General features: G+C 60.8%; 68 protein-coding genes. 39 read left to right on the forward strand and 29 right to left on the reverse strand.

Annotation, left to right across the window (positions count from 1 at the left end; genetic code table 11):
- Positions 1 to 94 precede the first annotated feature (94 nt).
- From CVS28_RS11460 to CVS28_RS11470, 3 genes are all read left to right on the forward strand, one after another.
- The gene (locus CVS28_RS11460) at positions 95 to 2,017 is read left to right on the forward strand and encodes a S1C family serine protease (RefSeq protein WP_243399851.1); all 1,923 of its coding nucleotides are present in this window, start codon (positions 95 to 97) and stop codon (positions 2,015 to 2,017) included.
- A gap of 290 nt (positions 2,018 to 2,307) precedes the next feature.
- On the forward strand, positions 2,308 to 3,132 hold the full coding sequence (locus CVS28_RS11465; RefSeq protein ID WP_243399852.1) for an electron transfer flavoprotein subunit beta/FixA family protein: 825 nt from the start codon (positions 2,308 to 2,310) through the stop codon (positions 3,130 to 3,132).
- A 10-nt stretch (positions 3,133 to 3,142) separates the two neighbouring features.
- Complete coding sequence (locus CVS28_RS11470) at positions 3,143 to 4,111, forward strand: electron transfer flavoprotein subunit alpha/FixB family protein (RefSeq protein ID WP_103464704.1); 969 nt, start codon at positions 3,143 to 3,145, stop codon at positions 4,109 to 4,111.
- A gap of 120 nt (positions 4,112 to 4,231) precedes the next feature.
- Here CVS28_RS11470 and CVS28_RS11475 read toward each other — a convergent pair whose 3' ends face one another.
- The 3 genes from CVS28_RS11475 to CVS28_RS11485 form a co-directional block, all read right to left on the reverse strand.
- The gene (locus tag CVS28_RS11475) at positions 4,232 to 5,035 is read right to left on the reverse strand and encodes a class I SAM-dependent methyltransferase (protein WP_103481589.1); all 804 of its coding nucleotides are present in this window, start codon (positions 5,033 to 5,035) and stop codon (positions 4,232 to 4,234) included.
- 50 nt (positions 5,036 to 5,085) lie between these two features.
- Positions 5,086 to 5,559 (reverse strand): tRNA (cytidine(34)-2'-O)-methyltransferase, encoded by a 474-nt coding sequence (locus tag CVS28_RS11480; RefSeq protein WP_103464702.1) that lies wholly within the window; start codon positions 5,557 to 5,559, stop codon positions 5,086 to 5,088.
- Positions 5,560 to 5,638: 79 nt separating this feature from the next.
- Positions 5,639 to 6,616, reverse strand: coding sequence for a J domain-containing protein (locus CVS28_RS11485; protein WP_103481590.1), 978 nt, complete (start codon positions 6,614 to 6,616; stop codon positions 5,639 to 5,641).
- A gap of 104 nt (positions 6,617 to 6,720) precedes the next feature.
- On the opposite strand from CVS28_RS11485, the gene CVS28_RS11490 reads away from it, so the two are divergent.
- Both CVS28_RS11490 and CVS28_RS11495 read left to right on the forward strand, forming a co-directional pair.
- Positions 6,721 to 7,671, forward strand: coding sequence for a diacylglycerol kinase family protein (locus CVS28_RS11490; protein ID WP_103481591.1), 951 nt, complete (start codon positions 6,721 to 6,723; stop codon positions 7,669 to 7,671).
- Between the two features lie 57 nt (positions 7,672 to 7,728).
- Positions 7,729 to 8,430, forward strand: coding sequence for a hypothetical protein (locus CVS28_RS11495; RefSeq protein WP_103481592.1), 702 nt, complete (start codon positions 7,729 to 7,731; stop codon positions 8,428 to 8,430).
- Here the strand turns inward: CVS28_RS11495 and CVS28_RS11500 are convergent.
- Genes CVS28_RS11500 through folE form a run of 4 tightly spaced genes read right to left on the reverse strand, consistent with a single transcriptional unit; the run spans position 8,393 to position 12,083 of the window.
- The gene (locus tag CVS28_RS11500; protein ID WP_103464699.1) at positions 8,393 to 9,175 is read right to left on the reverse strand and encodes a pyrimidine reductase family protein; all 783 of its coding nucleotides are present in this window, start codon (positions 9,173 to 9,175) and stop codon (positions 8,393 to 8,395) included. The two genes, CVS28_RS11495 and CVS28_RS11500, sit on opposite strands and share 38 nt — an antisense overlap.
- Positions 9,176 to 9,202: 27 nt before the next feature.
- The gene (folP, locus tag CVS28_RS11505) at positions 9,203 to 10,168 is read right to left on the reverse strand and encodes a dihydropteroate synthase (RefSeq protein ID WP_243399853.1); all 966 of its coding nucleotides are present in this window, start codon (positions 10,166 to 10,168) and stop codon (positions 9,203 to 9,205) included.
- Positions 10,169 to 10,170: 2 nt separating this feature from the next.
- Positions 10,171 to 11,442, reverse strand: a complete 1,272-nt coding sequence (locus tag CVS28_RS11510; RefSeq protein ID WP_243399854.1) for an NAD(P)/FAD-dependent oxidoreductase — start codon at positions 11,440 to 11,442, stop codon at positions 10,171 to 10,173.
- A gap of 29 nt (positions 11,443 to 11,471) precedes the next feature.
- Positions 11,472 to 12,083, reverse strand: coding sequence for a GTP cyclohydrolase I (gene folE, locus CVS28_RS11515; RefSeq protein ID WP_103481595.1), 612 nt, complete (start codon positions 12,081 to 12,083; stop codon positions 11,472 to 11,474).
- 110 nt (positions 12,084 to 12,193) lie between these two features.
- Between folE and CVS28_RS11520 the strand changes: the two genes are divergently transcribed.
- Complete coding sequence (locus CVS28_RS11520; protein WP_103481596.1) at positions 12,194 to 12,934, forward strand: helix-turn-helix transcriptional regulator; 741 nt, start codon at positions 12,194 to 12,196, stop codon at positions 12,932 to 12,934.
- A 43-nt stretch (positions 12,935 to 12,977) separates the two neighbouring features.
- Complete coding sequence (locus CVS28_RS11525; protein ID WP_103481597.1) at positions 12,978 to 13,724, forward strand: hypothetical protein; 747 nt, start codon at positions 12,978 to 12,980, stop codon at positions 13,722 to 13,724.
- Positions 13,725 to 13,846: 122 nt separating this feature from the next.
- On the opposite strand, the gene CVS28_RS11530 is transcribed toward CVS28_RS11525, so the two are convergent.
- Positions 13,847 to 15,292, reverse strand: a complete 1,446-nt coding sequence (locus CVS28_RS11530; RefSeq protein ID WP_243399855.1) for a S8 family serine peptidase — start codon at positions 15,290 to 15,292, stop codon at positions 13,847 to 13,849.
- Positions 15,293 to 15,653: 361 nt separating this feature from the next.
- Here CVS28_RS11530 and CVS28_RS11535 point away from each other — a divergent pair, with 361 nt between their 5' ends.
- The 7 genes from CVS28_RS11535 to CVS28_RS11565 all read left to right on the forward strand — a co-directional run bounded on the left by CVS28_RS11535 (position 15,654) and on the right by CVS28_RS11565 (position 23,511).
- Positions 15,654 to 16,874, forward strand: a complete 1,221-nt coding sequence (locus CVS28_RS11535; protein ID WP_103481599.1) for a cysteine desulfurase family protein — start codon at positions 15,654 to 15,656, stop codon at positions 16,872 to 16,874.
- Between the two features lie 178 nt (positions 16,875 to 17,052).
- The gene (gene mnmA, locus CVS28_RS11540; RefSeq protein ID WP_103464691.1) at positions 17,053 to 18,192 is read left to right on the forward strand and encodes a tRNA 2-thiouridine(34) synthase MnmA; all 1,140 of its coding nucleotides are present in this window, start codon (positions 17,053 to 17,055) and stop codon (positions 18,190 to 18,192) included.
- Between the two features lie 119 nt (positions 18,193 to 18,311).
- Positions 18,312 to 18,929, forward strand: coding sequence for a TIGR03086 family metal-binding protein (locus tag CVS28_RS11545; RefSeq protein WP_103464690.1), 618 nt, complete (start codon positions 18,312 to 18,314; stop codon positions 18,927 to 18,929).
- Between the two features lie 75 nt (positions 18,930 to 19,004).
- On the forward strand, positions 19,005 to 20,639 hold the full coding sequence (locus CVS28_RS11550; protein ID WP_103481600.1) for an ABC transporter substrate-binding protein: 1,635 nt from the start codon (positions 19,005 to 19,007) through the stop codon (positions 20,637 to 20,639).
- A gap of 184 nt (positions 20,640 to 20,823) precedes the next feature.
- The gene (locus CVS28_RS11555) at positions 20,824 to 21,318 is read left to right on the forward strand and encodes a chorismate mutase (RefSeq protein WP_103464688.1); all 495 of its coding nucleotides are present in this window, start codon (positions 20,824 to 20,826) and stop codon (positions 21,316 to 21,318) included.
- Complete coding sequence (locus CVS28_RS11560; protein ID WP_243399856.1) at positions 21,315 to 22,448, forward strand: uroporphyrinogen decarboxylase/cobalamine-independent methonine synthase family protein; 1,134 nt, start codon at positions 21,315 to 21,317, stop codon at positions 22,446 to 22,448. Before CVS28_RS11555 ends, CVS28_RS11560 begins: the two co-directional genes overlap by 4 nt.
- 175 nt (positions 22,449 to 22,623) lie before the next feature.
- Positions 22,624 to 23,511: an SGNH/GDSL hydrolase family protein gene (locus CVS28_RS11565; RefSeq protein ID WP_165788134.1), complete on the forward strand. Its 888-nt coding sequence runs from the start codon at positions 22,624 to 22,626 to the stop codon at positions 23,509 to 23,511.
- Positions 23,512 to 23,576: 65 nt separating this feature from the next.
- On the opposite strand, the gene CVS28_RS11570 is transcribed toward CVS28_RS11565, so the two are convergent.
- From CVS28_RS11570 to CVS28_RS11590, 5 genes are all read right to left on the reverse strand, one after another.
- On the reverse strand, positions 23,577 to 24,869 hold the full coding sequence (locus CVS28_RS11570; protein WP_103464686.1) for a DUF58 domain-containing protein: 1,293 nt from the start codon (positions 24,867 to 24,869) through the stop codon (positions 23,577 to 23,579).
- A 15-nt stretch (positions 24,870 to 24,884) separates the two neighbouring features.
- Positions 24,885 to 25,835, reverse strand: a complete 951-nt coding sequence (locus CVS28_RS11575; protein ID WP_103481637.1) for an AAA family ATPase — start codon at positions 25,833 to 25,835, stop codon at positions 24,885 to 24,887.
- A 110-nt stretch (positions 25,836 to 25,945) separates the two neighbouring features.
- On the reverse strand, positions 25,946 to 27,175 hold the full coding sequence (locus CVS28_RS11580; protein ID WP_103464685.1) for a DUF4350 domain-containing protein: 1,230 nt from the start codon (positions 27,173 to 27,175) through the stop codon (positions 25,946 to 25,948).
- Complete coding sequence (locus CVS28_RS11585; protein ID WP_103481601.1) at positions 27,172 to 27,840, reverse strand: DUF4129 domain-containing protein; 669 nt, start codon at positions 27,838 to 27,840, stop codon at positions 27,172 to 27,174. Before CVS28_RS11585 ends, CVS28_RS11580 begins: the two co-directional genes overlap by 4 nt.
- A gap of 12 nt (positions 27,841 to 27,852) precedes the next feature.
- Positions 27,853 to 28,968: a DUF7847 domain-containing protein gene (locus tag CVS28_RS11590; protein ID WP_103481602.1), complete on the reverse strand. Its 1,116-nt coding sequence runs from the start codon at positions 28,966 to 28,968 to the stop codon at positions 27,853 to 27,855.
- Positions 28,969 to 29,001: 33 nt separating this feature from the next.
- On the opposite strand from CVS28_RS11590, the gene CVS28_RS11595 reads away from it, so the two are divergent.
- The 8 genes from CVS28_RS11595 to secA all read left to right on the forward strand — a co-directional run bounded on the left by CVS28_RS11595 (position 29,002) and on the right by secA (position 40,148).
- The gene (locus CVS28_RS11595) at positions 29,002 to 29,385 is read left to right on the forward strand and encodes a hypothetical protein (protein WP_103481603.1); all 384 of its coding nucleotides are present in this window, start codon (positions 29,002 to 29,004) and stop codon (positions 29,383 to 29,385) included.
- A 338-nt stretch (positions 29,386 to 29,723) separates the two neighbouring features.
- The gene (mtrA, locus tag CVS28_RS11600) at positions 29,724 to 30,398 is read left to right on the forward strand and encodes an MtrAB system response regulator MtrA (protein ID WP_103464681.1); all 675 of its coding nucleotides are present in this window, start codon (positions 29,724 to 29,726) and stop codon (positions 30,396 to 30,398) included.
- 34 nt (positions 30,399 to 30,432) lie between these two features.
- Positions 30,433 to 32,391, forward strand: coding sequence for an MtrAB system histidine kinase MtrB (gene mtrB, locus CVS28_RS11605; protein WP_243399857.1), 1,959 nt, complete (start codon positions 30,433 to 30,435; stop codon positions 32,389 to 32,391).
- Positions 32,388 to 34,142 carry an LpqB family beta-propeller domain-containing protein gene (locus CVS28_RS11610; RefSeq protein WP_133159114.1) on the forward strand — a complete coding sequence of 585 codons (1,755 nt, stop codon included), beginning with the start codon at positions 32,388 to 32,390 and terminating at the stop codon, positions 34,140 to 34,142. The genes mtrB and CVS28_RS11610 overlap by 4 nt, the downstream gene beginning before the upstream one ends.
- Before the next feature lie 140 nt (positions 34,143 to 34,282).
- Positions 34,283 to 35,149 (forward strand): ComF family protein, encoded by an 867-nt coding sequence (locus CVS28_RS11615; RefSeq protein ID WP_103481605.1) that lies wholly within the window; start codon positions 34,283 to 34,285, stop codon positions 35,147 to 35,149.
- 154 nt (positions 35,150 to 35,303) lie between these two features.
- Positions 35,304 to 35,999, forward strand: coding sequence for a ribosome hibernation-promoting factor, HPF/YfiA family (hpf, locus tag CVS28_RS11620; RefSeq protein ID WP_103464678.1), 696 nt, complete (start codon positions 35,304 to 35,306; stop codon positions 35,997 to 35,999).
- 72 nt (positions 36,000 to 36,071) lie between these two features.
- Entirely contained in the window at positions 36,072 to 37,298 is a 1,227-nt protein-coding gene (locus CVS28_RS11625; RefSeq protein WP_103481606.1) for a winged helix-turn-helix domain-containing protein, read from the forward strand.
- 75 nt (positions 37,299 to 37,373) lie between these two features.
- Entirely contained in the window at positions 37,374 to 40,148 is a 2,775-nt protein-coding gene (secA, locus tag CVS28_RS11630) for a preprotein translocase subunit SecA (protein WP_103464762.1), read from the forward strand.
- Between the two features lie 103 nt (positions 40,149 to 40,251).
- On the opposite strand, the gene CVS28_RS11635 is transcribed toward secA, so the two are convergent.
- Together CVS28_RS11635 and CVS28_RS11640 are read right to left on the reverse strand one after the other, a co-directional pair.
- A complete protein-coding gene (locus tag CVS28_RS11635) occupies positions 40,252 to 40,827 on the reverse strand; it encodes an Rv3235 family protein (protein WP_103481607.1) in 576 nt (191 codons plus the stop codon).
- Between the two features lie 70 nt (positions 40,828 to 40,897).
- On the reverse strand, positions 40,898 to 41,710 hold the full coding sequence (locus CVS28_RS11640; protein WP_207797198.1) for a LysM peptidoglycan-binding domain-containing protein: 813 nt from the start codon (positions 41,708 to 41,710) through the stop codon (positions 40,898 to 40,900).
- A 447-nt stretch (positions 41,711 to 42,157) separates the two neighbouring features.
- On the opposite strand from CVS28_RS11640, the gene CVS28_RS11645 reads away from it, so the two are divergent.
- On the forward strand, positions 42,158 to 42,718 hold the full coding sequence (locus tag CVS28_RS11645; RefSeq protein ID WP_103481609.1) for a hypothetical protein: 561 nt from the start codon (positions 42,158 to 42,160) through the stop codon (positions 42,716 to 42,718).
- Positions 42,719 to 42,732: 14 nt separating this feature from the next.
- Here CVS28_RS11645 and CVS28_RS11650 read toward each other — a convergent pair whose 3' ends face one another.
- Positions 42,733 to 42,954: a helix-turn-helix domain-containing protein gene (locus CVS28_RS11650; RefSeq protein WP_103464673.1), complete on the reverse strand. Its 222-nt coding sequence runs from the start codon at positions 42,952 to 42,954 to the stop codon at positions 42,733 to 42,735.
- 250 nt (positions 42,955 to 43,204) lie between these two features.
- On the opposite strand from CVS28_RS11650, the gene CVS28_RS11655 reads away from it, so the two are divergent.
- The 4 genes from CVS28_RS11655 (at position 43,205) to CVS28_RS11670 (ending at position 52,036) form a co-directional block, all read left to right on the forward strand.
- Positions 43,205 to 43,846 (forward strand): hypothetical protein, encoded by a 642-nt coding sequence (locus CVS28_RS11655; RefSeq protein ID WP_103481610.1) that lies wholly within the window; start codon positions 43,205 to 43,207, stop codon positions 43,844 to 43,846.
- A 5-nt stretch (positions 43,847 to 43,851) separates the two neighbouring features.
- Positions 43,852 to 45,549: a CpaE/TadZ family protein gene (locus CVS28_RS11660; protein ID WP_133159115.1), complete on the forward strand. Its 1,698-nt coding sequence runs from the start codon at positions 43,852 to 43,854 to the stop codon at positions 45,547 to 45,549.
- Positions 45,550 to 45,606: 57 nt separating this feature from the next.
- Positions 45,607 to 50,481: an NAD-glutamate dehydrogenase gene (locus CVS28_RS11665; RefSeq protein WP_103464670.1), complete on the forward strand. Its 4,875-nt coding sequence runs from the start codon at positions 45,607 to 45,609 to the stop codon at positions 50,479 to 50,481.
- A 79-nt stretch (positions 50,482 to 50,560) separates the two neighbouring features.
- Positions 50,561 to 52,036 carry a sensor histidine kinase gene (locus CVS28_RS11670; protein ID WP_103464669.1) on the forward strand — a complete coding sequence of 492 codons (1,476 nt, stop codon included), beginning with the start codon at positions 50,561 to 50,563 and terminating at the stop codon, positions 52,034 to 52,036.
- An 87-nt stretch (positions 52,037 to 52,123) separates the two neighbouring features.
- Here the strand turns inward: CVS28_RS11670 and CVS28_RS11675 are convergent, their stop codons facing one another.
- Positions 52,124 to 52,372: a WhiB family transcriptional regulator gene (locus CVS28_RS11675; protein ID WP_103464761.1), complete on the reverse strand. Its 249-nt coding sequence runs from the start codon at positions 52,370 to 52,372 to the stop codon at positions 52,124 to 52,126.
- Between the two features lie 232 nt (positions 52,373 to 52,604).
- Between CVS28_RS11675 and CVS28_RS11680 the strand changes: the two genes are divergently transcribed.
- The gene (locus tag CVS28_RS11680) at positions 52,605 to 53,084 is read left to right on the forward strand and encodes a hypothetical protein (protein WP_133159116.1); all 480 of its coding nucleotides are present in this window, start codon (positions 52,605 to 52,607) and stop codon (positions 53,082 to 53,084) included.
- 35 nt (positions 53,085 to 53,119) lie between these two features.
- Here the strand turns inward: CVS28_RS11680 and CVS28_RS11685 are convergent, their stop codons facing one another.
- On the reverse strand, positions 53,120 to 57,478 hold the full coding sequence (locus CVS28_RS11685) for an FtsK/SpoIIIE domain-containing protein (protein WP_103481612.1): 4,359 nt from the start codon (positions 57,476 to 57,478) through the stop codon (positions 53,120 to 53,122).
- Positions 57,479 to 57,747: 269 nt separating this feature from the next.
- Between CVS28_RS11685 and glf the strand changes: the two genes are divergently transcribed.
- From glf to CVS28_RS11705, 4 genes are read left to right on the forward strand one after another with little or no spacing between them, the layout of a single operon-like run.
- Positions 57,748 to 58,932, forward strand: a complete 1,185-nt coding sequence (gene glf / locus CVS28_RS11690; RefSeq protein ID WP_103464666.1) for a UDP-galactopyranose mutase — start codon at positions 57,748 to 57,750, stop codon at positions 58,930 to 58,932.
- Positions 58,929 to 60,920, forward strand: a complete 1,992-nt coding sequence (locus CVS28_RS11695) for a glycosyltransferase (protein WP_103481613.1) — start codon at positions 58,929 to 58,931, stop codon at positions 60,918 to 60,920. Before glf ends, CVS28_RS11695 begins: the two co-directional genes overlap by 4 nt.
- The gene (locus tag CVS28_RS11700) at positions 60,921 to 61,790 is read left to right on the forward strand and encodes an ABC transporter permease (protein WP_103464664.1); all 870 of its coding nucleotides are present in this window, start codon (positions 60,921 to 60,923) and stop codon (positions 61,788 to 61,790) included.
- A 1-nt stretch (position 61,791) separates the two neighbouring features.
- Complete coding sequence (locus CVS28_RS11705; RefSeq protein WP_103464663.1) at positions 61,792 to 62,556, forward strand: ABC transporter ATP-binding protein; 765 nt, start codon at positions 61,792 to 61,794, stop codon at positions 62,554 to 62,556.
- Positions 62,557 to 62,643: 87 nt separating this feature from the next.
- Here CVS28_RS11705 and CVS28_RS11710 read toward each other — a convergent pair whose 3' ends face one another.
- Positions 62,644 to 64,641, reverse strand: coding sequence for a DUF6541 family protein (locus CVS28_RS11710; protein WP_243399858.1), 1,998 nt, complete (start codon positions 64,639 to 64,641; stop codon positions 62,644 to 62,646).
- A 127-nt stretch (positions 64,642 to 64,768) separates the two neighbouring features.
- On the reverse strand, positions 64,769 to 66,058 hold the full coding sequence (locus tag CVS28_RS11715) for a hypothetical protein (protein ID WP_133159117.1): 1,290 nt from the start codon (positions 66,056 to 66,058) through the stop codon (positions 64,769 to 64,771).
- A 195-nt stretch (positions 66,059 to 66,253) separates the two neighbouring features.
- Here CVS28_RS11715 and CVS28_RS11720 point away from each other — a divergent pair, with 195 nt between their 5' ends.
- On the forward strand, positions 66,254 to 67,414 hold the full coding sequence (locus CVS28_RS11720) for a substrate-binding domain-containing protein (RefSeq protein WP_103481616.1): 1,161 nt from the start codon (positions 66,254 to 66,256) through the stop codon (positions 67,412 to 67,414).
- Between the two features lie 58 nt (positions 67,415 to 67,472).
- Complete coding sequence (locus CVS28_RS11725) at positions 67,473 to 69,074, forward strand: DUF2142 domain-containing protein (RefSeq protein ID WP_165788135.1); 1,602 nt, start codon at positions 67,473 to 67,475, stop codon at positions 69,072 to 69,074.
- A gap of 458 nt (positions 69,075 to 69,532) precedes the next feature.
- On the opposite strand, the gene CVS28_RS11735 is transcribed toward CVS28_RS11725, so the two are convergent.
- Both CVS28_RS11735 and rfbA read right to left on the reverse strand, forming a co-directional pair.
- On the reverse strand, positions 69,533 to 70,042 hold the full coding sequence (locus CVS28_RS11735) for a GtrA family protein (protein ID WP_103464658.1): 510 nt from the start codon (positions 70,040 to 70,042) through the stop codon (positions 69,533 to 69,535).
- A gap of 433 nt (positions 70,043 to 70,475) precedes the next feature.
- Complete coding sequence (gene rfbA / locus CVS28_RS11740; RefSeq protein WP_103464760.1) at positions 70,476 to 71,348, reverse strand: glucose-1-phosphate thymidylyltransferase RfbA; 873 nt, start codon at positions 71,346 to 71,348, stop codon at positions 70,476 to 70,478.
- 95 nt (positions 71,349 to 71,443) lie between these two features.
- On the opposite strand from rfbA, the gene CVS28_RS11745 reads away from it, so the two are divergent.
- The 3 genes from CVS28_RS11745 to CVS28_RS11755 all read left to right on the forward strand — a co-directional run bounded on the left by CVS28_RS11745 (position 71,444) and on the right by CVS28_RS11755 (position 75,799).
- A complete protein-coding gene (locus tag CVS28_RS11745; RefSeq protein WP_103481619.1) occupies positions 71,444 to 72,556 on the forward strand; it encodes an acyltransferase family protein in 1,113 nt (370 codons plus the stop codon).
- 568 nt (positions 72,557 to 73,124) lie between these two features.
- Positions 73,125 to 73,361: a hypothetical protein gene (locus CVS28_RS19710; RefSeq protein WP_165788136.1), complete on the forward strand. Its 237-nt coding sequence runs from the start codon at positions 73,125 to 73,127 to the stop codon at positions 73,359 to 73,361.
- 869 nt (positions 73,362 to 74,230) lie between these two features.
- Positions 74,231 to 75,799, forward strand: coding sequence for a DUF2142 domain-containing protein (locus tag CVS28_RS11755; RefSeq protein ID WP_103481621.1), 1,569 nt, complete (start codon positions 74,231 to 74,233; stop codon positions 75,797 to 75,799).
- Positions 75,800 to 76,010: 211 nt separating this feature from the next.
- Here the strand turns inward: CVS28_RS11755 and CVS28_RS11760 are convergent, their stop codons facing one another.
- From CVS28_RS11760 to CVS28_RS11790, 7 genes are all read right to left on the reverse strand, one after another.
- Positions 76,011 to 76,919 carry a glycosyltransferase gene (locus CVS28_RS11760; protein ID WP_103481622.1) on the reverse strand — a complete coding sequence of 303 codons (909 nt, stop codon included), beginning with the start codon at positions 76,917 to 76,919 and terminating at the stop codon, positions 76,011 to 76,013.
- Between the two features lie 9 nt (positions 76,920 to 76,928).
- Positions 76,929 to 78,023, reverse strand: coding sequence for an NAD-dependent epimerase/dehydratase family protein (locus CVS28_RS11765; protein WP_103481623.1), 1,095 nt, complete (start codon positions 78,021 to 78,023; stop codon positions 76,929 to 76,931).
- Positions 78,024 to 78,046: 23 nt separating this feature from the next.
- The gene (locus tag CVS28_RS11770) at positions 78,047 to 78,934 is read right to left on the reverse strand and encodes a glycosyltransferase (RefSeq protein WP_103464651.1); all 888 of its coding nucleotides are present in this window, start codon (positions 78,932 to 78,934) and stop codon (positions 78,047 to 78,049) included.
- Positions 78,935 to 79,312, reverse strand: a complete 378-nt coding sequence (locus CVS28_RS11775) for a DUF2304 domain-containing protein (RefSeq protein WP_103464650.1) — start codon at positions 79,310 to 79,312, stop codon at positions 78,935 to 78,937. It abuts the gene before it with no gap.
- A gap of 3 nt (positions 79,313 to 79,315) precedes the next feature.
- A complete protein-coding gene (locus CVS28_RS11780) occupies positions 79,316 to 80,074 on the reverse strand; it encodes a glycosyltransferase family 2 protein (RefSeq protein WP_103464649.1) in 759 nt (252 codons plus the stop codon).
- A 66-nt stretch (positions 80,075 to 80,140) separates the two neighbouring features.
- Entirely contained in the window at positions 80,141 to 81,064 is a 924-nt protein-coding gene (locus tag CVS28_RS11785; RefSeq protein ID WP_103481624.1) for a glycosyltransferase, read from the reverse strand.
- The gene (locus CVS28_RS11790) at positions 81,054 to 82,289 is read right to left on the reverse strand and encodes a polysaccharide biosynthesis protein (RefSeq protein ID WP_103481625.1); all 1,236 of its coding nucleotides are present in this window, start codon (positions 82,287 to 82,289) and stop codon (positions 81,054 to 81,056) included. The genes CVS28_RS11785 and CVS28_RS11790 overlap by 11 nt, the downstream gene beginning before the upstream one ends.
- Positions 82,290 to 82,436: 147 nt before the next feature.
- Between CVS28_RS11790 and CVS28_RS11795 the strand changes: the two genes are divergently transcribed.
- Positions 82,437 to 83,195, forward strand: coding sequence for a glycosyltransferase (locus CVS28_RS11795; protein ID WP_103464646.1), 759 nt, complete (start codon positions 82,437 to 82,439; stop codon positions 83,193 to 83,195).
- A gap of 317 nt (positions 83,196 to 83,512) precedes the next feature.
- Positions 83,513 to 84,759 (forward strand): GH25 family lysozyme (locus tag CVS28_RS11800; RefSeq protein ID WP_279325070.1); only part of this gene is annotated, 1,247 nt, incomplete at its 3' end.

An 84,759-nucleotide genomic window follows, 5' to 3' on the forward strand; every position in this document is an offset into this window, starting at 1 on the left:
TCCAGCGAACGCTCGTCAAGACACCAGCCGCGGGCGAGATGATGAAACTCAAGCAAGGAATTAGTCATATGAGATTTCAACGAAGGGACAGCTGATGAACGAGAACAACGGCGAGACCACCAGCCACAACGACGGCCAGCACGAGGGATCGCCCCAGGGTTCACAGCAGTTTCCGGCCGCTGGCCAGCCGCAGGACGCCCACAGCGGGCAGAGTGAAACACCTGCATCTGCGCCCGATGCCGTAGCAGGCGATGCCCCGGCAGCTGCCACCGTGGAAACTTCGCAGCCGACAACCCCACAGCCACCAGCAGCGCAGCCGACTCAGCCCATCGCTGCCCAGCAAAGGGATGCCCAGCAAAGCGCTGCCGTGCCTGCGCAGCCGTACGGAGAATCTGCCGAGAACACGCTGTCTGCCGGAGCGCCGAACCACGACTACCCCGCATACAACGCCCCTGCACAGGGAGCCCACGCTGCAACCCCTGCAACCCCGGAAGCGCCGGCAACGCAGGGAGCCCAGGCCCCCTACAGAGCCCCGTCTGCGAGCGTCCATGCCAGCGCGTCGGCAGCGGAAAATCCCACGGAGCGCATTCCCGCTCCCACAGGCCAGCAGGGCACCGGCAACTGGGGAACGCCCAACGCCACTGAGCCCATCCCGATGAACTTTGCGGCAGCGGGAACCGGAACCCCCGGCGGCCATGAGCAGGGCAACAACAGCCACGGTGCGGGGCACGCGGGACCGGGGTACCCGGCGTCGAACGCGTACCCGCACACCTTGGCGCCGGCCGTCACCGCCACCCCCAAGGAACGCAAAAAGGTGGGCATGGGGTTGTTTGCCTCCAGCGTCTTGGCCGCAGCCTTGGTGGGCGGCCTGGTGGCAGGCGGCACCATGTTCCTGGTCGACCAGAGCGGCAACAACACGGTTGCCGGGTCCAACCAGCAGAGCTCCCCGCTAGTGATCAACAACCCCAACTCGGTCAATGAGGTCAGCGCTGCGGCCGCCAAGGCTATGCCCTCGGTGGTCACAATCTCCGCCACGAGCGGCACCTCCGGCGGAACGGGTTCTGGCATCATCTTGAGCACGGACGGGTACATTCTCACGAACACCCACGTGGTGACCCTTGACGGTGCCGCAGCCCATGCAGCCATTGAGGTTCAGACCAGCGACAACAAGGTTTACAAGGGCACCATTGTGGGCACCGACCCGCTCTCCGACCTGGCTGTTATCAAGATTGACGCCCCCAACCTGGTCCCGGCCGCTTTGGGCGATTCCAGCAAGATCAATGTTGGTGACTCAGTGATAGCCATCGGTTCCCCGCTGGGGCTGAACGGCACTGTCACGGACGGCATTGTGTCCACCCTCAACAGGACCATCCAGGTGGCTTCCTCGGCGGTTCCGGAAACGCCCAGTGACTCTTCCGAGGACCCGTCCGACGGCGGCAACGGCTTCCGTTTCTCCCCTCCGGGCGGCGAGCAGAGCAATACCGCAGCCCAGGGCACCGTGAACTTGAATGTCATCCAGACCGATGCTGCCATCAACCCCGGTAACTCCGGTGGTGCCCTGGTGAACACCGAGGGGCAGATCATCGGCGTCAACGTGGCTATCGCCTCAACAGGCAGCGCAGACAGCTCTAGCAGCCAGAGCGGCAACATCGGCGTGGGCTTCTCCATCCCGATCGATCATGCCAAGCGGGTGGCCGAGGAGATCATCAAATCGGGCAAGGCCTCACACGGCCAGTTGGGCGTCTCGGTGGCTGGTACATCCTCCACGGGCAGCAACAGTTCCTTCTCCACCGGGGCCACGGTGGCCGACGTGACTGCCGGCACCGCAGCAGCCAAGGCCGGATTGCAAAAGGGCGATGTCATTACAAAACTGGGAGAGCGCACCATCAGCGACCCAGCGGATCTGACAGCTGCCGTGCGTGAGCAGGCAGGCGGAGCAACCGTGAAGGTTGACTTCACCCGTGGCGGCAAGTCCCAGTCCGTGGACGTCACCTTGGACACCATGACTGCCAGCTAAGTCACGAGCACAGCAAAAAGTCCCCATCCGGACGCCTGAAGTTCCGGGCAGCACCGGGTGGGGACTTTTTGTTTGCACTGTTCTGCGTTGAATCCGCGGTGGGTTTGCCGCAGAACAGGACGTTGACGCCGTCGTCCATGGTGCAGCCACAGTGGTTGTTCGCCACGAGTAAAGAATCGACCCAGGAAATTCCGGCTCTGGGCTGGCACGAACTATGCTGTGGGAGTAGGCCAAGGGCGAACTCGCGGCACCCACCCCACTGGGAAAGGGTGGCGCGCAACCATCCGTCCATGACACAAAGGACAGCAGTGGAAAACTCAGCACTGAACATTGTGGTACTGGTGAAGTATGTGCCAGATGCGCAATTTGACCGCCACCTCACAGGCGACTCACACACGATTGACCGCAACGAGAGCATCCTTTCCGAACTGGATGAATACGCCCTGGAAGCTGCGCTGGCATTGACCGATGCCCGCGGCGGCGCCAAGGGCGGCAATGTTGTCACGGCGCTGACACTGGGCCCGGCATCGGCCGCGGCAGCAGTGAAAAAGTCGCTGCAGATCGGCGCCACACAAGGGCTGCACGTCAGCGACGAGGCACTTGCCGGTTCCGATGCTTCAGCCACTTCATTGGCCCTGGCAGCAGCCATCAACAGCCTTGGCCCGGTGGATTTGGTCATCACCGGCATGGCCTCCACCGATGGTGAAACCTCCATTGTTCCGGCCCAGCTGGCTGCCCGCCTGGGCCTGGCCCAAATCACCTTCGCCTCTGCGCTGGATGTTGACGGCAACACTGTCACCGCCCGCCGCGACGGCGATGACTTCTCCGAAGAGATTCAGGCCACACTGCCTGCACTGGTCTCGGTCACGGACCAGGCCAATGAACCGCGCTACCCCAACTTCAAGGGCATTATTGCCGCGAAGAAGAAGAAGGTGACAACCGTGTCCCTGGCGGATCTGGGCCTGGCTCCCTCCGCCGTCGGCCATGCCGGTTCACTGACGCAGGTCACGGCCGCAGCCGAGCGCCCCGCGCGCACAGCTGGCACCATCATCACCGATTCAGGCGATGCCGGCATCCAATTAGTTGACTTCCTGGCCGCGCAGAAACTGATCTAAGGACCTCTTCATGACTGCAATTGTTGTTTATATTGATCAGCTCGCCGCCCCCGGCAAGCTCTCCAACACGGTGCACCAGCTGCTGACCTTGGCCCGTGGCGCAGGCGAGCCAGTGGCCGTTGTGGCCGGGCCGGTGAGTGCCGAGGTGCTGGCCGAGCTGGGTGCCTACGGCGTGGGCCGCGTGCTGCATTCGGAGCAGGCCGAGCTGGGGGACTATCTCGTGGCTCCCCAGGCCGACCTGGTGGCCCAGGCCGCTGCTGCCGTTTCCGCCAGCGCAGTTCTGGTGGACAACGGTGCCGCTGGCAAGGAAATCGCAGCCCGTGCAGGTGTCGCCCTGAACGCCGGCGTCATCACCGATGCCGTCTCCGTGACGTACGACGGCGGCGCTCTCGTTGCGCACAAATCCGTCCTCGCGGGGTCCTACACTGTGGAGGCACGGGCCACCTCGGCCGTTGCCGTCATCAGCGTCAAGGCCCACAGCGTGGAAGCCGCCGTGGCAGCGGCTCCCAGCGCTCCCGCGCTCGAGCTGGTGGACGTGGCCTTTGCGCCGGCAAGCCTGGCAGCCCGCGTGATCTCACGCACACCGCGTGCAGCATCCGGGCGGCCGGATCTGGAAGACGCCCGCATTGTTGTTGCAGGCGGCCGCGGCGTTGACGGCGACTTCACACCCATTGAGGAGCTTGCCGACGTTTTGGGTGCGGCCGTGGGCGCATCACGCGCAGCAACCGATGCCGGCTGGATCTCGCACGCCTCGCAGGTGGGACAGACGGGCAAGAAGGTTTCCCCGCAGCTGTACATCTCGGTGGGCATTTCCGGTGCCATCCAGCAGAAGGCCGGCATGCAGACCTCAAAGCTCATTGTGGCTGTTAACAAGGACGCGGAATCGCCCATCTTTGAGATTGCCGACTTTGGCATTGTGGGAGACCTGTTCAAGGTACTGCCGCAGGCTGTGGAAGAAATCAAGAAGCGCCGAGGCTAGTCCCCACCGGCTCTCCGTAAAAAATGCCGCCGTTCCCGCATTTTGCCACCGCTATACCGGCGGCAAAATGAGGGAGCGACGGCATTTTTGGCGCAGCGGTCCGCGATGTTCGGTCGTCGGTTACCGGGGGACGGACGCGGTGGCGATCAGCGCATCAGAGTTCATCTCGATGCGCGGGCCCACTGATTGGATGAAGTCCCGGCGAACCCTGGCAATCGCCTCGGGGTCGCGGGGGAGCAGGGTGCGCCAGCCGCTGCCCATGACCAGGTTCCAGGCCATGGCGTCATCAACCGTCAGCGTCAGCGGATGTGTGGTGACGGAGACGTCTTCCAGACCGCGTTCACCCAACCAGGTGGTCAGTGATTCCACCGAGGCCACGCGTGCCATGTTCACGTTGGCTTCCGGAACCACGCCCGCCAGGCGGGGCCGTTCCTTGATGGCCGCCTCAAGGATGCGTCCGGCGAAGGGCTCCAAGGCGCCCTCAACCCAGGTGCTGGTCACGAGCCTGCCGCCGGGGCGGAGCATGGAGGCAAGGTGCTCAATGCCGGCCTCCATGTCGGCAAAGAAGAACATGCTGTAGGAGCAAAGCACCGCGTCGAAGGTGCGGTGTCCGCGCCAGGCGGTGACGTCGGCCTCTGTCAGCGTGGTGTTGAGAATGCCCCGCTCGGCCAGATTTGCTGCGGCCATGCGCAAGAGTCCGGTGGAAAGATCCACAGCGTCAACAGTTCCGGTGGGGCCCACCGCGAGGGCAGCCGGGATGGTGGCAGCACCGGTTCCGCAGCAAGCATCCAGCACTTTTTCCCCTGGTTTCAAAACGGCTGCCGCAACAACGTCGCGACCCATGGGGTCCCAGAGTTTGTCCGACCACGCCTCGAATTGCAGCGCTCCGTCAGTGAACGCCAAGCCAGGATCGCGAGCGGACATGCATACCTCCAGTTGATGAAATAAGTCAGCCAGGAATCTGGCGGTGAGTCTCAGGCTTGGATTTGTGCCCCGGCAAAATCGTTCTGGCGCCACGCCTCGAAAATGGCAATGGAGGCGGCATTGGCCAGGTTCAAGGACCGCAGCGAGGGCATCATGGGCAAACGGACCCGCGAGGTCACCAGCGGATCGTGCTTCACGTCCTCGGGCAGCCCGTCAGATTCGCGGCCAAACATCAGCACATCCCCGGGCTGGTAGGCGATGTCTGTGTAGTTCACTTCGCCATCGGAGGTGAAAGCGTAGACCCGCTCCGGCGCCAGGGCCAGCCACGCGGCCTCCAAGGTTTTGTGCACCGTCACCACTGCCAGGTCATGATAATCCAGACCGGCCCGGCGCAACTTCGCGTCAGAGAAGTCAAAACCCAAGGGTTCAACAAGGTGCAGTTCGGCGCCGGTAATGGCCGCCAATCGGATGGCATTGCCAGTATTGCCGGGGATCTCTGGCGTCAGGAAAAGGATGCGAAACACGCTGTTCATCCTACAGCCAAACACTTGGACGGCCAGCTCGCCGTTGAACCCTTCAGGGTAGTGTTGCGTTGCCAGTGGGTCAGTACATGCCGCCCAGGAGCCTGGCCAGGACCTGCAGGTCAACCACATTGGGGTTTGGCCCAGATGCCAGGAACTGCTTCACTTCACGGACAAAACGGGCTGCGTTGGCAATGTTGAGGATGTTTGAGCCGTCTGGGTCGGTGCCTCGGGCATAGTCGATGACGGGTTCAAAGAGGCTTCCCGTGCTGCTGTGCACGCACACCCAGGCGGTGACGTTGCATTCCGGGAACAACTCCTGGAATTGGCGAGTGGCAGGAATCAGCTGCGGCGGTGCCGCCACCTTGTTGCCGTGCACCAGCGCCCCGCCATCCCAACGGAAGGCGCCGTCGGGCACCAGCATGGATCCTACAATGGCAATCCTGTAGCCGGAGATCAGCACATGGTCCAAGTAGCCGTTGCTAAAAGGCGCATTGAGACCATTGATCAGGCGCGCTGCAGGAATACCCGGCATTACCTGCTGCATGATCAGCTGCGCCGTGCGGGCTTCGCGGGCCAGCCGTGAAGCAGCGCCAAACACTCCGCGCTTTCGCGGCGCACCGTGGACGGGCTGCGCCGCCGTGGTGCGGGGCAGTAAGGGCATTTCACCGTCGGCGAGGCTTTCATAGGCGGGCACATACATGGCCGGATCTCCAGCTGTGCGGCGTTCGGCAGGTTTGCGCCGCGTATGGAAGCCGGGAGTTTCGCCGTCGGAAGCGGAAGCGGTGGGGCGGGCAGAGGATCCGCCGGGGTATGTGGCGCCGGTGCCCCTGCGCCCCGGAGTACCTTGGCTTGCATAGGACCTGTCGTACGTTTGGCGGCGTACCGGATCCACCAGGACCTCGTAGGCTTCGGTGACTTGGCGGAACAACGCCGGATCCCCGCCCCTGTCGGGGTGCGAAATCCTGGCAGCCTTGCGGTAGGCGATTTTGATGTCGCGTTCGGTGGCTGTGGGCGCAAGTCCCAGGACTTGATAGTGCGTGAGGAATTTTGCGCTCACTTCTGGCCTTTCCCTTGCCTGGCTGTGCCGGAAGATCAGTCTATCCGCCAGCCAAGAAGCCAATTCCGTGCATCGGTGCGCGCACTGTCATAATTGCTCTTGCCATGAAGACTTCTCTCACGCCCCCGCAGCCCAGCGCCCCCGCAGCGCTGTCCATAGCCGTGGCCATCAATCCGCGCGCTGCCTTTGGCGGCCGGGGCAGGAATACCCCCGGCCAGGCGGGGGACATGGTGGTGGCGCGCCTGCGCAGCGCCGGCCATGTGGTGAGTGTGTTGCGCCGCCGCGACTACAAAGCATTGCAGGAAGCTGTCGACGCCGAGATCGCCACAGGTGCCCAGGCCCTGGTGGTGGTGGGTGGTGACGGCATGGTCCACCTCGGCGTGAACGCCCTGGCTGGCAAGACAATACCCCTGGGCATTGTCCCTGCAGGGACCGGCAACGATGCTGCCCGCGGACTGGGCCTTGACCCGAACGATCCCGAAGCCGCCGTCGAACGTTTCCTGAAAGCCTGCCAGAGTGCGCCCTGGAGTGTGGACCTGGGCCGGATTGAGCGTGCCGGGCAGGGGCCTGTCTGGTTCATGTGCGCCCTCTCGGCAGGCTTTGATGCGCTGGTCAATGAGCGCGCCAATGGCTGGCGGTGGCCGCGCGGGCCCATGCGCTACAACCTGGCGATCCTGCGCGAGCTGGTTACCTTGAAACCCCTGCACTATTCGCTGGTGGTGGACGGTGCGGTGCGCCAGCAAAAGGCTGTGCTGATCTCCGTTTCCAACGGCATTTCCATTGGCGGGGGCATGAAGATCACCCCCGATGCCAAGTACGACGACGGACTGCTGGATTTGTTTGTTGTCTCGCCGGTGTCGCGGCTGACGTTCCTGCGCATCTACCCGCTGGTCTTCTCCGGCCAGCACACGTCCCACCCCCTGGTGAGCATTGAGCGGGTCAAGGAGGTCAGCATGGCATCTGCGGGTTTGGTGGCGTATGCCGACGGTGAGCGGATGGGGCCGCTGCCGGCAACCATCAAGGTGGACGCCGGTGCCTTGCAACTCTGGGTTTAGCCGGGCCGCAGCCGGCACATAGGTACAGTTAAAGGTGTGAATCGAAGGAGCAGAAGTGTGAAGCAAGTGGTGGCTGCCGTGGGTGTTGCCGCAATGGCGCTCGCAGCGTTGAGCGGCTGCACCATTGCTGTGCCATCGCCAACTGCTCCCACCGTTGCCCAAAGCCCCGCTCCGCCCAGCTTCGCCCCGCCCACCATTGTTGCCGGACACGATGCCGCCGCAGTGGCAGCGGCGCCCATGACTTTTGCCGCCGGCACTGCACTCCGGGCGAGTGTGCCGGTTGAATTTAGTGACATTCTGGGCCAGCCGCCGCAGGACTATGCAGAGACGCCGGGTCCACCACAATGGAAACTGCTTAAGAAGAACATGGCAGGGCAGACGCAGTACAGCAACGCCGCCGGCTGCAAAGCCGCCTATTGGGTGACCACACATCAAGGCCCGCTCATCACCATGGGCGATGATAAAGGCTCCACATTTGAGCTGATGAAGTACCTGATTCCCTCGGTCCTGCCCGACTCGCTGACGGAGACCACACTCCCTTGGGTTGCCGAAGCAGGCACCAAGGGACCCGGCATCACCTTCCTGCGGCACAACACCAAGGGCGCCGAAGGCGTCATGGCCAGCAGTGTGTGGGCGCGCATGCTGGGCACGGCCGATACTGCCCTCATGGTGACGCTGGCTTGCCCCAATGATGAGTTGCTGGCGTCCACCACACCGGAACTTATGGCGAAGTTGTCGGTGGCTCCGCCGTCGAACTAGCGCTGCGGATGTAGCGCAGGAACAGCATGGAATCGGCCTTGAGGATGCTGTCCAAGGTCATGCTCCGGGGAAGATGGCCGCCGATCCCGTGGGCAATGCGCCCGGCCGGTCCGCCCACCAGCAGCGGCGACACCGTCAGGCGCAGCTCATCCACTTTGTCGGCGGCGGCAAAGGTGCCCAGCAGGGTTGGCCCGCCCTCGGAGTGGATTCGGTGGAGGCCGTGCGCGCCCAGTTCAGCAATCAAGAGCTCAACGTCCAGTGAGTCTTTGCCCACCGTGATGATGTCAGCCACCTGGGCAAGCGCCTGGCGTGGACCGTCCGGGGCGGACTCCAGGGTCAAAATCAGCGGCCTGACAGGAGCGTTGGTGAACACCTCCAACGCCGGATCCAGATTCAGGGTGCCGGAGACAATGGCCAGCGGCGGGTGGGCCGGTAGCCCGTTCATGGTGCGCCACTGCTGGGCTTGGGGGCTGAGCAACTCCCCGCCGTAGCCTTCAGCCCTGACGGTTTGCGCACCCACCAGGATTACGTGCGCGTTGTGGCGCAGCTGAGTGAAAATACGTTGGTCCACGCTATTGCCCAGCTGCCCCGAGAGTCCGTCCACCGTGGCTGCCCCGTCAAGGCTGGAAACAAAATTAAAGCTCACCCACGGGGTGGACCCGGCGCCGGCAGGAACGGCAAGAAGTTCAGCGTCCAGATCGTTCTCGGAGAGGACCGCAGCATCGGGAAAGATCCGCTCAATCATGGTTTTTTCCTCCTGGGACAGGCGTGGTCAGGACGTTGCCGGCGTGGAGGGGTGGGCCGGCACATTGACCTCGCCCATGTTGTGAACAAGGTAGGCAGGTTCCCGCCAGCCCAGCACCGCCTCCGTCATGCGGATGGCTGAATTGGCTGCAGCCACATTGTGCATGCGCAGGATCCGGGCGCCACCGAGTATGCAGATGACTCCCGTGGCCAGGGAGCCTTCCAGTCGTTCTGTTTTGCTTTGGTCAAGTGTCTCGCCAATGAAGTCCTTGTTGGACACCGCAGCCAGTGCCGGGAAGCCCAATGCGGCAATTTCGTTGAAACGCTTGGTGATTTCCAGCGTGTGCAGCGTGTTCTTGTTTAGGTCGTGCCCGGGGTCAATGATGATCTTCTCGGCGGGGACACCGAGTGAGATGGCCAACTCCACTTTCTGCGCCAGGAACGCCGCCACCTCGGCCACCACGTCGTCATAATGTGGGCGCGGATAAGTGGTGCGTGGCTTGGCCAGTGAATGAGTGATGACCAGGTGGGCCCCGGACTCGGCAACCACGGAGGCGATTTCGGGGTTGGCCAGGCCTGTGGTGTCGTTGATGACTGTTGCTCCGGCGGCAATGCTGCGCGCAGCGACTTCAGGCAAGAACGTGTCAACGGAAATGATGACATCACTGGCCGCGGCAACGGCGGCTATCACCGGGACCACGCGGTCGCTTTCTTCTTCCACGCTCAGGGCCGGGCCGGGCGCAAAGGGCACGCCGCCAATGTCCACCCAGTCAGCACCCTGGGCCACGGCTGCCAGGGAAGCGGCCACCGCAGCGTCCAGGGCAAAGGTGGCTCCGCCGTCGTAAAAGGAATCAGGGGTGCGGTTGATGATGGCCATGAGCGCCACCTGCCGGCTGAAATCCAGCGTTCGCGTGCCAAAGTGGTGAACCGGGTGCAGGAGCGGGGGCGTGTAAAACGGGGTTGCTGTGGTCCGGTCCGAAGTCATCATACTCATCATCAAATATCCTCCAGCGGGGTTTGCGGGTCAGCCAGGGCCCGCGTGTCGATAATGCGCCGTGAGGCTATCAACGCCTTGATGGCATCTTGGACATCCCACACGTTGACGTTCATGCCCGCCACCACGCGTCCCTCAAGGACCCAGAAGGCAATGAATGCGCGCTTTTCCAGGCTTCCGCGGACCACCAGCTCGGCGTCCTTGGTGAGTGCGCCGAAGCCGGAGTACTCCATGCCCAGGTCAAATTGGTCGGTGTAAAAGTACGGGATGTCATCGAGCACAGCATCTTGGCCCAGCATGGACTGGGCCGCGACCTTGCCGCTGGCAATGGCGTTGGCCCAGTGCTCGGAGCGGGCATGGGCGCCCGTGAACGGGTGCAGGGAATTGGCCACGTCCCCTGCGGCGAACACATCGGGGTCGGAAGTTTGCAGGGCGGCGGAAACCTCAATGCCGTTGTTGATGGTGAGCCCGGCAGCCTGGGCCAGCTCAGTGTTGGGGACAACACCCACGGCCACAATCACCACATCCGCCGGCAGCGTCACACCTGTCGTGGTCAGCACCGAGCTGACGTGGCCGTGCGTGCCCTGAATCTCGGCGGCGCTGGCGGGCAGCAAAAACTGCACGCCGGCTTCCTGATGCCTGTCGGCGAACACAGTCCCCAGCTCATTGCCAATGGCCACCGAGAGTGGCACATCCTCCAGTCCGAGCAAGGCCACATGGTTGCCCAATTCGGTGGCCGTGGCAGCAATCTCCATGCCAATCCAGCCCGAGCCGACCATGACAACGTTTTTGCCGCCGCCGGTCAACAGGTCCTTCAGCGCCAGGCTGTCAGCCTTGGTCCGGAAGGTATGCACGCCCTTAAGGTCGACGCCGGGAAAGGAGATGTGGCGCGGCTCGGCACCTGTGGCGATGAGCGCCTTGGCATACGCCACAGTGGTGCCATTGCTCAAGGTGACCGTGTGGGCCTGCGGGTCCAGTGCCGTTGCGGTGGTGCCGGTGAGCAGTGTGATGTTGTGGTCCGGGTACCAGCTGGCGGGCAGGGGGAGCAAGGCGTCTCCTCCCTCCTTCCCGGCCAGGAATCCTTTGGACAAGGGAGGGCGCTGGTAGGGGATTTCCGTCTCCTGCGCCACGAGGGTGATTGTCCCGGCGTAGCCTTCCTTGCGCAGGGTTTCCGCGGCCGTGGCTCCCGCCAAACCACCCCCGATGATGACCATTCCGGGGACTCTGGGCGTGCCCGTCGTTTCAGTGCCTGCTGTGCTGTTTAGCTCACTCATGATCGAAACTCTTTCCAGTGGAAATCAATTCAATGCTTCGGGAACTGCTCACGCAAGGGACCGGCGTCGGCCAGGAGACCGGTAAAAACGGAGGTGCGGGTCATGGTTCCGGCCGTGTGCACGCCGCGCAGCGACATGCACAGGTGCTCGGCCTCCATGACAACTCCCACACCGCGCGGCGCCAGCGTGGCCTCAAGCCAGTTGGCCACTTGCTGCGTGAGTCGCTCCTGAACCTGAAGATCGCGGGAAAAAAGCTCCACGCCGCGCGCCAACTTGGAGAGCCCAAAGAGCCGCTCCCCGGGCAAATAGCCCACATGGGCCACGCCGCGGAAAGGCAGCAGGTGGTGCTGGCACAGCGAATGGAACGGGATGTCCTTGACCAGAACAAGGCCTTGGTAGCCGTCGTCGTTGGGGAAGGTGGTCCATGACGTCTCGCGAGGGGTCAGCATTTCCGCATACGCTGCAGCCACCCGCCGTGGAGTGTCCAGCAAATGCGGATCACTGTCATCACGGCCCAGCGCTCGCAGGAAGTCGGTAATGGCTGCCTGTGCCCGTGGCAGGTCCACGCCGGAGCCGGGTGTCAACGGTTCGGGGTCCTCAAAGGCGAGGATATCGGGAAGTGGCGCGTTGGAGATGGACATTTCCAACCCTTTCTAAAGCTTGTATTATTGACTTTAGAAGTGCAGACTCAAGGCGTCAAGTAGTGGCGAAACAATCCATAACGTACCTATTCATGGGAAGTCAGCAAGTCATGAATGAACCCGTGCGGAACCAGCCAAGGCAGCCCAGCTGTGTTGCCGCAAGCCCAACTGAGCTAAAACCGTCGAATCTCAACGCAGACCAGAGCTTGCGCGCCGTTGCCTCGTTGGGGGACCCCGTGCGCAAACGGTTGTTTCAGCTGGTGCGCGATTCTGCCCATGCCCTGAGCCGCGATGACTGTGCCGCCACCCTTGGACTGCCCAGGAGCACCATCAGGGCCCACCTTGACCGTCTGGTGGAAGAAAAGTTGCTCGTGGTGCAATTCCGAAAAATAGGTGAAAGGACGGGGCCCGGCTCCGGCCGCCCCACCAAGCTGTATACAGCTGACCAAAGGGAGGTTAGCGCGTCAGTCCCGCCGCGGCACTACGACCTCGCCGCGGGTCTCTTGGCGTCAGCGGTGCAGCGCTCCATCGACAACGGCTCTGACATTGCCCAGTCCCTGGCACAGGTGGCGTTCGAGGAAGGACATCGCCGGGGCGCAGCTGCCGGGAACATTCACCGGCTGCTCGCTGAGACCGGTTACAGTCCCGAACCCGACGGCGTGGGCGGCACCATCATGCGCAATTGTCCCTTCGACCGCCTGGCAAAAGACCACAACCAGGTGGTGTGCTCACTCAACGGTGCACTCCTTGGCGGCGCCCTGGCCGGTTGTGCCGACGCCGACCATGACCTGGCACCCGACGCCGAAGTCTCACATTGCTGCGCCCGGCTGGTTCCGAAGGGAAAGCGCTAAGGCGATCCGTTGAGGTGGGAGAGCCACGCCGTAGTGCGTGGAAATGGAGCAAACAAGCGGCGGTGAAGGGCAACGGATTGCCGATGCGCTGGAGCGATATCACACGCGGGACCTTTGGGATCAATGGTTCGGCACGGTGGCTACTACAGTGCCGGACCATTTTGAGTCTTATGTGAGGATCCTGCACCGGCTGGGCGGTCGTGGTGAGCCGGAGCGCCGCTGGGCTGATATTGCCCGGGCCAGGGGCACCACCGTTCACCCGGGAGTTCAATTCTGTCGTCTGGCACGCACCGGACTGAACCAAAACGTGGATCTCGACGGTTACTGGCAGGGGCCGCCTGCGGCCGGGGAGCTGGATGCGGGGCAACTGTCAGTGCTCGCCGGGCTGCTGACTATCCACACGGCCACCCCAGAAGACATTTTCCATGCAGTGTGGGTCGGTTGGGGAGGCTTCGAGCCCGGGGTTGGCTACGGAGTTCCCGTCTCAGGTGATGGGAATCTCGCAGTGGCAGGTGGGTTCCGCGAATACTTTGTGTTCCACGGGAACGGTGCCAATCTGGCCCAGCCACCTTGGTTTGGCGATGCAGGGCGGCTGAATGCCCAAAGCCCCAACTTGGCGTGGCCCCAAGACAAGTCATGGTGCATGGCTACCGAGATCGACTTTGATTCCACGGTGGTGGGCGGGAGCGCGGAACTCATTGCCGCCGTCGTCCATTCTCTGGAATTGGAGGCCGTTGAGGTGACCCCCGCTACCGATCTCAGCTCGGAAGGGGACACCGTTAATATGTAGTTTTGCTGATCCGGGCAGGGCCGAAGAACTGCGCTGGCCATGGGTGCCGGCGGCACGTGGCGGTTAAACAATTCCGGCGGCCACCGTGGAAGGTGGCCGCCGGAAGAGCAGGAGCTGAGGGCTTAGAGGACTGCCTGGAGGGCGTCCACAATCCCTTCACCGTAGTAACTGTTGTTGCGCACGTTGCCGGTGCACGTGGCACCGGTTGGTGTGGCAGATGGCATGCACACATGATCCTCGGCTTGCTTGCGCAATTCCGAAATCAACTGATTGGGCTTCCATCCGGGGTGCGCGGACTTCATCAGGGCCAGAACTCCGGCAACCTGCGGGGAAGCCATCGACGTGCCGCTGAGCAGTCCGTACGTGTTGTTCGGCAAGGTGGACAGGATGCGGGATCCCGGCGCGGCCACATCAATAACGTTCAGGCCGCGGTTGGAGAAGGATGACAACTTGCCGGCCTGATCAGTGGAGGCCACAGTCACTACCCCATCCAGCTCCGTGGGGATGTCCTTGCAGCCATTGTTGATTTGGCGCTCTATTCCGGCCACGTCATTGGGGCTGACGTTGTCGGTGGTCTTGTTGGCCAAGTCATAGGAGGCATTTCCTGCGGCAGCCGCATGAACCACGCCCTGCTTGGTGGACCATTTCACTGCGCGCTCAACGGCGTCGAGGACTGCTTTCTGATCGGTCTGATCGCCACACCAGAACTGCATGGGGTCAATGTAGTAGCTGTTGTTGGTGACATCCATACCCTTCATGCCAGCCCACATGAAACCGCAGATCGCGTATTCCGGGTAGATCGAACCGGCGTCGTTGACCACCTTGACCGAGGCCATGCGTGCATTTGGCGCCACCCCCACAATGCCAACACCGTTGCGGGCCGCGCCGATGATGCCGGCCACGTGGGTCCCGTGGGAAGAGTTGGTGGCAAACCAGCCTGTGGGGGACGTGTCGGGGCGTCCGGCATTAGTGCAATTGACCGAGTTGGCCACATCGATGTTGGCTGCCAGGTCCGGGTGGTTCGGGTCGATGCCGCTGTCCAAAACGCCGACCAGCACATCGGGTGAACCATCGGTGACCTGGTGTGCCTGGTCCGACTTGATCTGGACTTGGCTCCACTGCTCGGCTTCGCGGGGATCTGCCGCAACGCCGTCGAATGTGGCGTCACCGTAAAGTACTTCGGCGTCGGCCTGTTGCTTGTTGCGCAACTGGGGTGCCGTCTTCCATGGGGTCGCAATACCATCCGGAGTGCCCTCGGCAACCGTGATGGTGCGGGTGGCGCCCACCGATTCAACGGCGGACTTGCCGAGTTTGAGGATCTCGGAGCGGAAGTTGGCTCGATCGGATTGGACAATGACGACGCCGATCTCCGGCCACTGCTGGACAGCGACGCCGCCGGCGGCCTCAATGGCCTGCACGGCATCGCGGGTCTTGTTGGCGTTGGCGGCCTTTGCGTTGACCACGTAGCTCATGAGTTGGCCGTCGGCTGCGGGAAAGTCAACAGGTGTGGACTGGTTGGTGGCCGGCGCAGCCATGGCGCTGCCGCCGAGCATTGTGGTTGCTGCCATGGCGACTGCGCATAGGGCGGCCGCCGTTGTACGGCGGAAGAGTGCTTTCTGCATGGATTTAATCCCCCCGGGATCATTATGTGATGTGGGACACGCCGATCCTGCCACCTGTTCCGTAGTCTTGACAAGGTTTGACAAGGTCCGCGCCGCAGGTCTGGCCAAAAGGCCAATGCGCCTCCCGGTGCAGCTGGGCTAAGCCCCGGGGATGGATGGCGCCAGTGGTCCAGAGGGCCCATTGATCGCCGTCGTGCATTCTCCCCAGCGTGGCGTTCGAGGTGACCCTGGCCAGGCACCCGAGGCCCGAGGGTGATGTTCTCAACAGCCCGCGGCAGTGAATCATCCCATGCCGTAGAATTGTCTGGTGCCCGTGTACCTTGATCACGCGGCGACCACGCCAATTTCGGCCCCGGCCCTCGCCGCACTCACCTCCGTTATTACCCGTAGCGGCAATCCGTCCTCACTCCACGGATCGGGCCGTCGTGCCCGCGCCACCGTGGAAGCGGCCCGTGAAACCGTTGCCCTGGCTGCCGGCGCCCACCCCACCGAAGTCATTTTCACCTCCGGCGGCACCGAGGCGGACAACCTTGCCGTCAAGGGCCTGTTCTGGGCCCGCCGCGACGCCGAACCTGGGCGTACCCGCATCCTCGTCTCCAGCGTGGAGCACGCGGCCGTGCAAGACACCGTCGAATGGCTGGAAAAGCACGAGGGCGCCGAAGCCGTGTGGCTGCCTGTCGACGAGCACGGCACCGTGAGCCTGGACGCCTTGAAAAAGGAATTGGACGACGGCGGCGCCAACACAGTTGCTCTGGTCACCTGCATGTGGGCGAACAATGAAGTGGGCACCGTGCAGCCCATCGCTGAGATCGTGGCGCTGGTTGAGCCGTACGGAATTCCCGTGCATTCGGATGCCGTCCAGGCCTTCGGGTCGATCCCGGTGAACTTCAAGGAATCCGGGCTTGCAGCCATGTCCATCAGCGCCCACAAAATTGGCGGCACCGTGGGTGTCGGGGCGCTCCTGCTGGGCCGGGCCGTGAAGTTGACCCCCGTGCAGCACGGTGGCGGCCAGGAACGCACAGTTCGCTCAGGAACCCTTGACACCGCAGGGCTTGCAGCTTTTGCCGCAGCGGCCACGGACGTCACCCAGAACCTTGCTACAGAGAACCTGCGCATTGCCGGACTGCGTGATGCGATCATTGCAGCGGTCCGCCACGCTGTCCCCGAGGCCGTACTGCGCGGCGTGGATCCCGCGGAATACCCGGAAAAAAGGCTGCCCGGCAACGCCCACTTCACCTTCCCCGGCTGCGAGGGTGATTCCCTGTTGTTCCTGCTGGACATGGCAGGGGTGGAATCCTCCACCGGATCGGCCTGCACTGCCGGAGTGCCCCGCCCCTCCCATGTGCTTCTGGCCATGGGATTGGACGAGGACACCGCGCGTGGCGCACAACGCTTTAGTTTGGGGCATACATCCAGCCTTGCGGACGTTGAAGCCTTTGTGGCCGCACTGCCGCAAGCACACGCACGCGCAAAATTGGCAGGAATGGCCGCTCATCAATCGTCCATTCAAACCGCGAGTACGCAGTAGTTTCGGTCCGGAGGCGGCAGAGCCTCCGCCTGACAGGGGTCCCCGCCCGCTTCGCGGACGCCCGAAGCTGCTCCCGGGACCCTGTCAGGCCTCCGGCTCTGGCGCCCAGCGGACCGGCGTCGCCTGTCGCGGTTGGCAACGCACGACTTGATTTTTTGCACCAACTGAAAGGTACGTAATGCGAGTATTGGCCGCCATGAGTGGTGGAGTTGACTCCGCTGTTGCAGCAGCACGCGCAGTGGATGCCGGGCACGACGTCGTCGGCGTTCACCTGGCACTCTCCCGCATGCCCGGAACCCTGCGCACCGGCAGCCGCGGTTGCTGCACCGTGGAGGACTCCAATGATGCGTGGCGGGCCTGCGACAAGCTCGGCATTCCGTACTACGTGTGGGACTTCTCCGAACGGTTTAAGGAGGATGTGGTCCAAGACTTCATCGACGAATACGCGGCCGGGCGCACACCCAACCCGTGCATGCGCTGCAATGAGCGCATCAAGTTCGCCGCCCTCCTGGAGAAGGCCATCGCCCTGGGCTTCGACGCCGTGTGCACCGGTCACTACGCCAAGGTCATCACGGACGCCGATGGCAACCCGGAATTGCACCGAGCCGCTGATTGGGCCAAGGACCAGAGCTACGTGCTGGGCGTGCTGACCCATGAGCAGCTCAAGCACTCCATGTTCCCGCTGGCGGACACCCCGTCCAAGGCTGAGGTCCGTGCCGAGGCGGAGGCCCGCGGCCTGTCCGTGGCCAAGAAGCCGGACAGCCACGACATCTGCTTCATCTCCGACGGCGACACCGCCGGCTGGTTGGCCGAGAAGATTGAGATGACCGACGGCGACATCGTGGATGAGACCGGCAGCAAGGTGGGCGGGCACACGGGCGCCAACCAGTTCACTGTGGGCCAGCGCCGCGGCCTGAAGCTTGGCACGCCGGCCGCCGACGGCAAGCCGCGCTTTGTGCTGGAAATCCGGCCCAAGGAAAACAAGGTGGTGGTTGGCCCGCACGCGTTGCTGGCCATCGACGAGCTCAAAGGCATCAAGGTTTCCTGGGCCGGGCTGCCCATCGCCGAGGTTGCTACGGGCGCCGAGTTCGATTGTTACGCCCAGGTCCGCGCCCACGGTGACCCCGTTCCGGCCCGTGCTTTTGTCACCGAAGTCATGGACGACGGCGTCTCCCGCCAAAGCCTGAATGTCACCTTGGAAGAGCCGCTGCGCGGCGTGGCGCCGGGCCAGACAGTGGTCTTGTACCAAGGCTCACGCGTGTTGGGGCAGGCAACCATCGATTCGGCACGGTCCTTGGCGCGGCCCGAAATTCCCTAACAAACACACGACGGTCAAAACGGCTCCTTCATGCGCAGCTTGGGTGGCGCCACGTGACCCCTTGCGGGGCTGGCGTAAACTTCCACTAAAGGTGACTTGGCTCACGGAAGGATTACATAATGCCCCCGCATACAATTCCCAACCCGCTCCAGCATTTAGAAGGCTCGCTGAACCAGTGCGCGGAAGTCATAGGCGCCATTTCGGCAAATCAGGCGGAGTGGCCAACGCCGTGCGGGGAGTGGACGGTCCAGGACCTGCTGCACCACTTGGTGGTGCATGACCTGCACAAGTACACGGTCATGGCCCGTGGCAACAATATTGACCCGCTGGGCTCCCACGCAACGGTGGGGGCCGACTGGTCCACGCGGTTTACCGACGGGGCAACGTTGCTGATGAGAACGTGGCACGCAGCCGACTTAAACGCCCAGGTGGCCCTGCCCGGCGGTGGTGAGGCGCCCCTGCGCAGTCGGATTGGTCTGCAGATCACCGAATTCACGGTCCATGCCTGGGACCTGGTCAAGGCCACGGGCGTGCCCATCATCTTGGACCCCGTCCTGGCGGAGCAATCCTTGGCCTGGGCGCAGCGGATGCTAAAACCTGAACATCGCGGGGCTGAACGCGGCATTGGCCCCGAGGTGCGAGTTTCCCTGACGGCAGATTCCTACACAAGGCTGGCGGGCTGGTTTGGGCGCAGTTCCCATTTCACGGCCGGCCCCCGGGTGGACGCCTTGCCGTAACCACCTGTCGCCGCCTTTTTCTTTGGCGACTCATTCCTTGGCAACTTCCTGTGAAGCACGAGAGAGAGTTTGCTGATGACCAGGAAAAAGTGGGGTTTGCGGTCGGTCATCGCCGTGGCTGGAGTATCCGTTGTGGCACTCACCGCTTGCACGGGCCCTCGCGGAGCGGGAACAGCCACAGAGGCAGGCCCAGCCGGCAGCCCGGTGGCTCTGGGAACCACGGACAAGGTCACCTTCCTTGACCCCGCGTTTTCTTATGACAGTGGATCGTTCTTGGTCATGAACCAGATTTACCCCTTCCTGCTGAACTCGGCGCCCGGCAGTGCAAACCCAAAACCCGACATTGCCGAATCGGCGTCGTTCACTGCCCCTACTGAGTACACGGTCAAACTCAAACCTGGGCTGAAGTGGGCCAACGGCACCGACCTTGACTCGAAGGATGTGAAGTTCACTTTTGACCGCCAAATGACTATCAACGATGCCAACGGTCCGGCCACCCTGCTGGCAAACCTGGGCAGCGTCAGCGCCCCCGATGCCACCACAGTGGTGTTCAAGCTCAAGTCGGCCAATGATCAGACCTTCGCCCGGGTGCTGACAAGCCCTGTTGGTCCCATCGTCGATGATTCGGTGTTCAGCCCCGACAAGGCGAGTGACGATGCTGCGATCATTGCCGGCAAGTCATTCGCCGGCCAGTTCACCATCGAGTTGTACAAAAAGAACGAGCTCATCGCGTTCAAGAAGAACCCTGACTACAAGGGCCTGCTGGGTCCGGCAAATTCTGACTCGGTGACAGTGAAGTACTACACCGATTCCAACAGCCTCAAGCTGGACGTGCAGCAGGGCAACATCGATGTGGCGTGGCGCAGCATGACCGCCACAGACATTGACAGCCTGAAAAGGGATGACAACGTCCAGGTGGACATCGGCCCCCACGGAGAACTGCGCCACCTTGCTTTTAATCTCAACACCATGCCCTTTGGCGCCGCATCATCGGCCCCGGATGCCGCCAAGTCCTTGGCTGTGCGGCAGGCAGCTGCTGACCTGATCGACAGGGGAGCCCTTGCCAATCAGGTGTACAAGGGCATGTACTTGCCCGCCTTCTCGTGGGTGCCGCAGGGATTCGCCGGTGCCATCGAACCCCTCAAAGAATCCTCCGGCGACGGCAAGGGCGGTCCCGATGCGGAGAAGGCCAAGAAGACCCTGGCCGATGCCGTCATCCAGACACCTGTCACCCTTGACCTGGCGTACAACCCCGACCACTACGGGCCTTCATCTGCGGATGAATACGCGTTGGTCAAGTCGCAACTGGAAGAGGGTGGGCTGTTCAAGGTCAACCTGCAGTCCACCGACTGGGTGACTTACCAGAAGGAACGTGTCAAGGACACCTACCCGCTGTACCAGCTGGGCTGGTTCCCGGACTACTCCGACGCCGACAACTACCTGTCACCGCTATTTGGGGCCAACAACTTCCTGAAGAACCACTATGACAACAAGGATGTCCAGGTCATGATCGAGGAGCAGCGCACCACCACCGACGCGGCGGCACGGACCAAGCTGATCGAAGATATTCAGCGGGCCGTTGCGCAAGATGTGCCAACACTGCCGTTGCTCCAGGGCGCCCAGGTGGTCGTCTCCGGCAAGGGCGTCAAGGGTGTCAAAGACACACTCGATGCGTCCTTCAAGTTCCGTCTGGGAGTGCTGTCCAAGTAGCACGTGAAACGTGGCTAGATGTACTCGACGCAGTGCAGACGGGGCATAGCAAGGGTTTCGTCCCTTCACTGCTGACCAGCAACTTTGGCCGCACCATCTCCGAGGACCGCTTGGTAACGGGCGCAGGTGGTGTGCTGGGTGGACAGCGGTTTTGTCCCCGTTGCACACCACCTAAACTGTTTTTATGACCGAACCGATTCACGCCTCTGCGAACCTGTCCGTTGAAGCATTCGATCCCGGCGCCAGTTCCCTGACAGGCGCCGTTGACCCGGCCGTCATGGCCGAGCTGCTGTCCATCCGCTCCAGCATTGACAACTTCGATGCCACCTTGGTGTACCTGCTGGCCGAGCGGTTCAAAGCCACGCAGCGTGTTGGCGTGCTCAAGGCCAAGCACCAGCTGCCCGCTGGGGATCCCAACCGTGAGCTCGCCCAGATTCAGCGTCTGCGCGCCTTGGCCGAGTCTGCCCATCTGGACCCCGCCTTCGCCGAAAAGTTCCTGAACTTCATCATCAGCGAGGTCATTCACCACCACCAGGCCATCTCCGAGAGCCACTCAGCCGTGGCCGCCACGGGTGTCGTTCCGGTGGTCAGCGTTGACGGCCAGAGCTTTGTGGCTGCTCCCGCCGAGCCCACCAAGATTTCCCAGCCCAAGTCCGACGGCGGCACCCAGAGCCAGTGAGTCCCTCAGCTGAGCGTTTTGAACTTCCCGGAGGAGCGGCGCGCCAGAATCTGCCCGCCGCGGTAACAGCCACGGCCCTGGGACCTTGGCCCGGAACAGATCCGGTGGAGGCTGCCAAGGTGTCCCTGGGATTGTTCACCAGCCCCCATTTGCCGGTGCTTGTTGATCTGCCCGCGCGAGGTGTTGGTTCGGATCCGGTGGGCCGAACGGCCGCTTTGCTGGTGGAGCTCCCCGTTGACGTCCAGCCCTATGGTTGGCGGTTCGTTGACAGGCCCGGCCAGGACCTGCGCCGGGCCACGTCTGCCCTGTCCACGGATATCAACGTATTGGCTGATGTTGCCGGTGCCGGCGAGATCCACCCCGAGGATCTGAAAATCCACGTGATGGGTCCAGTTTCACTTGCTGCCTCCATCCACCTGCACTACGGCGAGAGGGCCTTGCGAGACTATGGTGCCCGGCGCGATATTGTCCAGTCGCTGGCCGCCGGGCTGGCCCTGCATGCGGAGAAACTCAAAGCCGCCGTGCCAGGCGCTGCCCTGACACTGCAGATCGATGAGCCGGAGATTGCCTCCGCCCTTGCCGGTACCATCCCCACGGCCTCCGGCTACAGGACGCTGCGGTCCATCCCCGCCACTGAGCTGCGCAACACGTGGACTGCCTTTGTGATGGCTGCGCGCGAGGCAGGTTTTTCCCAGGTAGCCATCAACCTGGCCCCGGCAGCCTCATCGCTTCCCGGCAACGGTGATCCCGAATCCCAAGCTGCTGAAACGGCATCGTGGCGCAAGGCTTTGGAGATTGCGCTTGAGTGCGGCGTGGACGCAGTGGCCTTGCCCTTGTCGGATTTGGATACCGGCCACTGGGAGCAGCTGGCCGGGGCCATTGAATCAGGCATGCGGGTGTGGGCTGGGACTGTCCCCGCCAGCTCAGGCCAGCTGCCGCCGTCGTACTCTGCCTTGATGGAGCGGATTACCCGGCCGTGGCAGGGACTGGGATTGGCCGTCAGCTCGCTTAATCAGCTGCGCATCACACCTGTTGGCGGCCTGGCGCAACTCACCCCGCCGGAAGCCCGGGCCGTGTTGAATCGGACGATGGAAGTGGCCGACGCGCTGAGCGAGATCCGCAACAGCTAGCTGCCGGACAACCCCAAGGTGAGGGAGCGGACAGCACCGAGACACTCGTTACCGTAGTGAGACCCCGCAAACAGCAGAAAAGGCAGTTCCGTTGGTTATGCTTGCCATTGTATTGGCAGATTCTTGGGGGTTTTTATACATGGTTCGAGGCTATTTGTCGAGGGGTGGGGTCGCCGTGCTGATCGCTGGCATGGCTGTGGCAGGCATTGGCCTGAGCGCCGCCACGGTGCAGCCCGCAACGGGTTCCCATCAGCTGGCCGGAGGCATGTCCAAGCCCACAGGCCCCGACCCTTCGGCTTCTGGGACGCCCGCCCCGTTGACGATATCTGAGGTGAACTCTGTTCCGGATGGCATCCGGGCCAAGGACCAGAGATCCGGGGAGGAAGTAGCGACACCCTGGGACTTGCCCGCCGGATCAATGATCTTCAATCCTGCCTCGGGCAGGGAAGAGGTTACCGACCCTGCCATTGCCCGATTGGCGGTTCTCTTTGGCGATTCGCAGGCAGCTGGTGCGGCAGGAGTCAATGAAGCTGACACCTGGGTTCAACTGGGGCTGGCAGAACGCGGCTACAAGGTGAAATTCCTTGGTGGTGGCGGTATTGGTTTTGCGGCAAAGACGCCCTCGACCTCGAACTATGCTGATTCTCTGGACACCGGCAGGAAGGTTCTTCCCTATGGCAATCCAGCCCTGGTGGTGGTCCAAGGTGGTGGCAACGATGCTTCACAGGGAATTGCCGACGCCAGAATCCTGTCCAACGCAGACCGGCTGTTGCATGACTTGAAGGCCAGCTACCCCAACTCCGAATTTCTGTTCATCGGCACACTCGCCAAGGGGCAGGGGTATGGTGGCGGCCGGCGCTCCCAGGTCGATGCGCTGTTGGCCGGGTTCGCCCAACGGAACGGAATTCGTTTCATCAGCGCCGGGGACTGGGTGACTCGCTATGGCGTAGGTGACAAGTTGGTCGACGGCGTGCACCTCAACAGAGGCGGGCACCAGGCTCTGGCCAAGGTTCTTGCCACCGACCTCAAAGCCATGGGCATTCGCGGTCCGGGCGCCAAATAACTCCGAGGCAATGCGCCTGGCCCTTCCCCCGTGCCAAAGCCTGACGTGGGGGCTGGGTTGGCAGCCTAGAGCCGCCCTGCGGCCTTGAGCCTGATGTACATGTCCGCCAGTTGTGGGGGCAGCTCTTGCGGCGGCGCATCCACCACCGAAGCCCCGGCCTGCTTCAACACGGCAGTGATGGCTGCACGGCGGTTCAACGCATGCTCGGCGGCTGCTGCACGATAGGTCAACGTGGTGGTACGCCGGTCTCGGCGGGCCGCATCGACGGCCGGGTCACGCACCGAAGCCACCACCACAACGTGCTTTTGGGACAGCGACGCAACCAGCGGGATGAGCCCTTCCTCGGCTGCCCCGGCGTCCAGGGACGTCACCAGTACTACCAGCGAGCGGTGGGACGTGACAGCGCGAACCGCTCCCGGGATGGCCTGGTTGTTCAGCTCAATCAGCTCCGGTTCAAGGGGAGCCAGGCCCTGCACCATGGCGTTGAGCATGTTGCCTTTGCCGGTGGAGGAAACTTGGGTGCGGACGCGGCGGTCGTACGCTATCAGGCTGACCCTGTCCCCGCCGCGTTCTGCCAAAACAGCCAGCAGCAGCGACGCCTCAATGCCGGTGTCCAGGGCCGTTTCATCCTCAATGCGGGCTGCCGAGGTGCGTGAGGTGTCCAAAACAATCACCACCCGGCGGTCGCGTTCAGGCCGCCACGTCCGGACCACCACATCACGACGCCGGGCCGTGGCGCGCCAATCGATGGAGCGGACATCGTCACCACGGACGTAGTCGCGCAGGGAATCAAACTCGGTTCCCGCGCCACGGATCTGCACTGCCGCCTTGCCATCCAACTCACGCAATTTGCGCAGCTTGGAGGGCAAGTGGCGCTTGGAATGGAAAGCCGGCAATACCCGCAAGGTCCCTGGCGCTTCGATGGTCTGTTGCCGTGCGGCCATGCCCAGAGGGCCAAAGGAGCGGATGGTCACGTGCCGGGTGAGGAGGTCACCACGGCGGGCCGGCAACAGGGCAACGCCCAGGGCCGCTCTCTCCCCGGGGCGAACCCGCACGGTTTGTAGGGCGTTGCTTGCCCCCGCTGACGGCTGCCAGCCGTCCTTGACTACAGCATTCAGCGGCCGGGTGGATTCGTTGGCAAGGCGCAGCACCGCAGTGGTCTGCTCGCCCAGGCGCACCCCTGACGGGATCACCCGCCGCACCACCACGTGGCGCGGAGATGCCGCAAGGGACAGATCAAGCACCACAATGAAGAGCAGAACGCCCAAAGCCAGGAGCCAGGTCGCGGGGCCGGGCACGGCAATGATCGGCACCACGGCTGCCAGTGCCACCAAGAAAAACCTGCCCGAAATCGCCATTTTCGCCAGCTCGGATCAGCGGGGTACAGGCACTGTGGCCAGAATGGAAAGCAGAATATCATCCACGGCAACGCCATCCATTTCGGCCTCGGGACGGAGGGCAACACGATGCCGCAAGGTGGGCAGCGCCAACGCCTTGACATCATCCGGGGTGACAAATCCGCGACCCGACAACCACGCGTAGGCGCGGGCAGACTTCAGAATGGCTGTTGCCCCGCGCGGCGAGACACCCAGCTGGAACGACGGAGCGGTGCGGGTTGCCCGGACCAGGTCCACCACATAGGACAAGACTTCCGCTGCCACGCTGACCTGGGACACCTCATCGCGGGCCTGCTTCAGCTCGGCGGCACCGGCCACGGCACGGACACCAGCGCCGTGCAGATCCTGCGGGTCAAAGCCCAAGCTGTGACGGCGGATGACTTCAATTTCATCGTCCCTGCTGGGCAGATCCATGGTGAGTTTGAGCAGGAACCTGTCCAACTGTGCTTCGGGCAGGGGATAGGTCCCCTCATACTCCACCGGGTTCTGGGTGGCGGCCACCATGAACGGTGCCGGCAGCTTGCGGGACACGCCATCCACGGAGACTTGGTGTTCCTCCATGGCTTCCAGGAGTGAGGCCTGGGTCTTAGGCGGTGTCCTGTTGATCTCGTCAGCCAGCAGAATGTTGGTGAAAACAGGGCCTTCGCGGAAAGTGAAAGCGGAGGTGCTGGCGTCGTAAATGAGTGAACCGGTCACATCGCCTGGCATGAGGTCGGGGGTGAACTGGACCCTTTTGGTGTCCAGGCTTAAGGCAGCGGAGAGTGCCCGCACCAGCAGCGTCTTTGCCACGCCCGGCACGCCTTCGAGCAACACATGGCCACCTGCCAGCAAGGCTATGAGCAGGCCCGTGACTGTGGATTCCTGGCCCACAACCGCCTTGGCCACTTCGCCGCGCACGGCCAACAGCGCCGCGGCTGCCGGGCTCATGGCCGGCTGCGCCGGCGCCCCCGGATACGCAGCGGCTTGCTGCTGTGGCTGATAAGGCTGCTGGCCGGCGTAGCCATGCTCCGTGTATTTTTGCTCTGGGTAGGGCATGCTCATCGCTGTGCCACTTCTTCCTCTAGTGCCGCCAGTTCTGCGGCCATGGACAACATGTCTTTTTCGGATGTGGGTGCAGCGCCCAGCAACAAGGCGTGCACGTCTAACTGCTTTCGGCCGGTGGCCGCTGCCGCGGCCTCCGCTACGGCGGCCGGAGGCGCGGCGTTTCCCAACCGCAGGGTGCGCGCCAAACGGGTTAGGGCGGCCTGGCGCAACGTTTGGATGGCCGTTTCAACAGCCCGGGCGTCCTGGTACAAGCGGGCCCGTCCCGTCAGCGTCTCGGATGATTTCACAATGACGGGCAGCGGTTCGGCCACCAAAGGCCCGTTACGGCGCCCCTTCCACAACATGCCAAGGACCGCCACCAGCAAAAGCCAGGCCGACGCCGGGAAGATCCACTCGGGCGTGAACTCGGCCAAGGTGGGTGGCTGGTCCGCGACTGGAATGTCCTTCACAGAGGCCGTGTACCAGATGAGGTTGGGTGAGTCACCCAAAAGCCTGAACGCCAGGGCTGCATTGCCGCGGTTGGCCAGATTCTGGTTGCTGATGATGCCAGCATTGCCGAGCACCACAACACTGCCTGTGCCGTTGCCGGCCAAGTATCCACCAGCCGTCCCTGCTGTTCCAGACGGCATGAAGCACGTTTGCACGCCCTTGTACAAGTGAAGTGGACCCTTGCCGTTGTTCCCTGCACTGCCGTCGATCATTCCCGCAGCCACCGCATCCGGCTGCGTGCATTGGGGCGCAACAGTGGGGGTGCCCGCGGTGGTTCCGCTGCTGGAAATTTCGGCGCTAAGGCCTTTCACTGCCAAGGGGGCCGGGGTGATGGCCACGATGGCGGCCCCGGCTTTCTCGGCCCGCAGTGACAAGGAAGCCACCTGGGCGGAAGACAGCAGATTCTTGGGGTCGTAAAACAACACCGTGCTGGTGCCGGGTCCATTGGCGTCCAAGGCAGCAGTGGCGGCTGCCAGCGAATCTGCTGCCGTGACAGTGACCCCTTGAGTGCGCAGCACCGATGCTGCGGCCTGGGCGCCTGCCGGGGCCGGGTTGGTGATGGAAAGGGCCCCTGCAGTTTGTCCAGAGCCGGTTCCCAGGAAGTATCCCAGCAGCGAAAGCGTGATGAAAGCGCCACTACAGATCAGCCAGAACCTGTACTTACCCCACCACCGTTTCATGGTGTGGGCTGGGCTTGCTGATTCGGCCCGGAATGCCTGCTCAGTGTTGCTCATAGGGAGATCGAATCCTGCGCATAGACGGGTTTTGCGCCTGCAACACTGCGGCAGGTGGCAACCAATTCCTCGTACATGGCAGCCGTGGGCGGAACATGTCCGTAGCGCACGGCATTGAACAAGTCAGCGGCGCTGCTCAGCTCGGACACCTGCCCGGGGAAGGCAAGCTGCAGTTCGGCGGCCACCTCCACCGCTGTCCGGCCGGGAGCCATGACGCTGATGTCTCTTTCTTCACCGGAGCGAACCAAAGCGCGGAATTGTTCACTGATGGCGGTGCCAAAATCCCCCACCGCTGCAGCGGCCGAGGCCAGTGTGCTGTGTTGCTCGCTGGTCAACACATGGTCGTTCTCAAACACCGCCGCGGCAACCGCTTTCTTGCGGTTCAATTGGGGTCTGACGATGAAGACAATGACAAGAATGGCTATGACGGCCAGCCCAATCACAATGCTCAAACCAAAGCCACCGTCGGCCACCTTCAAACCGTTGAGCAGATCGTCGAAGGCTTGCCTGAGAAAATCCACAACGCGCTCCGGCAAGCCTGGTTTGGCATCTTGATACGCCTTTTGGGCAAGTTCTTCCTGGGCCCAACGGCGTGCCTCCTCGGCATCCGGGACCACTGGGACGCTCACTGCGCGCAGGGCTGCTTGCATCAGCTGCAGTGCCATGGGGCGAACTACCTACTGTCCGTAGTTTCCCGGCGGCAAGTACGCTCCGCCGTCCTGGGGGCTTGCACCGGTGGCGCCCGTTGCGGAGGGTCCCGGGACCATGGTGGCGGGAACGGGAGCGCCGGGGATACCGCCGTCGTCCTTGCCTGACTCGGATTCCTTGAGCAGCGTAATGTCGAAACCGTCCCGGCGCATCCGCAAGTCAATGTAGATCAAGGCCATGACACCTGTTTGGAACGCCAGCGTCACGGCCCCTACCAGCGCACCAATGACACCGGAGATCGCCTGGGCTATGAGTGTTTGGGTCAACAATTGATCAGGGGTGGGATCCATGGTCATCAACGGCATCACCATGGAAGTAATCAGGCTTACCGGAGTGGTGATGACCCCGCTGATCACGGCTGCTATGACACCGGCCAGCAGCGAGGTGCCAAAGGTCCGCCACCAGTTCCCGTTGGTCAACACCCACGAACGTTTGATGCCCTGCAACACACCCACGTTCTCGACCACAATCGCGGCCGGGGCCAGCAACATTTTGGTGCCGATCCATACAGCGACTGCCACGAACGGCAGGATCGCCAACAAGGAGAAGCCCACCGCGGCGCCCGGGCTGTTGGCGCCGAACGCCATGACCAATCCCACAGCTATGGCCGTGTACAGCACAATGGCCACCAGAATGGCGGCGGCATACAGCAACGCCAGCAGCACCAGGGCGCCGATGCGTGGCTTGGCCAGGCGCCACATCTGCCCGAACGAGGTCCTGCGATTAAGCACGGCGCGGATCACCGGGATCACCAGGGCACCTTGCAAAATCATTTGAATCACGGTGGAGAGGAACGCCGTCAACAAGATGGAGACGGAGAAGGTGATCAGCGGACCCGTCATCGACTCGAACTCTGGCGGATTGTTTTCATCAAAGGTGAAGTTGCTGTCCGTGAACAATGTCATGAACTGGCCCAGGGCCAAGAACATGACCGCCAGCGTTACTCCCACTGTCACCAGTTGGAAGATCAGGGCAGAGCCAAACATGGCCTTGCCATTGCGGCGGGCAGCCTGAAAAGCGCCGTCGAGAATCTCGCCAACACCCAGGGGGCGCAGCGGAATAACGCCCGGCTTGGGAGGGGCCATGTAGTTGTTGTAGCCGCCGGGCTGCTGCGCGGGTTGGCCATATTGGCCCCACTGGGGCTGCTGCGGGCCGGGCTGTCCCGGATAGTAAGCCTGCTGTGGGCCGGGCTGCTGAGCGGGCTGGCCGTATTGGCCCCACTGGGGTTGCTGACCGTAGGGGGGCTGCTGTGGGCCGGGCTGGCCGTACTGTCCCCACTGCGGCGGCTGGCTTTGCGGGTACTGTCCCTGAGGCTGAACAGGCTGAACAGGCTGAACAGGCTGAACAGGCTGAACAGGCTGAACAGGCTGCTGCCAAGGCTGGGCGGCGGGCTGCGAAGGAGCGACCGGGGGAGCCGGCTCGTGGCCGGGACCGGCATGTGGCCCGTCACCCTGTGGCTCCACGGGTGGCTGCTGCGGTTCGTGCGTCATTGTGCTCCCTGAAAGTTTCCCCAGTAAAAATCATCCACTGCTCCGGTGGCGGCTGTGCACCCGCTGGCAACGAGTGGTGCAGCCCAGGCACTTCAATGCTTCAGTGGCTATCTTCAAACCCTATCGGGAAGATAACCAATTACCGTGTGAATGGTGTGTGCAATGCCCAAAGAGTTGTTGCAATCTGCGCTTTCCCGCCCCGCACCTCACGGGCAATTGTGGGTGCACCGGCCCACAAATGGCCCGCAAACAGCCTGTCCGCAGCAAATTGGACCGAAAAACCACAGCTGGGGCACGTGCTGTGGAGCGTCGATAGGGACAATATGGAGGTAATAGGCAAATATAGAACTATGAAGGCACGCATTTTAGTTGTTGACGATGACGAGGCACTGGCCGAGATGATCGGCATCGTGCTGCGCAACGACGGTTTTGACCCCGTTTTTTGCGCTGATGGCGCCAAGGCACTTGAGGTATTCCAGTCCAACAAACCGGATTTGGTCCTCTTGGACTTGATGCTGCCCGGAATTGACGGGATTGAGATTTGCCGGCTGATCCGCGCCGAGTCGGATGTTCCCATTGTCATGCTCACGGCCAAGTCGGACACCTCGGATGTGGTCCGCGGGCTCGAATCGGGCGCTGATGACTACGTGGCCAAGCCGTTCAAGCCGGCGGAGCTGGTGGCCCGGGTTCGGGCCCGTCTGCGGCCTGGCGATGTCAAGGCACCCGAGACGCTCTTTATTGGTGAGATCACCATTGACGTGGCCGGACATGCCGTCCGCCGCGCCGGTGAGCGGATACTGCTCACGCCACTGGAGTTTGACTTGCTGGTGGCGTTGGCCCGGAAGCCGTGGCAGGTATTTTCCCGCGAGCTCCTGCTGGAGCAGGTGTGGGGCTACCGCCATGCCGCTGACACCCGCCTGGTCAATGTGCACGTCCAGCGCCTGCGTTCGAAGATCGAACGCGACCCCGAAGCCCCCGAGGTTGTCTTGACTGTCCGCGGTGTTGGCTACAAGGCCGGGCAGTAAGCGCTGAATAGCGTACAACGCCGGTGAGAACGCAATGAGCCACCACAGCCACCACCACAACGGCGTCGGCAGCAGTTCAGTCGAGAGCGCCATGGATAACGCCAATTCCATGCCCGACGACGGAACTCAGCCCGCCGCTTCCACCCCGGCTTCCACCCCGGCCGACGCTGCGGTGGCGGCGGGTGAGAACACGGACACGGAGTCGTTGCCTGCCCGTGCCATGACCGCCGTCGTTCTGCACAAAGTGGGGCAGGGCCTGCGTAGGGTCGTGACTCGGATCATTCGTGGTGCGGGAAACGTCCGGCGGTCCTTGGTCAGGCGATGGCGCACCTCGTTGCAGTTCCGCACGGTGGTGACGACCCTGTTGATTGCTTCTGTGGCAGTGGTGGGTGTGGGTGGCTATTTGGCCGGCCAGATTTCCAACGGCTTGTTCAAGGAACGCCTGATTCAGGCCCAACAGGAATCGGCCAGGGGCGCAACCCAGATCCAGGAAGATTTTTCCAACGCGAGCCTGAGTGATCAGCCGCGAGTGTCCACCTATGTGCGGGACACGTTGAAGTTGTTGGAAGTGGGCGGTGCAGACGACAACCGCAGGTACCTCATGGTCAAGATTCCGGGCCAAAGCAGCAAGCTTGCAGTCAGTTCCGCGGATTCCGGCGGCGTCACCACAGCCATCATTCCCAGTGAGCTGCGCAAAGCCGTCCAAGCGGATTCCGACGGCCAGTTTTGGCAGTCCATAGCCCTGCCCACAGGCAGTGCTGACGTTCATCCGGCGGTGGTGATTGGCAGCCAGGTTCAGTTGCTCAACACCAACTACGAGCTGTACATGATCTATGACCTCAACAGTGCGCAAGTAACACTGAACTATATTCAATCGGTGCTGTGGATTGCCGGCGGCATCTTGCTGCTGCTCATTGGTGCCATCGTTTGGTACGTCACCCGGACAGTGGTGAACCCCGTCAGCCAGGCGGCAGCCGTTTCCGAGAAATTGGCCGCCGGTGAGCTTGAGGAACGCATGCAGGTCACTGGCGAGGATGAGATGGCCAGGCTGGCTACCTCCTTCAACAAGATGGCAACCTCGCTCCAGGACCAGATCACGGCCCTGGCCGCCCTCTCGGACATGCAGCAGCGCTTCGTCTCGGATGTTTCCCACGAGCTTCGCACCCCACTGACCACTGTGCGTATGGCCGCCGAGGTCCTCTATGACGCCCGCGACGACTTTGACCCCATCAACAAGCGGTCCTCGGAGTTGCTCTTCCATCAGGTGGAGCGCTTTGAGCTTTTGCTGGCGGACTTGCTGGAAATCTCCCGTTTTGATGCAGGCGTGGCCGATCTGGACGCGGAATCGCTGGACATTTTCTCCGTGATCCATTCCGTGATCGACGGCGCAACTCCCGTGGCGCAGGCCAACTCAACCGAGTTGTCGGTGGTGACCCGGCTGCGCAACCACAAATGTGTTGTTGAGATGGATTCACGGCGGATCGATCGGATCTTGCGCAACCTGGTCCTCAACGCGGTGGAACACAGCGAAGGCAACCCCGTGAAGATCTTTGTATCAGCCGATGAAACTGCTGTGGCGGTTGCGGTGCGAGACTACGGCATTGGCATGTCGCCCTCGGCCTTGGGGCACGTCTTTGACAGATTCTGGCGGGCCGACTCTGCCCGGGCCCGTACAACAGGCGGCAGCGGGCTGGGTCTGTCCATTGCCATGGAAGACGCCCGATTGCATGACGGCTGGCTCGAAGCGTGGGGGGTCCCCGGCGAAGGATCCTGCTTCCGTCTGACCCTGCCACGTAAACGCGGTGGGGTGCTCACGCATTCACCCGTCCCGCTTCCGCCCGACGGCGGTGGGCAGGCAGGCACTTCGCCCTCGCTTTCCACGGGCCCCATCATGACGCACACCGGATCCATCGGCGTCGTGGGCGCCCTGGGCAGCTTCAAGTCGGTCCCCGGGCAGGATTCCGGCAATGCATCGGAGAGGGCGGAACAGTGAGCAGAACATCGACGGGCACAAAACGTCACCTGGCACGGGCACAGCGGCAGCGGGCGATGCCCGTGTGGGCCATGGCCGTCGTCGTCCTTCTCCTTGCCGTGGCAGGGTGCGCCACCATTCCCACCGATGGCCCCGTGGGAAAGAGCGATCCCTTGTCGCCGCGGGACAATTCGGTCAACATCGATTTTCAGCAGTTTGGACCTGTTGACGGGGCGGCACAGGAAAGCATCATTCGTGGATTCATTGAATCTGGCACAGGAATTTCAGACGATTTTCAGGTGGCCAGACAGTATTTGACGCCAGGATTGGCGCAGTCGTGGGCCCCTGACAAGCGAACAGTGATTTACAAGGACACGTTCTCCGCCAAGCCCGGAACGGAGAAGGACAGTTTCGTCTTGACCTTGGATGTGCTCTCAACCGTGGATGCCGACGGTGTTCGCACCCCTGCGGCAGAGGGCGCCACCACCAGCGTCGAGGTCAAAATGGTTCTGGTTGCCGGACAATGGCGCATTTCCGAAACACCCGACGGCCTGTTGCTGACTGAAGCGACTTTCCAAACACTCTTTAGCCCCGTCTCGCTGTACTTCTACGACCCCACCTTCACCTACGGTGTGCCGGATGTGCGGTGGTTGGCTTCGCGCACATCGCGAACGGCAACAGCCATTGTAAGGACCATGCTCAACGGGCCGGCCCCCTATTTGCAAGGGGCTGTTGTGAGTGCCTTCCCCAGCGGCATTGCCCTGGAACGGGACTCGGTGCCTGTCAACAACGGCGTTGCCAAGGTCGGTTTGACGGCGCAGCCCTTGCTGGAAACAAGTGTGGCGCAGCGCCAACAAATGCACACCCAACTGCTCATGACTTTTCAAAAGAGTTTGAACACCATCACCGAGCTGCAGCTGTTGGCTGACGACCGTGAAGTGGACATGGGCGGAGCAGATCAGGCTGTGTTGCCGATGATCATCGACAGGCCCGTTTCAGCGACCCAAATTGCGCTGGCCAAGAACGAGCTGGTTACCTATGACGGCACCAAAATTGCCCCCATTGCCAATATGCCCTCCGTGGCCGGTTTGCTGCCCTCGGCGCCTGCCATGTCCTACTCGGGAAACAACTTCGCTTTCCTCTCGGGAGCCGGCAACCAGATTTACAGTGTCAGTCCCGGCAAGCAGCCCACCGTGGCGGTGGCCGGGAATTCCCTCACCGCGCCGTCGTTTGCACCCAACGGGTGGGTTTGGACTGCCGCCGGTGACGGCTCGGGAGAGGTGGTCGCCATCAACCCGGACGACGGCGGAACCATGGGAAAGCCTGTGATTCTCACCGTGCCGTGGTTGGTGGGGCAGACTGTCACCACGCTGCGGATCTCGCGGGACGGTGCACGGGCTTTGGTGATTTCCCAGGCCAACGGTGTGAGTACCGTGAACATTACTGGCATCTTCAAATCCGGTGATGTGCCCAAGGAACTCACCGACCCCATCGCCATCGCCCACAGCGGAACAGCAACACTGGGCGTGTGGGCGGGGGAGTCAACCCTTGCTGTGATGGCACCCTCGGCCGCCGATTTGGTCACCGTGGAGTTTTTGGACCTGGTGCGCAGTCCCCTTCAATTGGATCCGCTCAAGGGGGTCCAATGGCTCAGCGCCGGATCCGGCGTGCGGAATGTGCATGCCCAAACAGCCACCGAGATTTTCAGCAACGTGGGCAATCATTGGGAAGTTGCGGCTAAAGAGCTTCGCCAAGCTTCCTTTGCCGGCTAGGGGAGTGTGCTGACCGGGGCATCCAAGATTGGATCCGGCGCCGGCACATCAGTAATCCACAGCCACTGCCACGGCCGTGCGTGTCCACAAGCGGCCCCCTATCGGGGCGCGTGGCCGCCGCAAGGGTCCATGCTGGGTGCATGGAGAATCCGGGTGCGCCGATCGCCAGGGCGGGATTGCACAGGGCGCCAGCTGGCCGGCTGTGGATGCGGCTGTGGTTGTGGGGCGAATCTGCCTGGCGGGATTTCCTGTACCTGATCCTGCCGGCTGAATGCGTGGTGTGTGGCAGGGAGGATCAAGCGCTCTGCCCGGCGTGTTCGGCCGTGCTGCGCCAGCACACGGCTGAACCTTTTCGGGCAGAGCAACGCGCAGATGCGCTGGTGGGAGTAATGGGGCGTTCGCTTTTGCCCGTCGTGGCGGCGGGCGTGTACCGGGACGCCCTGGCTGAGACCATCCTTGCGTTCAAGAACCATGGGCGCACCGAGCTGGCGGCACCCTTGAGCCGCGCCCTGTCCCGTGCCATGAGTGCCCTGCTCGACTCGGTGGATCCGCCCACCACCAGAATGCTCGTCGTGGTGCCCGTGCCCAGCACCGGCAGCGGATGGCGGCGCCGCGGATATGACCCTGTGGCGATGATTCTGCGGGCCATGGAGCACGAGGGCAGGTTGCCTGCCCAGACGGCAATAATGCCTCTTTTGGGCATCAAGGCAAAGCCGCCCTGGCGAAGGCGCCACCAGAAGGGTTTGGGCCGGGCGGAACGGCGGCGCAACGTACGTAACACTATGAAAATACGGCGCAGGAAGCTGCGCCATGTTTGGCTCAGAGCGAACCCTGACGAAGCTCTTGTGGTGGTGGTTGACGACGTGCTGACCACAGGCTCAACGTTGCAAGAAGCCGTCAAAACACTGAAGAATACGGGCCTGAGCGTGTATGCAGGGGTGGTGCTGGCGGCAGCACGGGCACCCGAGGGTGGGCACGAATTAGTCCCCCGAGAACGACTCGAATGAAAATTTACTTGAACAAAAGATGAATAAAGCCATGCAGTGAACTAACGTGAGTGAACGGGTACCTCTTCCGAGAGGAAACCGCCCGTCGGCGGTCTGGAATGTAGCGCCAAATGCTAGCCGGCCGCCGTGTCACCGAAGATATTTGGAGGGCACCATGGAGTTCATGATCACCGGTCGCAACTTGAGCGTTTCGGACCGATTCCGCGAATACGCTGGCGAGAAGCTCACAAAGATCGAACAGCTGGCCAACAAGGTCCAGCGGGTCGACGTGAAGGTTTCCAAGGAGAGCAAGGCCCGCACAGCAGACACTCCTCTAACAGTTGAGTTGACGGTTCTGGGCCGAGGCCCCGTGATCCGCGCCGAAGCCGCCGCATCCGACAAGTTCGCAGCTTTTGATCTGGCTTACGGGAAGCTGCTGGAACGACTCCGCCGCGCCAAGGACAAGAAGAAGGTCCACCACGGCCGGCACGCTCCCGTTGCAGTCAACGAGGCCACAGGTTCACTGACTCCCGTGAGCAGTACCGAGCCAATCTACGCACAGAGCGTCCCTGTTGCGGTTCCGGAAAAGCTGCCGTACGAGATCGAAAACGACATCCCCGCGGGTGATTCGCCCGTGCTGATCCGTCGCAAGGTTTTCCCCGCCACAGCATTGTCCCTCGATGATGCCGTGGACAACATGGAAATGGTGGGTCACGACTTCTACCTCTTCATCGATTCCGCAACCGGCATCCCCTCGGTGGTCTACCGCCGCAAGGGGTGGACCTACGGTGTCATCTCCCTCGATGACAACGCCGATGTTCTGGAAGAGATCTCGGCCTACCGGTCACCGGATGAGCCAGCCCGCGTCTAGGCAATTCCACCGGACTCATAGTGAGCCGAAGTCCGCACAAAGTAGTCCGCACAAAGTCAAGGAGCAGAATTTATGGGTGCAAGTCTGAGCCTCTCGCAGGCCAGACGCATTGCACTCAAGGCTCAAGGACTTGCAAGCGTCCGGTCCGCCCAACCCGTCACAGCACGGGAGGTGGGCCGGACTTTTGCGCAACTGCAGCTGGTTCAAATTGACTCCGTCAACGTTCTCTCCCGCAGCCACTACCTGCCCTTCTTTTCGCGGCTGGGGCCCTACGACACCGCCGTGCTCAATTCTTTGGCGGGGAGGTCTCCAAGGAAGCTGATGGAGTACTGGGCCCATGAGGCAAGCTTCATCCGCCCGGAGCATTTTCATGATTTGCGGCCCTGGCAAAAACGGCGCTGGGTGGGTTCCGCCGCCATGGAGACCGGGCTTCGGGAAACTCTCGAAGCAAGCATTCTGCAGGTCCTGGCGCACAGCAATCCCCTGACGGCCCGGGAGATCAAGGCCAGAATTGGTCATGAAGAAACAGTGAGCAAGGATCACTGGGGCTGGAACTGGAGCGCGGTAAAACGAGCCCTTGAAGGACTCTTTGAGCGCGGCGTAGTGGGCGTTGCCTCGCGCAATGAACAATTCGAACGCCGGTACTCACTCATTGAAAAGATTTTGCCGCCGGCCCGGCGCGGCCAGTGGGCTCCGGGGGAGGCCGTGGACTCTGCAATCAAGGAGGAATCCCTCACACGCCTCATATCCGCAGCAGCCCAAGCCCACGGCATCGGCACCACCAGATGCTTTGCCGACTACTTCCGGCTCCCACCCAAGGCAGCCGAACACGCAGTGAAACAACTTGTGGCTGCGGCGGAGCTGACACCTGTCACGGTGGTTGGCTGGCCCGAGCCCACCTATGTGCATGCCACAGTCAGAACGCCGCGGAAGGCAACAGGCCAGGCCTTATTGAGTCCTTTTGATTCGCTGGTCTTTGAGCGCAGGCGGCTGGAGCGGCTCTTCAACTTTCACTACCGGCTGGAAATCTACACCCCCGAACACAAGCGAAAGTATGGATATTACGTCTTGCCGTTTCTGCTGGGCGAGAACATCGTGGCCCGGGTGGATCTCAAAGCAGACCGGCAAGCGGGTGTTCTCATGGTTCGTGGCGCCTTTGCCGAAGCCGATGCGCCCGCAGATACCGCCCATCACTTGGCCACCGAGCTGGAACTGATGGCCCAATGGCTGGGACTTGGCGCCGTCGTCGTCCTCGACCATGGGGACTTGGCCGCGACACTGAGGGCGGCCTTGCAATAACTGGCAGTGCGCTCTGCGTCTTCTCACGTAGACTGAACACGCCACTTTTAGGTGCAACAGATTGGGAGCAATTTCGTGCCATCACTTCTTGAACGGGTTCTTCGTACAGGCGATCGCAAAACGCTTAAACGACTCAATGTGCTTGCTGACGCCATTGATTCGCTGGAGGAGCCCTTCCAGACCTTCACCGACGCTGAGCTGCGCGAGGAAACAGACAAGCTCAAGCAACGCCACGAAGATGGTGAGACTCTCGATGACCTGCTGCCGGAGGCTTTTGCCGCCGTGCGCGAAGCATCCTCCCGCACCCTGGGCCTGCGCCACTTCCGTGTTCAGCTTATGGGTGGAGCAGCACTGCACCTGGGCAACATTGCCGAGATGAAAACTGGTGAAGGTAAAACCCTGGTGGCTACAGCCCCGGCCTACCTGAACTCGCTCACCGGCAAGGGCGTCCACGTGGTCACGGTCAACGACTACCTGGCGGAGTACCAGTCCGATCTTATGGGCCGCGTGTTTAGGTTCCTGGGTCAGAGCAGCGGTTGCATCATTTCCAACCAGGATCCCGCAGTACGCCGCGCCCAGTACGCCGCGGACATCACCTACGGCACCAACAACGAATTTGGCTTTGACTACCTGCGCGACAACATGGCGTGGAGCAAGGATGAGCTGGTCCAGCGCGGCCACAACTTCGCCATTGTGGATGAAGTTGACTCCATCCTCATCGATGAGGCCCGTACGCCGTTGATCATTTCCGGTCCGGCCTCCGGCGATGCCAACCGCTGGTATGGCGAGTTCGCCAAGGTGGTGCTGCGCCTGAACATCGACGAGGACTACGAAGTTGATGAGAAGAAGCGCACCGTGGGCGTCCTTGAGGAAGGCATCGAAAAGGTTGAGGACTACCTGGGCATTACCAACCTCTACGAATCTGCCAACACGCCGCTGATCGGTTTCCTGAACAACGCCATCAAGGCCAAGGAACTGTTCAAGCGCGACAAGGACTACGTCATCATGGACGGCGAAGTTCTCATTGTTGATGAGCACACCGGTCGTATTCTTGCTGGCCGCCGCTACAACGAGGGCATGCACCAGGCCATTGAAGCCAAGGAGGGTGTGGAGATCAAGGCTGAAAACCAGACCTTGGCCACAGTGACCTTGCAGAACTACTTCCGCTTGTACGAGAAGCTCTCCGGCATGACTGGTACTGCCGAGACTGAGGCGTCCGAGTTCATGGGAACCTACTCTCTGGGTGTTGTTCCCATCCCCACCAATAAGTCCATGCAGCGTGTTGACCAGCCCGACTTGGTTTACAAGAACGAGGTAGTGAAGTTCGACGCCGTTGTGGCTGACATTGTGGAACGCCACGAAACGGGCCAGCCGGTCCTGGTCGGCACCACAAGCGTTGAAAAGAGCGAGTACCTCTCCAAGAAACTGGCAAAAGCCGGCGTCAAGCACGAGGTCCTGAACGCTAAGAACCACGCCCGTGAAGCCGCCATTGTGGCTCAGGCTGGCCGCCGTGGAGCCGTCACCGTTGCCACCAACATGGCAGGCCGCGGAACTGACATCATGCTCGGTGGAAACGCCGAGTTCAACGCCGTTGCCGAATTGGCCGCGCGCGGACTTGACCCGGAGGAGACTCCGGAAGAGTACGAGGCAGCCTGGCACGACGCGTTCGAGGAAGCCAAGCTGGCCGTCAAGGACGAGCACGAGGCAGTGTTGGAAGCTGGTGGCCTGTACGTTTTGGGCACCGAGCGTCACGAATCACGCCGCATCGACAACCAGCTCCGAGGCCGGTCGGGCCGTCAGGGCGACCCGGGTGAGTCCCGTTTCTACCTGTCGCTGACAGATGACTTGATGCGTTTGTTCAACTCTGGTGCCGCCGAGCGTCTCATGTCGCGTTCCTCGATGCCCGATGATGTGGCATTGGAGTCCAAGCTGGTGTCCAAGGCGATTGCCTCGGCCCAGGGCCAGGTTGAGGGCCGCAACGCTGAGCAGCGCAAGAACGTGCTCAAATACGACGACGTCCTGAACCGCCAGCGCGAAGCCATTTACAGCGACCGCCGCCGGATTTTGGAAGGTGGCGACCTGCACGAAAAGGTCCAGCACTTCCTTGAGGACACCGTCAACGAGATCATCGACGCGTCGTTGGGACAGGCCCAGGCAGGCGAATTGGACTTCCACGCACTGTGGACCAACCTGCGCACCATCTACCCCGTCACTGTGACCGTCGATGAGATCGGTGAAGAAGCCGGCGGAATAGGCCGCATCACCGCCGAGACGCTCAAGACCGAGCTGCTCTCGGATGCCCGCGTTGCCTACCAGGAACGTGAAGCTGCCCTGGGTGCGGAGACCATGCGTGAGCTGGAACGCCGCGTGGTGCTCTCCGTGGTGGGACGCAAGTGGCAAGAACACCTGTACGAGATGGATTACCTCAAGGAGGGCATTGGCTTGCGCGCCATGGCCCAGCGTGACCCCTTGGTGGAGTACCAGCGTGAGGGCTATGAGATGTTCCAGTCCATGATGGCTGCCATCCGTGAGGAAAGCGTTGGCTTCCTGTTCAACCTGGAAGTTCAGGTGGAGAACGCTCCGGCAACTGCTGTCGGCGTGGTCGCCGACCAGCCTTCGGCCTTGATGGACCGTGTTGCTGGCGCAGGATCCGAGGGTGCCGGCGGCGCTGTGGCTCCGCGCATCACCGCTCCCGGTTTGGAAGCCCCCGCAAAGCCTGCCCAGCTGCGATTCACGGCCCCTGACGAGCAAGGTGGCGTGGAAACGCACGTTGAGCGCCGCAGCGCCGGTGGCTTGCCGCCGTCGGCCAAGCGTGCTGGCAACAAAAACAAGGGCAAGAAAAAGCGCTAACCGCATGAACTAGGTGTCTGCTTTCACTGCTTTAGATACAATGGCGGCTCGCGTGCGGGCCGCCATTGTTGTACCCAGACGTTGTCCCCAAACGCGCCGGCGCTTACCCGATGCGAAGTGCTGTGACCTTCCAGAGGCCGTGGCTGAGTTCGAAGCGCATTGCCATGGCACGGAATCGTGTCCTGTCGGCAATCACCACAGCTGTTTCAAAGATCCCGGGGGAGATGCAACTGCAGTGGACTGAATGAACCACGGGCTGGGGGTGCAGCAGGTGGACGTTGTTTTCCAGTGCTTCATGGCTGCCACGCCGTGCCACGGCCTTGCAGGCCTCCGCATGAAGCCGGGCCCGGGTTGTCAATGAACTCATGCAGCGTGCATCGAGCCATCGGGACAACTGGTGGACGCTTCTGACACCGTTGAGCACTTCCACAGCGGACTGGGCGATCCGCCCGGACATGGCCGCCACGGTGGCGCGCTCCGCAGCCTCCGGGTCCAGTGCCTGCACCTTTGTGGCTGGCACTGTTCCAGCCGGGGAGAGCTGGGCCGGTCCTTGCCGGATTCGGCTCGGCATCTTCACAACAGTCCCGCCCGGCTCGTCCAGGGGCTCCAACAACGGAACCGGTTTGACCACCAGGACTGTGGACTCGGCTGTGGTGCGGGGGATGGCTGCTGTACTCATGGGGTGCTCCTCTACTTGTGAACCCAACGTGCCGCGCCCTGCGTGGTTGGCAGGGTTGTGATGCCAAGTGCTAGTATCTGGACGGTGCATGCAGTACTTGTCCGGGAAGAATGTAATTGGGGTCGGATCCGATGGTGTCTCGATTGGCGCTGTACCAGCGCGGCCAGGCCTGGGCCACCTCCATGTCGGTCGAAAAAGGCCCCAGCGCAGCGGCCGCTATGGACCACAGGCTGTCACCGCTCTTGACTACCACGTCCAAGTCACTGTTGTTGTGCGGTGCCTGGGCCGAGGGGGAGTTTTGCGTCGGGTCCTCGGCAGCGATCCCTGCGCCAGCTGGTTCTGTGGCCGGCCGGGTTGACGGACGGATCAAAAGGTCGGGGGCGGTTTCCGGTGTGCGCGGGATCCATTGCGGTTCTATGGGTGGCGCCGAAACCGTCGGGAGAATGTCTGCACCGGGCCCGGCCGGGCTGGGGGTTGGAGCATCCGCCACCGTTTCGGTGCGCCAGAGCGGGTCAACCCCGGGCGCTTCTGCGGCCGCAAGTAATGGTGTGGCCAGAAGATTCAGTCCCAATACGGCGGTGACCACCCGTCGCATGAATGCCGGCGAGCAGCTTGCCGTAAAAGCTGCCACTTTAGTTTCTCCCCGGACGTGGGCCACGGCGGACACGCACGCGCACGTCATGGCAAGGAGCCACCAACACAGCAGCGCGATGCCCGCACCAGCTCCAGCCACGCCCAACAGTTCCGCCAGATCCAGCGGCTGCGTCCACCCGCCGTTCCTGTCGCGAAGCCGCACCAGTGAGACTCCACTAAACACCAGTGATGCGCCGAGAAACAGAATTGCCGCTGTCATGGCCAGGTCGGCTCGTGTCTGTCGTTTCAACGAAGCTCTCCCTTGAACTTGTTTGACCCTGTTTGACTACATATAAACACCTTGAACTCATTTTGAACTCATTAATGCCGCGTGTCCAGAGGTGGCGGGAAAATTGTGAACAACTCAACAACTGCCGCGACTGCACACGTCCCGTGGTGCGTCATCTCAAGTTGCTCGCGAATTCATTGCTGTGTGGCTTGTCGTGGCCGCTGCCCGGGCCTTCATCTGCGCATGATGCGCAGCGCCAGCACCGCGGCGTGCGCATGACCAAAGTTAACTTCGGCTATGCGTGGGCGGGGGTGCTGGCACTGCGCCAGTGTCATTCCTGCGCAAGCGAAGCAGCTGGCAACGCGCAGGCGCAAAGCCACCTGGGGCATGCACCCCAATTCGCGAGCACTTTAGATGAGTCACGTCGACAACTTGACGGCATGGCGGCCCTGCGCCTAGCGTGACGCCATGCGGTGGGAACTACTTTTTGGCGACTTGGAAGCTCAGTGGCATGAGGCCAACCAGCTGGATCTGGAGCGGCATGTCAACGAGCTGGCCCGGGTGGAGGCGTCACAGCTGACGTTGGCCGAGGCATTGAGGGGTTCGGTGGGACAACAGATTTCGCTCGCCATGTGCAATGGGACTGCATTTCACGGCGAAGTGCAAAGAGTTGAGCCGCAATGGATATTGCTGAGTGAGGACAATCGCTCGGTTGTGCTCCCGCTGGCCAAGGTGTCGCGGGTTCAGGGGCTGGGAACCCAGCGTGCGCGGGCCGCAAGCAAAATCCAGTACTCGCTCGCTGCCGCGCTGCGGGTGTTGGCAAGAAATCGCTCGGCAGTGGTTCTTGACCTGGATACGGCGCATCCCGCCAGTATTCGCGGGGTGCTTGATCAAGTGGGTGCCGACTATGTGCAGCTCATGCAATTGGCCGACGGCGTCAGCCGGGACCGTGGGAATCGGCAAGGCAATGTTGTGGTTCCCTTGGGCAGCCTAGTGTCCATCGTCTCGGCCGCCGACAACGAGTTTTAGCCGTGACCGAGGAACTAGCGGGAGCTTGACGCGGGGTTCTCCGAGGCGAGCATCGCCCGGGCTGCTGCGTGACGGTCGTCGATGAACTGTTCAAATTTTGCTTCGTCCACGCGCCATTGCCCACGGCCACCAATTTGAAATGCCGGCAGCTCGCCACTGTGGACCAGCGCGTAGCATGCGGCGGCGGAAATCTGCAGCTGTTCGGCAACATCAGCCAAAGTGAGGAATCGAGGCATGCACTCATTATCCATCCTTTGGTCTTGTTTGACGAGGTTTATTAAGGTTTTCCCATGGTTTCCAAGGTGTTGGTGCCATCCGCTGCCCAGTTGTCCACAGATTAGGGGCATTTTCGCATAAGGGGGTTTCACCACGCGCCCATCGGTTGTAGAAATAGGTACACAACGCTCCCTACAGGGCATGGGTTCGCGCATCTTTTGAGGCGTACCTGGACTTTCCTGGTGGAACGTTCCGTTACGGGGAGGAACCATGGCTTTGGAAGCGCAGGGGCAGGCCGCACGGTTGAGCAAGCCCTCATGGAAGGATCCCCGGCTCTTGATAGGCATCCTCCTGGTTTTGGCCTCAGTGGCCGGTGTTGTGGCACTTGTTGGCAACGCCGGCAAAACGGTGCCAGTGTATGCCGCAAAGGACGCCCTGGTGGTGGGGCAGAAGATCACGCCCGAATCGTTCAACATTGTTCACGTTCAACTCGGTGATGTGGGCGGGAAGTACCTGAACCCGGAGGTGGTTCTGGGCGAAAATAGTGTGGCCGTGCGGATGGTGCCCAAGGGTGAACTTGTTGCCCGGTCCAGCATTGGGCAAACGGATGCCCTGGACCGCAAACCCGCACCCGTGACAGTCAGCGAACCCCTGCCCAAGGAGGTGGTGGTGGGCTCCTACGTTGATGTTTGGGTTGCTCTCCCGGATGAGCGCAACGGCTTTCAGGCCCCCGTCCTGATGTTGCCAGGGGCCGAAGTTGCCGCGCTCAATGTTGCCTCCGGGTCACTGGGTTCGGGCAAGTACATGCAGATCATGGTGTTGGTAAGCGATGCTCAAATGCCAAAATTCCTCGGTGCCGTGGCCAACAAAGCCAAAGTCTCCGTGGTGTGGAATCCCGGGGCCGCGCAATGAACGTTGTGAGCGTCGTATCAGTGGGCGACACCGCAACGGGCGTCATAGACCAGCTTGCAGCGCGCCGGGGATTGCTGAACATTGTCCGGCGATGCCCAGAACTGGCGCAGCTGCTGGCCGCCTGCCAGAGCGGGCTGGCCCAGGTGGCTGTGGTGGCCCAGTGCGCAGGCGACTTGACTGCGACGCTGGTGGACAGGCTCGCGGCAGTGGGCGTCAGTGTGGTGGCCGTTGCGGAAACGCCCGAAGACGCCCGCCGCCTGCACAGCATGGGAGCAGCCGTTGTGCCTGGAAACGTCACCGTAGAGTCATTGAGTGCGGCGGTGCTGGCGACCGTCGAGAGCACGCGTCACCACCTCTCCACGGGCTATGCTGTCCCGGCCGCCCCTGACCTTGACGGTGGGCTCCTGGAGCTGCAGCCCAAGTTCGACATCGGACCCCTTGCCACGGGCGGTACTGGGCCTGTTTTCGCCGGGGAAGCTCTGGAAGGGGCAGGAGAGCCCGCGGCCCCAACCGTTCCAAGATCAGAAATGACGGAGTCGGCACCAGGCGGCGATGCTGCGATGGGCCCGGATCAAAGGCCCCCACAGCAGAACCGGCCACTTTCCTCGCCCGAGCGCACAGCTCGGCCGCACCAGGCGGCGCCTCACGATGTGCCTTCACGCCTGGACGCGGAAAGCCTAGATGGGCAAGCCACACCGGCTGGCGGACCCCGACAGCTGCCAGCGGGACTGGCGGCCAAAGTTCGGGCCCGGCTGCACAGGGATGGAATCCCGTGGCAAAGCAGTCGGAGCCAAGCAAAAGTAGGCCCACTGGCAGTAAACGCCGGAGCTTCGCTTCCGCATGGCAGCGGCACGCTGGTGGCCGTGTGGGGCCCCATCGGATCGCCAGGACGCACCACTGTGGCCATCAACGTTGCCGCGGAGCAGGCAGCCGCCGGTCGCTCGGTCATGCTGATAGATGCTGACAGTTTTGGGGCAAGCGTTGCTGCGGCGCTGGGACTGCTGGATGAGTCTGCCTCCTTTGCCCAAGCCTGCAGGGCAGCAGATCAAGGTCAGCTAAGCAGTGCACAGTTGTCCAAAATTTCCACCCAGGTCGTCTTTTCTTCAGGAACCTTTTCACTCCTGACGGGGCTTACCCGCCCAGACAGGTGGCCGGAATTGCGGGCTGCTGCTGTGCAGCGTGTACTTCTGCGTGCCAAGGAGATGGCTGATCTTGTCGTTGTGGATTGTGGTTTTTCGCTGGAGAGCGATGAAGAACTGAGCTACGACACCGTGGCGCCGCGGCGCAATGCTGCGACCTTGATGGTCTTGAGCCAGGCGGACATCATCTACGCACTGGGCAATGCTGACCCGGTGGGGATTCCACGCCTCATTCGGGGCTTGGCCGAGCTGGCCCACCAATGCCCCGCGACAGATGTTCGCGTGGTGGTCAACAAGGTCCGCCGCAGGGCTGTGGGCGGAGCGCCGGAGAGGGCCCTTGCCCAGGCATGGGAACGCTTTGGGCCAACACTGGCCATCAAGCATTTCCTGCCATGGGAGCCCGAACTGACGGACAAGGCCCTGTTGGAGGGGAGGCTGCTGCAAGAGATTGCTCCCGACGCGCCATTGCGCAAGGCCATTCTCGGCCTCAGTTGTGCAGCTGTCCAGCGAAACCCGGAAAGCGCTGTAAGAAACGCCACAGCGAAGCTTGAAGTTCAGGGCTAGGCTCAGGTGTACGGTCGCAAAGAAGCGATCTTTTCTCTTTGACGGAGGCGTTATTTTATGTCATCGCACTCATCCAACCCCGAGCCTTTCAAGGATTCACACCGGGTTGGCGGCCAGTCATTTATCGATGACTACTTTGTGCAACTTTCTGCCGAGGACGCTGCTCTCTATGAGCCGGCAGTCTTGGAGGCAAGGGCGCTCGCGCACCAGGCCTTGGCGGCTAAGCGGACCCCCAGCCAAGCCAATGTGGAAATTCTTGATGAGCATGATGCCAGCGTGGTTTATATCGTCACCGATGACATGCCGTTCCTTGTGGACTCCGTCACCGCAGAGCTGGTGCGGCAGAAGCTAGCCATCCATCTGGTCACCCACCCCGTATTTGTGGTGTCGCGCGATAAGAACAGCAACGCCATGACCTCCGTGACAAAGGTGCCCACCCATACCGGCATTGCCAGCGGCGACACCTCGGCCATGCCCAATATTTCCCATCTGCTCGGCGACGGGGACAATGCCTCATTCCTTGAGTCCTGGATAACCGTTGAAATTCCCAAGACGGACGACGCCGCCAAACAGGAATTGCTGGCTGGCCTGAACAAGGTCCTTGCCAATGTGCGCTCGGCTGTTGAGGACTGGCCAGCCATGCGGGAGAAGGCGCTGAGCCGCGCCGAAATCCTGGCAACTGTGCTGGCCGGGGAGTCCTTGGTGGACCTGCGCGAGGCCGAAGATCTTCTCCACTGGATGGAAGCCGACAACTTCACTTTCCTGGGCTACCGCGAATACGATCTGTCCAAGCAAGACGGCGAAGATGTCCTGGTCAACCGTGAAGGCAGCGGCTTGGGCTTGTTGCGGGAAGATGCCAACCACGTCTCCGTGCAACACCTGACCATCACCGGCCAGCGCAAGGCCCGCGAAAAGCGTGTCCTGGTCATCACCAAGGCCAACTCGCGCTCAACGGTGCACCGCGGCGCGTATCTGGACTACATCGGCATCAAGTCCTTTGATGCCCAGGGAAACGTCAACGGTGAGCAACGCTTCATCGGCCTGTTCTCCTCCGCTGTTTACACGGGTTCTGTGCGCAACATTCCCGTGGTCCGTGAAAAAGTCGATGCCGTTCTGCGCCATTTCGGCTTCCCTCCCAACTCGCACTCCGGCAAGGACCTCTTTGCCGTTCTGGAAACCTACCCGCGTGATGAACTGTTCCAGATCGAGATTCCTGACCTGATCGAGATCGCCAACGGCATCCTGCGTCTGGCCGAACGCCGTCGAACACGGCTGTTCCTGCGCCCCGACATCTACGGCAGATTCATGTCTGCATTGGTGTACATCCCGCGTGATCGGTACACCACGGCGGTGCGCCATCGCATCGAGCAGGAGCTCACGAGCACCTTTGGTGCCGTTGCCATTGACTTTGAGGCGCGGATGAGTGAATCGGCGCTGGCCCGCTTGTTCTTCCGCATCCGGCTGCCCAAGGAATACCTGGTGCCCGAGGATTTGCAGGTTGCCGAACTGGAACAGCGCCTGGTGCGCGCGGCCCGATCATGGCCCGAAGGTATTGCCCAGATACTGCGCGAAACGCAGCCACTGGAAGTTGCAGACCGTTTGGTGCCCAAGTGGTCGGAGGCGTTCCCGCCCAGCTACCGCATTGATTTCGAGGTCGAGGACGCCCTCGCCGATATTGCCAGCTTTGAGGAATTCGACGCCAGCTACAAGGAAGTCATTGCCGCTGGCTTGAGCCCCGCCCAATGCGCACCCGGCATGCAGGTCTACCTGCCGGCGGGGACCTCGGAAACGTTGGAGGAAGACGCCCGTGTCAAGCTCTTCATGGCCCATCCCCAGAGCCTCACCAAGATTCTGCCGTTCTTCCACAACCTTGGCCTGGAAGTTCTTGACGAGCGGCCCTTCGAGATTGAAACCGCCGACAAGCGTGACTTTTTCCTGTACGACCTTGGCCTGAAGTACCCGGCAGGTGTGGACCCGCTGGCAACGGCGGAACTGCTCACGGCGGCCTTTGGGGCAGCCATCACGGGCCAAAGCGAATCCGATCCCTTTGACCGTTTGGTGCTCAGCGAAGGCATGCAATGGCGGCAGATCGTGATTTTGCGCGCCTACGCCAAGTACATGCGCCAGATGGGCAATGCCAACTCCTACGGTTTCATTGCCGCCACCCTCCTGCAAAACGTTGACGTGACCCGCGGCCTGGTTGAGTTGTTTGAGGCCCGTTTCAACCCAGCCATCGAGGACGCGGCCCGCCCAGAGATGCTGGGCGAGATTCATGTCCGGCTCAATACGGCGCTGGAGAATGTGCCCACCTTGGATGCGGACCGTGTTCTGCGCACCTTCACCAACCTGCTGGATTCCACCCTGCGCACCAACTACTACCGGAACCGCGACTTCCTGAGCATGAAGCTCAACCCGGCAACCATTGAGGGTCTGCCAGCGCCGCGGCCCATGTTTGAAATCTGGGTTTACTCCCCACGCGTTGAAGGCACGCACCTGCGTTTTGGCAAGGTGGCTCGTGGCGGCCTGCGCTGGTCCGATCGCCGTGAGGACTTCCGCACGGAGGTGCTGGGTTTGGTCAAGGCTCAGACAGTTAAGAACGCGGTGATTGTGCCCACCGGAGCCAAGGGCGGGTTCTTCGCCAAGCAGCTGCCCAACCCTGCGGTTGACCGCGGCGCCTGGATCACTGAAGGCCAGGAGAGCTACAAAACGTTCATTCGCGGCTTGCTGGATGTCACGGACAACCTGGTGACATCCGACGCCGGTGAAGTTGTGGTCCCGCCGGTAAACGTTGTCCGCCACGACGGCGATGACACGTACCTGGTGGTGGCCGCGGACAAGGGCACCGCGTCCTTCTCCGACACGGCTAATGCGATCTCGGCTGAGTACAATTTCTGGCTGGGTGACGCCTTCGCCTCCGGCGGTTCGGTCGGTTACGACCACAAGGCCATGGGTATCACCGCCCGCGGTGCCTGGGAGTCGGTCAAGCGGCACTTTAGCGAGTTCGGCGTCGACACCCAAACCCAGGAGTTCACGGCAGTTGGGGTGGGCGATATGTCAGGTGACGTGTTCGGCAACGGACTGTTGCGCACCCGCCACGTGCGGCTGGTGGCGGCCTTTGACCACAGGGATATTTTCCTTGACCCCAACCCTGCTGCCGGCATTTCCTTTGATGAGCGCCAGCGGCTCTACGATCTGCCCCGTTCGTCATGGCAGGACTACAACCCGGAACTGATCAGCAAGGGCGGCGGAGTGTACTCACGCTTGCTGAAGTCCATCCCCGTCTCTGAAGAAGTTTGCTCAGCGCTCGGCCTGCCCGAGGGCACGGTCAAGCTCAGTCCGCCGGAATTGCTGCGCGCCATCTTGCTGGCGCCCACTGACCTGCTGTACAACGGCGGCATTGGCACCTACATCAAGGCCAGCACCGAAACCCATGCCGAAGTGGGGGACAAGGCCAACGATTCCATCCGTGTTGACGGCGCTGGCCTGCGAGTCAAGGTGATCGGTGAGGGTGGCAACCTGGGCATGACCCAGCGCGGCCGTGTGGAGGCTGCCTTGCACGGGGTCATCCTCAATTCCGATGCCATTGACAACTCCGCCGGTGTTGATTGCTCTGATCATGAGGTCAACATCAAAATCTTCGTTGACCGCATGGTGGCGGCAGGGAAATTGGATCCTGCCGAACGCACCGATTTCCTCATGTCCATGACGGATGAAATTGGGCACCTGGTGCTGGAAGACAATATTGAGCAAAACATTCTCCTGCTCAATGACCGCCAGCGTGTGGTGGAGTGGAGCCCCAGCTTTGAACGCTTCATGGATTGGCTTGACGAGCATGCAGAGCTGGACCGGGAACTGGAAGCATTGCCCAGCAACGCACAATTGCGCGAACGCCTGGCAACAGGGCAGGGCCTGACATCGCCTGAGCTCGCAGTTTTGCTGGCCTACGCCAAGATGGAATTGGCCAAGGCGCTGAGCAACAGCGACCTGGCCGAGGACCCCTGGTTCAAGAAGACGTTGCGCAGCTACTTCCCGGCCGAAGTGGCGGCACGCTTTGACGCTGAGCTGGACACCCACCCGCTGCGCAAGGAAATCATTGCCACAGTGGTGGCCAACGACATGGTTAATTTGGGTGGCATCACCTTTGCCTTCCGCGCCATGGAAGAATCCTCAGCCACTGAAGTAGTCATCGCCAAGGCGTTCGTTGCCTTGCATGAGATCTTTGATTTTGCTGCCATGAGCAGTGCGCTGCGCGAGTTGCCGCCAAGCTTCTCCACGGAGCAGTGGTCAGCGGTGCATCTGGACATGCGACGGCTCTTGGACCGTGCCGTCCGTTGGCTCGTCAATGAAGGCATCACCGCGCACAACATCGACGACGTGGTCAACCGCTTCAAGCCTGTGGTCAGCACCTTGGGCACCCACATGGAGGACTTCTTCCAAGGCGTTGATGTGGAGCGCGTCCAGACGTGGCGCAACAGAGCCGAAGCGTTTGACATGCCGGCAGACCTGGGCCGGCGCTGGGCTGAACTCTTTGAGACGTTCCCGCTCCTGGATGTGGCAAAGGTGAGCGAATTCCTGGCTGAACCAGAAGACGCCGTGGCCAGCGTGTACTACGCGCTGTACAACCGGTACGCCGTGGACGCCTTGCTCGAACGCATCACAGCGTTGCCGCGCAACGACAGGTGGCAGGCCTTGGCCCGTGCCGCGTTGCGCGATGACCTGTACGCCACTACGGCGGACATGACCAGCAACGTCATGGCCAGCACCGAGAGCGGCACCCCGTACATGGAGCGGATCCAGACCTGGGAGGCGCAAAACCAGGAACAGTTGGCCCGGGCCGTGCGCATGTTTGAAGAGGTCAATGAACTCGAACAAGACGATATGGCGTCATTGTCGGTAGCATTGAGGCTCTTGCGTTCGATCGTGCGGCGTTAGCAGCTGCGCCGATCCAACGGTCAGTGCTGTGCCCGCTGCATGAGCAGCGGGCACAGCCACCCATCTATAAGGAGCCCACATGGCAGTCTTTGCCGACATGATTAGGGACAGTTCAAAACTGGGCCCGGGCGACGCCGAATGGTTGCACCTGCTGGTGGGCGACTGGCAGATGATCGCCGATTTGTCCTTTGCCGACCTGGTCCTGTGGTTCCCGTCCGAGAACCAGGAGTACGTGGCCCTTGCCCATGTGCGCCCGTCTACCTCCCACACCATGTTTCATGCAGACTTTGTGGGTGATCCGATTCAGCCCGAGCTTGACCCCCTGGTGCGGGCAGCGTCGGCTAGTCAAAACATTGAGCGCTCCCATGAGACCAAAATTTGGAACTCTGACATGGCGATGCGTGTTGAAGCCATTCCCATGGTGCGCAATGGCCGGACACTTGCCGTCATTACCACCCACATGGATCTTTCCAGTTCGCGGATGCCGTCACGGCTGGAGCTGACCTACCGCCAGTGCGCCTATGACCTCTTGAAGATGGGAACCTTAGGCCTCTGGCCTGACTTTGCCTCACCCACGGGTTCACGCCGTGGTGCCCCGCGTGTGGGCGATGGGCTGCTGCGGCTGGATGTGGACGGTATTGTCCAGTACGCCAGCCCCAACGGCGTTTCGGCTTTCCGCAGGCTGGGAGATGGGGAGTCACTGGAGGGCCGTTCCCTGGCCGAAGTCACCACAGGGCTGCTCAAGGACCGCCGGATGGTCGATGAGTCCCTGCCGCTGGTTGTGACAGGGCGCATGCCGTGGCGGACGGAGATAGAATCCCGCGGGGTGAGCTTGTCCCTGCGCGCCATTCCCCTGCGCGACGGGACGGAACGTTTTGGGGCATTGGTGTTGTGCCGCGATGTTTCTGAACTTCGACGCCGGGAGCAGGAACTCGTCACCAAGGACGCCACCATTCGCGAGATCCACCATCGGGTGAAGAACAATCTGCAGACGGTGGCGGCGCTTTTGCGGATGCAGTCCAGGCGCATGCACAGCGAGGAAGGCAAGCAGGGCCTGGAGCAGGCCATGCGCCGGGTGGCAACCATCGCCCTGGTGCACGAAACCTTGTCCCAAGGGCTGGCACAGAATGTTGACTTTGACGAGCTGATCGACAGGCAGTTCAGACTTTCTGCCGAGGTGGCCTCGCCGTCGCAAAGGGTCCGCACCGAACGCGAAGGCGCCTTTGGTGAGTTGCCCAGCGATTTCGCCACCCCCCTGGCGTTGGTGATCAATGAACTCGTCACCAACGCTGTTGAACATGGCCTGCAGGACCGCGGGGGAACGGTGTGGCTGACAGCCCACCGCTACAAGAATGACTCAGATGACGACGCGCTGACAGTGGGCATAGCAGACGATGGCGTGGGTCTGCCGCAGGGCCACATCGCCGAAGGACTGGGGCTGCAGATTGTGCGGACCCTGGTGACCAGCGAACTCGGTGGCACCATCGAATGGTCACCGCGGGAGGGCGGCGGTACAGTGGTGACGCTGCAAATGGCCCTCTTCAGCCGCCATTAAACAACTGACCCGCAGAAAACGGCGAAAAAACACGTTTTCAACGTGATTTTTCGCCGTTTTCTGCGGGTCAGTTGGAAAAAGCTGGGGCTAGCTGGCGCGACGGGCGCGAGCTGCGCGGCGCTTCATGGCGCGGCGCTCGTCCTCGCTCAAGCCACCCCAAACACCTGCGTCTTGTCCAGATTCAATGGCCCACTTCAAGCAAGTGTCGACCACTGGACAGCGACGACATACGCTTTTTGCTTCCTCGATTTGCAACAAGGCAGGGCCCGTGTTTCCGACCGGGAAAAACAATTCCGGATCTTTGTCGAGGCAGGCTGCGCGACTACGCCAGTCCATGCTGATCACTCACTCCTTTTAGAACGGGAGGCATTTTGTGAAAGAATTCACGTAGGGCCACATAAGAAAGGGCCCGCTATGGGCCCTCTAGGTCATTGACTTAAGCCTGTCATGTTAACTCTGTGTAAACAAGGGGTAAGAGATGATTTATTAGCTCATATCTGTGAGCGATACGTCACAATGAATCATCGACACTGGGCCAGCTCTCGGCAAACTCCGATAGGGTGCTCTTGTGCAAAACGATCCTGCGACTCCCGCTGACCAGCCCCACCCCGAGTCCTCCGAGCCCCGCGCCAGCGGACTCCATGGCGACGGGCACTCCCGCCCTGCAGGAGTTGTTGTGGTTGCCGCCGTTGTTGCGCTCGAGGCCTTGGTTCTGGGTGTCCTTGGCGCTTGGTCCATCGTCCTGGCGGCGACGGCGCCAACACATTCCCTGGCCAGCGGTGTTTTTCTGATCGTCTTGCTTTTGGCGTTGTCCGCAGGTTTGGCCCTGGTGGCCGTGAACGTCTACAGGGGATTCAGGTGGACACGCTCCGCTGCCTTTGTGTGGCAGTTGTTGATGGTGGCCTTAGCCGTCTCAACATTGCTTGAGGGAAACATTCTGCTGGGGTTGGCCATGCTCCTGCCTCCCGTGGCCGCAGCATATTTCCTGTTTACCCCGAAAGTGGTGGCATTCTCATTACGCTCCGGGGCAGAAAACAACGTCTTGTAAATCCCTGCAACTGATTTTTGCCGGAGTGGGGGTCCCTATTTGTTGGCCTCTTTTGCCGGTCGTTCCGTAAACGGGAATTGAAACCACCGGCAAACGCCGCCATCAACCAAGACGCCGCGCCCCAGCGGCTCCGAGCCCGCCGTATCCAAGCGGACACCCAGCAGCTCGGCATCGGATGGGCGGTGGGGCGTCAGTACGATTCCTTGCGGCAGCGAACGGAGTCCCCACTCCAAGGGCAGCCGGGTCAATACCTGGCTGGACTGGGGGAGGGCAGCCACAATGGTTGCCCCTGCCGCGAGCAATGAACTGATCCGCAGCTGCTCCAAGGGTGCCAATCTGACTGCGTTGTCCACCAAGAAAATCCCGGCCGGATCATCCGCCGGCAATGCGCCAGGGGACAGTGTTTGGAGCAGCTGCGCGCCATTGAGCTGGCACAGTGCGCGCAGAAAAGTGGTCTTTCCGCTCCGGTTTCCGCCCAGGACTGGGATCAGCGCACCCGGACCGGGGATCACCGATAGCAGGTCATGGCCGTCGCCGCCCAGGCCCAAAAACAAGTGTCTTTGAGGCGGCTCCCCGCGTGCGGTGGTGCCGGGGAGCTCCGGGATGACGGTCTGCAGTTCTTCCATGGTGAGAGTGCGAGGCAGGGCAGCCACTGTAAGGGTTCGGGCCGCATGGCTTACACAGTGACGTTCGCGCACGCGAACCCCTTGCTCCGGCGCACCTGCCACGGTGCCAAGCTGTGCAATGTGCATGGTCTCGGGTTCAGACTGCGCCGCGGCGGCATTGATGGGACCGGAAATCCCGGCGCGTCCGGGCATGGCCGTGAAGCGTGGCAGGCGCGGCCACAGCATGGTGGATTCGACGCTGCTGCCGCAACTGAGGAAAATCCTATTGGGTATGGCGGCCAGACAGTGTGACGTCAGGAGTTCTCGACCGCCGCCCACTGCCACCACAAGGTGGCCATTGTTGAAACGGATCAGCTCAACCATGGTTTCCTCGGCCCACGGCCACACGCTGGAGCGGAACGCGCTCACCCAGCGTCCCCAGTCGGAGATACACAGGATCAGTGTTTGGGTGCTGGTCTTGGCAACCTCCAACAGCCGCTGCACCAAGCGGGCCGCCGTCCTGAGCTCGTCGGTGCCCAAGCAGCTTCCCACCCAAGGATTGCTCGCATGGGCAGCCAGCGACCCGTCGCCGTCGAGCAGGTACAACAAACGCCCCTCGGCGGTGGCGCCGGAGTCCAGCCGCGCGTTGGCAGCCAGAAGCTGGCTAACTGCCAGTGACACGGCCAGGGAGGATTCCGCCGTTGTGCCAAAGCAGGCCAGATGGGAGTGGTCTTCGGGGTGCCACAACAAGTGTTCCAGACACTGGCGATGGGGCACGTCCACCATCCCCAGCAGCACAGCGCCGGGGAGGCCCTCACTGTCACTGTGCCTGCCCCCAATGGCACCGGCCAGCGGAAAAGCTGCCGGCAATTCCGGGGCGATAACTGCCGGCGCCCCACAAAGTTCCGGATCCGCAGCCTGCCCGTCCCGCCACGCATTCTTGAAAAGCTGCGTGACGGCATCAATGTCGCTCGCCGAAGAGAATGCCGCGTGGTCGACGGCGGAGCCGCTGAGCAGCCGCTCGGCAAAAAATTCCACGAGTGGCAATTGTCCACGGCTCAGATGAGGGAACCGCAAAGTCGCGCTTTGAAATTCTTCAGCTGGCGCCCCCGCCCTGCTGATGAAACCGCGGCCAGGCGTTGAAACGCTGATGGTGGCCGCAGCACCCGTACCGATCACATCGCTCGAGTCAAAAGTTGATTGCACGCGCAGGCAGATGGAGCTGGTGACATTGGCCCGGATATCGGCGTTCAACGCGCCCTGCGGCCGCTGGGTGGCCATGACCAAATGGATGCCCAGAGACCGGCCCACGGCGGCGATGCGCATCAACTCGGCCATGGCATCCGGATATTGGTCCACCAGAATGCGGAACTCGTCTATGACCACCACAAGATGGGCCATGGCATGACTGCCGGGTGCAGACTTCCTGGCGTGGGGACCTGCGGTGCCAGCGTGCCAGGAACCCACCCTCCCGCCATCATCCCGGGAAGTCTGGGCAAGGGCCGCTGCACGGTACTGGTCACTGTCAGTTGCCTCGGCCTCAGCCAGCGCTGCCTCACGGTGGTGGAGCTCGGCCCGCAAGGATGCAAGCGTGCGTTCCACCCCGTTCCCGCTCAAGTCCGTCAGCAGTGAGGTGGTGTGCGGAAGCTTGGTCAAGGAACCCAACCCGGCCCCGCCTTTGAAATCAATGAAGATGAACTGCAGATCTGCAGGGGAGTGGGCAGCAGCAAGGCTCCCCACCAAGGCCCTAAGGAACTCGGACTTCCCAGAGCCCGTGGTGCCTGCCACCTGCAGGTGCGGGCCATCGTGGCCGAAATCAAACATGGCCGGGCCGGCGCTGGACTGCCCCAAGGCCACGGGCTGCAGGGGGCCGCCGGCGGTGGAACGCCAAGAGTCCAGAAGGGTGTTGGTGCTGAGCTGCCCTGGCAGCGGAACAGAGTTGGCCGCCAAGGATGCAACTGGCGCGGAACCGGGTCCGGCGCCCGTGCTGGCCCGAGAACGTGCATAAGCGTCGAAGACCTTCGGCGAGACGCCGTCTGGCACAAATTCTGCACCCGCAAAATTGCCCACGATTCGGTTGCCGGCAGCCTTCAACTCTATGACGCCACTCCCGGCGTTCGGCTGGCGGCCCGACTCGGGGACAGGTGCGGCGCTCCCAGATTCGGGAGACGGTGCGGGGCCCGGTGTTGGGGCATCAGCGGGAGGATCAGCGGTACTGCTGAGTCGTGTCGGGCTGCTGGGTGGGCCTCCACTGCCATCGGGCACAAAATACAGGACACGCAGACCGGGCGGCATCTGCGGCGCGCGGAAAGCCGCTGCGGCCATGACCACGAGCACGCCAACTGGTCCACCCGCAGCATTCATGGCGCCCGGACCCATGCCGTTCAGTGCCTGCTGCGCCACCGTCACAGTCCCGGCCAACACAGTGTGCGCAAGAAACCTCGCAGTCAGGGGCAGTTGCCCCGCAGGACCCAGCAGCACCACCGGAACAGCCGCAGCGTCGAGCTGCATGAGGATAAAGTTCAGCATCGAGGTCACAGCGTGGGGTGGACCGAGCACCGTGAGCGGCCTCGGGCCCCAGCGAACGCAAAAGGGCTGGCGTTGCAGCAGGGGTGGCGAAAACGCGGGATCCATGGGTGCCAGCACCAGCCTGGCGGCTTGGGTGGCAGTGCCCAGGCGCAACGCCAACTCGCCAGTGGGCGAACAGGACGGAGTTGGGTCAACGCCCGAGTGTGCGGAGAGCATCAACGTTCCGGCATCGGGGAACGCCACGTTGACCTGCTCGGCGCAGTGCCGCGCGGCGTGATCCACGGCAGCCAGGAATGAACGACGGCGTTTACCACCGCCGAACGCTGGCACGAGAACCGCCACAGCTCCCATGGCAGCGAAAGCCAGAAACATCCACGAACCCGTGGCCAGCGCCAAGACGACGCCCATCAGCAAGGGCAGGCAGCCGGCAACAATCATGGCCCGCTGCCGCCGCGGGGAGCCGGCGTTGTGCTGGAGAATCTGGGGTTCCAGCGTGGCGGCATCAAGCAGGTGAGGCTCAGAATCGTTGGGAGCAAGAGTCTGGGACCCGGATCGTAGCCGTGGCCTGCCGGAAGTGCGGGTGCCCCGTGGCTCAGCACCACATCCCTGCGGGACGGTGGGATCCAGGAAACGGAGCTCGAGAACGCTGCTCCCGCAGCCAAGGGTGTCTCCCACTTCCAGGGCAATCCTTCCCTTGGCGGAAAGGGCATTTTCGGTGGGGCCGCACCCGGCGCGGTATAGGGTGAAGCCGCTTGACCGGCGCGTGGCCACCACTGTGATGCCGCGGGTATCCACAACAATTGTCCCGTGGTGCCTGGACAGTGCGGGGTCGGCCACAGCTATGCGGCATTGCCCGCGCCCCACGCTAAAGCTGCCCCGGCGCAAGGCAAAAAGGGCTCCGGCATCCGGCCCGGAGCGCACTGCGAGGACGGCAGCCACGCCCTCAACGCCGGAAACTGCGGCGGCGCTTGCCAGGATACCGGGGGGCTGCTCCAGGTGGCCTGGCCAGGCCACCACTACCGCCCCATTGACCAACGGCGACTGGCCGGCTTGCAGTGCTCCGAGCGGACGGCCGCCAACACTAAAGCAGCAGCCTGTCCACCGGCGGGCCAGGGCCTGCGCCAGAGACTGCCCCGAACACGACTCGGGTGCGGCGCCGGAGGGCCACGTGACACTGAGCTCCGTGGCCGCAAACGGTGCGCCAGCTTCGCCACCAACGGCTGTGCCCATGCCGGACACCAGCGTGACTTCCAGCAACATGGCACCTCCTCACCCAACACGCCCGCCCCGTCCCGCTGATCCCGAGCCTAGGCGAGGTCGAAGGCCGCGCGGGCACCGGCGTCGAACATTGTGCTTAAGTGCCAAGCCGGTGTGGGCTGTGGGGGAATGAATCAAGGCCGTCAAGGAGCCGGTGGCCTGTGAGTCGCGCCACGGAGAAGTTTGTCAAGGAAAAGGGTCAGGTAACCTAGGTAGGTAGATCGTGGCACTGCTGTGCCCATATATCGCTACCAAGCTACACAGGAGAGTTTGTGAACGCTGACCTAGTCGTCGTCGGTTCGGGTTTCTTTGGCCTAACCATTGCAGAACGTGCCGCCACCGAGTTGGGGCTGAAGGTAGCGGTCATCGACCGGCGCCACCACATTGGCGGCAATGCTTACAGCGAGAACGAGGCGCAGACAGGCATCGAGGTGCACCGTTACGGAGCGCACCTTTTCCACACCTCCAACGAGCGTGTGTGGGAGTACGTGAACCGCTTCACCGCGTTCACCAACTATCAGCACAAGGTGTACACCGCCCACAAGGGTGAGGTGTACCAGATGCCCATCAACCTGGGCACCATCAATCAATTCTTCCGCTCAGCCATGGGCCCGAGTGAGGCGCGTGCGCTGATCCAGGAGCAGGCTGGCGAGTTGGCCGGCACTGATCCGAGCAATCTGAACGACAAGGGCATCCAGCTCATTGGCCGCCCGCTCTACGAGGCGTTCATCAAGCACTACACCGGCAAGCAGTGGCAGACGGATCCCAAGGACCTGCCGGCGTCGATCATTTCCCGGCTGCCTGTGCGTTACAACTATGACAACCGCTACTTCAACGACACTCATGAGGGCCTGCCGGTTGACGGCTACACCGCGTGGATCGAGCGGATGGCTGACCACCCGAACATTGAAGTGGTGCTGAACACTGACTTCTTCGACGACGGCGAATACTCCCGCAAGGCCGTCACCGGCCAGGTCCCGGTCATCTACACCGGAGCCGTTGACCGTTACTTTGACTACGCCGAAGGTGATCTGTCCTGGCGCACCATCGATCTGGAGCAGGAAGTGCTGCCGATCGAGGATTATCAGGGCTGTGCTGTCATGAACTACCCGGATGAGGAGCAGAAATTTACTCGTATCCACGAGTTCCGCCACTTCCACCCGGAACGCGAGTACACCAAGGACGCCACGGTGATCATGCGCGAATTCTCGCGTTTCGCTGAAAAGGGTGATGAGCCGTATTACCCGGTCAACACCAGTGATGACCGCAGCAAGCTGTTGGCCTACCGCGATCTGGCCCGCGGCGAGAACAACGTGCTGTTTGGTGGCCGTTTGGGCACCTACAAGTACTTGGACATGCACATGGCCATCGGTTCAGCCTTGAACATGTATGACAACAAAATCAAGCCGCATTTCACCGGCGGAGCGAAGCTGCAAAGCGGAGGAGTTGACGCGTGAGTGTAGTTGAAGCGCAAACAAAGTTGGCAGTCCTGCAACGGGTCATTCTGCCCACAGATGCACAGGTGGATACTCTTCCGCTGTACGTGGACGCCGGCTCAGCCAGCGGCATTCGCTTGCGGGAAAACGATGAGCTGGCCCGAAGCCCGAAACTCCCTGAAGACAAGCTGCAACTCTTCAGCTCCGGTGGCGCAGGCGTGCACTTTGATGACATCAATTCGCGCCGCTCCATGAACGTGCGTGCCGGTGAGCAGGTCTCCTTCGGTACCTACTTCAACGCTTTCCCCGCCAGCTACTGGCGGCGCTGGACTGATGTGCGCACCGTCCGCTTGGAGGTCACCACCACCGGCAGCGGTGCCATTGCCGTCAGCAAATCCAACGCCCGTGGTTCAATCCAGCACGTGGAAACCGTCAGCGTCAATGGCGCCGAGACCACCACATTTGACCTCACCTTGGTGCCCTTTGGCGACGGCGGATGGTACTGGTTTGACCTGGCAGCAGGCCATGAAGGGCTGACCCTGGTTGATGCCCAGTGGACTCTGCAGGAGGCCCCGCGAAGCTCCGGCCAGGTGACGCTGGAAATCACCACCATGAACAAGCCGGATTTTTGCCTCAATAACGCCCGCATTTTGGCGGCAAACCCGGATGCCTTGGAGAACGTTAAGGAAATCCTGATTGTCGACCAAGGCTCCAAGAAAGTGCGTGACGAGGAAGGCTTTGCCGAGGTCAGCGCCGCATTGGGCGGAAAACTTCGCATCATCGACCAGGGAAACCTGGGCGGTTCCGGCGGCTTTGCCCGCGGCATGTACGAAGCAGTGGAAAACGGCAGTGACTACGCGTTGCTGCTGGACGACGATGTCGTCGTAGAACCCGAAAGCATCTTGCGGATGCTGGCCTTTGCCGATCGTTGCAAGAAGCCCACCATTGTGGGCGGTCACATGTTTGACCTGCATAACCGCAGCGTTCTGCACACTTTTGGTGAAGTCGTGGATCCGCACCGCATAGTTCCAGCTGCCCCGCACGCTGACATGGAGATGCGCCATGACTTCAGTGTTGCCAACCTGCGTCAGACCTCTTGGCTGCACCGGCGGGTTGACGTGGATTACAACGGATGGTGGATGTGCATGATCCCCACAGCCGTCATCCGCGAGATTGGCTTGTCCCTTCCCCTGTTCATCAAGTGGGACGACGCCGAGTATGGCTTGCGTGCCCGTGCAGCCGGTTTTGCCACCGTCAGCCTGCCCGGCGCAGCCGTGTGGCATGTGTCCTGGCTGGACAAGGACGACATGGTGGGCTGGCAATCCTACTTCCACGAACGCAACCGCCTCATCACCACCTTGATCTATAGCCCCTATCCCAAGGGTGGCCGCGTCCTGCGCGAGTCCGTGCAGGCTGACGTGAAGCACCTGGTATCCATGCAGTACTTCACCGAGCACGGCAGGCTGGAAGCCCTCAAGGATATTTTCAAGGGTCCGGAGCAGCTGCATGCCACCTTGGCAACCAAGCTGCCGGAAATCAACGCCCTGCGGGCACAGTACGACGATGCCCAGCTGAAGGAAAACGTCGACGATTTCCCGGCACCAGTGCTCGGACGCGGCCCCATGGGTGGCACGCCCATGGGCCTGCCGCACAAGAAGGACCTGGTTTCCTGGGGGATCAAGACAGTGGCCCGCCAGCTCGTCAAAACGCCGGACCCGGATGCTGCGATCCGCCCTCAGGGTGTGCTGGCGCACCGGGACAGCCGCTGGTTCCGGCTTGCCCACTACGATTCCGTGGTGGTCACAAATGCCGAAGGCACAGGCATGTCCTGGTACCGCCGTGATCCCAAATTGCTGCGCTCCATGTTGGCAGAGTCGGCCCGCCTCCACCTTCGGCTGGCCAAGGAGTGGGACGAATTGGCCGAACGCTACCGCGGTGCCGTGGCGGAAATAACGTCAATGGAATCCTGGAAAAAGACCTTCGACGAGCATTCCGTGGATGGTCAGTAGATGCCGGCTGTCAAGAGTGAACTGACCACACCGGGTGCCGGGCGTGGGCTGTTGGATGTGTATTCGAACAGGTTCCTGCTCAAGTTGTTGGTGCGCAAGGAAATCAAGGTTCGCTACAGGGGCTCCGTGTTGGGCCTGCTGTGGTCCTATGTGAAGCCACTCATGCAGTTCATGATCTACTTCGTTGCCCTCGGCATTTTCCTGAACCTGCAAAAGGCGACGCCGAACTACGCCATCTACCTGTTCTCGGGCATTGTCTTGGTCAACTTCTTCACCGAGACCCTTGGAAACGCCACCCGTTCAATCGTGGACAACAGGGACTTGATTCGCAAGATCTACCTGCCACGGGAGCTCTTTCCCGTCTCCACAGTTTGGGTTTCGGCCGCACACTTCTTGCCACAGGTGGTGATTTTGGTAGGTGCCAGCCTGATTGTGGGTTGGCAGCCTTCGATCTACCAACTGCTCGCAGCCGTTGCCGCCTTCATCATTGTGGCGATTCTTGGTATGGGTCTAGGACTGCTATTCGGGGCCGTCAACGTGTACTTCCGTGACTCAGAAAACATTGTGGACATGATCCTCATGGTGGTCACCTGGGCATCCCCGGTGCTGTACCTGTGGACCATGGCCAGGGACGCACTGGGTTCCTGGTTCTTCCTCTACCAAGCCAACCCGATGACAGTGGCCGTGGAGATCTTCCACTGGGCTTTCTGGTACCCCACCTTGGGTGCGGATCAGATTGGATTGGTGGAGCTTCCGCCCAATCTGATTGCACTCTGGCTCCCTGTTTCCCTGCTGGTCTCACTGGCCGTACTCTTCGCGGGCCAGCTCGTCTTCCGGCGTCTTGCCGTTCACTTTGCCCAGGAGCTCTAGCATGCCGGTAGCTGAAACTGTCGCTGACAATGTCGCCATTACGTGCCGGAACCTGCGCAAGGTGTTTGTGCTGCGCAACACCCGGTCCATGAAGGAATCCATCGTGTGGCTCGCCAAGGGCCGCAAAGGTGATTTGTCCAAGCGCTTCGACGCCTTGAAGGACATCTCCTTGGATGTGGCCCAGGGTGAAACAGTTGCCTTGCTGGGCTTGAATGGGTCGGGCAAGTCGACCTTGCTGAAGTTGATTTCAGGTGTTCTCCAGCCCGACGCCGGAACGGTCCGGACCCGCGGAAGGGTGGCCGGGCTTATCGAGGTTGGTGCCGGATTCCACCATGACCTCAGCGGTCGCGATAACGTCTATCTCAACGGCGCCATTCTGGGCATGACCGAGAAGCAGATCGACACCATGTTCGATTCGATCGTGGAGTTCTCCGAAATTGGCGAGTTCATTGATACCGAAGTCAAGTTTTATTCTTCCGGCATGTACTTGAAGCTGGCGTTTTCCATTGCCGTCCACACTGATCCAGAAGTTTTTTTGATCGATGAGATCTTAGCTGTTGGGGACGAGCCGTTTCAGCGCAAGTGCATCAAGAAGATCAAGGAACTGGCGGCAGCGGGGAAAACACTTTTTGTTGTCAGCCATGACCTGGACCTGGTTTCCACCGTTTGTGAACGAGGCGTGCTGCTGGAGCATGGCAAAGTGGTCATGGATGGTGAAGTTCATGCCGTTGTGAAGGAACTGCGCAGGCGGTCTGAGCCCGCCTAGCCGCAGGCTTGGACTGGCCCCGTGTCCGACCCCTCAGCTGGGCCAACGCGCCGACGTGACCCAGCTGAACCTATGACTTCGCTCGGCTCAGCTGCAAGCGGTGATGCGGAACAGCCTGGCTTCGCCGACCTGGGCAACAAGTTCCGCCGCGGGTGAGTCCTGCAATTTATCCAATCCTGGGAAGTCGTGGCGTCCTCCATGAACTTCCTTGCTGCCAAAGTCAAGGGCGTACTTGACGCCTGCAGCCTCGACTGCCGGGCACACAGTCGGATCTGTCAGTGCATTGCGCAGGGAATTGTTGATGATCTCGATATCGGCTGGGTAGGTGCTCAGGACGTGGCGAGAGGTGGTGTCTCGGTTCGCCAAGGCAAAGGCAAGCGCCGCTCCCGTCCACGGATTCACGGCAATCGTGGCCCCGGCCGGCACCAAATCATCCAGCTGTTCAATCAAGGCCAGCTCATCTGAAGAGACAACCTCGGAATTGGGCGTTTCTGCATAGTTGCGTGCTGCTGAGGCAACGGCGAAATTGATGGGTGCACCCTGCATTCCGACTGCCAGCAGCGCGACCACCAGGAAGCCTGAAAGCACTCCCACGCGTGCACGCGCGTCCGGCGCCGGCAGCACCCGCCCCGGACGGTTCCAGAACCGGTCCAAGGCGCTTTGCCCGCAACGTAGAAGCCAGCCAAAACCAAGGGCTGCAAGCGGGAGTGCTGTGATGGGCAGGATGGCTGCCAGCCGGTAACTGTCGTTGTACCAAACACCGGTAATGACGCTGCGAAGATAGCTTGTGCCAACGCCTGCAATGACGACAAACAGGAATGACGTCAGCACGTAGCATCCCAGCAGCCACCATTGGTGCCGGTCGCGTACAGCAACGAACAGCCCCATCAGAACCAGTGCGGACACCACCCAGGCTTCGGGCCGGTTCATGGCGGAGTTGGTTGCAATTTCCCACGCAGCGCCTGCGGGGGAGTGGTACCGGTCCCAGAAGGCTGCGTCAGCCGGCGGTCGGATATACTTCCACAGCGTGGCTAGGAACACGAGCCCGAGGGCAAGCAGCGCACCCACCAGGAACTTCTCCCGTCGTTGTGTCTGGACATGGCCAGCCAAGATGTACCGCTGCATGTAGGCATACAAAACTACAGGGACGCTGATGGCCAGGAGAGTCATTGCACCATTTGGGTGGGCAATTGCTATGCCGGGCGAAATCATGGGAGCCAAGGCAAAACGGGCCAAGGGATTGCTTGGAGGTTGGCTGCCAACATTGAAGAAAGCTGCAACGGCTGCTAATCCCAGCGGGATCAAACAGATGGAGAGAAAGTTTGGATACAAGACCCCGAAGTCCAGCAAGAGCAAGGGGAACGAGGAGAAGCTGGCAGCCAATACGGCGCCAAAAGCCACGACCCATGGCCTTGGGCCAGCAACAGTCCTGACCAGGAACATGCAGCCCAGCGTCCACACCAGGGCGGCCAAGACGAGGTTGAGCATATTAACGGCCACGGAAATGGGTGCGCCCGTGATCTGGACCAGAAGGGCGACGAGCCCATGCCACGCAGCTGGGTAGAAGTATGGGGGATTGTCTCCGTTGGTCATTGCTGACAATGTGAGAGACGAGGCGTTGCCAGTGTTGAGAACGTACCGGACAGCGTTGAGATGGAAGATGCCGTCGAAGGTTTGTGAAATGTTTCCCGGGCTTCCGAAGACTCGAACCAGCTGCCATATGAGCAGCCCGGCCCCAGCCGCAAATCCGAGGCATTGGACAACTATCGCCTTGATGGAAGGCCGGGCTGCCGTGGCGTGTGCGAATTTTCCGCGGCGTTCACACCAGCGGCGCAGAAGCCAGACGGCGCCTGCCACGGCAACGGCCGCCAGCACCATGGCGAAAGGGGACCAGTCGATGCCGAGTTTGCCAAAGGCAATGGCCGCGAGTGCGGAGATCGTAACAGTCAAAGCCGGCGCTGAGGCTGCGGCGGGGAGGCCACGCAGGCCCAAGGAAACGGCCACCAGGCCGCCGGGGACAAAGACTAGTGCCACACACGTCAGTACGACAGGGATCACGGCTGCCCAGCTCATTGAAGATTCCATTCAGGGTGTCTAGCCGTGCCTGACATGGGAATTTCAGGAATTTTGCAAACGGCGGTCGGAAGTTCTGGAGATTAACTGACGCCTAATCTTATCGCGTGGAGTCTTGGAATTGGCCCAGCTCCGGGCCCTAGGGAGCTGGCACCATCAGTGAACACGGAACTTTAACACCCCCGGCAAGCCAATGGGCGGGGGCAATAAATACGGGTTGAAAGTGTATGGACGGTTCAATAATGCACGCTGTTCGAGCCACGGCCACACCGTCGCTCCAGTCGGGGCCATGGTTTCGCAGGGAGCTTGCCGGGAAGAAGTACACGCATTGAAGGACCACAAAAGCGGACAAGATCGCAACAGAAATGGTTCGCCGTTTACTGGTGTCGCACAGCGCCGCCAACGGGATCAAGGCAAGCAGGAACATGGATGGAACAGTTGAATAGCGGGTGAGGAGGAATGATTTCCACTGCTCTGCGTCATAGGATGCATAGTCAAAGAATTTATAGAAGTTAAGGACCAGCGTCGCACCCCAAACGGCAGTCGAACCGAGCAGTAAAACGAGGGCCACGAGTCGTTTCTGTCGATTCCCCTTTAACAAGATGTAGGCCAATGCCGCAGCAAACGGGATGGCCGCCAAGAGCGGCGGCCAGAACCCGTAGTTGCCAATATTTGCTGAGATCTGGCTGGAACTTCCATAAATCAGGGCCGATGAACTATTCAGGAACCAGCCCATGGTGATGGAGGCAAAGTCCAGTGGATACGTGCTCGATGGTGCCCGCGGATGCGACATGGTCGTAAGGATTTGGGCGGCGAGCCCTACCAACAAGCCAATCCGCGCTGGCCACAGTCGGCGATCCTTGAAGCTGATGGCAAACATGGGGACAAAAAGAACCGCCACGATTTCCGTCAGTGACAGAAGGGTCGCTGTGAAGAAGAACAGCACGCCCTCCAGCTTTGACTTGGCGGGCTTGAGCAGCAACCAGGGGGTCAGCCATAGAAGGTAGGAATGGATGTTGGCAAAATTCCCCAAGGTCTCCCAAGGGGCTGGCGCCACCAGGATGGTGATGGATGCCCAGCCAAGCCTGGCATATACATTGGAAGTAATTGCCTTGGAGCAATGGAAAACCAGGTAGGCGACGACACCAACGACCACACAGCTTAGAAAGTTCAAAGCCAATGCGTAGTCGTCCACGGCGAAGAAGCGAACCACGGACTTCGCAGCGAACCTGGGCAGGACATGGAGATACCCCGCGTAGGGGGAAAAGATGTCCAAGATTCCCTTGCGGGCCATAGCATCCTGGAGGAAGATGGCGCCATCTTCGGCCCAGATGACGTCGCGCGAAGTGGGTGGCATTCGCCAGAAAGCCATGAGAGCAGCCAACAGCACGGCCGCCACTGTCGCTGTGGATCGTACTGGCCAGGACATTAGCGAGAACTTCGCAAACTTCGTGTTGACATCCGTCTGGACCAAATTCCTGCTGGTTAGAGACATCTTCGTTGGACTTTCTAGCTGGAATCGGGTTGCAATACTCGTGGCCGTCAGGCCGTGGGAAAGGTATTATTCGAACCCCAGCCCGGCGTAATATTGCCTCGGATTGCTGGGCGCCCTGCAGGACCTTCGATGCCAAGTCAGAGCCGAACAAACGATAGGCTAGGAGAGTCTATCGGTCGATTCGATTTGCGCCCAATTAGTTTTCGAAGGGAAATCTCTGTGAACCGTCAGTGGTCCGGACAATTAAAAGTCGCGGTGGCGCTGTGTTGCGTGGCCTTGCTGGGTGCTTGTTCCAGCCCTCCTCCGGCGGATCCGATCCGGGGTGCCTTGATTATTGTCGGCAGCGGCACGCAACAAAGCGCCATCAATGTCTGGCGTGACTCGTGGGTAAAAGAGAACAGGGGAGTATCCACCAATTTTTCCCCGGATGGACAAGATGTTGGTCTTCAGGCGCTTGTCTCAGGTAATACCTACGTTGCCACCAGTGATACACCATTGGATGAAACGAACAAGGCGGCGTCGATCGGTTCGTGCGGACCGGACGGTGCCTTTGCCGTGCCGACGACGATTTCCCCGGTTGGAGTTGCCTACAACCTCAGTGGTGTCCGCGGGCTGAAACTGGACGCGTCAACGCTCTCGGCGATCTTCAATGGCGCCGTAGTCTCGTGGAACGATCCCAAAATCCAGGCCCTGAATCCCGCCGTTGAATTGCCCAGTGCACCGATAGTGCCCGTGACCTCCAAAGCCAGCTCTTCGCTGTCCCTGGCTGGCAGCACATATTTCTCCCGGAATGCGCCTGCTTCGTGGACCGCCAAGCCTTCGAGTAGATGGCCTGACACAGTTGCCGGAACAAGGCTTGAACTGGACAAGGACATTCCCAACGAAGTTGACGACAATTTCGGCACCATAGCCTTTCTGAATCTGGCGGACATTGGGAATCGATTCAATACGGCTGCCTTGAAGTTCAACGCTGACTTCGTTGCGCCCAGCAATGATCAAATTGACGCTGCCATAGGCAGCAGTCAGGTGACCCTGAATTCTCGCGGTGTTGCCATTGACTTGGGTTCGAGTGAGGGAACGGGATACCAATTAGGTTCGGTCAGATATCAAGTTTTTTGTTCACAATATAAGCACGAAGCCATCGCCACGCTTGTCAGATCCTGGGCCAGCTATGTGGTCAGCGAGCCTGGCCAAACCAAAGTATGGATTGCCCTTGGCAGCTATGCCCCGAGCCAAAAAGCGCTGCAGGCCGCACAAGACCTTGTTGCAAACATTGACTACAGCCGATAACTGGCAGGATTAAATGTCTGTGAAAACTTTATTGAATCAAAAAACCATACGGAGAAGCATGTCCGAGAGCAATTACCAGGAGACTATTCCCCAGGGGGAAGGTTGGTTGGCGAGCCCCGTCCGCAGCAACGGGTTGTTTCTGCGGCTTTTTCTGGTCTTTGCTGTTCTCGGCACTCTGTGGGCCATTGCGACACCGCTGATGGCTTACCCGGACGAACCCTCACACACCATCAGGGCAGCCGCCGTCGTCAGGGGGCAGATAGCAGCAGAGCCGGGTCAGTCCTTTGGGAATGGGGTCCACTTCCAGATTCCGTCCTATATTGCGAACTTAGACGCCCAGACGTGCTTTACCTTTTCCAGAAACAGGACTGCCGACTGCGCACCTGCCATTCCCGCTGGAGACAATTTTGACGTTATCGGCGTCACATCGGCTGGCAGCTACAACCCCATGTACTACTGGGTGGTGGGTCTGCCAAGTCTGATCATGACCGGCGCACCGGCGATTTACGCCATGCGCATCGTCAGCGTCCTGTTTTCTGCTGTGTTCTATGGGGCGGCTTTTATGGCATTGAGCAAGCTTCGCAAGCCCAAATGGCCCTTGGTCACGGCGTCCATGGCAGTCACTCCGATGGTCTTGTTCTTGTCATCTGGAATCAACCCAAATTCCATCGAGATTGCAGCAACAATGGCTGCTTTCTGTGCGCTGCTGGCGGTCCTGGATCGTGCGCATTCGATCAGAAGCACGCTTCCTGCCATTGCTACAGTCGCCGCGGCCACGATGGTTCTGGCAAATACCCGCTCCGTGTCCTTGGTATGGCTCCTATGTGCAGTTGTCATTGCCTTCCTGCTTTTCAAGTGGGACGCTGTGAAGCGGGTTCTGGGCAATCGGCTTGTCTTGATCGGTGTTGGGCTTGCCGCCATAGGCGTTGTCTTAGGCCTCCTCTGGATGGTGGTGAGCATGAACGCGCCAGCGTCCAGTGGAACGGCACCGGAAGGGATCATCAATCCTGCGCCAGGGGTCGCTCCATACCAGGCATTTGTGACCATGTTGGACAGGACTTTCGACTTCATACCGCAGTACATCGGAGTTGTGGGGTGGCTCGACACCCCTGTTCCCCAGGGAGTAATTGCCTTCTGGAGCATGCTGTTCGTGGCAACCCTGCTCATGGCGCTGTTGGCCCGTCCCCGCAAGATTCTGTTCGCCCTTGTGCTGGCACTGCTGGCAGTCGCCGTGGTACCGGCTTTTCTGCAAGCGTCGCTGGTGACCACGGTCGGTTTCTTCTGGCAGGGCCGCTACAGCATGCCATTGGTCCTGGTCGCCTTCGTTTCAGCCGGCGTCACTTTGCGCTCCTTGGGCTTCTCCACCAGGAGGCGCAACCAGTCCATTGCCCGAATCCTGATTTTGACGGCACTATTTTCACATGTGATCGCCTTCCTCTACGTTTTGAGGCGCTACGTAGTCGGCATTACGGATATCAGTACCTGGCAGACCATGATCAGCCACCCATCGTGGCAGCCGCCTCTCGGCTGGCTGGTCCTCACCCTGATTTACGGGGTGGTCCTGCTGCTTGCAGGGCAGCGTTTCTACTTCTATCTCTTTCCAGGGAAGAAGCTGATCAATATTCCTGCCTTGGCTGCCATCCGCCGGCCCAAGCTTTAGCAGCCGCTGCCGCGCAGGAGGGGCGAGGCGGAGTTCATAGGCGCTCTGGCTCCGTGCACGGGGCCAGAGCGGCGGATTGCGACCATCGGCGGGTCCATGCTCTTGGCGCGCTTGGTGTGGTGGCTCAGCGGCTTCACCCACATCGTGCCGCGCTGCTGGCTCTGTTCCTCGCTTGAGTGCGGAGGAAGGAACATTGTTGTGTGAGAGTCCACTGTCAAGCTGGCACGGGCAGGTATCAGTTCAAATCACGTTACTGAATGTGTACATCCTGTTACAGCCCACAGCCCACAGCCCACAGCCCACAGCCCACAGCCTGAAACCGAGCATGCATGCGCCACTCACGACTTAGGCCGGGCAGTTACCCACCATAGGACAGATCAGGTCCCAAAGAGCAGCAGGGATCGCGTTGAATTCATGAATGCGGCGTTGGAGGAAGCAGCGTTGCAGACCCGGTGATCTTACTTCCCGGGTGTGATGGGAGCCTCTACGCCGCCCTGCTGCGGGACGGCGTCCGGATCATTCTCCGTGCCCGCTTGGGTCGGCTGTCGATCGCTGCGAAAAATCCAGTACTTGTAGAGGTAGAAGTTCCACACCATCGTTAGCGCGGTGGCAACTACTTTTCCAGCGGTGTAGGTGAGTTCCAAATTGGCAAACGTATTTACAATAAGATCCGTGGCCAAAGTATTGAAGGCCACCAGTATCGCGTAGCGAATAAAACTGGCATGACTGCGGTTTGTTGCCTTGAAAGTGAAGATGCGCTGGAGCAGGAAGTTGAAGATCAGGCTCGTCAGGAAGGCTACGGGCGTGGCAAGCCAAAGACCTACACCAAAGACTTCATGCAGCACCACCAAGAGAGCAAGATCGATGGCAAATGACAAGCCACCCACCAACAGGAATTTCAGCAGGTAGCTGTTGTCCAGTATGGCAACCAACGACCTGCGGCCGGTTGTGGGGGATTGCTGCGGCATATATCTTGGTCTCCAAAAGCGTTATTCCATCGCCAAAAGCGGCTGGATCGGCTGCGGTATGGATTTTTGACACCAACCGACGGTTCAAGTCTATCCTGTCGAATAACCGAGGCGATGCTGTGCCATTGCGTCCATGACCTTGAGATTGCTCGACGACCGCCCGCTTGGGCCGGCTTCGCAACAGAAGCCCCGGGGCGACTCCGGGGATGACTGTGGAGATGCTTCGGTGGATGCCTGTCAGCCACAGGGCTGTGCTCAGAAGCCAAACGCCAATAGTCATGGACCTTTCGAGTCCATTGCCGCAATTCCGGCGAGTGACGTCAAAAAGAAACACCCCTATCCGCAGATAGGGGTGTAACTATTTTGCTCAAGTCAGTTGGAACTTTGTCTAGGACTCAGGGAACCTATCACCTAGAATCACAGTGTCGCTGGGCTAACCCTGGCCGGACTGCAGCAGGCCTAGCAAGTAAGCGCCGTAGCCACTCTTGACCAGTGGTTCTGCCCGTTGGCGGAGCTCGTCGTCGCTGAGGAATCCTTGGCGCCAGGCGACTTCTTCCGGAGCACCGATCTTGAGGTCTTGCCTATTTTCGACGGTGCGAACGAAGTTGGACGCGTCGTTGAGGTCGCTGAATGTTCCGGTGTCCAACCACGCCGTTCCGCGGGGGAGAATTTCTACCTGCAGCTTTCCGCGCTCCAGGTAGTTTTTGTTCACATCGGTGATCTCCAACTCACCGCGTGGTGACGGCTTGAGGTTCCTTGCTATCTCAATGACATCGTTGTCGTAGAAGTACAGTCCGGGAACTGCGTAGTGGCTTCTAGGTTTCTCCGGCTTTTCCTCCAAGGAAAGGGCCTTGCCGGCTGCGTCGAATTCGACCACGCCATAGGACTTCGGATCCCTTACCCAGTACCCAAATACGGCGCCGCCGTCGATGTTCGCGTGACGGCGGAGCTGTGAGCCCATACCCGGACCGTAGAAGATGTTGTCGCCGAGCACCAGCGCAACGGTGTCGTTGCCGATGTGGTCCGCGCCGAGGACGAACGCCTGTGCCAGGCCGTCCGGTGAAGGCTGCTGGACATAAGTCAGGTTGACGCCGAATTGTGACCCGTCACCCAAGAGCCGCTGGAACTGATCGGCGTCGTGCGGGGTAGTGACAATCAGGATGTCGCGGATGCCAGCCAGGATCAGGGTCGACAAAGGATAGTAGATCATGGGCTTGTCGTAGACAGGGACCAGCTGCTTGCTGATGCCCAAGGTGATTGGATGAAGCCGTGAACCGGTACCGCCGGCCAAGATTATTCCTCGCATGTCATAAATCATGACTCAGAAGACATACGACAGCAAACTGATTGGCCATAGGTGCTGGTTGTGATAGCACTTGACGCCTGTTATAGAATTGCACAATGCTCAATCGTGAAACCAGCGGGATAACCTTGCCCGGTACCGCCCAAGGTGCGAGGACTGATCCTGCCACGCGATTCGGCGCACCCCTTGATCCACGGAACAACAGCCTGAATTTCATCAGGCTAATACTCGCACTGATGGTTCTTTTTGCGCACAGTTTCTTCATCGTGGGAGCCGGGACCGGCCCAGGGTTCAAGGGTGAGAACCTTGGCGGCTGGGCTGTTGCGGGGTTCTTTGGTATCAGTGGCTACCTGATCACGGGAAGCCGCTTCAACAACCGGCTTGGCACCTTTCTGGTCCACCGCATAGCCCGAATCGTGCCGGCGTTCCTGGTCTGCCTGGTGGCGATGGCTGCAATCTTTGCTCCCATCGCGTACTACATACAACATTCCTCTTTGCATGGGTTCTTCCAGACGCCAACCACGCCTGCGAACTCGATTTTTGCGAACATGTTTTTAAAGATTTCCACCTATGACATTGCTGGTACACCGGCTGGGGTGCCCTACCCCGGTGCTTGGAACGGGTCGTTGTGGACGCTGTACTTTGAATTCCTTTGCTACCTGCTGGTCGCGTTTTTGGGTACGTTTGCCATCTTCAAGAAGACCCCTTGGCCCATGGTGGCCGCGTTCATCTTGAGTGTTCTGGTCTGGGCCAATCTGCAAAAGATTGATCCCTACATTCAAAATAACCTTGACTTCAATTTGTTGGCCCGTCTGGTCCCATTCTTCCTCGGGGGTGCGGTGGTCAAAGTATTTTCGAAGCGGATTGGCTTGAGCTGGCAGGGTGCGGCGGTCGCGGCAGTTCTCGCAGCGGCGTCGATTCTTGGTCTTGAGGGCTTCGGTAACCAACTTGCGGCACCATTCCTGGCGTACGTGCTGTTGTGGATTTCAACCTGGCTCCCCAGTCCCAAGCTGGTGCTGAAGAATGATGTTTCCTACGGGGCCTACATCTACGCTTTCCCGGTTCAACAGCTACTCGCGGTCTTCGGTGCTTACCATTGGGGCGTTTGGTGGTTCACCCTAGCCGCCCTCCTGGCCACCATGCCACTGGCCATTGCCAGCTGGCTGTTGGTGGAGCAACCAATCATGCGCTCGGTAAGGCGTAGGTCTTGAGGATTCGTTAAACAATTGCAAAGAAAGACTTGCCGCTTTACTTTGGCGGTTTTCATTGCAATGAAGCGATAATACACACAATATTATTGCGAATAATGTCTACTTTTATCCCTGACCCAAACGGGTCCATGTCCAAGTCAGGGGCGTCAGCCCTGATGTAAGTTCCGGACGAACCTGCGCACACGATCGAGGCCGTTGCAGTGGCAAACGGACAGATTCGCGGCACCAGAGGCAACAACGAAGGCAAGCTGACGCTGGTTCAGGTGCCCCACTACGTTGCAGCTATTGGCCAACAAACATGCATGGCATAAAAGCGACTGTGACGGCTGACTGCGCACCGCCCATCGACGGGAATACACGGGACTTGGTCGACGCAGCCACGGGCGCTGGCAACTACAACCCTGTTTATTAGGCGCTGGCTGGATTGCCGTCCCGATTCATGACCGGTGAGTCGGCCGAGTACGCAGTACGGGCTGTGAGCGCCTTGATGGGTGCCACTTTTCTCGCTCTGGCAATTGGCACTGCATCCTGCATGCGTCGATCATTTTGCCCGACTACAGCTGCGCTCGTGGCGGTAACGCCCATGGTGCTGTATCTCAACGGTTCCATCAATCCCATTGCACTTGAGATGTTCACCATGGCATCTCATTTTTCTAAGTGCATGTCTGGTGTTTCCGGCGCTGTTTTGGCCAACACGCGCGCCTTGTCGCTGATTTGGCTGACCGCAGCAGTTGTCGCGGCAGTCGTTCTGTACGGGTTCAAGCCCATGGTCGCAGTGGCTAGGAACCGTCTGGGCAGTCGATGATGGCAATAGAGGCACTAGGGTGTGCAGCTATTTTGGCGTGGCTTGCCGTCGCGAACAGTTTTAGGAGTCTGGGAGGGGTTCCCATTGACGTGAAACCGGGACAGGTGTTCGCGGCCATGCTTGATCAAACGTTTCTCTATTCGTCTGGCTACATTTGAATCATGGACTGGCTGGATCCCCGGCCCTTGGCGCGGTCATGATTTTCTGGAACTGCGCATTTGCAGCCATCATTCTTGGAGGGCTTGCCGCAAGGCGCCTGCACAGCCGGATCGCCGTGTGGCTTGTCATGGTTGCCGTCATTGTCTTGCCACCGATTCTTCAGAGCCAGGTTGTTAGTGAACTCAGACACCTTTGGCAAGGCAGATGCTAGCTTGTACTGTTTGCTCTGGTTTGCGTCGTGAGTTTGCAAGTTCGACCAGCTCCCAGTGGGGAGTGGGCCAAGTCCGTTGCTCGTTGGCTGGTCGCTGGCGTGCTGGTCTACAAGTTACTTTTCAAGCGGAGCCAAAGGCTGCAGTGACCCCAGCATCGCCGGGAAACGACACGGTAGTCGTTTAGCCAGGAATCGCCTGTAGCCCGTTTGGGCGGCGGCTGCCAGCCTTGATGCCCGCCGGCAAGAAGTGCATGGGTTGGGACAGTCTTGCGGGTTGCGGCGACTGTTTCCGCTGGCCGCCATGAGCTGACTGATGTGCTGGCCCGGCCGTCAATGGTGGGGCCACGGCACGTGCCAATGACCTTGGCCCTTTCGGCTTTGGGGCAGAAATTCCGGGACAAGGTGCACCAGTAAATCCCGATTCGAGCAGCGGTCCGCGGGCATGATGAGCTGAACCACCAACACGGCTGCCCCATCCCATACGGTAATATTGTTGACAATGTCTACTTTGATTCCTGCCCCTAGCCAGTCCCGAGCCAGGTCAGGGGCGGCAGCTTTTCTGCGTCGATCCCTTGGTGTTTTCCCGATTGTTGCCGCGCTGTCCATGTTGTGGGTATTTGCCTCTCCACTTATGTCAGTTCCGGACGAGCCAGCACACACCATCAAGGCTGTTTCCGTTGCGCATGGGCAATTGAATGGCGTCTCCGGAGGCCAGCAGAGTGACCTCACGATCGTTCGGGTGCCTGGCTACATCGCCAATCTCGGCGGCCAGGCTTGCATGGCGTGGCGTGCCACCGTGACTGCGGATTGTGCGCCCCCGATTCAGGCGTCGGCACAGGAACTTGTCGACGCGGGAACCAGTGCAGGTAACTACAATCCGATGTACTACGCAGTTGTAGGACTTCCTTCCCAGTTTCTCAGCGGCGCCAAGGCACTCTACGCCATGCGGGGTGTCAGCGCCCTGATATGTGCAGCGTTCTTATCATTCGCGATTGGCGCGGCAGCCAGTTTGCGGAGACCGTTCTGGCCGAAGTCTGTGACGCTGGTTGCAGTGACACCCATGGTGCTGTATCTGAGCGGATCCATCAACCCCAACGCCCTGGAAATCGTGACGACGGCGGCACTGTTCATGAGTGCATGCTTGGTGTTTGAGAATTACAGAAACTTGGCAAATGTCCGATTGGCCATGGTTGTCGTCGGTGTATCCGGTGCAGTGCTGGCAAATACGCGAGCCATGTCTCTGTTGTGGCTGGCATGTGCCGTGGGTGCGGCTGTCCTGCTCTATGGATGGAAGCCACTGCTCGCGGTGTTTAAGAACCGGTTGGGGCTGGCCATGATGGCCCTGATTGTCCTTGGCTGTGCGCTGAGCTTGGCCTGGCTGGTGATGGCAAACAGCTTCCAAAGTCTCTTGGGCACCCCCACGGACATCCCACCAGCACAGGCATTTGCCAGGATGCTTGATGAAACGTTCAAGTACTCCGCTGGATATGTTGGTGTCATGGGGTGGCTTGACACGCCGCTGCCGGGTGCCATCATGGCATTTTGGAACTTTGCCTTCGCTGCTGTGATCCTCGGCGGACTGTCCGTGCGGAGGTTGAGAAGCCGAATTACGGTGTGGGCCGGCCTGGCCGCGGTGCTGCTGGTACCGGCGGTTGTCCAGGCGCAGGCAGTTCAGGAGATCGGGTACATCTGGCAGGGACGCTATTTGTTGGCATTGTTCGTCCTCTTCCTCTTGGCCTGTGGCGTTGCCCTGCGCACTGCCCCAGCGCCGCAGGGTGCAAGGGCAAAGGCTGTTGCCCGCTGGCTAATCGCCGGGGCAGTGGGGGTTCACATCTACGCTTTCCTCTATGTTCTCCGCCGTTACGTGGTTGGTTTGCAGGAGCACACAAACTGGACTGAAATGTTCAACCCGCTGTGGCAGCCACCATTTTCCTGGCAGGGCTTGTCATTGGCCTACTTGGCGGTTCTGACTATTGCGGCAGTCGTGGCCTACAAGTCACTTTTCCCTGCTGGACTAAAGCACACACCGAAGCGAAACTCGCCGAAAGAAGACATGCTCAGCGTCTAGGCGAGCATCTGGTGACGCCCGGTGGGCTCCCACTGCGGGGCCTGCCAATCGCGGACAGGCAGGGCAGTCCTTAAAGGATTTGGGGCCTTGTTCAGTTATCCGGTCAATCTGACCGGATAACTGAACAAGGCCCCATCCGATTTTGGATCAGCTTGTTGATGTGGCCAAGGCTATGTAGCCCTGCAAAATAAGGCGGACCATGCCTGCGGCATCAACGGGGTGTGCGTTGCCCCGAAATTCCGGCAAATCCGTCCCGGACACCGGCCAGCGCCGAGGCCAGTCTTTTGCCCCGACCAGGAGCCAGAGCTGTGACAATCGCCAAGTGCCGGTAGTCCGCCAAAACGCCCTTGAGTGCCCAAGCGGGTTGCGTGCGCCAATATTTACGCAGCAGCAGGAGACGGTTCCTGAAAACGTAGTAATACCTGTAACTGGCCGCTGTGCGAATGCGCAGTGGACGGCCACCAGGGGCGATCTTGATGCCGAAGAGCGAGGCAACAACCATTGAACCCAGCGCATGCTCCAGACGGGCTTCTGGGGCCAGTACGGACTCCATGCCGGCGTCTCGTGCCCGTAGGTAAAACTCAGTGTCAACCCCGTCGATGAACAGTTCTTCCATCAGCAGGCCAATGGAGTCCAATGCCTCACACGGGATCAACAGGCCTGATTGGATCGGCTCGCCTCCAAGGAGAGTATCCTTGTGCGCCCCGCGCCTTCGGGTCGGCAGGCCACTGATCGATCCGGGAGCCACCATGCCAACAGTGACGCCGTTAGCCCGGGCAACCTCGTGGGCGGCAAGTAATTTGGCGGTGTACCCGGGCTCAAGCAGTGAATCCTGGTCCATGGTGAGAATGAACACCGGGTTGCTGGCGTGTTCCCGAGCCGCCCGAATGCCAGCGTTGAGGGCACCGGCGATGCCGCTGTTGCGCCGTAGACGTACAACCTGGGCTCCCATGGACTCCAGTTGGGCCAGGATTCCCTGACAGTCGTTGGGGCTTCCGTCATCGACGGCAACCACATGGCCCACCTGCTCCATCAGCGCCGCGCAATGTGCCACAACGCCAGCATCCGGGTTGTACAACGAAACTACTGCGGCGATGTTGTCCTCTGGAACCTTGCCCATTCGGCGCGACTAGGCTGGCTGGACGTCAGGCTGGGCGTCAATCCAGTTGGCCAACAGGTCGATGCCCTGGGCCAGATTGTATTGAGGTGTCCAGCCCAGTACCCGCTCGGCATCGGAGACGTCGGCCCACGCGTGACGCACATCGCCTTGGCGGTACTGTCCGGTGACATGAGGAGCTGGGGCGTTGTAATGCTTGGCGATCAATTCCGCAGCCGTTCCGATCGTTTGAAACTCACCGGAACCAATGTCCATGGGCTCATCCTGGACTGTAGCGGACAAGGCCCCGGCAACAATTGCTGAGGCAACGTCGTCAATCAGGATGAAGTCGCGACGGACGTCACCGTCTTCATAGAGCGGGATGGACTTTCCGCCCATGGCCATGCGGCAAAACAGGCTCATGATGCCGGTGTAGGGGTTGATGAGGGACTGACCGGGGCCGTATACGTTCTGCAGCCGCAGGATAACCGTCTCAATGCCGAAGGACTTCGCCCACGCCTGGATGATGTGTTCCTGTGCCAGCTTGGTGCCACCGTAGACGCTGACAGGTGCCGGGAAAGTTGTGGCGGCCTTCATCGCTACTGGGCTGGCGTCGGGGAAGTCCCACTGACCTTCATCCAAGGTTGTGCTGGTTCGTTGACCGGGATAGAACGTGCTGCCGTCCGCCCTTGTCCAAGCGCCTTCACCGTAAACAGCACGGCTGGATGAGAGCACAATGCGACGGGGGAGTTTTTGGTGTCTTGTGAGTCCGTCGAGCAGTTGCGTGGTGCCGACGACGTTCACATGCGCGTGGCGGGTCGACTCGTTCAGCGACTGGGCAGTTCCAGTCTCGGCCGCCAGGTGGATGACGACGTCGGGTGTCACAGTGGCCAAGACCGTGTCCCAAGTCTGGGCTTCCGTTACATCTCCTACGATGAGCTCAACTGCCTCAGCGAGTTCTGCCGGCCGCTCCCCGCTGGCATGAATTTGGGGGTGGAGGTTGTCCACCACCACGACGCGGTCGAATGCTTCCACGAGGGTGGCTGATATTGCGCAGCCGATGAAACCGGCGCCGCCTGTGACCAGTACGGTCCCGCCGGAGTGGATCGTTGAAGAAGGATTAGTCACGAAAGACCTTTCGAAGATTTGAGTCAGCTGCCGAAGGCATGCCGGGCAAGTGCCTTCATGGCCACTGTATGACGGGTCATTGCTGCACGTGGAAGTAGAGCCAGGGCGTGGGCGCGCGATGTTAGCCGAAGCTTGGCGGCCCGTTTGGTTCTGGTCCAGCCAAGCTCCTCAGCTTGGCTGGCGGCAAAAGCGAAGTATTCACGCTCGCCAGCGAACCTGGATCCGTCAACGAGCTTGGCCGATGAGGCACTTGCCGAATGGCGGCGGTAGGAGAAACAGACTGTGGGTTCGACCAATATCTGTGCACCCTGGTAAATCATGTCCATGGTCAGGGCGACATCCTGAATGATGGGATAACCCTCGCGGAAGTCAACCTCACGGATCTTCTCCGTGCGGAAGGCCAACGACGGCCAGTATAGCCACACACCGTGCATGAGATTTGTAGCCAAGGATTCGCCGGAGAGCAGTTGACGGCTGTTGCTGCGAGGTTTTACACAACGCTGCTTGACAGTATCAACAAGCGTATTGACTGTCCGGCCATCCTCATCGATCACTATGACGCCCGGTTGGATGATCGACGCTTCAGGGAAGCGTTCGTGACCGGCAAGAATCGTAGAAACGTAGTTCGGATGAATGATGTCATCGCACCCGAGGATCACTATCATTTCTTGTTTTGCCAGGGCAACACAGCTTCGGTAGTTCGCGGTGATCCCTTCGTTATGCTCTTTGCGGATGTAAGTAATCCGCGGATGAGCCAACTCAGCAACAAATCTTTCGATGGCACGGTCAGGATAGGCGTCGTCGATGATCGTCAACTCCCAATCATCGCAATCCTGGGCAACGACGCTGCGCACCGTTGCTTCCATGTATCCGGGATCTCCCCAATAGGGGATGAAGATATCCAATGGCATTTAGTCGCCGTCTCTTTTCTGAGTTTCGGTGGGGGAAATTCTTCCCGCGACTTCTTCGATTTGTGTACGAAGAATCGCCACTTCTTCGGCAAGTGTTCGGGTCTCGTCCTCCAGTACGGATAATTCCCAGGACAAATGCAGGCAAACACCCAAGAGCAGCAAAATACTCAAGATGAATAGGAGGTTGGATGGAAGCTGTACGCCCAAAAGCTCCGCGGCAATGTTTAGCAGCTGAGGGAATGCTGCCAGAACCACAGTGAGTGCGCCCACAACAAGCCACAAAGTTGCGTACTTTTCACGGAACTTCTTCCGTCGAAGCATTTCCAAGACAAGGCCCACGATGGCAAGGGCCAGCAGCAGTGCTGCAAGATTACTCATGGACTACTCTCCCGCCGGCACAGTGAGGCTCGGCTGGTTGGAGGGGACAACAGAACGCTTACGGGTAAATGCAAATAACAGGGCAAAGACCGACCTTCCCAGGTAGATGGCGGCCTTCATAGGATTATGGCTAGGGGTCCCACCCTGCCGTGGGCGCATCTCCACTGGCACCTGTGTCACGGTGCAGCCTGAGCGAAGAGCCACAACGAGGGAATCGATCGTGTCTCCCAAGTACTCGGCAGGGTAATGGTCAAGGTACTGGCTGATAGCACGGTCGTTGGCAGCACGAAATCCACTGGTCACATCCGTAAGCTTTGTTTTGGCCACGGCTGAAATCACCTTTGCCAGCACGAGCATGGCCCACTTGCGCGGGCCTCGGACAGTGTAGTCTCCCCGGTCGGCGAAACGCGCGCCAATGGAGATGTCAGCTACTTCGAGACCGGCCAGAACTTCAGCGATATTTCGCGGATCATGCTGGCCATCTGCATCAACCTGTATGACACGGGAATAGCCCATCCGGCGTGCATATTTGAAACCGGCACGCATGGCCCCGCCGACCCCAAGGTTGAACGGGAGGTTCAAGACGGTTGCACCCGCAGCTGCGGCAACAGCCGCCGTCGAGTCAGTCGAGCCGTCATTGACTACGAGGACATCGTAGCTTTCACTGGCGGCCAGAACTTCCGCTACCGTGGCGGCAACGGCTTCTTCTTCGTTCCAGGCAGGCATGATGATCAGCACGCGCTGGGTGGGTAAGGAATTCATATCATCCAAACTATATCAAGTAGTCAAAGTGTAATTATGTGCATCCGGCCGGCGGAGCGTCCTGCGCTAGAGCCGTGTTTCCAAGTCGGCGGGGATTCTGCCCATCCTTGACCGCAGAGCGTCTCGGAAACCGGCAGCTGCTGCGGTGAGCAGTTTCACTCTATTTGGGCTGAAAAGGAAACGGAGCAAGTGTGCCTTTGACTCCTCGATCAGACGGCGTGCCACCCACTTCGGATAGCGGCGCGCGTAGCGTTTGGTAAGCACAGTTCCATTGCGGCAAATGTAGTAGATGCGGCTGGGGGAGTGATAGTTGAAGGAAATTTCCCGGCCAAAAAGGCTAACGCTACGTCCAAGGACCACAGCTTTGCCGCGCTCACCCAAATCATGTTCGATGGCGCAGTCAGGACCAATGATTGTGGCCAGACCTGCTTCCCTGCACCGCATGGTGAAGTCGGAATCAACGCCGTCGATGAAGAAATCCGAAGCAAAAGGACCCACGGATTCAATGGTCTTCCGGGGGATGACGAATCCGGACTGCATGGGATCGAATGCCTGCCGGAATCCCTGAATCTCCCCCATCGCGGGGCTCGGATGGCCACTGTAGCTTGCGGCACACACAAAGCCAACGCCGACGCCGGCTGCTTGTGCCCGTGCCACGGTTTCCAAAGCGGTGGCAACGTAGTCTTCGGACAACACTGAATCTTGATCCAATGTGATGAAGTAGTCAGGCAGCCACTGTTCACGGGCATGGTTGACTCCGGTATTGAGGGCCACGGCGATGCCTTGGTTGGTGGGCAGCCGCAGCACAGTTGCCCCGGTGCCCTCCAATTCCGCTAAGACTCCGGCGGATCCTTCGGGCGAGCCGTCGTCAACAATGACGATGTGGTCTACTTGCATCGCCAAAGCACGGACCGTGCTGACCAGGGTGGGCGACGGCCGGTAGGCGGCAATGACAGCGGCAGTGGTCTGGTGGCCTTGACTATTCGCCATTTTCGGGGGAATTCCTTCCAAGGTTGAGAACCCTCAGCGAGGGGAAAAGGAGTGTGACGAAAAGCAGGGCTTCACTGAGGGCCATGCCCATGGCAATCCCGACGGCGTTGCCGGCAAAGCCGGAGACCAGCATGACGGCCACACCAAACACAGCCGACACAAGAGTCCAGCGAAGAATGAGGGCTCTTTCTCCGGCTGGAATGAGGAGGTTGCGGATGAACGGTGTGCTCGCCGACAGGAAAGCAAACGACACACCATAGTAGAAGCAGAGTTCGGTGCTGGCCTGAATCTGGCCGGCAAAGAGGATGGCGCTAGCCGTGGGTCCGGCTACTGTCAGTATCGCGGCGCCGATGACACCCAATATGACATGGGACCAGATGGCCATGACATGCCGCTGGCGTGTGTTGGAGATCCCTGATTCGATGGTCCAGCTTTGGAACGCGTTTCCCAAGGCCACAATGGTGAACAGGCCAAAACGATAGAGAGTGTCCGCTGTGGCGAGCGCCCCGGAGGCAGCCGCGGATGTGGTTGCCGTGGCAATCGGGGTTGGTGTCGAGGCGTAGGCGTTACCGGCTAGGTTTATGCTCGCAGTGTGTCCCTGCGCCTTGATTTCTCCGAGGGTGGCCCGCACATCTGTTGGAAGCCAAACACCGGTTGGTGCCAGTCTCCGGTGGAAAAGGACCAAGGCCAGCACAGTCGCCACAGCGAGAATGGCTGTGTAGTTCCAGAGCTGATGCGTCAGCATCAGCAATGGTGCCGATATGGCAGTGGCCAGGAACCGCGGGACTGTGTCAAAAATGGCCAGTAGCTTGGGCTGACCCATGCCAATGCAGAACCAGGCCGGGGACATGCCCGTCAGGACCGAAGCAAGAGCCATGTTGACCGCCTCGGCTCTGAACCCAGGAGCGGCAATCATGGCGGAGAGGACCACCACAACGGGAACGATCAGCAGCATCAGTAGGATGCGGGTCCTCATGCTGGCCAGATAGATGGCGCCTCGATCATGGCTGCCTGCAGCCCGGGCAATGGCGACCGGACCGTCAATGTTCCAACCCCATAGCAGGACAGTTGCGCCAAAAATTCCAATGGCCTGCCCCGAAATGACGCTTGATATTCCTTCGGCGCCGACAAATCCGGAAATGATAGGCAGCAGCAGCAGTGGTGTGACCAACGACAAGAGCGGCAGAAAGGTAAAACCTGAAAGTCGCAGCAGAACGGTCTTCATGTCGGGAATGGGATCCTTGGGCAGTCGATTGGTCTCTTCACTCTACTGGAGTTGGGCGTGCCCCGAGATCATCTAGAATGTCCGGGGGCGGTCTAGATTCGATTCCGGCGGCCTTGGCAGTGCAGCATCGAGCGAAGAGTGAGTCCAATGACCGAGAACCCATACGAAGAGCCTGGAACTGTGCGTGTAAGCGTCTGCATGGCTACATATCGTGGTGCCCGCTACGTGGGGGAGCAACTGGAATCCATCTTGGCGCAATTGGGTGCCAACGATGAAGTCGTCGTGGTGGACGATGCTTCGCCCGATGAAACCGTCGCTGTCATCAAGGGGCTGCAGGATCCCCGAATCCGGATTTTTGAAGTCGCAAAGAACCAAGGATATGTACGCTCCTTTGAGCAGGCAGTTCTTGCCAGTCACGGTGATTTCATCTTCCTGGCCGACCAGGACGATGTGTGGATGCCCGGCAGGCTGGAGGCGATGCTCAGTGCGCTGGAGGACACCGACGTCGTGGCGTCGAACTTCGCCGTCCTGGGTGGCGGTTCACGGAATGGTGTTCCTGAATTGGCATCGGCTGATTCCTCCCGCTATCTGAGAAACATCCTCGGGGTAGTCATTGGATACCGGCCCTACTACGGCTGTGCCATGGCGATGACCAGGCGGCAGGCGGAGATATTCACACCCATCCCGCACTATCTGGTGGAGTCTCATGATCTATGGATGGCCCTGTGCGGAAATATTGGCAAATCCATGACACACCTGCAAGAACCCACTCTCTGGCGCCGCTTGCACGCGGACAACGTCACACCTCGCGGGTGGCGCTCTCTTGGTGTCATTCTGCGGGCTCGGATCATGATCCTGCGGGCATTGGTGGAAGCCGCAAGGCGTACCAAAGCAGCCCGCACATAGGAACAGTCCGGGTTCCCCTGTCTCCAGCGGCCCTTTCCGGAACATCCCACAATTCTCGAGCTAAATGATCCGCAATTGGACGGCCCGGAATCCCCGGGAGATGGCACACTAGGACGAAGGCCAAATTCAATCCACGGATTCGACAGCATTCCTCGACCTGGCCTGCGCAGTCCCGTGGCTGCGGCCAGGGGTAACCCTGAATGCTAATCTGTTCTGGCCAACTGCCGTGATTGCGGTTGAAATCTGGTCTGCTAGTACTCCCGCACGACAAGAGGCAGTGTCCCAGACGTTCGGGGACGGAAACCGTGAAAGGTGCTATGTCAACGTATAAGCCCGCCCGAACAGCTGCTTGCTGGCATCCCAGTCGCAAAGTTGGATTGGGATCCATTGCCAGTGTTATCGCCTTGACGTCAGTGATCCTTGCCGGTGGAGCCGGACTTTGGCCATTGTCGGCACAGGCAGCACCGCAGGGTCCTGAGACCACATCACCGGAAAGCAGCGCTTCGCCTGCAGCGCCTTCCGCATCCGCCCAGCCCCTCCTCGAGACGCCCTCACCGGACGTCGCAGCCAGTCCAGCCGCGGCTGAGCCGGGGATTTCCAATGGATACGCAAAACCAGAGGGTCCGGGGGCGGAGATGGGCTCTGCCGGCAAGTCGGCCGCCAATGGCGCACCCGGCCAAACGCGAAGTCTCCCAAGAGCCCAGGCGCTGGGTCTGGATGGCAGCAGTGCCCGGGCCATCCAGCCGGATGGAACGGAAGGCCTGCCCCTGGGCATGGATGTCAGCGGATGGCAGCCAACCGTCGACTGGGCTGGGGCATGGGCCAATGGTGCGCGGTTCGCCTACATCAAGGCCTCTGAAGGTCCTTGGACGATGAACGACTACTTCGCCCAGCAGTACAACGGCGCGGCGGCCGTGGGCATGGTGCGCGGCGCCTACCATTTTGCCCGCCCCCATATTTCCGGTGGGAAAAACCAGGCAGAAGTCTTCATTCAAAGTGGTGGGGGCTGGTCTGCTGACGGAAAAACCTTGCCCGGAGTTCTGGACCTGGAGGCGCATGTTCCCGTGAGTGCTGCGGATAAGGTCGGGTCATGCTACAACATGACGCCCGCCCAACTGGTGGCCTGGACACGGGATTTCACCTCGACATATAAGAACCTGACATCCCGCGACGCGGTCATATATTCCTCCTACAGTTTTTGGCAGACTTGCATGGGCAACACCACGGCATTTTCTGCAATAAACCCGCTGTGGATTGCCGCCTACGGCCCGCCTTTGAGCGGAGTTCTCATGCCCGGAGGATGGCCGGCATTCACCTTTTGGCAGTATGCAGATGCTGGTACATTCCCCGGAGATCAAAACGTTTTCAACGGTTCCTACGATCAGCTCAAGACCTTTGTCGGCGGTCGGGAGGCGCCCATTGCCGTGACGGTTAGAGATGTGGTTGCGGGCAAGGATTTTGATGGTGATGGGGTTCCTGATGTTATTGCCACGAAGTCGGATGGGACGTTGTGGTTTTATCCGGGAAGTGGCACCGGGGCTGTTGGGGCTGCTCGGAAGATTGG

Origin of the sequence: Arthrobacter glacialis (assembly GCF_002909415.1) — a bacterium.
Lineage (GTDB): Bacteria > Actinomycetota > Actinomycetes > Actinomycetales > Micrococcaceae > Specibacter > Specibacter glacialis.

Excerpts from the sequence above, each read along its gene's own strand:
- CVS28_RS11790 (WP_103481625.1), bottom strand. The coding sequence starts at position 82,289 with ATGAAGACCGTTCTGCTGCGACTTTCAGGTTTTACCTTTCTGCCGCTC.
- CVS28_RS11525 (WP_103481597.1), top strand. The coding sequence starts at position 12,978 with ATGGAGCAAACAAGCGGCGGTGAAGGGCAACGGATTGCCGATGCGCTG.
- CVS28_RS11570 (WP_103464686.1), bottom strand. The coding sequence starts at position 24,869 with ATGGCGATTTCGGGCAGGTTTTTCTTGGTGGCACTGGCAGCCGTGGTG.
- CVS28_RS11675 (WP_103464761.1), bottom strand. The coding sequence starts at position 52,372 with ATGGACTGGCGTAGTCGCGCAGCCTGCCTCGACAAAGATCCGGAATTG.
- CVS28_RS11715 (WP_133159117.1), bottom strand. The coding sequence starts at position 66,058 with ATGTCCTGGCCAGTACGATCCACAGCGACAGTGGCGGCCGTGCTGTTG.
- hpf (WP_103464678.1), top strand. The coding sequence starts at position 35,304 with ATGGAGTTCATGATCACCGGTCGCAACTTGAGCGTTTCGGACCGATTC.
- CVS28_RS11705 (WP_103464663.1), top strand. The coding sequence starts at position 61,792 with ATGCCGGTAGCTGAAACTGTCGCTGACAATGTCGCCATTACGTGCCGG.
- CVS28_RS11760 (WP_103481622.1), bottom strand. The coding sequence starts at position 76,919 with ATGGGCAAGGTTCCAGAGGACAACATCGCCGCAGTAGTTTCGTTGTAC.
- CVS28_RS11490 (WP_103481591.1), top strand. The coding sequence starts at position 6,721 with ATGAAGACTTCTCTCACGCCCCCGCAGCCCAGCGCCCCCGCAGCGCTG.
- CVS28_RS11725 (WP_165788135.1), top strand. The coding sequence starts at position 67,473 with ATGTCCGAGAGCAATTACCAGGAGACTATTCCCCAGGGGGAAGGTTGG.
- CVS28_RS11475 (WP_103481589.1), bottom strand. The coding sequence starts at position 5,035 with ATGTCCGCTCGCGATCCTGGCTTGGCGTTCACTGACGGAGCGCTGCAA.
- CVS28_RS11555 (WP_103464688.1), top strand. The coding sequence starts at position 20,824 with ATGACCGAACCGATTCACGCCTCTGCGAACCTGTCCGTTGAAGCATTC.
- CVS28_RS11635 (WP_103481607.1), bottom strand. The coding sequence starts at position 40,827 with ATGAGTACAGCAGCCATCCCCCGCACCACAGCCGAGTCCACAGTCCTG.
- CVS28_RS11755 (WP_103481621.1), top strand. The coding sequence starts at position 74,231 with ATGTCTACTTTGATTCCTGCCCCTAGCCAGTCCCGAGCCAGGTCAGGG.
- CVS28_RS11795 (WP_103464646.1), top strand. The coding sequence starts at position 82,437 with ATGACCGAGAACCCATACGAAGAGCCTGGAACTGTGCGTGTAAGCGTC.
- CVS28_RS11645 (WP_103481609.1), top strand. The coding sequence starts at position 42,158 with ATGCGGTGGGAACTACTTTTTGGCGACTTGGAAGCTCAGTGGCATGAG.
- CVS28_RS11735 (WP_103464658.1), bottom strand. The coding sequence starts at position 70,042 with ATGCCGCAGCAATCCCCCACAACCGGCCGCAGGTCGTTGGTTGCCATA.
- CVS28_RS11685 (WP_103481612.1), bottom strand. The coding sequence starts at position 57,478 with ATGTTGCTGGAAGTCACGCTGGTGTCCGGCATGGGCACAGCCGTTGGT.
- folP (WP_243399853.1), bottom strand. The coding sequence starts at position 10,168 with ATGAGTATGATGACTTCGGACCGGACCACAGCAACCCCGTTTTACACG.
- CVS28_RS11550 (WP_103481600.1), top strand. The coding sequence starts at position 19,005 with ATGACCAGGAAAAAGTGGGGTTTGCGGTCGGTCATCGCCGTGGCTGGA.
- CVS28_RS11575 (WP_103481637.1), bottom strand. The coding sequence starts at position 25,835 with ATGAGCCCGGCAGCCGCGGCGCTGTTGGCCGTGCGCGGCGAAGTGGCC.
- CVS28_RS11625 (WP_103481606.1), top strand. The coding sequence starts at position 36,072 with ATGGGTGCAAGTCTGAGCCTCTCGCAGGCCAGACGCATTGCACTCAAG.
- CVS28_RS11590 (WP_103481602.1), bottom strand. The coding sequence starts at position 28,968 with ATGGCCCCTCCCAAGCCGGGCGTTATTCCGCTGCGCCCCCTGGGTGTT.
- CVS28_RS11720 (WP_103481616.1), top strand. The coding sequence starts at position 66,254 with ATGCCAAGTCAGAGCCGAACAAACGATAGGCTAGGAGAGTCTATCGGT.
- CVS28_RS11700 (WP_103464664.1), top strand. The coding sequence starts at position 60,921 with ATGCCGGCTGTCAAGAGTGAACTGACCACACCGGGTGCCGGGCGTGGG.
- CVS28_RS11775 (WP_103464650.1), bottom strand. The coding sequence starts at position 79,312 with ATGAGTAATCTTGCAGCACTGCTGCTGGCCCTTGCCATCGTGGGCCTT.
- CVS28_RS11545 (WP_103464690.1), top strand. The coding sequence starts at position 18,312 with ATGCCCCCGCATACAATTCCCAACCCGCTCCAGCATTTAGAAGGCTCG.
- CVS28_RS11770 (WP_103464651.1), bottom strand. The coding sequence starts at position 78,934 with ATGCCATTGGATATCTTCATCCCCTATTGGGGAGATCCCGGATACATG.
- CVS28_RS11580 (WP_103464685.1), bottom strand. The coding sequence starts at position 27,175 with ATGAGCAACACTGAGCAGGCATTCCGGGCCGAATCAGCAAGCCCAGCC.
- CVS28_RS11615 (WP_103481605.1), top strand. The coding sequence starts at position 34,283 with ATGGAGAATCCGGGTGCGCCGATCGCCAGGGCGGGATTGCACAGGGCG.
- CVS28_RS11585 (WP_103481601.1), bottom strand. The coding sequence starts at position 27,840 with ATGGCACTGCAGCTGATGCAAGCAGCCCTGCGCGCAGTGAGCGTCCCA.
- CVS28_RS11460 (WP_243399851.1), top strand. The coding sequence starts at position 95 with ATGAACGAGAACAACGGCGAGACCACCAGCCACAACGACGGCCAGCAC.
- CVS28_RS11530 (WP_243399855.1), bottom strand. The coding sequence starts at position 15,292 with ATGGCAGCAACCACAATGCTCGGCGGCAGCGCCATGGCTGCGCCGGCC.
- CVS28_RS11710 (WP_243399858.1), bottom strand. The coding sequence starts at position 64,641 with ATGGAATCTTCAATGAGCTGGGCAGCCGTGATCCCTGTCGTACTGACG.
- CVS28_RS11745 (WP_103481619.1), top strand. The coding sequence starts at position 71,444 with ATGCTCAATCGTGAAACCAGCGGGATAACCTTGCCCGGTACCGCCCAA.
- CVS28_RS11465 (WP_243399852.1), top strand. The coding sequence starts at position 2,308 with ATGACACAAAGGACAGCAGTGGAAAACTCAGCACTGAACATTGTGGTA.
- CVS28_RS11470 (WP_103464704.1), top strand. The coding sequence starts at position 3,143 with ATGACTGCAATTGTTGTTTATATTGATCAGCTCGCCGCCCCCGGCAAG.
- CVS28_RS11650 (WP_103464673.1), bottom strand. The coding sequence starts at position 42,954 with ATGCCTCGATTCCTCACTTTGGCTGATGTTGCCGAACAGCTGCAGATT.
- CVS28_RS11670 (WP_103464669.1), top strand. The coding sequence starts at position 50,561 with ATGGCAGTCTTTGCCGACATGATTAGGGACAGTTCAAAACTGGGCCCG.
- CVS28_RS11510 (WP_243399854.1), bottom strand. The coding sequence starts at position 11,442 with ATGAGTGAGCTAAACAGCACAGCAGGCACTGAAACGACGGGCACGCCC.
- mtrB (WP_243399857.1), top strand. The coding sequence starts at position 30,433 with ATGAGCCACCACAGCCACCACCACAACGGCGTCGGCAGCAGTTCAGTC.
- rfbA (WP_103464760.1), bottom strand. The coding sequence starts at position 71,348 with ATGCGAGGAATAATCTTGGCCGGCGGTACCGGTTCACGGCTTCATCCA.
- mnmA (WP_103464691.1), top strand. The coding sequence starts at position 17,053 with ATGCGAGTATTGGCCGCCATGAGTGGTGGAGTTGACTCCGCTGTTGCA.
- CVS28_RS11780 (WP_103464649.1), bottom strand. The coding sequence starts at position 80,074 with ATGAATTCCTTACCCACCCAGCGCGTGCTGATCATCATGCCTGCCTGG.
- mtrA (WP_103464681.1), top strand. The coding sequence starts at position 29,724 with ATGAAGGCACGCATTTTAGTTGTTGACGATGACGAGGCACTGGCCGAG.
- CVS28_RS11500 (WP_103464699.1), bottom strand. The coding sequence starts at position 9,175 with ATGATTGAGCGGATCTTTCCCGATGCTGCGGTCCTCTCCGAGAACGAT.
- CVS28_RS11665 (WP_103464670.1), top strand. The coding sequence starts at position 45,607 with ATGTCATCGCACTCATCCAACCCCGAGCCTTTCAAGGATTCACACCGG.
- CVS28_RS11785 (WP_103481624.1), bottom strand. The coding sequence starts at position 81,064 with ATGGCGAATAGTCAAGGCCACCAGACCACTGCCGCTGTCATTGCCGCC.
- CVS28_RS11520 (WP_103481596.1), top strand. The coding sequence starts at position 12,194 with ATGAATGAACCCGTGCGGAACCAGCCAAGGCAGCCCAGCTGTGTTGCC.
- folE (WP_103481595.1), bottom strand. The coding sequence starts at position 12,083 with ATGTCCATCTCCAACGCGCCACTTCCCGATATCCTCGCCTTTGAGGAC.
- CVS28_RS11655 (WP_103481610.1), top strand. The coding sequence starts at position 43,205 with ATGGCTTTGGAAGCGCAGGGGCAGGCCGCACGGTTGAGCAAGCCCTCA.